Genomic DNA, 115,343 nt, shown 5'->3' with positions numbered 1-115,343 from the left:
AGAATCAGCGTCCCGCCACTGATGGTCACTTCCAGCAGCAGCAGGCGGAACACGGTAAGCGCGGTATTGAAATCCTTGCCGTAGAGCAGCGGGATGACAAAGGGCGCTACCAGCATCAGGAACACTGCACCTAGCAGAGTACAGGTAGTACTGATCCGGAAAGCCTTGAACGTAAGGGCGACCGCTTCGTCCTTCGACATCTCGGAGGCCTTCGGGAAGAGCACCACCGTGATCGAATTCGCGAAGAAGTTCACCATACGCGACAGGCTTACCGCTACCGCATAGAGCCCCAGATCTGCCGGTCTCAGTAAACCGGCAATGATGATCTGGTCTATGTATACCGAGAATTGTCCAAGCAGATCGTTCCCGTAGGAGCCCAGACCGTAGGTGAACAATCTTTTGAAATTAAGATAGGAATCCCGGAGCTTGACCTTGTAGGTCCGCAGCAGCAGGAGGGTCATCCCGATGAACAGCGGAACCGATGGCACCAGATAGGCCAGTGCAGTTGTATAAGGATTCATGTAGCCGGTCAGGATCAGAATGCCGATGGCTCCCAGTGTCAGCAGCGGCACCAGATACCGCATCCAGTTGAAGGTCTTGTAATCCCCTCTGAACTGGAAGGCCGCGTTGTTGATCTGCGACACCACAATCAGCGGGCAGAGAATCATCGACCACTGGGCGAAGACCACTACTTCATGACTGAACGACCCCAGCCAATAAGGCAGCACGAGTATCCCGACTGTCATGGCGATGGTTCCGAACGTCAGACCGATCAGCAGGGCGATCCGGTACAGCACCCCGGCTTCCTGCGGATTCTTCTTGGCGTTGTAGATCAGCGCCGAGGGAATCCCGAAGCTCATGCTGAAGGCCAGGAACTGCGACCAGTTCACCATCGCTGTCTGCTCCCCCCGGCCGGTCGGACCGAGATAACGGGCGGTCAGTACGCCGGTCAGCATATTGACCAGCAGGATCAGTACGCTGACGAACATCGTTTTGACAGCAGCCGAGCTATTGTCCTTACTCTTCGTGAATCTCCGGAAGGTGGACCATACCCGGTTAGCGGGTAGTGATTTGGCGCTTGACTGCTGCATGCGGTAGTCCCTTCTTTCTGCTTTGATTGAGCTCCTTGGCACTGAGGCCAAGTCCGATCAGCATCCAGATCAGATACCCCTTAAGACCGGGAAAGCCGTTATCCGATATCAGGCTGGCTACAGCTCCCATCCACGCCGCCAGCGCCAGTCTGGCGTAAGGCTGAAGTTCATTCCTGCGGGTGACTCTGGCGCCGATCTCCTTGATGACCGCACCGAGCGCTCCGAAGAAGAACAATGCGCCGAGTACACCGAAGGTCAGCAGCAGCGCGATGAAGCCGTTATCCATATTGCCGTATTCCCCCAGCTCTCCGCCGTTCCCAAGCTTGGTACCCTGGCCAACACTGCCGATCCCCTGCCCTACCGGATTGCCTGCCACCATGGGCAGCATGTTGGTCCAGAGACTGAGGCGTTCATTGTAGGAATGATCCTCTTGCACGGAGGTCAGGGTCTCCATCCGGGCCACCAGCCCCTCTGCTCCAGGCAGCTTCGGAACAATCCAGAACAGCGCGGCTGCCACGAATGCGAGCTGGAGCAGCGTCTTCCATTTGCCCTTGGAGGGAGAGGATGCGATGTAGACCAGCAGCATCACCAGCAGGACCAGCCATGCGGACCGGACGAGCGTAGTCAGCAGGCAGACTACTACGAGCAGAACACCGAGCCAGCGCAGGGTACCCTGCCATCTTTTCTCCAGAATCATCGGCACCAGGGCGAAGACCAGGAAGGTTGCAGCCGGACCCGGGGAGTTCAGGGTCGAGAAGACACGGATCTCCAGCGGATACGGGGTCCCGATGGAGATCATATCCGCATTGCGCATCCAGAAGGCATCCCAAGGCGGAACGGTCAGATACTGCACGATCCCGTAGACCGCAACCAGCACGGCGATGTTGGCAAAAGCGTACAGCAGCCGGTCGATATCCTTCGGCTTAAACGGCGTCACCGCGAAGAAGGGAATCAGCAGCAGCGGTACGATGTAATTCGCCAGATCGTATACCGAGCCGATGCCGTTCTTCGCCAGACCAATCAATGCGCCGTAGGCCAGTGCGATGGAGAACAGCAGCATGATCCGGGTGGAGGACTTGCGAATCCGGTGAATTTCCCGCAGCACCGGAATAGCTAAGGTCGCTCCGGTCAGCAGCGGGGCCAGACTGAGCAGAGAGACGGAATGATACACACCTTCGTACCAGTCTGCAATCCGCCGCAGCTCCGGGGCAACCGCCCAGATCAGCAGAGTGTACGGAATCAGCATCCGTGTATTCAGCAAGGCCAGCAGCAAGGCCGGAAAGAGGATGCCTGCCAGAATGATGCCCTGCAGGCTGTTCGATGCGCTCAGGTTCGCACTGGCGAAGCCGATCGCAAGCGGCAGGGCCAGCGCCGAGGCGCAGATCAAGGTCATCATTACAGCCGACTTCACAGCTTGTGCCGATGGAAGATTCAGACTATTCTCATCTCTGCTTAGCATCTTCATTCCCTGCCTCCCGTCTTTCGCCGCTTTCTTCAATCCGTATCCGTACTGCTGTTCTTCACCTTGCCCCGTTTGCGCAGCTCCTTGAGCAGCAGCACCAGGAACTGGGCATCGTCGACAAGGTATCTTTTCCATAACCGGCCCGGCTCCTGGCTAAGTCTCCATAGCCACTCCATGCCCGTTCGCTGCATGAAATCCGGTGCCCGCTTCACCGAGCCGGACAGGAAGTCGAAGGTTGCACCTACGCCGATGGAGACCGGCGCCTGGTAGGAGGTATAGTGACGGTAGATCCACTTCTCCTGCTTCGGTGCTCCTACCCCTACGAACACGATATCGGGCTGGCTCTCGGTCAGCAGCCGGATAATATGCCGGTTCTCTTCTTCGTTGTGCTCGAAGCCGTAGGAAGGAGAGTAACAGCCCACGACGTTAATGCCCGGGAAGGCGGCCTTCAGATTCTTTGTAGCCTGCTCCGCCACACCCTCGGCGGCACCGAGGAAGAACAACCGGTATTGCCTTTGCTCGAACGCATTGCCCAGGCGGCTGAACAGGTCTGCGCCGGACACCTTTTGCTTCAGCGGCTTGCCGAGCATCTTGGACGCCCAGATAATCGGCATCCCGTCCGCGACTACGGCACCTGCTTCGGAGTACACTTCCCGGAACTCTTTATCCTTGCGCAGCTTGATCACATGGTCGACGTTACAGGTCAGGATGTAGGATTGGTTCCTCTCCTGAATGGTTCTGTCGATATAATCCAGCAGATCCATGAAATCATAGTTATCGAAATTGACATCGAACATGTTCACTTGGTTCATCGTATCACTTCTTTTTGTGGGGAATCGGCCAGCTGTGAAGATCGATACAGGCAGTTCAGGTACCAACAGAACGGAATGATGAATTGGACCGTCGACAGCGTGTTATCCGTGAAAGAATAGATCAGAAATGCTGCAATAAAGAGAGAATAATAAGGTTTGACCGCCGGCAAAAGAACTCTGTATACCATTAGAAACACAGCGAGCAAGGACAGCAGCAGCAGGATGGCACCAACGTATCCCCCATCGTAATAAAAGCGGATATATTCGTTATGCGGAACCACGAACCCTCCGTAGAGCGTTCCGTCATTCGCCACCGTTACGGCTCCAAGCCCCCGTCCTGCCACCGGCGAATCCGCCGCCTTGTTCAGGAAGTACTCCCAGGCCTCCGCCCGCCCCGACAGGTCAATTCCCGTCTCGGTCGTCCGTTCGAAGGAGCGCTTCTTGATGTTGTCCAGCTGCATGTATACTGCCGAGGTGATGACCAGCAGTGAACACAGCAGCGGGATCAGAAATCTCTTCTTCCCCTTCAGAAAAGCGCGGGAGATATCATAGAAGTAATAGAGCACCATCAGGACCAGTGCGAGAATCGGCCCGCGCGTGCCTGTAATCACCAGAATCAAGAAATTCAGCCCCAGCATGATGTAATTGAACCGGGTATACTGCGGACTGCGCTTGATCTCGATGAACGCGATCGCTACTCCCATGAAGGCCAGCATCGCCAGGTGAGGGGGTATGTTCGCCCCCTGCACCCGCACCGCGCCTGTGAACTCAACGGCTACCAGTGAATGTATATTCGCAGCCTGGAGCACCACGCCCAGCAGCATGCTGACCAGCGGCAACAGGGTAATGATCCGAATCTGCTTCTCGGCGACCTCCTTCTTCCAGTTGATCAGCAGAAGCACGAAGGGCAGAGACAGTCCGATGAAGGCTTTGACCGCAATCGATGTGCTCATCTCCGGCAGCCAGATGGAGAAGCTGAAGGTGAGCAGGATCAGGGCCAGCATCGCCCATAAGGGAGGACTGAGCTTGAACCTGAGGCCATTGACCAGGATACAAGGCACCAGCAGCATCAGAATAACCAGCTTGTAGAGCGACAGGATCTCAATACCGAACATACTCCCGCTGTACAAGAAGTTAATCGAAACCGCCGTGGTCAGCAGAACGAAATAGCTGATCAGTTCAGGGCGTGATAGGGAGGCAACCAGCAGCAGAATAAAGAATACGGCCGCTACTGCGATGACCGGCTGGAAGATGACAGCTGTTCCCAGGAACAGTGCTGTTACGAGATAGAGCATTCCGTATGGCAGACTATTGATTTTGGAGCCCCACTCAAAATGGGTCATCGCGCGTACCTCCCCTCACCCCGCTGCGGATTCCCTCTTCCGGTTAAGAATCATATGAAGAGTTCCGCGAATACTCTCCAGCCGGCATTTATTCAGCAGCTTTCTTCCCTTACTGCGGGATAGAACGGAATCTGCCAGAATGTAGATGACTTTGGCGCCTGTCTTGCCCAGGAGCAGCAGATGCCCTTTCATTCCTTCACTCTTCATAGCGTTCGATATGCCCTGGCTGTAATACCGCTTCATGATCCAGTCCTCCGTCAGCCGGTTCGCCGGAACGAAATGATCCACGGCCATCTCGGGATGATAGAGAATGGAATGCCCTTCCTGCTGCAGCTGGCTGAACAGCCAGGTCTCTTCACCCGAGAGCAGCGAATCGCCCTTGCGGCCCAGCTCCAGCGGGAACAGGCTGATATCGAATACCGGCTTGCGCATCGCCATATTGGCACCGCAAGGGTGAAGCCGCTTCGGATACTCTTTGATCCGGCTCCCCAGATCGACAATCGTATAAGGAAGCTCGAACGGCTTGATCAGCCAATCCGGGCGCTTGCTCTCGAAGATCGGAGCAATCCTGCCGCCCATAGCCATCACCTCCGGCTTATCCGCAAAGGTGTTCACAATGGTTGTAATCCAGGTCCGGCAGGGGATCGCATCATCATCCAGGAAAGCGATGAGCTGCGATTTGGAAGCCAGAATTCCTGTGTTCCGGGCTGCTGACAGCCCTTGAACCGGCTCCAGCAGATAACGGATATCCATATCCGCACCATAGGTTTCGATGAACCCCTTAATGGCGGCCGCCGTATTATCCGTGGACTGGTTATCCACGACGATGATCTCGGCCTGGTGCAAATTCTCCAGCGGCAGCAGTGAATGAAGAGTCTTCACCAGCAGCGCCGACCGGTTATAGGTGCATATGATAATGGAAATCTCAGGTCCATCTCCGTGTACGAACATCGGCATCACCTAATTCCCATATTTTTAATAAGCATTTTTGGAACCTAGCAGCATCAGGCCGGTCTTGACAATAATCTTCAGATCCAGCATCGTGCTGCGCATGTGGATATACGTGAGGTCCAGCTGAACCATCTCGTCGAAGCCGACGCTGTTTCTGGCATTTACCTGCCAGTAGCCGGTGCAGCCGGGGGTTACCATCAGCCGCTGCTTGTCGTATTCCGTGTACTGCTCCACCTCTTCAACGAGCGGAGGACGGGGACCCACCAGACTCATATGCCCCATCAGCACGTTCCAGAGCTGCGGCAGTTCATCAATACTGGTCTTGCGCATGAATTTTCCAATCCGTGTAATACGGGGATCATTCTTGATCTTGAACATCGCGCCGCTTACTTCGTTATAGGCCATGAGACTCTCCTTCAGCTCCTCGGCATTAGAGACCATGGATCTGAACTTGTACATGGGGAACAGCTTCTCGTCCTTGCCGACCCGCATTTGGCGGAAGAACACCTTGCCCTTCGGATCTTCCAGCTTAATCAGGACAGCCACCACTGCGAAGAGCGGGAGCAGGAACAGCAGCCCCAGGGCAGAGAACAAGATGTCGATGATCCGCTTCATGACCAGATAGGACTCCATTCCCTTGCTTTCTTCACCCGAATGCAGCATGTAAAGTTTCGGCAGGACGGCCTCATAGTCTTCCGGCAGTTTTTGCATGCTCATCTCTCCTCATTTCTCGTTAAGGTTTATGCAGCCTTACTTCTTGACTCCGGCTTGTGTCGCTCGCTTTCGGGGAACCGTCTTTAGCTGCTGACCGAGGTCTGTTCCGCTTTTTTCAACCATTCCGCCATAGCATCCATGACCTGATAACGCAGATCCTCGCTCTCTAAGGCAAATTCCAGTGTGGTCAAAATGTAACCGAGCCGTTCACCGACATCATATCTGGTACCGTCGAAGTTATAAGCATAGACACGTTCGCTTTGGTTCAGCTTCTGAATGGCATCCGTCAGCTGGATCTCACCGCCCGCACCCTTCTCCTGAAGATCGAGATACTTGAAGATCTTAGGGGTAAAGACATAGCGGCCCATGATTGCCAGATTGGAAGGCGCCGTGCCAAGTGCCGGCTTCTCCACGAAGTTGTTCACCCGGTAGAGCTTCCCGTCCTGCAGATCCGGCTCGATAATCCCGTAGCGGTTCGTGAATTCATCCGGGATAACCTGTACCCCGATCACCGAGTTCTGGGTCTCCTCATACTGGTCGATCAGCTGCTTCAGGCAAGGGACCTGTCCGGTTACAATATCATCGCCGAGCATAACGCCGAATGGCTCATCGCCGATGAACCGTCTGGCACACCATACGGCATGGCCGAGACCCTTGGGTTCCTTTTGCCGGATGTAGTGAATTTCCACCTTGGAGGACCGCTGTACCTCTTTGAGCAGCTCCAGCTTACCGTCCTCCAGCAGCCGGGATTCAAGCTCAAAGGCGTTGTCGAAATGATCCTCGATCGCCCGCTTTCCCTTACCGGTAACAATGATGATGTCTTCAATCCCGGAGGCAATGGCCTCCTCCACGATATACTGGATCGTCGGTTTGTTGATAATAGGCAGCATTTCCTTGGGCATTGCCTTGGTCGCCGGAAGGAAACGTGTGCCTAACCCGGCCGCCGGGATAATTACCTTTTTTACCTTTTTCATCACACATACCTCCCAATAGTTTCGTTCACATTGCCGCTTCGGTGTTCTACTTGGTCTGGTTCATTGCTATTCCGAGAATCCTTACACCCGTCTGTTCCATGAGACCCTTCAGCTTGCGGAGCGCTTCGCGCTTCGTCCGGCCGTGTCTGGCGACAATGACCACCCCATCCGAGAGCGGGGCCAGAATCCGTGCATCGCTGTAATCGACCGCCTGCGGCGAATCCAGCAGAATCAGATCGAAGCTTGCCTTCAGCTCTGTAAGCAGCCCGGCCATCTTCTCGCTGCCGAGCAGATCCGGCGGACTGACTGTACTCACTCCGGCAGGGATTACCGCCAGATTCGCCAAGCTGCCGTATACCAGAACGTCCTTCGCTTCCTCGTAGCCGCTTAAGTAAGCTGCCAGCCCCTGGCTGCCTTCCACATCGAACACGCTATGCAGGCCGGGCTTCCGCAGGTTGCAATCCACCACCGCTACCTTCTTGCCATCCTGTACGAAGGATACGGCCAGATTGGAGAGAATCGTGGTCTTGCCTTCGCCGCTCTCCGCTGAAGTGAAGAGCAGCACCTGTCCGCCTGGCCCCTTCAGCAAGCCGAGCTGGCGGATATACGTGCGCAGCGAGCGGAAGGATTCGGAGACATGCGATGACGGGTTTATGTCCGCGATTAGACTTCTATTCAGCCGTAACATATTTGCCCTCCCCTACTCTTGCCTTGTCATTGTTCGCACTGCCGAAATCGCGTTTGCGGATGGCTGGAATACTGGCAATGACCGGAAGGCCAAGCTCAAATTCCGCTTCCTTCTCGTTTCTCAGCGTACCGTTCAGCGTCTCCATCAGCAGGATAATCCCGACCGCTGCCATCAGTGACACCACGAAGCTGATTAGAATATTCATGGTCACCCCGCCGTTGACCGGCAGAGGCTGGGCTGCAGGATCAGCCGGAGTCAGGAATGTTACATTATCCAGGTTCATCAGTGCCGGCAGGCTGCGGATGAAGGTCTGCGAAACCGCGTTTACAATCGTAGCTGCAGTGCCGTAATCCTTATCCTCCACGGTCAGATTAATCACCTGGCTTTTCTCCGAGGATTTGATCTGCAGCTTGGCAGCCAGTTGGCCCGCCGTCAGACCGAACTCGGGATGCTCCGCGATCACACTCTTCATAATGGTTGGCGACTTCATGATTTCCTTATAGCTCTCGATGAGGTTAAGACTGAAGTTAAGTGCGTTGAGATTATTGCTCTCGGGGACATTCACAACGTTGTTGACCAGTAGCTGTCCAGAGGCGGAGTAGACGGGTGCAACGAAGTTTTTACTGACGTAGAAGGTGGTGGCGCAGGAGATCAGTACAAATACCATGATTAACCATAATTTTTTCTTTATCAGGTTAATGTAATCCAGAATCGTCTTTTCCACAGTAACCCTCCTTCCGCTTGTGTTCGTTTTGAAAGCAATCATGAAAGTTTCAGATGTCTTGCTTTTATTCTAACAACGCGCAGGATTTATCACATGCCCCCTAGCATCACTTTACACTTCACTTTCGAGTGACTGTGTTTGGTCCGCCAGAGGGGGTGGATGGTATACTTTAGTACCATATCCATGGAAAATGCTAACACCAGCAGTGAGCCAAGATAACCCAGCCGGGTGAAGGATGCCGGCGCACCTTCGTGTCAGCACTCCGCGCCAGCATAATGTATGCTGTTTTTCGCATACATTTGGCCGTGTGCCTGCTTGCGAGTACAATGTATGCTGTTTTTCGCATACATTCGGCCCGTAGGCCTGCTTGCGAGCATAATGTGTGCTGTTTTTCACATACATTTGGCCCGTGTGCCTGCTTGCGAGCATAATGTATGCTGTTTTTCGCATACATTCAGGCCGTGTGCCTGCTTGCGAGCATAATGTATGCTGTTTTTCACATACATTCGGCCCAGTGACCTCATAGCCGCCCATTGTATGCTGTTTTTCATATACATTCGGCCCATGGACCTCACAGCCGCCCATTGTATGCTTTTTTTTGGCATACATCCGGTCTGCACCGGTAATCTTCACCCTCCGGCTCATTGATTTCCCTGAACGCAAAAAAACACGGACAGTATTGTCCGTGCTCCGTCCCCGATCATTCACAGGGATGATTATTAATCGTATGACATCTCATATTTGGTAAGCCCGACAGCATTGGCGTATAAGGCCGCCTGCGTCCGGTCCGCCACCTGCAGCTTCGCCAGAATCTGGCTGACATGCTTCTTGACGGTGAATTCGCTGATGAACAGGCGTGAAGCAATCTCGCGGTTGCAGGCCCCCTGTCCCAGCTCAATCAGAACTTCCTTCTCTTTGGGTGTAAGCTCATCGGTCGGACTGCTGCCGCTCATGCGCATCTTATCTTCCATCAGCCCGGGATCGTAATACTTCCTGCCCTTGTGGACCAGTTGAATGGCAAACAGCAATTCCTCCGGCAGAGCTTCCTTCAGTACATAACCGTCTACCAGCACTTCCTCCGCCTTCAGGAAATCTTCCCGGCTGGCTGAGGATGTTAGCAGGATGAACTTGCATGAGAATCCGCGCACGCGGGCTTCCTTGATAATATCCAGGCCCGATTCATCGGCAAGCTTCAGATCAATCAGCACAAGATCAGGCTGTATCTCCTCAATCACGAGAAGAGCTTCTTGGCCATTCGTTGCTTCGCCGGCAAACTGCAGATTGGACTGCATCGATATCACAGATGCCAATCCTCTTCTCACCAAAGGGTGATCATCAACAATGACGATTTTCACTTGAACGACCTCCTGCCTAAAGTTTATGCATTTTTCAGTTCAGCCACACCGACAGGTATAGAGATTAAAATTCTGGTTCCAGCGTTCTCACTGCTGGTTAACTGGAAATCGCCTCCAAGGGACTGTGCCAGATATTGCATATTCTTCATTCCCAGTCCGCCTGAGTGCTCATCAGGTTCGTTCCAGCTTAGATCTGCATCGAAACCGACGCCATCGTCGATAATCGATAGTCTAATCCATTTCGGCTTAAGCGACAGTTCTACATCCACCCGGCTGGCAGCACCATGTCTTATGGCGTTGCCGGTCGCTTCGGAGATAATCCGGAAGAGTGCCTTGTGGTAAGGATAAGGGAGACTGAAATCATCCCCCGTTATTTTCAGTTCAATCTCAACATCATTAAGCCGGGAGAGGCTTTTCAGATGCGAGCGCACCATCCCAAGCCAGCTCGGGCCGCCGCTCTTCTTGGAGCTGAGGCTGTAGATGGTAATCCGCAGCTCCTTGGCTACCTTGGTGGCTGAATCATGGATAAGCTCAATCTGCTCCTCCAGCTCCCGCTCAGACATTTTGCGCCAGGTCTGCTTCAGGGAGTGGGTCGCATAGACGATTCCGAAAAGACTTTGGGAGACACTGTCGTGCATCTCATCGGCTATCCGGTTCTGCTCGTTCGTGATGATCAGCCGGTTCTCGATCACGCCCAGCTCGTGGCGCTCAAGAATAATCGCACTCAGCTCCGACAGGAACATCAGTTGCTGGATGTACCACCGGCGGCCCTCCAGCCCTTCCGAGGCTTCCAGCTTCACGCCAATCATTCCGACGAACCGGGTGCTCATTCTTACCGGCATCAGCAGGAAGTCGCCGATCCCCGGCATACTCTTGAATACCGGTTCACGCTGCAGCCTCCATTCATGCTCGTGCTTCTCAAGCTCCATGAACAGAAAGCGCTCCTCCTCATGCTGCCATCCCGTCTGGCGGCTCTGCGGAGCAGGCTCACCGCTTTTTTTGGCGAACCAGAACAGTGCCTTCTCCAGCTTGGTAAGCTTGACCACATAGTCGGTAATGACTTGGCCAATATTCATGAAGTCATGCTGGCTTGATGTTTCCACGATGTGATAAAGCGATTTGATATGCTCCATGGTATCGTTGGTCCGCGCGTTCGCTTCCTCCCGCTGCCGCTTTATCCCCTTAACCATCTGCATAACTATAACCGCGAGAGCCAGGGCTAGAAACAGGTTACCATTGGCAAGCATAGTTTCAGCAATCGTAAGACCCGGAGAACCGGCATCCATGTAGCCCGATACCGCCACCATGGCAATATAACCCAGGATCAGACTCCAGGCACAATACAAAGAGAGCGCACCCGCCGCAAACAGCACCGGATTCAGTACATATAGCTTAAAAGGACTATCGTATCCTCCAGTAAATAACATCAACACCGCAATGAGTGCCGTCTCCATACTGACCATCAGCATTAGAGTACGGGCTTTTGCATGGAACCTCCGGTAATAATACGGGAATAGTTGGGCAAATAAGAATAGCACAATGATTAGTAGGGATTTGTATATTACGGAAGGCCCCGCAGGAACCATGAGGTACATAAACGATGTGAGGGACAAAGAAAAGATTCTGAAAAAGGCGATCGTACGGTCTTCGACTGTTAATTTAATGTTCATCCCACCACCCTATTCTCCAGTTTGTGGAAAATTCGAGTTTATTCTAAGCTATGTTTAAAAGCATCATACATGAGAAAAATCACAATAACAAGTTTCGATTTCTAATGATAGCGTTTACTTTGAAAATAAAATGGGTATAATTATTCTTTTTTCATGAAAAATTAAACAATTCTATCCATCTCCTCAAATGATAGCGTATGCAAAATTATCCAGTCCGGCTCCGGGCATGACAAAGAGCCTCTCCCTCCAGGGACAAGCTCTTCAAAAGAGAAGTCTTCGGTTATCCGGTGAGTACACCCGGCACAGTCTATTCAGTCACCGCCGTCACAGCTTGCTCCAGCTTGGCATTATTACATATACAAATTTGATAGCGCTGTTCGCCAACGATATGATACCCGGTGGACAAAATACGCAAGGTATGATTAGGTCCTACCACCTTATGGAGACTGCGGCAACTGATGCAGTAATACTCTCTCAATAGTCTCATCTCCGGCATAGTCTAGAAGAACTATTCTAGAACTGCTAATATTATCTAGAGCATATCACTGTTTTTTTCTGTGTGTCAACAAAAATCTGCAAAAAACGACATTATCCTGAGACTATTTTAAGATAAAAAGTAGAATTATGTCGTTTAATATGTCACAGATGATTCCGGCAGGTCTGCGGGGAGAGGCCCATATATTTCTTGAATAGCCTTGAAAAATAAAAACTATCCCTATAATGAAGCATTCCCGCTATCTCCTGCACCTGCAGGGAGGTATTCAGCAGCAAATGCTTGGCCTCGGCCATCTTCAGCCTGTGGATATATTCATGCAGCGGGTACCCGCTGCTCCGCCGCACGGTGCGGCGGAGTGTAGACATGGACAGGTGCAGGCGCTCGGCCATCCCCGGCAGATCGGGCTGCTCATAAATGCAGGCATTCAGCGCCTCCCGGATCAGCGGCATGGCTTCCTGCTGCCACGGGCGGCGGCTGCCCTGGAGCTGCAGCGAGCATTCCAGCAGCATCTCCTCCAGCAGCAGCGCAGCCCGGTCCGCATCACCGGGAACATCTCCGGCCATGTACGCCAGAACCTTTTCAAAGGACGCTTTCAGCCCTTCCGCCTTATCCCCCCGGGTTACCTCTCCACCCGCAATCATTCCCGCTTCCAGCCATTCTGTGACACGGCTTCCGCTGAAATTAATATAGTATTCATCCCAATACCCGCCTGGGGGCGGTCCGAAGCTGTAGCTATAACCGGGTCTGAAAAAAAACAGGCTTCCCTCATGGACCTGCTGCTCTGGTCCTCCGTTCTCCGTATAAGTTCCGGCTCCTGCGACTATATATACAAGTGCCCAGTGTTCAAAGGTGACACCCGAACGAAACAGCGTTCTTCCCGGCAGATGGCCGGCTTGCCCGACACGAATCGACTTCAGGCGCAGCCTGGCGGCCTCCACCTTCGGATCAATAATTCTTATAGGATACGGGCTGATCATATAATCCATGAGCTTGGGCATACATTGCATTCCTCCATGTGTTCAGGAGTGATATGTTGATAATGAAGATGATCATATTCTACATGAATAAGAGGTGTCCACGCTATGTCTGATGTTGTTCACTTACAGCTTTTTCCCCGGCCGCAGAAGATCACGGTATCCGCAGGACAGTTCCCCCTTCCTTCCCGGGGCAGCATTGTGCTGGCCGGTGAGGATCAGGTGTCTGCCCTTCCCGCAGCCCGCAGGCTTCAACAGACCGCTTCCGAGGTGGTCCGTCTCAGTCTGCCTCTGTCCATAGGGCAGCGGGCTGCCACAGTTCCGGCTTGCACCTTCCGCTATAACGCACTGCTTGCAGAAGGAGCCTACGAGCTGCACATTAACGAAAAAGGTCTCATTGCCGCTTACGGTTCTCCGCAAGGCGCTTATTATGCAGCGGCGACGCTGAAGCAGCTCCTGCAGCAGTGCGGCCGGACGCTGCCTTATCTGCATATCTGCGATCAGCCTGATTTCGCGGCCAGAGGACTCATGCTTGATATCAGCCGCAACAAAATCCCCACGCTGGATACCCTGTACCGGATCATTGATCTCATGGCGGACCTCAAGCTGAATCAGCTGCAGCTATATATAGAAGGAGCTCCGTTTGCTTACGAGTCCTTCCCGCAGGTATGGGAGCTGGAAACTCCGCTCACCGGCGATGAAATCCTGCTGCTGGATGCCTACTGCCGCGAGCGGTATATTGAGCTGGTGCCTAATCAAAATAGCTTCGGCCATATGGAAGGCTGGCTAACCCGGCCGGAGTTCAACCATCTGGCAGAGATCCCCGCAGGCTTCATGCTCCCGGATCAGATGTATGATCGCGATTTATACCCAGAAGGATTATTTATGCATCCCGGAACCTTCCATACAGAGGACCCTGAGGTATTGCAGCTCCTGGGCACGATGTACGATGACCTCCTTCCCTACTTCAGCTCAGAGATGTTCAATGTCGGCTGTGATGAGACTTATGAACTGGGACTTGGTGCAAGCCAGGCACTGGCGGAGTCTTCCGGCAAAGGCGAGCTGTATCTCTCCTTCCTGCAGAAGATTCACGGACTGGTCAAACAGCGCGGCAAAACCATGCAATTCTGGGGCGATATCATCATCCAGCATCCCGAGCTGATCCCACGGCTGCCGAAGGATATCATCGCCATGGAGTGGGGATACAGCGCGGCTCATCCTTTTGAAGCGGATACCCGCAAATTCAAGGAGGCAGGCATCCCGTTCTATGTCTGCCCGGGAACCAGTTCCTGGAACTCGCTCACCGGCAGGACCGACAACATGCTCGCCAATCTGCGCAGCGCTGCGGTGCATGGCAAGAGAAACGGCGCTGTCGGCTACCTGATTACCGACTGGGGAGATTTCGGCCACTGGCAGCATCTGCCGGTCAGCTATGCCGGATTCGCCTACGGGGCAGCGCTTGCCTGGAATGTAGAGGGGAATCTGGAGGCGGATGTGGCGCATTATCTGAACACGGCAGTCTTCCAAGACCGCTCAGGAACCATCGGGCAATTGCTGCTGGATCTGGGCAACTACTACAAGCTGGAGTCGGGCACGGTCCGCCCGAATGACACGGAGATGTCTATGCTGCTGCGCAGCCATCTGGAGCATGTGCAGCTGGCTGTGAAGCTGCCTGTAGAACAGCTCGACCAGCTGGAGCAATACATTCTTGCCCTTGAAGCCAGGCTTGAGCAGCCCGTTCTGGAATGCAGCGACGCCGGATTGGTCATAGAAGAACTGCGCAGCGGCATTCACTTCGTGAAGCATGCCGTGCAGCTTACCCGGCTTAAGCAGCAGCTCGCCGCCGCCGATTCGCAGCCCCAGGCAGCGCAGGTACAGGCGCTGATCCATGATCTGGATCTGCTGCTCCACCAGTACCGCCAGCTCTGGACCCGGCGCAACCGGCCGGGCGGCCTGGAGCGCAGTGTCTCGAAGCTGGTCCGCCTGCGCGGGGAATATACCGCACTTGCCGCCAAGCTGGATGCAGAGGCAGTTAGGTAGATTACACTACGGAAGAACACACTACAAGTGGAAACGGCTTTGCCGTCCTTTTAAAGGACGGTACCGTTTCAGCGAGAAATAGAAGGATAATTTATTGTGTGCAACATATAAATTCTTATATTTGAACGTACAATAGAAACCTCTCCTTTGAAATGGTTGTGCAGAAGCTCCATTTCCCAAAGGGAGTTTTTTTTGTGATATAGAAAGATTTTGAAAGAATGTTTTTCCGCATACATTCGGGCCACACGCCTCCGTCAGGCCCAATATGGTCGGTTTTTCGATTACATTCAGCCTACGCGCTGCCCCCGGTCCCATTATGGTCGGTTTTTCGATTACATTTGGCCTACGTGCTGCCCCCGGGTCCCATTGTGGTCGGTTTTTCGATTACATTTGGCTTACGTGCTGACCCCGGTTCCATTATGGTCGGTTTTTCGATTACATTTGGCCTACGTGCTGCCCCCGGGTCCCATTGTGATCGGTTTTTCGATTACATTTGCTCCACGCGACTCCGTCACGCCCAATGTGGTCGGTTTTTCGATTACATTCAGCCTACGCGCTGCCCCCGGTCCCATTGTGTTCGGTTTTTCGATTACATTTGGCCTACGCGCCGCCCCCGGTCCCATTGTGGTCGGTTTAATACGCATACATTAGCCTCCAACCGGTGAAATCAGGTACACTCCTGCTCCTCCCGGCGATCCTGCGCCGCACAGCAACAAAATTTGGATTGAAATAGGTCATTCGCAGGATTATAATGTGATCATATAACCACTTTTTACCTAATATTTTAAATAAAATACATAATTGACAGGAGATAAGCCTATGGATTGGCTTCATGCTTATGAGGACGAGCTCCGTGTGGTCTTTGAGGAGAACCGCAGGGTGATCTCTGCGTTTCCAGAGCCGCTTAATGCCCGCGGCCTGTCGTATCTCAATCAGTTCAACGTGTTCCACCCGGACAGCCACAAGAATTACATCTGTTACCTGCTGCCCTTCTGGCTCCAGGACCCTTGTGGCCTGAGTCCTGAAGTGGCCCGCAGGATGTCCGCAGGTAACATCTTCCTCATGCTCTACTTCTTCCTCCAGGATGATCTGATGGACAGCCCGGAGGCCTCGGCTGCGGAAGCGCTGCCACTTGCCAATCTGCTCTATGTCGAGTTTCTGGCTACCTACCTTCCGCTGTTCCCGGCGGACTCTCCCTTCTGGCCCTGCTTCAGCCGTTACATCAGCGAGTGGGCAGACAGCGTGAGCGGTGAAGCCGGCAGCGATTACTTCCTGAATGACCGCATCCGTATCTCCCATAAGGCCAGCCCGCTTAAGCTCAGCAGCACGGCCGCGCTGCTCCTCTCCGGCCAGTCCTCCTCCATTCCCGAGGCCGAAGAGATGATTCACACTGTGCTGTTGACCCTGCAGCTGCTTGACGACTATGAAGATTGGGAACAGGATCTGGAGGACAGCAGCTATAACTGCCTGTTGTCACTGGTACGCTCCAGTACCGGGATGGCCGCAGGAGAACCACTGACCGAATCAACAGTGAAGGACTTCATCTATGTAGCAGGCGGACTTACCGGATATGCTGCGACTGCCCAAGCCAACCAACTCATCCTGGAGGAGGCCAGCTTACAGCTGCCCTTGCTGGTGTCCTTCCATCTCGTGCTCGTGCAGAACCTGCAGCAAATCGCCGCAGCCATTGAAGCGCAGAAGCAATTGCTGCTGGGCGGGGGGCTGGATTACTGGCTGTCTTCGCACTCGAATCTCTCATAATTTATGCAAATAGCAATAGAATTATAGAATGGCCTATGCTATACTAAAAAGGCAATTATAACCATTTTGAAAGGGTGATTGTATTGTCAGTAGGAGTTCTTAAGAATCAGGTGATTCAGAAGGCGTGGGAAGATCCGGCTTTCAAACAAAGACTGCTTGCAGATCCGAAGGCAGCGCTCCAGGAAGCGCTGGGCATCAACCTTCCTGACAACATTACACTGAAGACCGTAGAGGAAGGCTCTAATGAATTCTACCTGGTCATTCCCCCAAGCCCTTCTTCCGATGTAATGAAGACACGTATCACCCCAATGGGAACCTGGTAGCATATTCAAGTCATACTATTATGGGGAGTTGGAATCGTCCGGCCCTTCTGCACGCGGCAGAATGGTGATGGACTCGGTTCCGGCTCCTTTTTTGCTCATAAAACGAATTTCGCCCTCCATCGCTTCAATAATACGGAAGGTAACCATCAGCCCGAGCCCCGTGCCCTTCGTCTTGTTGGAGGAGAAATACGGCTCGCCCAGACGGCTAAGCACAGCCGGTTCCATACCTGCCCCGTTATCCTTAATATGAATATGTATTTTATCCCCCCGGCTGTATGCCAGCAGTTGAATCGTGCCTTCCTCCCCCAGGGATTCAATGCTGTTCTTGATGATATTAATCATCGCCTGCTTGAACTTCGAGGAATTCCCTTTGACCCACAGGCCGTCTTCCACCTCCAGAATCATTTTGCCCCCGTTCAAATGGCATAAAGGCAGCAGGATGCTCTGGATATGCAAGAACTCTTCATTCACATAGAGCAGGGAGACCTGTTCAAATTCCGGCTTGGCAAAGGTCAGAAAATCGGTGATAATACTCGCCGCCCGGTCTAGCTCACTGAGCGCCATGGACAGGTATTTCTGCTCGTCCCCGCTCGACTTCTCGCTGAGCAGCTGGAGGAACCCCCGGGTCACCTGGAGCGGGTTACGTACCTCATGGGCTACCGATGCTGCCAATTCGCTGATAATCTCCATTTTCTCTGAACGCTGCAGTTCGTTGTTGAACAGTTCCAGCTCCTGCGAATATTTCACCACTTGGCTGTGGTTCTGCGCCAGCCGCCGTCCCAGAATCACAATCAGCGAGAGAATGAACACAACCAGCGCCCACTTCCAGTAGAAGAGATCATAATTTCCGCGTTTGAAATAATACCACATCAGCTCCAACACCCCGGTAAGGGCAGCCGTACCGAAGCCGCAGGCGAAGATGATCGCATCCTTATTGCGCTTCAGGGAGAACACGATGACGCAGCCGATCAGCAGAATGAATTGAAGAATCATAATAATGCCGACAATATTGGTGGAGATGAAGTAATAGAATTTCAAATACCGGCCCCCGGAGAGTGCATTTATAATGAGGAGGACACAGCAAAATAAGGAATAGACCATCTGGAATTTGCGGAACCTGCGGATGATGCCGTATTTGCCCGCGCCGAATATTTTCTCGAACAGGAAGGTCAGTGCGGGTAACAGGGACAACAGCGCCACATCGAACAAAAATACACTGAGCCCGCCCAAATAGCTGTAGAAGGTATACGTGAAGGGAGAGTAGGTTACAGACAGCACACCGGTAGAGGCGATAACAACAGACAGCGAAGCCGTCACGGGGAAATACTCCTTGTTCAGGAAAAATGCGCACACAAACAGCACCGCCGCCACGAAGATAAAAGCGCCGCCCAGAATCACATCTATGAGTCCGTTTTTGATATAGTCCTTAATTAGAAGACTGTGCTCACCGAGCATCACCTGCTCTTTGATTCCGATCCGGTCCTGGAGCGTCTGCGTCCAGATATAGAGCGTCTTTCCGTTATCACGCATGTCCAGAGGCACAAGCAAGGAATAATTATCCATAATGAAGCCGCGGTCTCCTTCAAAAACCAGCCGGTCCTCCACATACACCTTCACATGCAGCGCATAAATCGTCTGAATATAGACGGAGGGGGACACGTAATGATAGGAGGGCAAAGTAATCTTGGTCCAGGCGGAGGTTACCCCGGTAGGCTTGCGCGGCATCTCCGCCTTCGCCTCCACGTCAATCCACCCCTGGTCATCCTTTACAGGAGCCTGGAGTCCGCCATCATCCGGCCCCTCCTGCCACTTCATCTGCCAATGTCTGATCTCACTGGCGGGGGAAGCACTCTGCGCGGACACCAGGAGGCTTCCGCAGGCTAGGCACAGCAGAAACAATACTAACGCTGTATGTAAACTTTTGACCATCAAAGACATGCAAGCACCTCAGAGGAAAGTTTTAGAAGCAAAGTTCTGTAGTGTTAATATTTCGCCCCATGCTCTGCCCATCCCTTCAAAAAAACGGAATAAACAAAAAAAATTTCTAATTCATGCTGGAGGCCGGCAATTTAATAAGCACCTCGGTTCCTTCGCCCTTGCGGCTGTGGAACTCAATCGTGCCGTTCATCGCTTCAATAATACGGAAGGTGACCATGAGGCCGAGCCCCGTCCCCTTGGTCTTATTGGAGTAATACGGCTCGCCCAGACGGGCCAGTTCGCTAACCTTCATTCCCTCGCCGTTATCCTTCACGCTGATGATTACCCAGTTGCCTGTCCTCCAGGCTGTTACTACAATCTCCCCCTCCTCCTGCAGTGATTCAATGCTGTTCTTGATCAGATTAATGAACGCCTGTTTGAATTTGGCCGGGCTGCCCGTCACTTGAAGCTCCTGCTGCAGACGCAGCTCTATCGAACCGCCCTGCAGATTAGCCAGCGGCAGCAGGATTCCCGACACATGCTTCAGCTCCCCCGAGACTTCGAATACATCCACGATATCCAAGCCCGGCTTCGCAAAGGTAAGGAAATCAGTAATGATTACCGAGGCCCGGTCCAGCTCTCCCACAGCCATCTTCAGATATTCCTTCTCCTTGTTGCCGGAGCGCTCCCCCAGAATCTGCAGGAACCCGCGTGTGACCTGGAGCGGATTACGCACCTCATGGGCTACCGAGGCGGCCAGCTCACTGATAATCTCCATTTTCTCCGAACGCTGCAGCTCATTATTGAACTTCTCCAGCTCCCTGGCGTATTCCAGCGCCTTCTCATGGCTTCCCGCAAACCGTTTCCCCAGAATAGCAATCAGGGAAAGAATGAATACCACCATGCCCCATTTCCACCAGTACAGATGATACCTCTCCATTGAAATGAAGTAACGCAGCAACTCCGCCACCGAGACCACGGCAAATATAGAGAAGCCGCCCGTGAACAGGATGGCATCTGAATTGCCTCTGCGGGCATAAGAAAATGCCAGATACAGCAGGTAGATAAGCTGGGCCATCATTAGTACACCGGTTGCGTTAATAGTCAGAATAGAATACAGCACATCCAGCCGGAAGGATACTGCGGCATTCAGAATAAGCGCTGCGGTACAGAACAGGGAATAGGCCAGCTGAAATTTACGCACCCGGGTAGTGAAGCCCCGTTTGCCCGGTCCGAATAGCTGCTCAAAATAAAGCGTGAACGCCGGCATAATGGTGAACAGGGCCAAATCGAAGCTGATCTGCCTCAGACGATCCCCCCGGCTTAGAATCAGCGTCAGAAACGGGGAGTACGTCAGCAGCAACACTCCAAAGGACAGGATGACAAGGGCCAGAAAAAAACCGCTGTAGAAAAATTCGGGCTTAAGGAACAGCAGGCAGATCAATAACGCTCCGGCCATGAAGATCATGGCGGCTCCGAGCACAACGTCCACCAGATCCTGCTTCACATAAAAGGACAGCAGCTGATTATAGCTGCCAACCCTTATGTGCCCCTCGATTCCAAACTCCCCGCTGCCCGCATTCCACAGATAGAGCGGCTTTGCACTGTCTTGTGCCGGTAATGGAATCAGCACCTTGTTGCCGCTATATTCCACATCCCCGCTGGAATCGTAGATTAGCCGGTTGTCTATATATGCTTTCAGGTTGTCGCCAAATACTCTATCGATCAGAATAGCGGGAGTTGCTCCCGCAGGAGGCAAGGTAATCCGCATCCAGGCGGAAGCGGTACCTGCTGGCGAAAGGGGCCTGGCCTCCCTGGCCCGCACCCATGTCCATCCGGCGGCTGGCCCTGCCATTACAGCTTCTATGCCGCTATTCCCGGCCGTTTCCCACTTCAGCTCCCAGGCCGGAATTTCCGCTTCGGTATGTGCATCCCATTCTATGGCGATCCCCGCTGGAATGATGGTTATTACAAGCAGCAGCATAATAAAGACTGCGGCTGTTTTGGTTGATGCTAACTTCATTGTGGCACCTCAGTGAATCCTTAGTTGTATTTATATAGTCCATATGATTCTTATTTTCGACAACGTTTGCACAATACCTGCCATCAGACTGCAAATAACCTCGAAACGGCTCGGTTAATTCATCTATTCCGGTTATTCTGCCGGAGAAATGAATATATTAATCAGATGGGCAGCCTGGATGCCGGGCAGATTCGCCGCCGCTTAAACGGGTATAGTTGTACTATAAGATGAAGAAGACTTACAACAAGGGAAAAGGGAGCTGATTCACGATGGGTAACGAATTCAATAAGACGGAAGCCGACTTTGCATATGAGCGCTATACCAAAATGGGCGGTGTCTCCCCGGAGCAGGATATCCCGCTGGAAGAATTGCGTCCGCTTGGCACGATTACTAAGCCAAGCCCCAGTGAGGAAACTGCAGGCGCCGGGAACCGCCCGCTGGAATCTGCGCTGGCCAGTCATGACCCTGCTCACTTCACACCGATCGATTTCGACGGTGTAGTGGATGACGGCTCGGATCCGGCGCTGGAGAGCGATCCTATTCTGGCAGCCGATATCGGCCTGAATGTGCCGGACGCCGGGCTTGGACCGCGCGCAGACCGCCCCGCTCCCTCTTCCGCCACCCCCGGTCCGCAGCGGGATGAGCTGCTGGAGTCGGATGCTATATACACGGCCGGTGCAGCCGGATTAACCGGCAGCGTCATTGATTATGCGGATACGGAGGAAGAAGTGACCGAAGAAGCGGAAGAAGCCGCTCCGCTGGAGGATGTCCCGGATGCGGATGAGCTGGTTCCCGGAAGCAGCATTGACCCGGTCTCCCCCGACCCTGATGCCATGCCCGGAACCGATGTGCTGAACGGCTCGAACGGTGACGAGTAGACACGGCTAAGCGGTCCTGCCGGGGCGTTCACCCAAGGTCCAGGTTCATATTGACTTTTGGAGACAATCGGCATACGATAGTTTCATTCGATTACGGCGATGGAGTTCGCCATAACCGCCCTTCGGGGCTAATGACTCCTACCAGTGGTTAACTACGCTGGTAGGAGTCTGTTTTGATTTCAGGGCAGTATTTATTTCGGGTAGGGGAGCGTTAGCCATAATGAAGAGGAAGTATGAACGGTGGGCAGCACTTGCGGCGCGCCAGAGCCAGCTTGCGCTCTGGAGTACATTCGTCAAATGGGTAATCCTGGGGGGACTGGTCGGGCTGCTGGCAGGAAGTGCCTCGGCCTTGTTCCTGGCCAGTCTGAACGCAGTCACCCAGGTAAGGCTGGAGCATGCCTGGCTGCTCTTCCTGCTTCCGGCGGGAGGCGCGCTCGTCAGCGGAATGTATATGCGTTACGGCAAGAGCAGCCTGAAGGGTAACAATCTGATCCTGGAGCAGATCCGCCAGGGCAATGAAGCGATTCCGCTGCGCATGGCCCCGCTGGTCCTTGGCGGGACGCTGATTACCCATCTCTTCGGCGGCTCGGCCGGACGCGAAGGCACGGCTGTGCAGATGGGCGGCAGTCTGGCCGACGCACTCGGACGCTGGCTCAGAATCGGTCCGCTGGACCGCCGAATCCTGCTGATGTGCGGCATCAGCGGCGGTTTCGGCTCCATCTTCGGCACTCCGCTGGCCGGAACGGTGTTCGGCCTGGAGGTCATCGCCATCGGGCTGATCAGCCATAAGGCGCTGCTGCCCTGTTTTGCCGCCAGCTTCACTGGTGATCTGGTAGCCTCCCGCTTGTGGGGCGTTCACCATATCCATTATCAGGTGGATATCTTCCCCGCTATGGATGCGCTGGTGCTGGTCAAGGTTATATTCGCCTCCATCCTCTTCGGCCTGTGCAGCCTGCTGTTCAGTGAGCTTACCCATTATCTGAAGCGGACCTTCACTGCCCTAATCCGTAATCCTATGCTCAAAAGCGCCGCCGGCGGGCTGATCATTATCGCCCTGGTCTACATAGCCGGTACCCGGGACTATCTGGGGCTGGGCCTTCCGCTGATCAGCAGCTCCTTCGAAGACGGCGTATCGCCCTTCGCTTTTCTATGGAAGCTGATCTTCACCGCCTTCACCCTGGGGACCGGCTTCCAGGGCGGCGAAGTGACGCCGCTATTCGCGATTGGAGCTTCCTTGGGGAGCAGCCTGGCCGGAGTGCTTCATCTATATGGGCCTTTTCTGGCCTCACTTGGCTTCATCGCTGTCTTCTGCGGAGCAACCAATACACCGCTTGCCTGCTTCATTATGGGCATCGAGCTGTTCGGCTCCGGCGGAGCGGTCTATATGTTCATCGCCTGCATCATCAGTTATTTGTTCTCCGGGCACAGCGGGATCTACAGCTCCCAGCTTATCGGCATCTCCAAAAGCGCCTTGCTGCCGGTTCCCGAAGGAACGACGCTCGCTTCCGCCAAGGAGCAGTCCGCACCAAAGTAGCCGAATCCGGCAGGGCGCGGAAGCAGGCTTTGCCAGAAGCAGGACAAAGAAGGTATGATACAGAGGTGAATGCACCAGATTATTCAACAAGTGGAAACGGCTTTGCCGTCCTTTTAAAGGACGGTACCGTTTCAACGAGAAATAGAAGGATAATTTATCGTGTGCAACATATTAATTCTTATATTTGGACAAAAGGAGAGATTCTGAAGTGAAGTCTATCACAAGAAAACCCGTCATCCTGCTTGCGGTGATGTGCCTGATGCTCGTCATTCTGGCGGGCTGCGGCAATAAGCCAGTGAATAATAATGCCGCCGGTAATGGTAACAGCAGTACCGGAGCAGGCAGTGAGGCTACAGCAGCACCGCAGGAGAGCGCCGCTGCTACAGAAGGCGTGCCTTCAGCCACAGCCAGCCATCCGGTGGTCACGATCGAGATGGATAACGGCGCTGTTATTAAGGCCGAGCTGTATCCGGAGGTTGCCCCCAATACGGTCAACAACTTCATTTCATTGATCCAGAAGGGCTTCTACGACGGAACCATCTTCCACCGGGTCATTCCGGGCTTCATGATCCAGGGCGGGGACCCGGATGGCACAGGAATGGGCGGACCGGACTACAGCATTGCCGGAGAATTCAATAACAACGGCTTCACCAACAATCTGTTGCATACAGAGGGCGTGCTGTCCATGGCGAGAAGTAAAGATATGAACTCTGCCGGCTCCCAATTCTTCATTATGGCCGCTGCTTATCCAAGCCTTGACGGCGAATACGCCGCCTTCGGCAAGGTTACCGAAGGACTGGATGCGGTCCAGGCCATCGTCAGTCTGCCGCGTGGCAAGAATGACCGCCCGGATCAGCCGCCGGTAATGAAGAAGGTCACCGTTGATACCCTTGGGGTTACGTATCCCGAGCCGCAAAAAGTACAATAAGCAGCCTGCAAGCGGGTTGCACAGACTAGTAAAGCAGGCTTAATTGTATTTTGTACAACTAAAACGTCTGGTTTGCTCCCCAGTATACGTTTAGCTGTATTTCGTACACTTAAAATCCCCACTTTCCCGAGTTTCCACCCGTTGGGGCAGATTTAGTTGTACAGATTACAGCTATAAGAGACAAGCCTTCTTTTTCGCTGTTTTTAAGTGTACATTCTGCAACTATCCCTGAATGTCTACTTGGAACTACACGCGTAAAGCACTGCTTGGTTGAACTACATTAACTTCTATAGGTCTGATGCTCAACTAGTCTTGCTCCAAAATCCACACAGAAGAGCCATCCCCCATAACCGGAGAATGGCTCTTCTTCGCATCTTAAGTATACTCGAAGCATACAGCTTCTTATTGGAAGTGGGTGTGCTTCGTTCTCCACTGCTCCAGCTTAATAACCACCCAGAAGCCGTAGATCCCAATCGTAATCACCGTCAGCAGGAACCACTTGATCCATTGTCCGAACAGGCTGACGGCTGTACCGTCGAACCGCAGGCGCTGCCCTTCCACCACGGTATGCTCGACCTTCCAGCGGTACAGCATGACCACAGACCAGGGATAGCAGATACCGAAGGTACAGACCGTAACCAGCCAGCCAGCGAGGCACCACCCAATGTACTCAATAAGCTTCCCGTCAAAATAAGATTCCCTGCTTCCATAATTCATCGCTGCCGTATTCATGTGCAGTGCTCCCATGGGTCTCCGCCTTTCATTCATGCAAAATTATTCCTGGTTCTATTTTCCTTATTATCCATGGTGAGCACCACTACATTTCTCACAAATCTAACTGGCAGTCCCATTTTCATCTATTTTCATAAAAGTGCATGAAGCAGCAGACCCCGAACCTCACGCCTATTGTAAGCACATGCGGTGGAGTCTGCGAAGGGATCAGGCCCAGTATTGATCTGGCCGGTATTCGATTTCGGACTGCACGGCTATCGTTAAACGTCCGGAGTCCGCATCATAGGTTACGGGCTGATCTCCGACGTAGTACCAATGCTTGATGACCGGCCCGTCCGCAGGCTCCTCGAAGCGGAATACATTAAGCTCCGTCTTCAGTTCCACTACCGCCGCGCCCTTATCTGGCGCCACATTCGTCAGGGTGATCAAGGTCAGCCCGCCCTGCTCATCGAAGGTATACCCTACTCCCTCCATGCTGTTCACAAGCATGCGCCCGGTTACGGAATGCTTCACCAGCACTCTTTCCTGTTCTGCCATTCGCGCTCCTCCTTCATGTCTGAATCCCGCCGCTCATTACGGCAGATCAATCACCATGGCCAGTATATTCTCATCAGCCTTCAGCTCCAGCTGCGCTGTGTCCTCGATTCTTGCCGAATCGCCCGGCTTCAGCACATCCTTCCCGTTCAGGGTAAGCTGCCCTTCTACCAGATATACAAAGCTGCGCCGCCCGGTCTCCTGCCGGAAATTCAGTTGCCCTCCCGCCTCGGCCTTCCCCAGATAAATCGTCATATCCTGGGCTATATCGACAATCTCCTCCGACGCTTCGGCCGCTACTACCGGAAGCAAGCGTCCTTCAAGCTTGGCCGGATCGAAGCGTCCGGTTGCATAGGAGGGAGCCGTCCCCCGGGCCTTGGGCATGAACCATAGCTGAAGCAGGCGGACCGGCTCACTGTCCGAAGGGTTATGCTCCGTATGAATCGCGCCGGTCCCTGCCGACATCCGCTGAATCCCGCCGAAGGACGTCTGTGCAACATTGCCGAGGTTGTCCTCATGACGAAGCACGCCGGACAGCACAATCGAGACAATCTCCATGTCACTGTGCGGATGGGCGCCGAAGCCTTTTCCCGGAGCGATCGTATCATCGTTACAGACCCTCATCGGCCCAAAGGCCGTGTTCTCCGGATCATAGAAATCCCCGAAGGAGAAGACATGACTGCCCTTCAGCCAGCCGAGATCGAACTGGTGCGCAGACGCAGCAGGATAGATTGTAATCAATGGAACCGCCTCCTGTAGTTTATTATGAAGTGGTCGATATCTGCAGTTCAGAAACGATGAACCATTTCTTGGACGCAGCATCCTTGAAATACACCTGGATCATATAGTTCCCCTTGTCCGTAACCTTATAATTATACGCTGCCGATTTGAACCAGAAGCTGTCCTTCTTCTCTGTAATCGGCTGGTTATCCACAACATCCGTCTTGCCTGCCGGGTCTGTAATGGTGATTTTCAGATCGGAGATATCTGTTTTGAGATCATCCACCTGCACCAGGGCAGAGAAGGTATTGCTGGTGTCAATTCTGACTTTCCCGAAAATCTTACCCTGCTCATCCAGCAGCACCGTGTTCACATTAGGCTTGTAGATCTTGACCGTCCCTGCTGACTCGTCCACGGATACAATCGCCTGCATATTCTCAGAAAGCTGCTCCACAGGCACATAGGCCCCGCCTTCCGAGGATATTGCAGGCTGCTTAAGCAGCATATTATTCACATAGAATGAGAGATCTGTTTTGCCGGCAGCAGCATACAGCAAGCCTCCTCCCGAGACCATCATCAGGCACATTGTTGAAATCGCCAGCTTGCGTATCTTCCCCATTATTCCCGTCCCCCTCTATAATGTCCTATGCTGTTTATACCCTTAAGGCGGCAAGGAGTTGCTGTGAATTGTAAAATAAAACCGGCTGTACGTTTTTCCTGAGGAAAAGGCACAGCCGGTTACGGGACAAACTTCTTGCTCCGGGTACACCCGGAAGCAGCATTTACAGCTTGGCGATCGTCTCGGTAAGAACCGGTACAATCTGTGATTTACGGGACACTACACCCTTCAGCACAGCCTTGTTATCATCCAGCTTCACATTGTAAGCCTGCTCCACAGCGCCGGCTACGCGGCCCAGGGCAAGACCCACGGAATCGTTGTTCAGGATATCGGTAACCACGAACAGGAACAGATCCAGTCCCTTGTCGTCAATAATCGCGGTAAGCGCGGCTTCCAGCTCCGGCTGCTTGGACAGGACATCATTCACATCCACAGCGTTAACCTGGGCGATCTCCACCTTATATTCACCCATCTTGAATTCCTTGGCATCCAGAGAGATCAGTTGGGCAATGCTCTTATCGCTCAGGTCTGCACCGGCTTTGAGCATGTCCAGGCCATAGCTCTCGGCATCCACTCCGGCAATGTCCGCCAGTTCACGCGCAGCAGCCACATCCTGCTCCGTGCAGGTCGGCGATTTGAACAGCAAGGAATCGGAAATGATAGCGGACAGCATCAGACCGGCGATGTTCTTAGGAATGGCCACGCCATTCTCTTTGTACAGCTTGTTCAGAATGGTAGCCGTACAGCCGACTGGCTCAGCCCGGTAATACAGCGGATAGGCGGTCTCGAAGTTCGCAATCCGGTGATGATCAATAACCTCAACCACACGGACCTGATCGATATCATTCGCACTTTGCTGGCGTTCATTATGGTCAACCAGAATCACTTGTTCAGCTTCTGCAGCAACGTTCTCCACCAGACGCGGCGCTTCTACCCCGAAGTGGTCGAGGGCGAACTGAGTCTCTCCGCTGATGTCTCCAAGCCGGACCGGCTCAGCATCCCAGCCCAGTTCCTTCTTCAGTGCCGCATAAGCAATGGCCGAGCAGATCGTATCTGTATCCGGGTTTTTGTGACCAAAGATCAAAGTTTTTGTCATTTCCAATCTCCTTACTATGTTTTTGTGAGAATAATATACCATACATTGATAGAAACCTGCCAGAGACCCGTAAATATCCGGCCCGGGTTAACTCTTGGTATGCTCCTGCACTGCCTCTACAGGCTGACCCCGCTTCGTCTTCGGCAGCGCCTCAGGCGCATTCTCCCCGTATAACGGCTCGTTATCCGAGAACAGATCCGGGTTCTCTCTGAGCATATCACTCAAGATACGCGTAGTCTCTACAGTGCCGCAGAGCATAACCGCCGCATCGCCGAAGCTGCCCCTGCGCAGCGCCCCGCCGTCCTCCAGCACGGATTCCACCTTCCAGAAATGCTGCGACCAGGACAGTCCGCAGTGTCTGCGCGAAGGCACCGCGATCTCCCTGCCTTCAGGCGTCACGGTACAGAGCGCCTCATGCCCATCCGTCATCCGGCCGGGAATATCCACCCACTCTTCAATGCCGTGAATGAACGTATTTCTCCGCAGATCCACACCAAGCAGCATAATCTCCGCTTCCCGGTCCAGCAGCTTGCCATAGACCGAACCGCGTGCACAGGGCGTATCCCAGCGCTCATCTCCGGCCGTGAACACCGCCGCATACCTGCCTAGCGCCGCCACCGAATGCGTAGGATGCCAGGAACGGATCACGCCCGGCCGCTTGCGGAACAGCTCCGGCAGAATCCCTACGCAGGCGGGCGACTCCAGCACAGAGAAGCGCGGATTCTGCCCGTCGATATAAGACCAGGTATGGGTGGGCAGAACCAGCAGCCCCTCCTTCATATATTCTGAGAGAACATCCAGTACGGTATCCGCTCCCCCTTCTACTTCACCGATGCTTTTGAGCGAGGAATGGACCAGCAGTGTCCCCTGCGGATCGATTCCCATCCTCTCCAGCTGCTTCATCAGACTTGATCTGGTGTGCATGATTAACCCCGCTTTCCTGAATAATAAATACCATCCTTGAAATACACCTTGCAAAATTACTCATTTACTATTAAAATTATAGTAACTTAATATTAATAAGTAATTTGCGGCTTTTATATAACCAACAACCTAAATTTCAGGAGGTATTCCCATGAGTTTAACATTAAAAGGACTTCACCATGTATCCGCCATTACCGCCAAAGCGCCGGAAAACTACAAATTCTATACAGAAGTGCTCGGACTCCGCTTGATCAAGAAGACCGTCAACCAGGATGACGTATCTGTCTATCACCTGTTCTACGGGGATGAGACCGGGAATCCCGGCACGGAGCTTACCTTCTTCGAGCTGCCTAACGCAGGGCGTAACCGCGACGGCAACAACAGCATCTCCGCACTCTCCCTGCGTGTACCCGGGGATGATGCCCTGCTCTTCTGGACACAGCGCTTCACCGTGCTGGGCGTAGAGCATGAAGAAATCACCGAACGCGGCGGCCGCAAAACGCTGGCCTTCACCGACCATGAGGGCCAGCGCCTCATCCTCGTCTCAGATGAGCATAACGAGGGCATGCCCGGCGGCAAGCCGTGGGCCAAGAGCCCGGTTCCTGCCGAGTATGCCATTGTCGGGCTGGGACCGGCACATCTGACCGTCGAGACCGCTGAGCATACGGCACTGATTCTGGAGGACCTGCTCGGCTTCCGCCGCGCAGGCAATTATCCTTCTCCAGTCGCGGGCCAGCCGGATATTATCGTGTTCGAGACTGGTGAAGGCGGCTCTGGTACGGAGATCCATCTGGAGGAACGCAGCGATCTTCCGCAGGAGCGCCTGGGACGGGGCGGCGTGCATCATGTAGCCTTCCGTGTCGATAACGAAGAGGAGCTGAAGCAGTGGATTGAACGCATCCGCAGCGTACAGCTCCCGAATTCGGGCTTTGTGGACCGCTTCTACTTCCGCTCCCTGTACTTCCGCGAGCCGAACGGTATTCTGTTCGAGCTGGCAACGGACGGACCGGGCTTCGCCACAGATGAGGAAGTCGAGCATCTGGGCGAAGCGCTGGCCCTGCCGCCGTTCCTGGAAGCAAAGCGTGAACAGATTGAGGCCCACCTGAAGCCGCTGGATACCCGCCCGCAAGTCTGATCATATTACCTTGGTGAATTAGCCTTGGCGAATAGCACATGAAGAAACTCCGGCTGACTTACAAGCCGGAGTTTCTTTTTAGGTTAGCCAAGCCTGCATAGCAGCTTAACTGTACTGGCTCAGATCAGCTCTCCGACCAGGTGATCGTGAAGAGGTTGAAGCCGGGCCGGGCCGTGGAAGCTTTGCCTGTAATGGATACAGGACTTGTCCCGCCGAGTCTGCCCGAAATTTTTACATTGCTGGCGGATACCGACTCCGAGGCATTATCCAGATTTTTAATCCGCGCATATTCACTGTACACGAAGCCCATGATCTCCAGTGTCTCCTGCGTTGAATACGTGAACGCTACCTTCTTCTGGCCGTTAGCATCCGTATCCAGAGTGATCGCAATCAGGGCGTCCTGGGGAATCGGAAAATCCTTAGGCAGATTAACCGGTCTGGCCGTTCCCTCCACTACAGGAGCAGGAGTTGTATTCCCCCCGCTGGTAGAGGTTCCCGGTGCAGGAGTCGGAGCAGGAATATTTGCGCTGCCTTCTCCAATTCTCACTTTATAGTTGACCGAGTCATAATTGATAGGCACCTTCAGCACCGTGGCGATCGATTGGACCGGCAGGTAGGTGAGACCTTCATAGGTAATTGGAGTCAGGGTTTTGCCGTTGCCGTCTTTCATCCAAAAAGGATTACCATCCACCACAATACCCAGGCTATGGTTCAGATAAGCCTTAATCTGCTGCAGCTTGGTGCCCGCATACACTCCTGCCGAGCCTGTTACCGTCATGCCGGTGACCACCGCGGCAATCAGCCATTTTTTTCTCATAATATCCTCTCCCGTATGTTGTTGTTAAAAAAGTAGAAACTTTGCGTCCCTATATATTTAACACGGAAGCGAAACTTTCAACCTGCCTGCCGCCGTTTATTCCGCTTAAGCGCGGTTGACGATCTCCACCAGCTCGTCCAGACTGCGGATTTCATAGGTAGGAAGGATCTCAGGATCACCGGGCTTGCCCAGCGGATTGAACCAGCATGTATCGATGCCGTAATTGTTCCCGCCCCGGATATCCGAGGTCAGGGAGTCCCCGACAATCAGCACCTTGCGTCTATCGGACAGCTTAAGCTTAGCAAAAGCATAATCAAAAATCCCCGTCTCCGGCTTCTGGTAGCCCGTCTCCTCCGATACAATAACCGCCTCGAATACCTCGCTTAGCGGGGAACCCTTAATCCGGGCATGCTGCACATCGCTGATTCCGTTCGTAATCACTGCCAGCCGGCACCCGGCAAGCTCACCGCAGAGCTCGGCAGCCCCCTGAATCAGGAAGGTACCCTCCCCGAGAAAGCGCAGGTACGCTTCACTGAATTCCTCCGGCTTGAACGTGAGCTGACGGGCGGCAAACAGCCGGTTGAACCGCTCCACCCGCAGGGCGGCAGAGGTGATCTTCCCTTGCTCGAAATCCTTCCATAAGGCATGGTTAATCTCCTGGTAGCTGGCCGCATACTCCTGCGCGCCTGTCGGCAGCCCGAAGTGGGCAAAGGCATGGCTCAAGGCGTGGTTCTCGGCCATTCCATAATCAAACAGTGTATCATCAGCATCAAATAGGATACATTCGTATTTCATCTTTTCCTCCATCTCGCTTATGTAGTTCGACAACATACATCCTTCTGCGATATAATCTGGGATAGGCCTTAAAAAAATCAACGGGGTGATTGTCATTTTATACGGTTTAGCTTTTCTCGTGTCATTTTTTATCGTTTATCTGCTGATTCCTCCTCTGGGCAGGCTCGCTTTCCGGCTGGATTTCGTGGACAGGCCGAGGGAAGATGTTGAACGCAAAATCCATAGGGAACCCATCCCGCTAACGGCAAGCTATGCCATATTCGTAGGTTTTTTCATTACATATCTGCTCTTCGCACGTGAATTCACCCTGGAGACGCTCGCCCTGTTCATTGGCGGTGTGCTTCTGCTGACTATAGGAACCATCGATGACTGGTACAAAACCAAAGGCAAGGATTTCCCGGCCCTGCCCAAATTCATCGTACAGATTGCCGCCGCCGTTCTGGTGTTCTTTTCGGGCAATGCGTTTACCGGCTTCATTAATCCGTTCTCAGGTGATTATATCTCACTGCCGTTCATTTTGCAGTTCCTGCTGACGATCATCTGGATCTTCGGCGTCACTACGGTCATTAATTTCTCGGACGGTATGGACGGTCTGGCCGGCGGACTTACAGCGATCTCAGCAGTAACCCTATTCGTAGTCGCACTTACGATGGGCCAATCTACTTCTGCCTACATGGCAATTTCGCTGATCGGGGTTACGCTGGCGTACTTGCGCTTCAACAAGGCTCCGGCCAAAATCTTCATGGGCGATGCCGGCGCCACCTTCCTCGGCTTCATTCTGGCAGTGATTGCGCTGGACGGCGCCTTCAAGCAGGCCACGGTGTTGTCGCTGTTCATTCCGATTCTCGCGCTGGGCGTGCCGATCTTCGACAATATTTTTGTCGTCATCCGGCGCTTCCTGAAGGGACAAGCCATCTATCAGGCGGACGCCACTCAGGTTCATTACCGTCTGCTCAAGGCTGGTCTGAACCAGAGACAGGTGGTCGGCGTGCTCTATCTGGCCAGCATTTGCCTCTCCCTGTCGTCCATCATCCTGCTATTGATTCAGACGTAGGTAGGCCGAAAATATGAAAAGGGCTGTTCCCAAAAGTCATGAAATGGCTAATTGGGGCAGCCTTTTTAGTTTTGGTTGGAGGCTGCGTGAACGGAATTGGTTACTTGGGAAAACCTTTTACTTTTGAGCAGGATCAACGCAGGCGCTTAGGTGGACGCTCCGCGAACGGACCGTTATTCCACATGAGATGGTTACTTGGGCGTTTACTTGTGAGCAGGATCAGCGTAGGCGCTTGGGTGGACGCTCCACGAACGGACCGTTGTTACAATCGCTGTTGTCTCCAGATTTTATTTATTTCCCTAATCGGTAAAAATCCGGAGACAAAGGCGAACGCTATCGCTTTTCCGCGGGTCGTTCCGTCCACTCCGCTGTTTAAGCGGGACACGAAATAAAGACCCTGCCTACGCAAGCTCGCGCCTTGGCGCCTGCCCAATGTGGTGGGTTTTTCGCCTATATTTGGTCCACGTGTCTCCGTACTGCCCAATGTGGTCGGTTTTTCGCCTATATCTGGTCCACGCGCCTCCGTACTGCCCAATGTGGTCGGTTTTTCGCCTACATTTGGTCCACGCGCCTCCGTACTGCCCAATGTTGTCGGTTTTTCGCCTATATTTGGTCCACGTGTCTCCGTACTGCCCAATGTGGTCGGTTTTCCGCATACATTGGGCCCGCACACCCCCATCCGTCCCTATTGTGTTCGGTTTTTAACATACATCGATCACACGCGCCCATAAGACGGATATCTCCGGCCTTAAGGCCCCTGCTCCTCCGTGAAGTCACGCAGCTGCGAGTAGATGCCGATGATCTCTGGCATCGGCATGCGGACCAGGCCGCTGGAGGAAGGGGCGACGAACTCGCGGACTCCGTCCACCACCGGAGCAATGCCTTCCTGGAAGCCCCAGGAGGCTGTAGTTCTGCGGCTGAATTCTGTGTACACGCCCTTGCCGACAAAGCAGGCAATCTCCGGGCGGTATTCCTCCAGCTTGGCCCGCAGGAACTCGCGGCCTTTGGTGTACTCCTCCCGGGTGATATCTTCAGCACCTACGGTGGGCCGGGCAACGATGTTGGTGAAGCCGTACCCCAGCTTCAGCAGCTCCCCGTCCTCGGAGGCCTCGTATAACCGCGGCGTCAGCCCGGACTTATGCAGTATGCGCCAGAAATTATTACGCGGATTGGCATAATGATGACCCAGCTCCCCGGATCGGATGCTGGGGTTGAACCCGATGAAGACAATCTGGAGTCCGTGATCCAGATGATCCCGTACCTCTTCCATGTTCGTTTCCTCCTTACACAGTCCGCATTATTTTGCAGACCCTAATCTAATATACCCATGCTTTGGACGCAGGTACACCTGAAGCAGAAAGCAGAGGACATAACACTGGCACTGGTACTGGTACTGGTACTGGCACTGGCACTGGCACTGGCACTGGTACTGGCACTGGCACTGGCACTAGCTCTGGCTTCCCGCTCCAACATAAAAATCCCCCGCTCAGGATTTGAATCCGTTAACGGGGGGAGGGGGAAACAGACTGTCTAGTTACTGTAACAGATTACTCTGGCTAAGGAAGAAGAGCCTTCAGCGCCGGAGACATCTCCTGCTCATCCAGCGAAATATAACTAGATGAATTATTCTTATATACTATCTTCACCGCATATGCTCCCTCTCTGCGGTTGAAATTGCGGCGATGCTCCAGAATACCGTTAATGAGCGTCTTGTCTGTGACCATGACCGCCCGTTTCTCGCTGCGGGCTAACTCCAGACGGGTCTCGGGATCATACATCAGCCCGGGTGGCAGCTTACTGTGATTCATATCTATGAACATCTCGGCAGACCGGACGTCCGCCGCAGTAATCCGGACTTTATCCGCATATCCCTTCTGTTCCAGCCAAGCCCCCAATTCATGATAGGACGGGTACCAGTCATAAGTGAAATACGCATGATTTCCATACTTATCCGGCTTTTGAATAACGCGGATAGACGCCCGTGACCGCTGATCCGAAACCTGATCCTCGTAGGACATATTCAGCACTTCACGGATTAGGATGTCCTTGAACTCCTTCACCTCCTGCGGATCAGAAATACTGAAGGCCTTGTCCAGATTACTCATATGGATACTCTCTGCGTTCTTGTTCATCTGGGATATCCGGTATCGCACACGTTTGTAGTCCACATGTCCCATGACCGCCTTCAGCTCCGGCTCGAAGCCCACTGACGGAACCATATAGGTCCGCATCAGCATCCCTCCGCTCTTAAGCTGGTATGATAGCGTGAAACGGTGGCGAGAGAGATATACAGAATCCCACATGGTATTGCTCTGTCCCGGCTTCGCCGTTACGACAGCATGATGCAGTGCGGTTACAGCTTCAATATATTTCGGGTCCTTGGAATAGATATCAGCCTCCTCCGCAGGTGCAGTATTCGGAGCGTTGTACGGGCGTTCCATCAGGTCTTCATAATTGCCTCCGGCGAATACCGCACTCACCTTATCGTTCGCTGGAACCCGAGTCTCATATCCGGTCAAGCCGGATACAGGAACATAGAGCAGCAAGCCAAGCAGGATGCTGTATACTGCCAATTCAAGCGGCAGCTTGCGGTTCAGGATATGCCAGGTTTTGCGGAGAAGCATCTCTACTACGATGTAGCCGATAATTCCTCCGGCGACGACACTGCCGATGATCCAGCCCGTTCCCTGCTTAATACTGCCGAAGTAGCTGAGCACAAGCAGCATACTGCAGAGCATTACTCCGGCTTTGAACAGCGGATCGAAATAAGTGAAGGCCATCGCCTGTCCAGCCTTCTCACTGTGGCGCTTACAGTACAGCACGAAGGAGAGCGTTAAGAAGGCTGCGGACAGAAGAGCATACACCCACAGCTCTGTTTGGCCAAAAGGCTTGAAGGACATATCTGCAATCCGCAGGATCGGTGCCCATTCCGTCATATCTGCCCGCGCCCCCATCCCGCCAGGGTATCCATACAAATATCTGTTCAGATGCATATCTATAAACATTAGAATTGCCGCAGGGAGGACTAACAGAATGATAATCACCACACCCTGCAGGACGGTCTGCCCCACACATATCCCCACAAAAACAGTGAAGGCAAACAAGAACAGGGTCAGCACAGTAAGGGTCAGGCACCATTGCCAGACCTCCGCCCCCTGATAGATATACATATTGCCCTCCAGCGGGCGGACCAGCATCGTAACCACACTTGTAATCCAGATGGGCGGCAGCAGCAGAAGCAGACCGCTCAGCGTATAGGAAGACAGCAGATGCGAGCGGCGCAGCGGGAGGCTGTGCATCAGATCGGAGGAGCCTTTGGACTGCAGATAACGGGACAGAAACAACCCGGTGATGATCGGAAAAGGAATAAGGATTACCGGAAAGTCCATGCCAAGATCGAATAGTCCGTCTAATACGACAGGCTCCTTAAGCCGGTCACTCTCAATGAACAGTTGCAGCGGGAGTATGAATAAGAGCGCCAGTGTGTACAAAATTCCGATCCAGCCATGCTGGCGCAGGTTCTGGCGGATAATGCTGCTGTTAAAGAATAATCGGCTGCGCGTCATAACCGGCATCCCCCATTTCATAAATAAAGATTTCCTCCAGCGTCAGCGGCAGCAGATCAAACACATAGGGCTCGTAGACATGAAAAGCCTGGCTGATCCGCTCCCGGTCCCCTTTTACAATATACAGGCTGACACTTCCCCGCTGCTCCCGGTGGAGAATCTGCAGCTTGGCATCCAGTGCGGCCGCATGGCGTTCGTCGCGGAAAGCCACCTGAATCTTATGCGTGTCCGCCTTCAGATCATCCAGATCCTTCTCGACCAGCATCCGTCCCTCATGCATAATGCCGACATGGTCGCATAAATCCTCAATCTCCCGCAGGTTATGCGAGGAGATCAGCACCGTCAGCTCCCGCTCGGCGACTTCCTGGAACAGCAGATTCTTGATCTGGCGGCGCATCACCGGGTCCAGTCCATCGATCGGCTCGTCCATAATCAGCGCATCCGGCTTGCAGCTAAGCGCCAGCAGGAAGGCGGCCTGCCGCTGCATCCCTTTGGAGAAGCGGCTGAGCCTTCGCCGGGGATCGAGCCGGAACACTGTTACCAGCTCCTCGTATCTTTTTTGACTCCACCCTGTATAGATCGAGCGGTAGAATTCCGCCATACTCTTCAATGTGGCCTGCGGGAAGAAATACGGGCTGTCCGGCATGAAGAACAGACTGCGCTTCACCTCCGGTGATTCATAGATTGGCTGCCCGCCTACCTTGACACTCCCTATATCCGGGCGATAGATGCCCGCAAGCATCTTAAGAAGCGTGGTTTTGCCTGCCCCGTTAGATCCCAGCAATCCGTAGATGGCCCCTTTGGGTACCGTCAACGAGAGGCCGTTCACAGCCTTTTCCTCCTGAAAAATCTTACTTACTCCGCGTATCTCAATCATGGCTGCTCTCCTCTTTTCTCATATCCAGCGCCTGGCGGTACAGGGAACTGATCTCCGTCTCCGTGAACCCAAGGTAGACTGCTTCTGCCATTAGCCGCAGCAGCTCTTCCTTCAGCTCTGCCCGCTTGCTCTCACTTTGGCCCTGCTCCAGCGCAGCTACGAAGTTGCCCTTGCCCTGCAGCGAATAGATATAACCCTCGCGCTCCAGCTCCCTGTAGGCCTTCTGGATCGTATTGGGATTCACGGTAAGCTGCGAGGATAACGCCCGCACCGAGGGCAGCTGTTCATCCGCCCGCAGAATACCATGCATAATCAACTCTTTCACCTTGTCGGTCAGCTGCTCATAGATCGGCTTGCGGCTGCGTACATCCAACTCGAACATGACAGTCCTCCTTTCATCTGATACTCCGGCTGCTGTATCATAGTGTATTAACTGTACTACTATTATTAATACAGTTGAGGGTTATTGTCAATCATTAACTTAAAATCCGCTAATCCAGGACAGCCACATTCCCTGGCAAGGCCCGAACCCCCCAGGCATACTGAAGCGTTAATCTTGATGTACCGGCGGTGATGCGTGACGACACGAACCCGGATTGTTGAACTTTGTGCAGGATTTCCGCCAGAATGACGTCCAGCAGCAGACAATGTTGCATTTTTTGCAGCATTTTCGTCACGCAGGTACCTATGGAGCACCGATTGTTGAACTTTGTGCAGGATTTCCGTCAGAATGACACCCAGCAGCAGATATTGTTGCATTTTTAGCAGGATTCCAGCTGTTTCAGGTTTGGCTGCCGGACGGCCTGCCTCCTGCCTCTTTTCACCAGTTTCCTTTTGTATAATGGGTTTCTTCCAGTACTCCTCAGTCCAATACAGCAAAAAGAGCAAGCCGGCGGGCCTCCCCGCAGCTTGCTCTTATATGTTCAAATTACCTTTTGGATCAGCGTTTATCCTTCCAGAAATTGAGCGGCTCCATATCCTTCGTAATGAGCTTGAAGGTATAACCTTCCTTCTTCAGCTTCTCCAGAATACGCGGCAGCACCTTGAGTGTAGCCTTCTGGTCATGCATCAGAATGACCGGATTGGTCTTGGATGCCTTCAGCTTATTCACCTGATCCATCACAGTGTTATAGATTCTGTCACTGTTCTGTTTGTATTTCCAGTCATAGGAATCCACGTTCCAGTCCCAGAGATGATAGCCCTGCGTCAGGACTTTATCGCGGAAGGACTTGGTGAAATACGGCTTGCTTCCGTATGGCGTACGGATCAAGGTGGTGCTGGCTCCCGTCAGCTTCTTCAATGTCGCATTGGCCCCCGACATCTCGGCTAGCGCCGCTGCCGGCGAAGCATAGAACTTCTCCTGGCGGTGGGTCACGCCATGCAGCGCTAAGCCATGGCCTTCTTTCGCAGTCCGCTTCACCTGGGCGGGATGCTGATTCATGTTGTTCCCCAGCATGAAGAAGGTTGCCTGTACGTCGTATTTACGCAGGATGTCCAGCAGGTCGCCAGTCGTGGCTGACGGGCCATCGTCGAAGGTCAGGTATACGGTCCGGCCCGGCTTGCCCGGCTCAGTTGGTGTAACCGGAGTGGCAGGATTCGTTGGAGCTACCGGAGCCTTCGGCTTCAGCTCGGCAGCATATTTATCGGTGAAGGCTGCATCGGTAAGCTGCGCCGAGCCGTCCTTCACACGAAGTAAATATTTATCTCCCGCATAGGAAATGCTATACCCGAGGTAACCGCTGAGCTTCAGCGGAGCCATGAGTTTGCCGTCCTGTACGAAAGTGCTCATAGGCACGGTAGTACCATCCTTCAGCACCGCACCTCCGTCCTTGCTCAGCAGGGTAAGCGAACCTGTCCCGCCGGCTACGTGAATCCCGTCCGTCAGGCCGGTAAGGGTCCATTTCAGCTCATCCGCAAGCGCGCGCAGCGGTACATAATAGGTGCCTTTTACGGATACAGCTTCAACCTTGCTTAATTTATCGTTGACTCCGAGTTTAAGAATAGTGCTATCACCTTTAGCGTTAGCCGGGACCTGCACAAGCCCCATAATTAGGAATAAAGACATGAATAAGAGCAGAATTTTCTTGATGCGCACAGCAGCAGTCTCCAATCTATGTATATTTGTCTATCACTTTATCATATATACTTTCAACGTAATTTGAGAGATTGTAACCGCAAGCTAAGAAATTGTTACTCTTATGCAATGATAAATGAGGGTTCGCCATTATTTTCAGAAAGCACGCAATTCTCGTCGAATGCTGTCACAGCAGGCGTTACACGGTTAAATCAGCGGTTTTTGGCACAGAATAATTGTGACAAATTTAATAACAATATCGGAATTTTGAACAAAAATTGAACAACCTTAAAATTAGCTAAAGTGCGCCACTACAGTGATCTTTATCATACCCTTAGGGAGTTGTAACAATTTGATCACACATATTTAACTTGTTCGCCATTTTTAAGGTCTATTTTATATATTTATACAAAATATGTATTTTGCATTATGGGTAAGTAGTTCTTACTATAGATACAGATCAATGTACTTCCGTTAATGAACGGCGAATGAAAAGTAGTATTGAAGGAAGGAGTTCTATATGAAAAAAAAGGGACCGTTATACGCTCTGTTTCTAAGCCTGATCCTTCTCCTGCCGGGATGCAGCTCAATCGCTGTTCTGAACCCGAAGGGGCCGTCTGCCAGAACGTTATCTGACACCATTATCCTCTCAATTATTGTAATGCTTGGTGTTCTGGCAGTTGTCTACATCCTATACATCTTTGTATTGGTGAAATACCGTGCGAAGAAGAGTAATGAGGGTTACATTCCAAAGCACGAGGAAGGCAATGTAGTCCTTGAGGCGATCTGGATTATTATCCCGATCATTATCGTAGCCTTCCTGTCTGTTGTAACCGTCAAGACGACAAACGAAGTGGAGAATGTGGCTGCGGATTATAAAGATCAGACTCCGCTGGTCATCTATGCTTCCTCCTCCAACTGGAAATGGCATTTCAGCTACCCTGAGGAAGGGATCGAGACGGTGAACTACGTGAATATGCCGGTGCATCGTGCGGTAGAATTCAGAATGTACTCATTCGGCACCATTACCAGTCTTTGGATTCCACAGCTTGCCGGTCAAAAGTACGCCATGAGCGACATGCTGACAACGCTTCATCTCTCCGCTGATACGGAAGGCTCTTATATCGGAAAGAATGCTAACTTCAGCGGTAAAGGCTTCGCCCACATGGAATTCGAAGCACTTGTTCTGAGTAACAAAGGTTACGAGGACTGGGTGAAGGAAGTGAAGGAAACTGCACCTAAGCTGACGGAGGAAGAATTCAAAGGCCTGCTGGCCACGGATTACCTCGGACGCAAAACGTATTCCTCCACCCATCTGGAGTTCAGCCCTCCTCCGGGAAATCACGGAGATCATATGAGCGGCGGCGGCAAGGAAATGGATATGGACAACGGCAATCCGGAGCATCAGGATAACAAGGAAATTCATCCGTCTCCCGAGCCGTCCAGCGGAACGGAATTCGACAGCAAGCCTGATCCGGAAGTCGATCAGCCGCTGCCAAGCTCTCCTGTGGATGAAAGCACACATGAAGGACACTAGCTCTCTTACGAGCTTAATGCAACACACTGAAAGGAGCTACCCTAATGGATTTGGACAAATTTAAGGTTCACGGCGAACCCTTGATATACGGGGCCATGATCAGTATTGCACTGGCAACCATCGGGATTCTCGTAGGGCTTACCTATTTCAAGAAATGGGGCTATCTGTGGCGCGAATGGCTGACCACGGTTGACCACAAAAAAATCGGGATTATGTACATCCTCGCGGCGCTGCTGATGCTGTTCCGCGGCGGTGTAGATGCGATGATGATGCGTCTGCAGACGGCTGCGCCGGAAATGAAATTCCTCGATGCGCAGCATTACAATGAGGTCTTCACCACCCATGGTCTGATCATGATTCTCTTCATGGCCATGCCTTTTATCATCGGTCTGATGAACGTAATCATTCCGCTGCAGATCGGCGCACGGGACGTTGCCTTCCCGCGGCTGAACGCCGTCAGCTTCTGGCTCTTCTTCATGGGCGCCATGCTGCTGAACATTTCCTTCGTCATCGGCGGCTCGCCGGATGCGGGCTGGTCAGCCTACTTCCCGCTGGCGAGTCTTGAGTTCAGCCCGACCGTAGGGAACAACTATTACTCTCTGGCCCTGCAAATATCCGGTATCGGTACGCTGATCACCGGGGTTAACTTTATCGTAACGATTCTCAAAATGCGCGCACCAGGCATGACGCTGATGAAGATGCCGATGTTCACCTGGTCCGTACTTATCACCAACGTTATCATTGTCTTCGCCTTCCCGGTTCTTACCGTAGCGCTGGCGATGATGATGTTCGACCGCCTCTTCGGCTCCCAGTTCTTCACGATGGCCAACGGCGGGATGGATATGCTCTGGGCCAACCTGTTCTGGGTCTGGGGACATCCGGAGGTCTATATCGTTATCCTTCCGGCCTTCGGTATTTATAGTGAGATTATCGCCACCTTCTCGAAGAAGAACCTGTACGGCTATACCTCCATGGTATTCAGTATGCTGATCATCTCGCTCCTGTCCTTCCTTGTATGGGCGCACCATTTCTATACAATGGGTCAAGGTGCCATGGTCAACAGCTTCTTCTCAATCACAACGATGGCCATAGCAGTACCTACCGGGGTCAAAATATTCAACTGGCTATTCACCCTGCGAAAGGGCAGGATTACCTTCACGACCCCGATGCTGTACACACTGGCCTTTATCCCGATCTTCACGATCGGCGGGGTAACGGGCGTCATGCTGGCAATGGCCAGCGCCGATTACCAGTATCACAACACGATGTTCCTGGTGGCGCATTTCCACTACGTGCTGATTCCGGGTGCCGTGTTCGCCGTCATCGCCGGCTTCCACTATTGGTTCCCGAAAGTGTTCGGCTTCCGCCTGAACGAACGGCTGGGCAAGCATGCCTTCTGGTGGATCATCATTTCCTTTAACGTAACCTTCTTCCCAATGTTCTTCCTGGGACTGATGGGAATGACACGCCGTCTGTATACTTATTCTAAGGAATCAGGCTTTGGTCCGCTCAATATGCTGAGCTTCGTCGGGGCCGTCGGACTCGCGATCGGCTTCGTGATCCTGGTCTACAATATTTACTGGAGTACCCGTTACATGCCGAGAGATACAACCAACGATCCTTGGGATGGCCGGACGCTCGAATGGGCTACACACAGCCCGATCCCGCTCTACAACTTTGCGATTGTGCCTAAGGTTGAGACGCGCGATGCTCTATGGTCTGCGAAGCACGATAATATTCCGCTGTACACAGAGACCAAATACACCAAGATTCATATGCCTAGCAACACCGGCAAGCCGTTCATATTGGGTGTAGTCTTCTTCTTCCTCGGCTTCTTCCTGGTCTTCAGCATGTGGATTCCGGCGATTGTCTCGGGGATTGGAATCCTGGTTGTGCTGGCCTTCATGTCCTTCGATAAGGACCAGGGCTACTACATTCCTGTAGAAGAGATTGCAGCTACAGAAAAGAAACTGATGCGGGGTGAGACTGTATGAAAATAGATGCGTCCAAGCCGCTCGAATATTCAACGGAAGAGAACAGTAACAAGATCTTCGGCTTCTGGGTCTTTCTCGGAGCCGAGATCCCTCTCTTCGCTACGCTGTTCACTGTATATTTCGTAATGGTTAACCGCTATGCCAGCGGACCAAGCGGCAGCGAGCTGTTCGAGATCGGCCCGGTGCTGATGGAGACCTTCCTCCTGCTGTCGAGCTCCTTCACCATCGGTCTGGCTGTCCATGCCATGCGGCACGGCTACAAGAAAGCCATGATGGTCTTCATGGCGATTACGCTGGTGATGGGTCTGGCTTTTGTCGGTATTGAAATCGACGAGTTCTTCACTTATGTACATGAAGGAGCTACGCTGCAGACCAGCGGCTTCCTCTCCAGTCTGTTCATACTACTGGGAACGCATGGTCTTCACGTCAGCTTCGGTCTGCTGTGGGGAATTGGCATTATGATTCAGCTGTGGAAGCGCGGCATTACTCCCGCTACCGCCAATAAAACGTTCATCTTCTCCTTGTTCTGGCACTTCTTAGACGTGGTCTGGATCTTTATCTTCAGCTTCGTCTACCTGAAAGGACTGATGTGACATGATGAAGCAACTATTCCCTATTAAGCATGTGATGGGTTATGTAGCCTCTCTGGTCCTCTCTGCCGCTGCACTGATTGTAATTTACGGAGACCTGTCCTCCAGTGCCAATATGGTGGTGCTGCTGGTTACAGCGCTGATCCAGGCCTCCTTGCAGCTGTTTGTGTTCATGCACATCGGAGAATCGGCCGATTCCAAAAAAGAACTGTATATCAACATCGCATACGCCATGTTCGTGGCTCTGGTCACCATCTTCGGCACCCTGTTCATCTTCGTATGGGGCTGGTATGCTTAGCATGTAAGAAGCAGAGGAGCATTATGCTCCTTCTAGGAATCTATAATAAAAGCGGTCCGTATCCGGTAGATTTACCGGTGCGGACCGCTTTTTTGAATTTTAAAGATTGCCATCATGTTGTTGTTCTACTTTAACTGGACTATACTGCTGCTGCTCCCGCTGTCATCCCGCTCTGTATACGCAAGCTGCTTGCCCGAGGGGCTCCATGAGGTGGTCATCGTTCCATTGCTCTCCGCAATCTGGACGGACTTGTCAGAAGACAGATCGTAGACATATAAGGTATTATTCGTTGTCCCGTTCTCCTCAATAGTTACACTATAGGCAATCAGCCGCTGATCCGGGGACCAGGAGACGGCCCCAAGCTCGGCGCCTTCCACCAGGGTCCGCGGATTCTTACCGTCTGTGCCGCTGAGCAGCAGCGACTGGGTGGTCTCCTTATATTGCAGGATCAGCATTTGTTCTTCGTCAGGTGAAGGGATTACGCTGCTGGTACCCGGAATATTCAAGTCAGCCTTCACCTTAGTATTCAGGTCCAAGCTATGCAGGGAGTCCTTCGAATTACTGGTGTAATAGATCTTATCCTTGATTTGTCTTACAACAATCAGACCTTCCCCGCCCAGTCCCTCCACCGGGGCAATCTTCATTGAGGTAGCCGTCGCTGTGTAAGCACCGCCGCTGTATGCAGGACCCACTACCGTATCCTTATCCGCCCACTCGGCCCCCATCGCTCCGGCAATGGCATCGCCCTTGATGGTGAAGGTCTTCTTGGACCCCAGGTCCATTACATTGTAGACTGGATCACCCAGGGAGAATTCACTATAGAGCAGAAACAACTGATCGGCGGACAGTTTGGCATCCCCCAGCATCATGTTCGCCTTCTCTGTAATCAATTCGTATTCACCGGTATCCGGATGGAAGAAATACAGGCTCTGCGGATAGGAACCCTTCAGCTCTCCTGAGCTGATCGGCCCCAGCTTATCGTTCTGCTTGGACACGACAACGGTTCTGTCGTCCTTCCAGTCGGAAATTGCTATTTTCTCATACTGTTTACTTTCCCCTACCGTTACCCCAGCAGCTTCAGCAGGTGCCGGTGTAACCTTTGGCCCTTCCGTAGGCTGGGCAGAAGCTTCTACAGGAGCCGCTGTTGGCTGTGGGCTGGGGCTAACCGCCGGAGCACTAGCCTGATTCGAGCTACAAGCTGCAAGTGTCATTAACAAGGCTGGAACTATCGCCAGCTTCCATGTTCGAGTGTTCATTATAGAGACCGCCTCCTTGAGATTAATAATAATACGTTCAAAAGCCCGGCTCCGCCGAAGATACCCGGGAATCTCCAGGGTTCCTCGGCCGAATCGGGCCGGGCTGATATCTATTATAGCCGTTACAGCCGGAACCGGGCCAGATGCTTCTGCAGGTCCTCGGCCAGGGTAGCCAGATACTGAGCAGAGGAGGACATCTCTCCCATCGCGGTCAGCTGCTCCAGGCTTGCTTCACTGGTGCCCTGAACGTCTGCGGCGCCTTTGCGTGAGATTTCATTCACCGTTGACATGGATCTGGCCACTTCCTCGGATTCCTGCGCGACATGGCCGATGACCTCTGTGATCTGCTCTGTCTGCTCACTGGCAGCCTTAATGGAGGTCTGGATCGCCGTAAAGGCTTCGGATACCACCTCACTCTGTGCTACACCGTGAGAGACAATCCCGGAGCCTTGCTCCATCGATTCTACGGCACTGGCGGTCTGCTGACGGATATGGTTAATGATCTCTGTAATCTGCAGCGAGCTTGTTCCGGTAGCTTCCGCCAGCTTGCGGATCTCACCGGCAACTACAGCGAAGCCACGGCCATGCTCGCCCGCCCGGGCGGCTTCGATGGAAGCATTCAGGGACAACAGATTGGTCTGGGTCGCAATCTCATTAATGGTTGTAATGATGGTGTTAATCTCTTCGGACAGGCTACCCAGGTTGCCGACAATCTGGCGGCTCGCCGAGACACTGGAGTCAATCTCCCGCATCTGGGCCAGAATCTGTTCTACTGCGTCTACACCGCGTTCCGTGGAGGAGGCAGCCTGCTCCATCAGGCGGGACATTTCTTGTCCGCTATACCGGGCTTCGGCAATCTCATAGGACATCGTCCGCACAGACTGTGTAGTAAGGGTAATGCTCTCCGCCTGCACATCGAATCCGGCTGCGATCTCGCCTGAGGTCTCAGCTATCATCTGTGAGGCGTGCGCGGTCTGGTCGGCACTGGCGCTCATCTGCTGGGAGGAGGCCGAGAGAATCTCGGCGCTCTCCGAGACGCCGCGCATCATATTTTTCAACCCGTCCAGCATGGTATTAAACGATGTATTAATCTGGCCGATCTCATCCTTGGACCGGTAAGCGGCAGAGGCCGTCAGGTCCCCTTCTTCCGCCCGCTTCATCAGCCCCTGCAATTCCTTCAGCGGCCCTGTAATCAATCTGGTGATGATCACACTCAGGACAATACTGAGCAGCAAGGCCAGCGCAATCAGAACGCTGCTTAACGTAACAGAGCTCTTGGCACTGTCAGCCGTCCGTGTATTATGGGCAGACGCATCCTGAATGAATAACGTCGCTGTCTCTTCTAGCAGCCGGACCATTTTGTCACGCAGCTCATTAAAGGTCCGGCCCGTGTACACCTGATATCCTTCATCGTTAAGGTCGTTATCGGCCAGATGGATAATATTATCACGCTGTGAGCGGTAATCCGGCAGCAGCAGGGTATATTCGTTCACATAAGCTGCAATCTTGTCATTGTTGAATTCAATCTTCCTCAGTTCGGCCATCAGCTCATTGTTTGTCTGGATATTCTCCTGAATTCTCGCCTTCAGCTCCTGCTTCTTCGCGTCATCCGTTGTAATCAGATCCTCCAGCAGAAAAGACTCAATCGCCCGGTTATTCCCGCGGATCTCCGTTACGAAATAAATCGGCTGCAGGTTCTGCCTGTATGTCTCTTCAGACCTCTCAGCCATTCTGGTTGTCGTCAGGATACCCGTTGTTCCGATCCCGATTAGTAGTAGAATAACCACTGCGATCAGTACAATCATTTTATGCTTAATCTTCAGATGTCTCATTTCCTGTTATCCCGCCTTCTCGATATCTAGCTGTAACCTTAATTATCGGAGAATAACATCGAATTGTTGATGGCCCTGCTAAGAAATTTGTCGAAAAAAGAAGAATATTATCGTTTTGGTAGAGCGATATCCATTAATTATAATTCCATTCACTCTTGAAGCAAGCCATATTTCTTGCGGAATCTCTGCAGCACCTTGGTCCAGCCTCCGGCCAGCACCGCTAAGAAGAATACATTCGACAAGGCATGGGCCAGATCGAAATAAAAGCTTGCGGCAAACGTAACGGCAACCAGCCGCCAGCTAAAGGCATCCGGCAGACTGAGCAGGACCCAGATATTCATAATCCAGCCGAACAGGAACCCCCAGATGAAGCCAAACACCAGCAGCCCGGCCCGCCGGCGCAATAGCCAGCTCCTCCGCAGCCACCCGGCTGTAAGTCCGGTCATACCCCAGGCGAACATCTGCCATGGCGTCCAGGGCCCCTGCCCGAAGTAAATATTAGAGACCAGAGCAGCGACTGCTCCGATAACGAATCCCGCCTCTGCCCCGAAGACATAAGCGGAGAGGATGACAACGGCCGACACAGGCTTTACCCCCGGTAATGCGGCAAAAGGAATCCGGCTGACCGCTGCAATAGCGGACAACACCGCTAGCAGCACAAGTTCACGGGACTGGAGCGGCCGGCGCTCCAGCCGGATGAACAGCGGCAGGAGAGCTGCCAGCAGCAGCACCACGCTAAGCAGCACATAATGCCGGTCAGTGAATGCTGCGGTAAGCGCGAGCCCCGCGATGAAGAGTCCCAGGGCAATTAGCAGCGGTATGCGGAAGCGGGCCATGTGCGAATCACATCCTCTATTGTCAATGCCTGCGGCAGCCAGTCCCGCACTATCCGGTTGACTGCCGTGGTATAGAAGTAATTGCTGCTGAAGAACTCAGCCGGTGTGCCCTCTGCCGTAATTCCCCCGTCAAACAGGAGTGCGCAGCGCGAAGCATGCTTAGCCGCGAATTCTACATCATGCGTTACGATGAGAATACTGATCCCCTGCCCGCGCAATTGCTGAAGCAGGGCGGCCAGCCTGTCTTTGGCGGCCGGATCAAGCCCCTTAGTCGGCTCATCCAGCAGCAGAATATCCGGCTTCATCAGCAGCATCATGGCAAGCGCGGTCTGCTGCTGCTGCCCGCCGCTGAGGTCATGCGGATGACTCTGTAGCACCTCCCGGAGCTGGAATACCGCCAGCAAAGCCTCAATCTCGCTTGCTGCTGCCTCTGGCGTTAACCCGGCGTAGCTCCCCATATGCTGCAGCTCCTCGGCTACCGTATCATAGCTGAAATAGAGCAGCGGATTCTGTGCCAGCAGACCTGTAGTCTTGCCCTTGGCCAGCTCTATTCTGCCGCGCTGCGGCTTCATCAGCCCGCTGAGCACATGCAGCAGGGTGGACTTGCCTGCGCCGTTCCCGCCCATGACTGCCAGGAACTCCCCTTGCTTAAGCGTCAACGAGAGCTTCCTCAGGACCTCCCGGCCCTCCTTCTCATACCTGAAGGTCACTTCGCGGCAGAAGAGGAGAGTCTCTGCTCCGGCCGCTTGGAGTTCCTCTGACGAGAATTTCACGGATACTCCGGCGGGGGGTGGAGGTGAATCCCCCTCTGGAACAGATTCTATGCGGGAAACGAGGGGAGTCGTCCCTGCCTCCCTATTCAAGTTATTAACCAGTTCAGCGCCTGCGGCAGCGTCCGTTCCTGCCATCAGAGCATGCAGCCAGCGTCTGCCCTCACGCACGGTCAGCGGAATATTCTCCGGCGCAGCGGAATCCGCTTCCGGAGCAAGCGACAAGTACAGGCGTGAGGCGGCTGGCAAGTAACGCCCAGCCGAAGTCAAGGCTCCGCTGCCGGTCTGCCGGGCGAACAGGCGGGGAGCGGCATCTGCCAGCAGCTTGCCGTCTTCCAGCATCAGCACACGATCCGCCAGCGGCAGTACCTCCTCGAGCCTGTGCTCGCTGATGATCACGGTGACCGCCATTTCCTCGTTCAGCCGCTGCAGCGCCATCATGAATTCCCGTGCAGCAACAGGATCAAGCTGGGAGGTTGGCTCATCCAGCAGCAGCACCTTGGGCTGAAGCAGCAGCACTGAGGCCAGGTTCATGAGCTGCTTTTGTCCGCCTGACAGCTCATGTACCGGACGGTAGAGCAGCGGCTCCAGCCCGAACAAGCCGCAAATCTCCGCCAGCCGAGTCCGCATGACAGCAGGCGGTAGCCCCAGATTCTCCATGGAGAAGGCCAGCTCATGCCAGACCGTATCCATCACAATCTGTGCATCCGGGTTCTGGAAGACCATCCCGATCTCCCCGGCGGCCACCGCTGCCGGAAGCCCGGACAGAGGCTGCCCTTTGTAGGTCAAGGTTCCGCTGGATGAACCCACCGGAGTGAGCTCCCGCTTCAGATGACGCAGCAGGGTGGTTTTGCCGCTGCCGGACGGGCCGCAGAGCACGACAAATTCCCCCTCTTCTATGACGAACGATAGCTCATGGAGCGTGTCCCTGTCTTCTTCAGGGTATCGGAAGGATAATTGCTGTGCTTTGAGGATCTCCATAACCATTTCTCCTTTCCTTCCAGTCCCGCAGGAATCAGCACGAACAGGCAGAAGCTCCCGTACATGACGGCCTCCTGCCAGCCGAAGTCCGCTGGTCTCATCCGGGGATAGATCTCCAGCTTGCCGTAGCCCTGCACCCAGAACAGCAGCGTAACCACACCGCTAACGGTTAACAGCAGCATCACCAGCTTATCCTGCAAATCAGCCTTGTATATCGTGTAAGTGCTACGTTTGGTGCTGCCGTAACCACGGGCTGTCATGGAGTCTCCAGTCTGGAGGGCTTCTTCCAGCGACCAGGTCAGCAGCACCTTGAGCAGCGTCATTCCGTCCGTCATTCTTTTCTTAAGGCTTCCCGTACCGGCATCTATCCCGCGCAGACGCTGGATCAGCGTAATCTGGCGCAGCCGCCGCTGGAACAGCGGTACGAACCGGATGGCCATCAGCGTCAGCAGCGCCGTTCTCGGCGCAGCCGCGGCGAACAGGTACATGAACTTATCTGTAGTCACCGTGTAATTGTAGGATATAAACCAGATGAAAATAGTAAGCAGCATTGTCATCATCATCAGTCCATACAGCACAGCTTCCAGCGTAATAGGCTGATCCAGCCAGTAGAACAGAATATGCGCCCCTCGATGTGAGAACAGCGGGTTCAGCAAGGCCACGGAAGCTGCCATCAGCAGCATAAAAGGCAAGCTGCGCACCAGTTGACGCCCTTGTCCCTGCAACAGCAGCAGCGCCAGCAGTCCGGCTATCTCTGTAGCCAGAAATAACGGATGGAAGACCAGCAGAGTGAACAGCAGCAGCCCTGCATAATACAGCAGGGCTACTACCGGATGCATGGAACGAAAGCCGCTGCTCATGGCGCTTTGGCCCCCAGGTCTTTGCCTAGATCAAGCGTATACAGCCACTCGATGGTATCCCCGGGCTCGACGATCCAGCTACCCGCAGCCTTGGACGGAAATTCTCCATTCACCTTGTACATCCAGCCGCTCTCTGCCCCGTGATCACCCTCGTACAAATTATCTATACCTTCCACATAAGCAAAAGCCTTGCTGCCCTGATATTCCATCTGGATCTTCTGTGCCCGTGTAATCCGCTTCAGCAGGTCCAGCACACTCTCGCCCTTCTTGATCTCGTACTGGGCAGCGGCCAGAATCACGCCATGCTCCTCATCTCCGGTGATGGAGAGAGTGACTACGTTGTCCGGCTTGGGCGTGGCCGCCGCAGCGGGCGCGGGGGTCGGCGGCTTGGGTGTGGCCGCCGGGGACTTGGCGGGCTTGCTTGCGCCCGCCGATGGCTGCGTCGTCGCTGCGCTTGGCGACGCCGGCTTGGCGGGCTTGCTTACGCCCGCCGGTGGCTGCGTCGTCGCTGCGCTTGGCGACGCCGGCTTGGCGGGCTTGCTTGCGCCCGCCGATGGCTGCGTCGCCGCTGCGCCTGGCGACGCTGGAGCTGCCGTACCGTCCGCAGGGGCGGATGGTACGGCAGTGCCCTCAGCGGCTCCCGGCAGCGGAGCCGCTTCGTCTCCAGGCCGCGGCGTCTGCGCGGCCGGGGTCCCGGCGGGCGGCTGCGGGCCGCCGCCTGCCTGATCCGGCTGCCCAGAGGAGCAGCCGGGGAGCAGCAATACCATCAGCAGGAGAAGCAGCGGAGCCAGCCTTCCCCGGCCTCTTTTGACTAGATTGAACATTACCTGCACACCTCCACAAAAAGGGAAAAGAACGGGGGCCAGTCAGCCTGTTCCCCGTTCCTTCATACACCTTATGCTTACTTTTCAAGACATATCCGAACTAATTCCAAGCAAAATAGCCTGTCTAATGAGCCTGCAACGCTTCAACAACCCTATACGCCGCAACTACTCATCAGCACTGGTGCGTAGTTGGATTTTCTACACTTAATAATCCAGATTACGCACCTGTATAGAATTTAGTTGGATTTCCGGCATCTAATTTTGCCCATACCTCATCATTCTGCAGCTTCAGGCCTGAATAAGTGTAGTTTATCCAACTAGCTCCCGCTCTGCAGCAAATCCTGCCAAATTAGATGTCATTTATCCACTTATCGTCGGCTCCAGAGTTCGTTCAGTGCCTCCTGCGGTAGTATAGCTGTATATTGAAGCTGATCTTACTCTACCTGCCGAACTCTGCTGCTCCCTACTCAACTATGGCAATCTAACCGCTACAGCAGCAGCCATCTCACGGGTTACCACAGCAGTAGGCTCGAATGCGCCGCCGGTGCCGCTCATATATCCAAGTCCCGTCACCGTACGGACAGCGGACAATGCATAGTCGCTAATCTTATCTTCATCGCTGAACTTACCAACCCCTGCTCCTACTCCGGCTGATGTAGCATCCAGCTTAAAAGCTCTAACCATCATCACAGCCATATCCTGGCGCGTAACCAGCCCGTCCGGTTTGAACGTTTTGGCGCTTACGCCGCTGATGATTCCTAGCTCCTTCGCCCGGTTCACTGTTCCATAATACCATGTACCGGCCTTAACATCACTGAAGACCCCAGCAGAAGACGCCGCAGACGGCTCGTTCCCGGTTAACCGCAGCAGCAGCGCTGCAAATTCAGCACGGGTAATATTCTTTTTCGGTGCAAACAGCAGGCTGTCCTCACTTACACCGTTCATCAGCTTGCGGTCATATGCCGTGTATACCGACTCCAGCGCCCAAGGCGAGATCGACTTCACATCGCCAAAAGCCGGACGGTCCGCCGCCGCAGAAGCCACCGTTACCGGGACCGTATGACGCACGATGGCCGGGGTTTTATCCTTCAGATATCCCGTAACCGTCAGGGTATATTTATTTGCTGGCAGTCCTCCGGCCACAACAGCCACACCCGCAGCATCTGTAACTGCTGTTTTGCCGCCGATGGTTACCTGTACGCCTGCTGCCGGTGAGGTTACCGGATCGGAGGTGAAGGTCGCCTCATTCCAGACCCATTGCTTCTGGGTTACCTGCACCTTCAGATCTTGTCCAGGCTGCGGCTGTGCGGGAGTCGCGGTTACGGCATCAACCACCTGCGTGTTGTCCCCGCCATAATAGACCACAATGCGGTCATTCTCCTCCAGCGCGAAGTCGCCCATCCCTACACTTGGATAGATCCATGCTCCGCCGCGTGCGACCACGTACATCCAGCCATCATATCCGCCAAAAGTACCCGCAATCACGCCGCCGATCCCCGTCACATAATTGCCTGCTTCATTGACCAGAGCCAGGCGCTTGGCTGCTGCTGTCTTATCCAGTGCCGTAAGCACATTTCCGGCGTACACGCTGCCCTCAGCCAAGGTTCCATTCGGACCTTCAACTGTAACCGAGACACTTACCTGAGGATTCTTCACTGGTGTGCCGCTAAAATCAAAGAGCTTACCGCCTGTTCCAAACAGCTTGTACGCTACCAAAGCCTCCAGTGCCTGCTCCGTTGAGAGCGGATTGGAGCTGCCGCCCGCAGTGTGGATGAATCCGCCATCTGCTGCGCTGAAGCTCAGCAGCTTGCTGACCAGATTAATATTACCCTTAGTATAATCTGCTCCTGCCGGATCAATGCCGAAGGCAGACAGACCGATGATGGCCTGAGCTACACTCTCGCTGCTGTCGCCATATCCGCCATTCTTATCCTGTGCCTTAGCCAGCCAGGCTGCCGCCCGCTGACCGGCAGCATTCACTGCCGCTTCCTGCTTATGTCCAGCCAGTGCGTTCAGCACCATCGCTGTCATATCCGGATCACTCGCACCCGTGGTCAGAGTAAAGCCTCCGTCCGGGTTCTGCTTCGCCAGAATCTCTGCCAGCAGCTTAGACTGTGTCCATTTCGCATTTGCCGGGATTGTATAGCTGCCGGAATCCAGAGCGAGCAGTGCATAGACCGGATTATTCAGCGTCTGGCCGGTAATTGCATCGTGATTGTAGAGCTTCTCAATCAGGTTATAGCCTGCCACATTCGCCGGGTCGCCGCCAAGTGCCTTAACGGCGAGCGTGATCCGGGCATAGTCCGTAGCTCTGGCAAAAACACCCTTAGCCTCAGCCACCTTGCCATCAAGCGCCTTCAGATAGCTGGCAGGAACCTTGTAGCCTGCTTGCGCAAGGCCAATCGCCTGCCAGTCCGACTGGACTCCGTTCTTCAGCATGAATTCCGCAGTAGCATAGACCGCAGCAGTTACGCTGGCTGCCTCACTTGCGGGCAGAGCGGACACCGCTGGTGCGGAAGTCCCGCCTGCCTGTGCAGCAGCAGCTTGTCCTGCCGGGGCTACGGCTGCTCCCAGCAGTGCGAACAGCATAATGACAGCTAGTCCCAGCCGTGTGAACCTGGATGATAGAGAATGGTTCTTCATAACTAACCTCTTTCCTGAAATAGAATGGATGAATCCTGCTTCCTCCGCAGATAGAGCGGCAACCTAAAGACCGCCCTATGCAGGGCGGCCGGGGAAGAATACAATACAGGGCGGCTGAAGGAGCCGATTACTCTCCCACACTACATACAATACAGCATACACAGCCCTCGCCAATATCAGCATCTGCTTCCACATTCTTACCCCCGAAGAATAGAAACAACAACGAAAAAGGCAGGTCTCCTGGCTCATACTTCACCGCTTCCCCCGCCTTCCCATCCCGTTAGCAGACAGTGGCTCCTCAGGAGTTGCTCCGTATTTACAGTGGCGGGACCGCGCCGGACTTGCACCGGGCTTCCCTTTTAAGCAGATTCCTCTATTAGACATAGCCCTGCCAGCATCTGCTAGCGACAGCGCGCGGTCTCTGAGGCAATCTGCACCTTTTCCCAAAGCTTATTAAATTTTAATATTCTGAAACAATCATATCTACTATTCCCCTGTATGTCTATAGACAAGCTATTTCTATTCCATCCCCCCCGAAGCCCCGCCCATTCCCAAGTGGAAACGGCTTTGCCGTCCTTTTAAAGGACGGTACCGTTTCAGCGAGAAATAGAAGGATAATTTATAACGTGTACCATATACATTCTTATATTTGCACAAAAAATCCTGAACAGCACATGCCCGCTACCCCGGCACATCGTACTATTCAGGACTATGGAGTGACTCTTCTGCTGTTAATTAAGCCGTTGGCGGTACTAACGGAGACAGCGGAAGCCAGGCGATTGTATTATGTACATTAGAATTCGTGTAAAAGCGGTCGATAACGCATTCTGCTGCATTTCATACAAGCGATTGTGGCAAATAACCCTCCGCCGGGCCAAATTCCCAAAATCTAATGTACCGAATACAGCAGAACACCATATAAGGCTCGATATGCCTCATTCTAGTGTACAAAGTGCAATCGAGCAGCTTCGTTCGGACACTAGCACACTTAACTAATTACTTTATGCTTGTATCAGCCTGCCGGAGCGCAAATCATTGTACTACATAAAGTAGTATGCACCAGGCTCTGACCAGTCCACCATGCCGCGCTATATGCGCACAGCGGATCAGCTACCGCTAGTCGATCATCAGGTTCTAACTAATCAGCATTCATTTAATCCTCTAGCTTGCTGGGGGGCTGCCGTACCCCGACTAACTAAGGTACTATTCTAGCTCCAAACGTTATGCTTAAATGCAATCTGTACAACTAAATCGTCTGATTTACTGCCAAATGTACTTTTAGCTGTATTTCATGCACCTAAAATGCTTCTGTACCGGCTTTTCGCCCATTCGGGCAAAATTAGTTGTATGGAATACAGTTACGAGAGGAACGTCTTCCTTTTCACTGTTTTTAGTTGTACGGAGTACACCTATCACTGTAAGCAATGTTACTCAGTACCATCACTTGGTATCGACTCAAAACCGTCAGTTAGTTGTGTGAGTCGGCTGAATGACTAAGGAGCGTTACTCGTTAGCGTTAGTTAAAAGCGCCACTCGGTAGCGTCAGTCGGTTTAGTGAGTCGGTAGCGTTGGTCGATTGCGTTAGTCGATTGCGTTGGCCGATAGCATCAGTCGGTAGCGTTAGTCGATTGCGTTGGTCGGTAGCATCAGTCGATAGCGTTAGTCGATTGCATCAGTCGGTAGCGTTAGTCGATTGCGTTGTTGATAGAATCAGTCGGTAGCGTTAGTCGATTGCGTTGGTCGGTAGCATCAGTCGATAGCGTTAGTCGATTGCGTTGGTCGATAGCATCAGTCGGTAGCGTCAGTCGATTGCGTTGGCCGGTAGCGTCAGTCGATTACGTTGGTCGATAGCATCAGTCGATAGCATCAGTCGGTAGCATCAGTCGATTGCATTGGTCGGTAGCGTTAGTCGATAGCATCAGTCGGTAGCATTAGTCGATTGCGTTGGTCGATTGCATCAGTCGGTAGCATCAGTCGATTGCGTTGGTCGATTGCATTAGTCGATTGCGTTAGTCGATAGCATCAGTCAGTAGCGTCAGTCGATTGCGTTGGCCGGTAGCGGCAATCAATTGCGTCAGTCGATTGCATTATCCGATCGCGTTAGTTAAAAGCTTACGCAGCCTGCTTGTTTCCGCTGTGTTATTCCGCGTCCTTGTCCGCTTCCGGGCTTGCGTAAGCGGACGGCTCCGCACTAGGCGCGGCTGTGGCTGTAGCCTCCGGGGCGCTGCCCGGATCTGCCGCCAGCTTCAGCGAGTATCTTCCGGCGGTGATCATATCACCTGCTGCCAGCTTCGCGCCTGCTGAAAGCTCCACCGTCACCTCGTAGACGCGTGACGGAGGAGTCCCCGCCGCCGCTGGAGTGGCGGTGGCTCCACTATCCGCGCCGCTGTCCGCTCCAGCGCCCGCCTCACCCTTCGCATCGCCGTCCGCTCCAGCGCCTGCCTCACCCTTCGCACCGCCGTCCGCTCCGGCGCCTGCCTCACCCTTCGCACCGCCGTCTACTCCGGCTCCTGCCTTGCCACTCGCATCGCCGTCCACTCCGGCGCTTGCCTCACTCTTCGCACCGCCGTCCGCTCCGGCGCCTGTCTCACCCTTCGCATCGCCGTCCGCTCCGGCGCCTGCCTCACCCTTCGCACCGCCGTCCACTCCGGCGCCTGCTTCAACCTGGCAACTGCTAACCGTTGCCTTAACCTCGTAGTCCGTAACGCCGCTGGCGGACTCCACGCCAATCCGCTCCGGCTTGAAGGCGGAGCATTCCGCCGCATCAGTGAAGCTGAACAACAGCTTAACGCCGTTATTCTTACCCGTTTCTCCGCTTCCCGCATCACCGCTGCTATTCCCGCCAGTCCCCGCGTCACCGCCGATAAGCCGGACAGAGACCGGGGCCGCTACAGCGGCTTGTCCTGTCACTGCCGGAAGCGGGCTGGGGCTGGCCACCGGCGCAGCTGTATCCTTGCCGCGTCCCCCTAGCTGGCTAAGCAGGATAACCGCCGCAATCAGAATGATCCCGAGGATGCTCCCTGAGATCAGGATTTGAAATCGGCTGCGGCTGACCCACCGCGCCAGCGGCGAAGCCAGCTGGGCGCGGGCTTCATTGTAGACAGTCTGCATGGCAGGCGTTGCTGTGTCGAGATGGTTTTTGCGGAATTCACGGTTCTTGAATGCCTCGCGGTCGCTCTTCAGGAAATATCTCAGCACAGCCCGCTTGTAATTCGGCCACAGCTTCTTGCCAGAGCTTGCGAACAGCCAGCTATGCTGCGACCAATCCAGGAACCGGTACACCGTCTCCTTGTCATTGCCCGCCTTGCGGACCACCAGATCCAGCAGCGCATCATAATCCAGCGGCCCGCCTTCACGTTCACTGCTGTGATAGAAGGCCAGCGGCAGCCGGTCGAACGGCTCCAGGCTCCGCGCTTCCTTCAGCCACCGCGCACCGAGCAGCTGTACATCGTCCAGCTCACGCGGCGTCAGTCCGGCAAAAATCTCCTCGTCCGGCGACTCCTCCCCGAACCAGCGGTAGGCCGCGCGCAGCGCATTCGCTTTGCGCTTCGCAATCGCATCGAGCGGCGGCTGCCAGTCTGCCGTATCCCGGTAACGCAGGAACGAGATCTCCAGCAGCTGCTCCATCGTCAGCTCGTCGAGAGAGAGCCGGTTCAGCAGGAAGCGGTCAGCAACCGTGCCGAGCTCCTCCATAACGGACAAGGCCTCCGGGTATACGCCGCCTCTGCGGCGCTGCTTCTCTGCCTGCTGGACCGCTTCATGAACAGCCGTTACCGCCGCTACCGGATCGGATTCCCGCTGCAGCTTCTCCAGCAGATATTCCTTGAAGGTATCCCGTACCGCTGCCTGCTGAAGCACCTCCGGAAGACTCCGGCCGAAGTGGCCCACGAGGCGGAGGATATCCGCCGTTCCGGCAGCGGCAGCCAGCCGGGATTCCAGATATGGCTCGAACAGCATTCTGCGGAAGTGAGATTGGGACAGTACTTTTTTGAAGAAAGCCTCGCTAAGCGCCGTATCGCTCTCTACAATCCCGTAAGCGGCAGCCAGCATATCCTCCCGGCCCCCGGACTGGCAGTTCAGCATCCCGTTGATGAAGTAATCGACGATCTTCACCCGGTAATTATGGCCCGGCAGCGCGTAGTAATCCTTGAACTGTTCCAGAACCTCCGGTGACGGAATCCCCTGCTTGCGGATCAGATCATATTCGCGGTCGAACCGCTCCAGGAACATATCATTCAGCCGCACCCGCGAATCCAGCTTCCCCTCCGGCTTCAGATAGGACAGCAGGCCGCCGAGTATAGCGTTCTTGTTGTCTGTATATAGGGCTTCATTACCTTGCTCGATTTCATAAAAGACCGCCAGCTCATTGTAGAGCGCCAGCGACAGCTTACGCTCCGCACTCTCCCCGAGCAGCAGGCTGTCGGCAAACTTAGCGAAATCACGGAGGCTTCCGCCCTTCTCCACCAGCGTCTTCCAGGCCAGATCGGCATAGATCTGCCGCGACTCGCCGAAGTCGGTATTCAGGAACCTTGCGCCAGCCAGATCGAAGATATAATCCTTCTCAATATTGCGGTCGCCCGGACGCAGAGAGCCCTTCTCCACGAAGGTCAGGTGAATGTATTTGCGGCTCAGCGGCTCCTTGGCATACGTGATCACTCCCAGCCTGCGGCGGAAGTCATACGGCAGCGCAGCGAAGAGGACCTCCGTCAGCCGGGCCGCACGCTGCGACAACTCACTGATCGGCACATCCAGCGCTACATAGATTTTCTTCTTCCCGGCTACGGACAGCATTACCGCTTGCAGCAGGGCTTTGAACAGCTCTTCTGTGAAGCCTAGACCAGATAACACGCTGCGCGGGTCTGTCGGCTCGTCCAGCGTGCGGGTTGCCACGGGAATCGACTCCAGCTCAGGCAGTGTCCCGCCAGGTTCCCCCTCATAGCTCCGGGCAAACCCCGCATGCAGCCAGTCTCCGTACCCCTCGACAATCTCTTCGGAGCGGATAGGTGGCACCACGAAATTATGGGCAAAAAAAGCGCTCCGCTGCCCCGTGAAATCCGCCGCCAGATAACGGCTCTCTCCAATCACAGTCTCGTTGCTCTCCGTATGGAACAGATGCAGCGCAGCCGGATACAGCTCCTCATCCTTCTCGCCGCGTGCCGTAAGCTCAGCCGGGGCATCGTAGAGGCAGAAGGGATGCAGAATTTTTTTGACAAAATTATTATCGAGACTCTCCGATTTCGCCACCGTATCGAAGCCCTCTGTAGACCGGTATACGCCCCGGCGCTCGCGGGTATACATCTGCTGGGTGATCATGGACCCTGAGAATCTGTTCACGGCCCGTCGCTCCCCTCAATATAATTCAGCTTGTGAAGCAGCCAGATGAACGGCTCATCGACCCGGATCGGACTGACTACACCTTCTACCTTCTGATTGACCGGATTGCTGCCCAGCGCAGACACGGCGAAATATCCCGTATTGGCAAAATACACATCCATCGTATCCTTGAACGGCCGGTCCACCTTCTCAATGAAGCGCCGGATTTCACCGTCGATGTTGTGGAACTCGTCCAGGTTCAGCGTTTTGCGGTGCACATAGTTGTTGAACACATTGCTGTTCGACTTGATGTAGTCGCCATCCTCATCCTTGAGGGAGTGGAGCATATCGCTTTTGGCCAGGACGACTGCGGTCGGAATTTCGGTCTTGCTCTTCTCCTGATAGGCGATGAAGTCACCGAACATGGTCAGCACCACATCACGCGGCTCATCATACTGCGATACCCACTCCCCCGGACGGTCACCGAAGTTAATGCGGATCTTCTCCCGGACCGAACGGATCTGGAGCGGATCGACCATGAACAGAATCCCTGCGGAGTTCTTGATATGCTGGCCGTGCAGGCCCAGATAATCCTGATCGACCATTCCTTCACCGGCCACATCGAAGAACACCAGCGTCAGCGGGGGCTTGGACTCATCCTTGAACACGAACTGGAAAATAAACGGCTCCTGCATCTTCTCCTTCTGGGTAGACGCCAGCAGATCCCCCCGCTCGAACAGCGGCTCCTCATACAGGGTGCGGAATTTGCGGCTGATCTCGGCATTCAGCGGCATACAGGCTGCGTCGAAATGCCCTGCCGTTGTATGCTGGAGCGTATGGATCAGCGAGGTCATATAGACAGACTTCCCGACCTGGGAAGCTCCGATAATCGAGATAATATTGCTAGGCACCTTGCCGGCTGTTACAGGCAGCTCGTTATGACAGGACGGACAGAGCCGTCTGCGGGTCATCACCCCATAGCGGTCGGTGAGCCCGGTCAGCACGTTGTCGGTATAATGATGGTACTCCTCCGGGATATCCGCCGGATGCAGAACCGCTTCCATATCATCTACCGTATCGAGACCGAAGCGCTCCCGGTATTTATTCAGCAGATCATCCTCACCGAGCGCATAATTCTCATCATCCTCACGGCTGTGCATGGCCCGGAACACCACTTCCTCCGGCTCAAAGCGAGTGAAGCAGAACGGGCAGACAATATCGTAATACAGCGGCCTCGCTGCGGGCTGATTCTTCTTCATGAAACGGCTAAAAAAAGACATCTCTCATCCTCCTCAGGGTGTTGTCAGCACCCGGTATGCTGCTCCCGCTCACTCGGGAACCAGCTCATAATACGCCCCGTATTTAGGCCCATCGGTGAAAAAAATACGGATAAAGTCGTCCTTGCCGACCTCAATCGGCGGGAGCTGGTTGCGCCCGGGAGCGAAGTCCTGGACGAACGGGAACCTTGCACCGTCCTCCTTGGAGGATGGGTGCGCATCCCGCTTTTTGACGTAGCAGAGCACTTCCTTCGGCACCGGCACCTCGGCAGTAATCGTCATCTGCACGGTTTTCAGCTTGCTGAATAACCCTTTTTTGTGCTGGACCGCGTAGTAGATCCTCGCTTTACCCGCGCTGACGAGCGCCCGGTTACCGCCATCCTGCTGACGGACCAGCATCGTCTCCCCATTCCCGCTAAGCCGCACGTAAATGGTATAAGCCACCATCCCGATCTCGTCCAGCCGGTCCCGGTACCCGTTATTCGCTTTGTACTCTTCACGCGTATAGAGCTTCATGCCCGGAGGCGGATGCTCATGACTGTCCGGTGCCTCCGCGGAGGCCTTATGAATATATACCGCCTGTACACCGTCCGGCCAGCGCCAGCGCAGCGTACAGAACCGGTCCTCCACTCTGGATACAACTTCGGTAATCACCGGTGCTCCAGCGTCTGCCTCGGCGTACTTCATGGCAACCTGCCCCTTTCCCTGCATCTGGCTTAGAACCCTTTACTGCCGCGGTTACGGCGGGGTGAATGAATACTGTCAGCAGGCGCATTACCAGCTCCGGCAGCTCTTCCCCGGCGCGACAGGCGCCCTTCCCCTACAGGCACGATATATGTGAACAAGGTGAGAATAGCCGCCAGAACGAGCAGCGCCAGCAGCCGGGTCATAGGGTCCCAGAGCGTGTCGCCGTTCAGGCCCGATTCCAGAATCAGCCCCGCCACAAGTCCCGATACCGCGCCCCCGATACTGAAGCTCCGGGCCAGATGGCGGTTATCGAACACAATGCCAAGGCCCAGACCCAGCGCCGTGCCGAGCAGCATCAAGGCCAGCACACGCACCACAGCATAATAAGGGCTGTCCGCGGTCTGGTCGCTGCGCTCGGTCAGCAGTGTCCGGTCGCCCAGACGGTCATAAATCTGCTGAAATACATCGCCAAGCCGGTTCGCATCGGCCACATCATAATACTGTCCGCCGGTGCCGCTGGCGATATTCTGCAGCAGACTTGCGCCGGACGGATCATCCAGGGCCAGCCCGATCGTATTCACTTTTATTCCACGCGCCACATAGTCTGTCAGCTCCGTAGAGGTGTTGAACTGGCTGACGCCGTCGGATAAAAGAATAACCATCGCCCCGCGGTCCGCGCCGTCTTCATGAATCACCTTCATCGCTTCGGCCAGCGCGCCGCTGATGTTCGTTCCGCCTTCAGTCGTCTTCAGGCTGCTGATGACCTCCATGACCTTCTCGCGGTTCGCCGCTTTGGAGAGCGGGAGCAGCGGCTGGACCACGGAAGCTTCGTTGCTGAAGGTGACTACGGCGACTTTGTTGTCTTTTTTGAGCTGCTGCACCAGATTCTTGGCCGCCGCGTAGCGCCGGTCTGACGGGTCGCTCTGAATCATGCTGCCGGAATCATCGATCACCATGACGACATTCTTAACCGGCTTGCTGCCGCCGAAGTTCAGCTCGTACACGAACTCGGTCAGCGTGCCCACGCCAAACAGCAGCACGACCATGAGCGGGAACATTTTCCACGAGGTCCCCAGGTAACGCAGCTTCCAGGACTGTCCGTTCAGCTTGGGCGAGAGCGTCTCTGCCACCAGAGCGCCTATTCCAACACATAAGGCCAAGATGGCAAAATAGATGCCGACCAGCACCATCTGAGGTAAATCATACGGCCTGCGGTCCAGCAGCAGCTCACCGAGCACAAACGCTACACCCGCGCCGAGCAGACTGAACAGCAGCAGGAGCAGATTGATTTTTCGCTGCATTGCATTTCATCCTTTCCGGGAAAAGCTTGATCAACACACGCTTCCCATTCCATTCTATTGCACATCCGGCAGCAGAATGAATGAGAATTGTCCTACAAAGCCTGTTAGTGTAGGCCCGTACCCAGGTCCGAGACCCGGAGCCTGGGCATTATTATGGTGAACCCTCGGATTTCGGCCGCACCCCTGTAATCAGGGGCATTAGTGCTCCTCATTTGGTGGTTCGGCGCACTTTCGGTAAATTCAGGTGCACTAGTGCTCCTCATTTGGTGGTTTGGCGCACTTTCACTGAAATCAGGGGCATTAGTGCTCCTCATTTGGTGGTTTTGCACACTTTCGCTGAAATCAGGGGCATTAGTGCTCCTCATTTGGTGGTTCGGCCTACTTTCGGTGAAATCAGGGGCATTAATGCTCCTCATTTGCTCATCTGGCGCGCGTACGGCGAAATCGAGATCACTATTACTTACACACGTCAGCACCAGAGGGATTCATCCCCTTCATTCAACCATCCAGCCTTTGCCCTCTATTTCCACCATCCGGCCCACTTTCAGCAACATTAAAGGGATTTATCCCTCTATTTCCACCATCCAGCCCACTTTCACCAGCATTAAAGGGATTTATCCCTCTCTTTCCCGCCATCTGGCCCATTTCCACCAGCATTAAAGGGATTTATCCCTCTATTTCCGCCATTCGGCCCACTTTCCACCAGCATTAAAGGGATTTATCCCTCTCTTTCCCGCCATCCGGCCCACTTTCAGCAACATTAAAGGGATTTATCCCTCTCTTTCCCGCCATCCGGCCCACTTTCAGCAGCACACGGTCAGCCGCCGAACTCGCGTGGACTATAGATCCTGCGGTTGTGGTAGCCTAACCTAATATGGTTGTGATAGCCTGACCTAATATAATAGTTTGTCATAGCACTCATCTAATCTAGTCTCCGCTCATCAGCACTCCACTCATTTAATCTAATCTAGTCTCCGCTCATAGCACTCCGCTCATCTCATCCCGGCTCTGCTCATCAGCACTCATCCCATCTATTCGCTACTCATCTCATCCCCGGCAGCTGCTCTTCTTCCAGACCGTGGAGCTGATATCCGTTGCCGGCATAAGTCTCGTAATAGACCTTACCGTTGCGGTAGTAGAGCAGGTCCTCCAGGTGGAAGCCGCCCATCAGGTTAAGCTTTTCCACACCGCTGCGGCGCTGCTCATGCACGAAGCCGAGCCGGTAGATGCGTGTGGTCTCGTCTGCACTGAAGGCATAACGCAAGAATTCGGAGGAGCTGTCGCCGAAGAAGTACTTCTCCTCGTGGCGGTGCTCCTGCGTATACTCGAACAGGCGGACATTCATCGCCGCCTCCTCCTCCAGACTACGGTAGAGCTGCTTGAACAGCTCCTCCTTGGAGACAATGTCCCGGTTCTCGTAGGCTGCTGCAACATTGGCACGCCGCAGCAGCTCCTCCTCGAACGGGAGCGTGAACGGCCCCGCCGTCAGCAGCTCCCGGCGGCACAACCCGATCAGCCGCTCGGCCACCGCCTGGCCGCCTCCGTTCACCAGCAGCCCGGAGAGGCTGCCCAGGAACCGCTCGCTGAAGAAGATTCCCGCCCCGCGCCGGTTCTCGATGTCCTTCATGACCTCATCCGTCACCGTGCGGTAGTACTCCATAATATTCTGATCTACCGTCTCCTTGCTGCGGCCGATGCTGGCCAGAGCGACACTCTGCAGCTCCTCCTCCAGTGCTTCCATCTTCGCAACCTTGGTCTTGCTGTCTGCATGCAGCTGCTCCAGTGCAGCGTCATAGCGGAGACAGAGGGCCAGCTCGCTCTCCAGCAGCAGAAGCTCATACTTCTTGCCGTAGACGGACTCGAACAGGTAATGAATGAAATTGCGCACCGTCCGTTTGTCCAGCAGCGGCACCCGCTGGAACGGCTGGCGCTCCACGCTCTCCGCATAGAGCCGCTCCAGCTCCTCCTGACCGGAGAGCAGAGCAGAACGCAGTCCGCCCATATGCTGGCGCAAGGCCTGCAGGACGCTGCCTCCCTCACCTGTCTTCTCACTGGTCCATTCCGCCAGCTGGTAGAAGGTGACCGGGGAGGCTCCCGCCTCCTCGGCAGCCAGCACTCCGGCCCACTCCCGGGCCGGATCAATCCCGGCAGCCCTACGAGCAGACACCTCCGCAAAATTACTGCGGAAGTAAGCCTGCGCCCCTTCCCCGAACAGCAGCTCCTCAGCCTCGCGCAGCGAGAGCATCCGCAGCTGTGAATAGGACGGACGCCCGTGGCTCATCAGCCCGGTCATCTCGGCGAGAGCGGACTGCTCCGGCAGCAATTCCGCCGCGCGGTCCCGCAGGGTATCCGCTCCAAGGCCAAGCATCGCCTGCCGCTCCTTAAGACTCCGGGTATGGCCTGCACGCAGCCGCCCGGACAGATAATGCAGTGCATGGTACAGCACCGCCAGTGCAATCTGGCGGTTCGGCCGCCGCACCGCCGAGAAGCCGGCAGACGCATAGCCTTGTCTGCCTGTGCTGCCGCGGATGCCGCTTTTGAACGTCATATTATTGTAGCCGCCGTGCCCGGAGGCCTGATCGGCCGCAGGCCGGACCCGGTTCTTCAGCAGGCTGATGTGGGCGATAATCTCGTAATTGTCGTCCATGCCATGGACCGACATCAGTCCGCGCTCATTCTTGTCGGAGAGCAGATAGACCAGATCGAACAGCGGAGAAGGGCCATGCGTCACGGGAATGGACAGCCCTTCCTCCGTCACCAGCAGCGGAGCGCTTAAGGCATAATCCGCCGCCTGCATCCCGTCCAGCTCACGCAGACAAGCCAGCCCGACCGAGCTGGAATAGCCGAAGTTATCCCCCTGCTCACGTTCGTTAATCAGCGCGTACAGATCAATCTGTACCGATTTGAACGACTGGCTGAGAATTGCGCGGGCCAGCAGCACGATCTCCGGCAACAGCACATTCTGCGGGTCATCGACCCGTGTAATGACAGACAGGTGGATGACGTCAAAAGAAGAATACAGCCGCCCGTAATCCGCTATACTGTTGCTTAACTGACGCAGCGTCCGGTTCATTCCGGCCAAATACTGGCTACCCTCATGAAATTCACGGTACAGCTCACGCCGGACCGTACGCGGATCACGCCCTGCCGTATCCGGCAGGGTCATGTGCATCACGCGTTCATGGACGCTGCTGTTTCCGCTGCCGATCCGCCCCTTGACCCCCTCCTTCTCCTGCGTACTGCCGCTGCCGTTATGCGAACCGGCATGCAGTGCCATCACGCCGCCTGCATTGTCCCATTTACGCTGGCAGCGTTCCAGCACCGGACCGATGGCCGGGGTCACCTTATCGCCCAGGAACAGGAACAGCGCAGGGTAATGGATACTGCTGCGCCCATCCCCCTTATTATGCTGTGCTTCCTCCTGGGCAGCGTATTGCTCAGCATATTGTAAGGCCTGATCTCTGATCATAGGCCTACTTCAGCTTTCTGCGGATGCTGCCAAGCTTGCCGGTCAGGCTCTTGTAGAAGCCGTACATTTCATCTCCGTTGGCATGCTCTACCCGCTCATATTCCAGAGCGTCACGTGCCTCCAGGAACGAGACATACATCCCTTCCAGCTTATACAGCAGCGGAGTTACATCTTCAGCTGCCGTCATTTCTCCGGCCCGGCGCGCTGCCTTGCGGAGCAGGAGACTGCGGCTTTTCTCATCCAGCTCACGGAAATGGCGGTAGACGGCATACTCCACATAGCTGCGTTCCTTCATCAGATTCGCGAACGGCTCCCAGGCATCCTCGTCCTCGTCACGGTCATAGACATAGAGCGCGCCTTTTTTGGTAATGGTATCGGTGTACAGCGCCTCAATGAACTGGTCCAGCCATTTGTCTTCATCCAGATGCTGATGCACCAGCGCTTCCAGTTCCGCAGATTTGGCCGCCAGCGCATCGTATTTCGCCAGCTCCTCACGGACACGGGCAATGAGCTGCGGGGAACGGATCAGGTTCTCCTGGGCCAGCTCCAGATTAATACTGCCGAAGATATCCTTCACGGCTTCACGTTCAATACCTCCTGTGCGGAGTGCTTTGAGCTCCTCAGCGGCCTTGCGCACTTCACCCAGATTCGGACGCGGCGCATCCAGCTGCAGATCATAAGCACCCAGCAGCTTGCCCAGATCCAGCGGCTTCGTGAAGATCACGGAGAAGCGGCTGCTGGTGTTCTCGTCCACACCCTTCTCTATGATCACACCGGACTCCAGTGCCCGGCCGAAATCTGCCCGCACTCTGGCATTGTACTCACGGACCCGCGGATTCGCATACGTATCGCCCCAGGACTTCTCCGGGATCGGCGAAGGCAGATAGGTCCAGTTGTCCTTATCGGTCATCACCAGATGGCGGCCGATGCCTTCCTTGTCGAGAATGGTCCGCTCGTAGTTCTCCTCGTACACCCGCAGCGGTGTATATACGAACAGCGGCACCCCGTTGCGTGTATTCAGCCAGAAAATACGGTTCTTGACCTCGCTCTCCTTGATCGTGAACTGCGATTTGCCGAGTGCATTGTTCTGATAATTACGGATACCCTTCAGAATCCCCGGTGCCTTCACCGGTACGGAGACGAAGCCCCACGACGGGAAGTGCAGGCTGCCAGAGCTGTTGCTGAGGTGGAAAATCGGCACCGCATCCTCATCCAGACGTCCGGCAATAATCCGCTCCACGAACTTATCCAGCGGCTCCTCGCGCCCGTATTTCATCACCAGGAAATCCTCCATCGAGCGGGTAATGAGGTCCCCGAACTTGTCGCTGAGGAACTCGGATATGGAGCGGACAATATCAATCTCCTGCTCCCTTACCCAGCGCCCGGAATGCTTCAGCATCTCACGTGTGAAGTCACGGATCAGATCATCGCCGTCCTTCTGGTCCATGATTTTGGAGATGGTCGCCGAGATATCCGGCACGTTGACGATATTCCAATAGTAGGTTTTGTTGCCCTTGTGGTCGGCCTGCTCTTCGCCGTTAATCAGAATGTCGCCGTTCTTCTCGAAGATCGAGCTGAGCGCGGTCAGAATCTCGGTGAACACACCGTAGATCCGGCTGTTCTCTTCATTCAGCAGCTCATACAGATCCTCATAGAACTGGATCATCTGCTCGGTGCGCTCCACATCGGCATGCAGCCAGTATTCATTGATTTTGGCTTCAATATAGGCGTTCTTCTTCTTCTCCTTGGACACAAAAGCGCTCCGCGCATCGCCCAGCTTATCCTCTGCACTCTCCTGTGCGGTCTCAATATCACGCGGCAGGCGCAAGAGACTCTCGCGCAGCGCTTCAATATAAGACTGGATCAGCTTCAGGATGCAGAAGCCCTTCTCGGTGTACAGCAGCCGCGACACATAGAACGGCCCCTGCTCAGGATGCAGGAAGATGCGCTCCAGCTCTTCGCCGAACCGTCCGGCAATCTCGCCCGGAAGCTGCTTCTTGGATTTGATATATTCCTCACGCGCACGGGCCAGGAAGTTCTGCTCCAGCTCCGTATCCATGCTGACGACCTGATTCTTGACGACATTGGCATGGCTGAGGCGCTCGCTGTTCTGATAACCCGGCAGCGGCTCCGGCACACGGGACTCGAACGTCTTGATCATCGTATCAAGATCAATGCCGAGCTTGCGCGCCATCTTCTCCACATCCTCCTGATTCGGGGCGTAATGGAACATCTTGTCCATTTTGTCGAAGAGACGGTAAGCCAGGTAAGTTGTCATTTCCTCAATCGGCAGCACGGCCGAGGATGCCCCGATAATGTTGTATTCATAGTTGGCAGGATAGGTCTTGTTCATCTGGGCAATGTTCGTGCGGATGTTGCTGATATAGTCATGGATGGCAAACTCCTCGCCGGAGGCCTTCTCTTCACTGGCCATGAAGTTGGTGATGTTCTCAGCCGTCACGTTCATGCAGTAATCGTAGGCGTTCTCCAGCAGCTTGCCTTCCGTATTGGTTGCGGAGATGAGATGACAGAGATTGAACGGCGGCAGCGGCGAGTTGACGCTCAGAATATTGCCGTACTTCTGGCGGAAGCGTTCGCCCCGGCTGTCCACGTTCATCCAGTAGTCCAGCTCTTTGAGCGCGGCATACCCGTTCTTGCGGATATATTCGCGGGTATGCTCGCTGAGGCTCTTGTTGGACAGATTGACGTCCGGTGTGAACAGATAGCCCAGCGTATTGACACGGTCTATCCCGGCTGCGCCGTAGTCACGTTCAATAATGCCGCGCACGATATAGGCAATATCCAGGAACGCCCCGCTGCCGGTTCCGCCGGACAGACCGGTAAGCAGGAAGACCATGAGCTTCTTGCTGGTGCCGACAGACAGCGTCTTGATCTTCTTGTCGATGGCGGCAACCACCTGGTTGATCTTCGTGAACAGCAGCAAGCGTCCGGCCTGACGCACCCCGGCGGCTCCGTTCATCCCGTCTGTGATGCTCAGCTCCGGCGACAGCCAGTCTGTAATGTAAGAATCCAGGATGCTGCGGTTCTGCAGCAGTCCGCCGATCTCGGCATTGGCCAGCAGCACGAATTCATTCTGCGGGTCGAGGCCGATGCCCTTGTATTTTTTGCCGCGGTCCTGTTCATTGGTCTCGAACGCCAGGAACTCCACGTTGTCGGGCTTATCCCGCTTCTTCTTGGACAACGGATCTTCAGGCAGCTTGAAGCGGCGGTTAATCTGGTATTTGAGCCGCAGCAGGGCATCGATGCCCGTGCCGCCAAGCCCGATAATGAGGATCGGGTTGTCGATGGTATCCACTCTGATCTTGTCGCTGACGATTCCTCCGCCAAGCGATACATCCAGCTGTTGAATATGTTCTCTTACTACCGGTTTCATAGGTTCTCCCCCAAAAGTTGTGATAGCCTACACATCCCGAATCACTTCGCATGATCGCTTCGGGAGCATACACTTAGCCTGCTTATCAGATCAAATATTCCAATAGAATCGTCTTATCTACCGTCTGCAGAGAGACCGTTACCCGGTCCCCGCTCTTCATCTCCAGGCCCCGCGAGGGATCAGCAGCACGCCCCGAGCGTTCCACCGAGATCCCTTCGCCTCCGCGCAGCAGAAGCCGGTCATGGGTTCCCGGGGTGAAGACCAGCTTTTCGCTCTCCTTAAGTTCAGGAGCAAGCTGCAGGAGCTGGTGAAGAGTGAACTTGCCGCGGAAGGCGGCGAGCTTCTTGTACTGCGGATAGGTTTTCTCTCCGGTGTTGCCGTCCACCACTTCCACCACCAGTTGTCCGACGAACCCCCGGTTCGCCTTACTGCGCAGCAGCCAGAATGCGGCTGCAGCAGCCAGCAGCAGCACAATGCCGCCGATGATATAGTACAGCGTGTTTGAGGTCTTCTCCTCAGCAGGCTCTTCGCCCGCAGGAGTGCCTGCTGACGGCGGGGTGGTCGCCACCGTTCCGGTCTTGGCATTGATGGTCAGCACATCGCTCTCCCGATAGAAGCTGCTCTCTTCGGCCCGGACCTTCAGCTCGTATTCATGATTATCCTTGATTTCAAAAGCACCCTTGAACTCGGCACCCGAGTTATCCAGCGGAATCTCCTGCACCTGGCCGGTGTCCTTATCTGTAGCCAGCAATACGGCCTTCATATCCTGGTACAGGCTGCTCTCAGTTACCTCTGTTCCATTGCTGAACAGATGCGAGGAGATATCCACCGTGTCGCCTTTGCCGTAAGACTTGGAGGGCAGGGCATCCAGCTTCAGCTCCAGATCGTAGTTGAATACCAGATTGATGTCGATCTTATCCTTCGGCACTCCCTTGACCTGGAGCTTCCAGTCTCCCTCCTCCGGCGACAGCAGCTTGATCAGCGTATAGCTGGAAGACTTGGATAACAGCACTTTATCGGAGGGAATCGCTACTTCCTTCCCCGCAGGATTACTGAGCTTCGCGGTCACCGGCTTCGAGGACATGATTGAGATATTCGCTTCGAGCACGCTGCCGTTCGGCACGTTCACCGTTACGTCCTGATAATCGCCGTTTGCCGTAATGGACGGCACCGGCACGACCTTTAGCTTCAAATGGCTGGCAAAAATCTCGCTGAGAATCTGCGGCAGATCATCCGCGGAATTCGTAGTGAACGCCTTGCCGCCTGTCTCGCTGGACAGTCCGGCCAGAATATTCTTGTTCAGCTTGCCGTCCGCATTCAGCCCTATGGTATATACGGGATACCCCTTCTGCTTGGCAGCCTCTACTGCCGCCTTCAGCTCCTTGTCGGAATCGGACTGCTTCCGGCCGCTGGCTTCATTCAGGTCATTGTTGCCGTCCGCCAGCATGACGATCATCGGCTCATGGCCGGGATCGCTGCCATTCTCCAGCACCTTCACCGCCTCTTCCATCCCGACCGCCAGGTCTGTGTAGGGTCCGCGGCTAAGCCCGTCGATGAAATTCTTCAGATCCTCCTTGTCGCCGGCGGATTTGATGCCAAGCAGCGCCTTCTCGCGCTGCACCTTATCGGTGTAGGCCACAATGCCTACCTTATCGCCTTGGGTGGACAGCATATCTATGAACATCTTCATCGCTTCATTGGCAATCTTGTTCTTATCGCTCTTGTTCATCGAGTTGCTGACATCGATCAGCAGCACAGCGTCAATATGTGAGGGTGCGGCCGAAGCCGCGCTGGCTCTCGAAGCAGCATATGGAGATACAGTGATACATAGAATCATGAGCAACACAGGCAATATGCGCTGCAGTCTATTCTTGGCCTTACTGAAATTACGTTCGTTACGAAGCATAAATAGGGCTCCTCTTGTGTGAAATTAGGCGGATATGGCAGATCCGTAACGCATAGCTAAATTCTGTCAATAGCATGCCATTATGATATAATTAAACCTTGTAAACTTCAACATAGTGACCGCTGGACCGGCACTTCCGCTAGTGGCAATCGCCATCCTGAGCCGGATAGACTATTCTAAGTATACGCCGTAATCCTGAATATTTGATTAAAAGACCGTAACCAGAGCAGAAAGGAAGAGTTCCATGATTACATACGCCATACTCGGGATAACGTTTCTCTATGCTGTGATTCAGATCATTCTATATGCTTCCCGCCAGCGGAAGCCGCTCACCCGTGAGGATATCGACGAGCGCCTGCTGGCTGCATTGAACGGAGGGGATACGGCCCGTGGGTAAAAAGAAACCCGTCATCTTCCGTCCCTTCAAAGCCCCCCGTTACGCCTTCGAGAAGCTGCGCATCTGCCGCCGCTGTCACCGTTACACCGCGCTGGGCGAGGAACGCTGCACCCGCTGCGGCCGCGCCTCGCTGACTCCGGTGGAGAAGTATGCAGTGTCCCAGGCCGGGCGCAAGGTCCAGACCCGGCTGCTCGTTATCCTCCTGCTGACCCTGGCCGGAATCTATTTCGGACAGAATCTGCAGCAGATGGTGCTGTGCGGCGCAGGCGGTCTTGTATTAGCCGGACTGGTCTACTATACGCAGCGGAAAGTACGGCAGAACGAAAATTTGTATGCGCTGAACAAACTACTTGGCCTTAATATTTTCAGCATCAAGGAGGATCTGGAGCTGAACCGCCAGGAAGCTGTGACGGTACTGCGTGAGAATGATGTACTCGCTTATGAGAAGCTGCGCGAGATCTCCGTACTGCTGCGCGGAGACCGGATCTCCCGCCAGCGTGTCGCCCTGCTGCACGGGTTCCAGCTGCGCAAGGACATGACGCTGGAGCTGGAGCAGCTGCTGCTGAAGGACTTCGAGCCGCTGCTGGCTGAATATATCGGCGAGATCGCCAGGGTCCGTCCCGAGCTGATCAAAGACCGCACCCTGCGCTATGTCAAGAATTACGAGGTACAGATTCTCGAAATGGATAAGGGGCTGGACATTATGACCGCCGTTGCCAGTGCTGCGGTCCGCATGAAGCGATACGCGCTGCTCTACTCCGGCATGATCGGCCGTTATGTGCAGGAGCTGCCCAAGGACCGGTTCCTGCGCTTATCCAGACTGATTGTCGCGAATCCCTATGAGCCGTGGAACGGCCTGGATGTCAAGGTGGAGGAGATCCGTGAGCTTAAGTACCGCTGGGACCCTGAAGTATAAGGTTAGAAGCCGACTGCCGCTCTAATCCTTATCTATCCATAAAGGGGCTATATTATATGACGATCATACGGGCTATAACCCTGCGGAATATTATGATTATTCTGTGTATTTTGATGCTGCTCCCGCTGGGACAGAAGGCGCTGGGGATTAAGAATAAGCTTCAGGATGTACAAGAAGCTGGAGAATTGTACGCTGCCGGGGAGCTTATTGCTGCCGAGAACAAGTACCGTCTTGCAGCGGCCAATCATTCGATTCTATATAAAGAGAAAGAAATTTCGGCGAAACTGACAGAGCTGGCTCCTATTACGAGCATCCGCACGAGTCTGAGCAGACTGTCCTTAACGCTTGCGGACCAGCTGACTGTGAAGGATTTCGCAGGGATGATGGAGAGCTATGCCTCCCTGCTCAGCCTGAAGAGCAAGTATATGACGCCGGGGGGACCCTATGAAGTCTATTATCGCCAGCTCTCGGCGGATTCAGGTCTGTCTGATAAGATGACTGCGGGGTTCAGGCAGTTCAAGGATGAGTATCTGGCCGGCCTCGCCGCCGGGCCGTCCAAGGGGGAAGATTCGGGGGCAGCCAGCGATAGTACGGACACCCTCAAATGGAGCCTGCTGCAGATTCCGGCAGACTATTACGGAGGGGTGGCGGCCAAAGAGGAGTTATTGGCTGCGAGCTTCAAGGCCCATGATACCGCGAGGCTCAAGGCTCTGGCCGCAGCCGGAAGCTTCGGGCCTATGCTGGAGAGCGCACTATCTATGGAAGAAGCTTATAAGAATCATAGCTATACCGCACCCTGGCTTAGCAAGCAGGTTCAGGAGAGCGCTTCGCTCATCCTGAACAAGGATCTGGACGGTGACCTCACCGCAGCCTTCGCCGGACATGCCGCCCGCTACCGCAGCTATGCGGCATCAGCCGGCATCACCAGCTCCAAGGTGCTGAAGCTGATCGACAGCAGCATCGCCCGGCTGCTCCGCGAGGGCGCGCGCCATGTGCGCGGCGGCCGGTATGCGGATGCCATCAGGCTCTATGCGGAGCTGGCCCCGGTGCAGGACACCTCCGGAGAGACTGCTGCCGCAACGCTTGCCTGGAATACGGCCGAGCCGCTCCGGCTGCTGTCGGGCGGAGAAGTGCCGGGCAGCTACTCCCTTACAGCCTCCGTCACCGACAAGTACGGGGCCAAGGTGGCTGTAGCCGGAGTAGATGCTGGCGGCAAGCTGGTCTACGCCGAGATGAGCGGGGACGGCACGGTCTCCACCCGGACCGGGGAGGTGATCCCGGGTTCGGGGATGCTTAGCGCTCTTTCTTTTGACGAAGCGTTGTCTGCTTACTCCGAAGTACCCGTAGTTGTAGCTAACGGCGGTGAGGCTGACGGACGCAGCATCTTCACAGGCTATACCATCCGGCCGGAAGGAATCTCCCTGCTGTTCAGCTTCACAGGCAGCAGCTATGAGCTGATGGCGGAGGATGGCTCCATCCGCGTAATGAACACGGATCTGGCCGATGGTGCTGCCGGCAGAACCGCTATTTTCCGCCAAGTGAACGGGGCATATGAATTCTCGGAACTCTATCAGGAGTTCACTTACACCCCTATAGATGCTACACAGCTTGAGCTGTTTCCTTATGAGAAGGTGATGCTGTCCTGCGATATTTACTTTGATGCTGCCGGAAGAGCAGTTGCGCGTTCGAATGGACGTGAGCTGCTGCTTCAGGGCGAGGTGCCGCTAATGACCGGATCTGCCGCAGTCAGCGGCCAGTTCGCGAATGAATTTGGAGAGGTGGAGACGGAGCTTGGGGTGCAGACGGTGCCTGTGTTTGTGGTCGATTCGGCCCAGAGCTTAAGCCTGACGCCGCCTTGATGTGCGGAATACAGAGATTACAGGTCACTGAGGGATGGCTGCGGTGTCATCGCCGGGTGTTGCACGTTTCAGTGAAGCATCAAAGAATGGTGTGGTGGAGCGGTGTGTGGGATAATGTGCAGTGTGCGGTGTGCGGAATGATGTCGTTGTGGTGGCGTAATTGTAGCGTGATGGCGGACAACTGGATGCTCCGCGGACTGTGAGGACCCTATTTGGTCAAAAAGACAATTTTTCTGCCCGCCACGGACTGAGAAGGCGTTAAAAGGTGCGGTGACGCTGAAAATGAGGCGATACAGGTTGGTTAAGGACCTCTGAGTCCGGATAGATTACCGGAATAGCGCAAATAGCAAAAATAGCGGCCTTCCAGTCCGCATGGACCGAAAATCCCAAAACGGAACACAAAAACGCAAGAGTCACACGGGATGTATGCCGCCCTGACTCTTGCGTTTTCTTTTGACGCGTGGAGATGCGTGGTTATCGTTCACGAACGGCGGCCCTTAGGGGCCATCAGACGTCCCTTCTTACGGCTGAACAGCCGGAGATACCGCTTCCGGGTAGACAGCACCTCCGCCGATGCGCTCAGCGTCTCCTTCACCTCGCCAAGCACCTCCTGAGTGTCCTTGACCGACTGCTTCATCCGCCCAAGCTCCGACTTCACTCCGTCACTCCGCAGCTTCGCCGCCTCCACCGTCTCCTGCATATTCGCTTTGAACTCATCCACCGGCACCTTCAGTCCATCAACAGATTGCTTCACTCCATCCAGGGACTGCTTCAGCCCATCGATGCTGCTCTTGAATTCCTTCAACGGATTGCCCATGTCGTCCCTCCTAAGCTCTCTTTCTCTATATTACCCAGAATGGAGGGAGCGGGATTCAACTCACCTGAAACTCTACTCTATTACGGTATGTGCAGATGCTCCGCGCTTTTGCGCTTGCTGCTGTGCCGGAAGGAATACAGCGGCCAGACGGAAGACAGACCCACTGCCGCAGCACAGGCTACGAACACCGCCACATAGCTTCCGTTCGGCCTGTCCCCCCCACTGATCATCAGACCGCCGGCCGCCGTTCCGAACATCATTCCGATGTTGCGGGATAACGCCAGTATACTGCTGACCCGGCCAAGCTGCGATTTTGCCGCCAAACCCATAACGATGCTTGTGTTAGGCGAAGTAATCATTCCCATAGCACAGCCTAGCAGCACGACCGGCAGCACCATCGCACCTGTTCCCAAAGCAGGGGAGCCAAGGCCCAGCGCCAGCAGCGTGACACTCATCAGCAGCAGGCCGGCGGCCAGAATGCCGAGCGGCCCTTTGCGGTCCGCGATACTCCCGCTGACAGGGGCAGTTACCACCAGTGCCAACGGATAGCCGATCATAATCATGCCCACCCACGCAGGCTCAGCTCCGGCTAATCGCAGCAGCGAAGGCAACGCCAGCTGTGCGGCAAAAGCGGCCATATACGTGATAACCGTAATCACAATTCCGGCAGCAAAGCTCCGGTCCGTGAACAGGCTGAAGCCGTTCTCCGCAGGCGGGGAGTTGCGCTGAGCGAAACGGGCATATCCTGTATAACCCGCTGCCAGCCCTACCGAGACCGCGAGCAGCAGCAGTACGGGTACAGACAGGAATGAGGAGCGGCTGCCGAGATCGACGGCAATCATCAGCGAAGTAAGACAGACAGCCATCCAGGCTGCTCCGGCCAGATTCATCCGGCCTCCAGCGGTCTCTGTATCCCGGGGAATCAGCCTATGCGCGAGCACACCCACGGCTCCCGCAACAACGGCCAGCAGCCAGAAGTTGCTCTCCCAGGCAAACCACTGGATCAGGAAGCCGCCTAAGGCCGGACCTGCCATCGAACCCGCAGCCACGAAGGTGCTCATCAGCCCCAGCGCCCGGCCCCGCTGCTCCGCCGGGAAGAGCGAGACGATCAAGGCCATGTTGGTTGCCTGATACATGGAGGCTCCCGCTCCCTGCAAGACTCTGAAGCCCAGCAGCATGGCTTCATTCTGGGCGAGCGCGCAGCCCAGCGCCCCTGCTGCGAAGGCGAACAGCCCCAGATTATGCACCTTACAGCGGCCGAATCTGTCCCCCAGCCTCCCCATCACAGGCAGCAGCACTGAAATGACCAGCAGATAGATGCTGACCACCCACTGTGCAGAGGCCACTGGAATCTGGAGATCAGCCGAGATATCAACCAGCGATATATTGAACATCCCTGCGGACAGATTGGACAGGAACGCCCCGAGACAGATGACCACCTTAATCGTCGTGAGGTTTACGGCCCGTTCCGGTGACGGCATCGTGAGGCTCACGACAGCTGCTGCAGCACAGGCTGGTTCCAGATCTTCCAGCCCGCTTCAATCTCTGCGGCTGAAGCAACCACGCCGAAGTATCCCTTCATATTTTCCAGCGTCATGTCATGCGCCGCCCGGGAATAAGAGGCACAGGCGTCCTGAACCATCACAATCTGATAATCCAGCATGAACCCGTCCCTTGCGGTCGACTCCACACAGACATTGGTGCTCACTCCAGTCATAATTAGGGTTTCGATCCGCAGCGAACGCAGCACCGAATCAAGCCGGGTGTTAATAAAAGCGCTGTACCGGTGCTTATTTACAATAATCTCCTCCGGAAGCGGGGATACCTCGTAGAATTCAGCCCCCCAGCTCCCCCGGCGGCAGACACTCAGCGAGCCCCGCCCGGAGCGGGAGGTCCAGACCTGAGAGTCCGTCGCTTTTTCATGATAGGTCTGGATGTAAATGATCGGCACTCCCTGTGTTCTCCCCGCCGTAATCAGCCCGTGGAGCTGCGGCATCATCTCCCGCACAGCGGATACATCATTGCCTCCAGAAGCCAGTGCGCCCTCCTCATGGCAATAATCATTCTGAACATCTACTATAATAAGCGCCGTTTTATCAGGGATAATCAGATCGGCAGTTAACTCCATGTTCGTCACCTCTTTCGATTTTGAAGACCTGTGGTGCTCTGTTTATTTTGCTGCTGTTTTATTCACAAACTGCATATCGACCAGCTCATCATAGGTATACTTGCCTTTGTAGATTCCGGTCTTGATCATTACATCCATATCCTTATCCAGCGCCTCCTGCGAGATCACTCCATCCGGACTCCAGAGCTGGTCGTCATACGCCCGGTCAAGCGCAGCCTGAGCAGCAGCCTCCGAGAGCGTAGGGAATTCCGCCTTCAGGACACGCATCGCCAGTTCTTTATCCTCCTGGATCACCTTCAGCGCCTTGACGACAGCATTCACCGCCTTCTGTACCGTTTCCGGGTCCTTCTCCAGGGTAGACTTCTTCACGCTCAGCACCGAGTAAGCATAGTCACCTAGATCATGGAACTTGTAAAAAGGTTCATCCCACACTCCCTTGCTCATCCCGTCACTGATCTGCGGCTCCGCGCCGTTCGCAATATCCGCGGCCCCCTGCTGGACCATCGCCACCACCGTGGAGCCATCCGCAGGCTCCAGCAGCCGCACATCCTTTTGCGGATCAAGTCCAAGCTCCAGCAGCAGATATTGGGTCAGCAGGTTCGGCGTTCCGCCATGCCGTCCGGCATTCAGCTTCTTGCCCTTCAGGAAGACTGTCAATTCCTCAGCTGAGCTGCCTGCCGGGGCTGTCCCTTTTTTGGCCATCAGATAGACATTCGCCCGGTTCACCACATTGCTGACCGAGACGATCGGGTCTGAGTTGCCGATATTCGCCAACGCATTGGACTCCGGCCCGCCGATGACCGCCCAGGCATCCCCGCTGACCACCGAGGTGACATGCGTGCCGCCCGCAGCCTGAAGCATCTCTACCTCAAGACCCTCCTCGGCAAAATACCCCTCACGCTGCGCCACATACAGAGGCAAATAACCTGTATAATGCAGCGGCTCGGCGATAACCAGCTTCTTCAGCTTCTCCGCACCGTTCCCGGCAGCGGCTGCTTCCACTTCAGCATTGCCTTTGCCGCCGCAGCCGGACAGCAGAATTACAGAGGCCAGCAGGACGGCCGACAGCTTCATTGTAGTAACATTCTTCATTGGCTTCTCTCCTCTATCTTGTTGAAATGATTGCCCGCTTCTTAAGCCTTTTTCATCCCATATCCCTTAGACAACCACTTCTCCAGCAGCACCACTCCCGCATACATGGCCATCGACAGCGCAGACAGAACGACAACCCCTACCCAGACCAGATTAATATCGAGAATAGTACCGGCGTAGATGACCATACGGCCAATGCCATGGCTCGAAGCAATGAATTCTCCGACAATCGCACCGGCCAGCGAGAGGGCAATATTAATCCGCAGACTGCTGATCATCCAGGGCATCGCCCAGGGAATGACTACTTTGGTAAATACCTGATGCCGCTTGGCCCCGAGCGAATACATCAGCTTCTCCATATCCTTGTCCACACTCTGCACGCCGCTATGCGCCGACAAGGCCGCCACAACCACAGTCATGGCAAAAGCTAGCGCCACCTTCGAGAAGAAACCAATGCCCAGCAGAATCACCAGCACCGGGGCAAGCGCCAGCTTCGGCATGGCGTTGAGCAGGATCAGGAACGGTTCACTGATGCCGGCAAATTTGCGGGACCACCAGAAGGACAGACCGAGCAACGAGCCAATCAGCGTTCCGCCGATGAATCCGAGAATCGTCGAGCTTGAGGTATAAGCGATATCCTCCAGCAGCGTCCCCTCTGTCATCTGAGTCCAGGTTGTGCTCATAATCCGCAGCGGGCTGCTCCAGTAGTACGGGTCCATCCAGCCGATCCGGGTGAACAGCTCCCAGCAGAGCACGATCAGCAGCGCCACAGACAGCCGTCCAATCCCGATGATCCGCCGCGTCCGCCGCCTGGCGGCTTCTTCATCAATGATGACGGGCACTTTCTGCATTTTGTCCGGCTTGACTGAATAGACCGGGGCAGCTTCCAGCTTGTGAATGACATAGCCTTTCTTGTGTACACTCTCCATGGTTGTCCTCTCCTTCAACAGTTTATGAGTTCTAAGAGATACGGGTGGCTGGCTCCTGGTCCCCGCTTGACAGCAGATTCAGCAAATGGGCTTTCAGCTCCATGAATGAAGCAGATACCGTATCCTCCTGGTGTCTCGGACGCGGCATATCTACAGAAATCTTGGAGATGATCCGTCCCGGCCGCCCGGAGAAGACATAGATGTCGTCAGACAGATAGATGGCTTCATCAATATCATGGGTGACGAATAACACTGTTTTGCGGAAGTCTTCCCAGAGCTCCAGCAGCCAGTTCTGCATAGTCAGCCGGGTCTGGGCATCCAGTGCGCCAAAGGGCTCGTCCAGCAAAATAATATCGCGCTCATACAGCAGCGTACGGAGCAGCGCTGCCCGCTGGCGCATCCCACCGGACAGCTCTGCCGGGTAATGGCCGTCGAAGCCCTTCAGTCCATAGCGGTCCATCAGGGGCTTGGCCCGGGCTACCGCTTCCTTGCGCGGCACCCCGCGGATCTCCATGCCCAGAATAATGTTGTCCAGTATCGTCCTCCAGGGCAGAAGCATATCCTTTTGCAGCATATACCCGACATATCCGGTTTTCCCTACGATATCCTCTCCGTCTGCAAGCACACGGCCGGTGGAGGGCGGAATCAGGCCCGCGATAATATTGAACAACGTGGACTTGCCGCAGCCGCTGGGGCCGATAATACTGACAAATCTGCCTTGTTCTATGGAGAGATTCGTCTCCTGCATGGCCATAATCTCCTGGCCGTCACGGCGGAACCACTTGCTGACACCGGCAATCTCAATTTTGGTTTTCATAGAATCAGCTCCTTAAGAAAGTAATAGCATAGTTACGATAAACAAAAAGCCGCCAGTTCTGGACACAGCCCCGCAGGGAAATGTCCGAAAACTGACGGCAGGCCGGCTCTCCGAAAGATCAGAGTTCCAACGTAGCGTTCAGATAATGCTCAAGGTCCTTCTCCAAAATTATGATCGTACCGGAATACTCGGTCTCCACATCATAATCTTTAAGAACGGCCTTAATATTGACTTGAAATTCATCCAAAAATGCCTGCTTGATCTCGGCTTTGAATACTTCATGCAGCACCAGATTCATCTGGCGGCTTGCCGCAGGATCATGGGTATCCAGCACCTTAAGTACGGGCACCCGGCTATTAATGGATAAAATAATAATCTTGTTGCCCACGAAGTCGACCTTCTGCTGCTTAACGCCGGCGTTGAACAGCTTCTTGTTGATTTCGTTGTAAATCCGTAGAATATCCTGTTTCCATTGTCCGGCGGAAGCGATCATTAGCGATCACACCTTTGCTGCAATAGATTATGTTATGAAATGTGACTTTTAAGCAACTTTATCGCCTGTGTGCCCACCGCTTATACATCATTATAGATAAATATAAAGACTTGTCAATAAAAATACGGAAGATAATATCACATAATTAAAAGAAAAATATATATTATGGTAGAATATATAACATTTAAGTCGCCGGGTTCACGCGAAGCTCCTCTAGCAGCTTCATGACTGCCGATTCTTCAACCGGAACAGAATAAGAACCGTCGGCAAAACGCTTCATCCTCCCGATACCGTCCTGAAAGACGAAGCGGATGCGGCCATTGCGTACTTTTTTGTCTGTGTACATCTTGTCCACTAGTGCCCGGTTTGAAATGTACTCTGGAAGCTCTGTTGGCAGGCCTGCCTTCTTCAGCAAAGCCACCACACGGTTAGCCTGCTCTTCCGTCATATAACCAAATTTCACACCCAGCTTCGCCTGGATGACCAGCCCCACTGCAACTGCCTCGCCATGCAGCAGCCGGTAACCGCTGAGCGCCTCAAGCGCCCGGCCTGCCGTATGCCCCAGATTCAGAATCTGCCGCAGATTACTTTCATGCTCGTCCTGCTCTACCACTTCATATTTGATCCGGCAATTCGTCAGCGCAAGTTGCTCGCATACCCCGGCATCCAGGATCAGCTCCCCTTCTCCCGTAATAATTCTGTCCATATTCGCTTCCAGATAGCTGAAGAACTCCTCATCACTCATGCAAGCGTGCTTGATGGTCTCGGCCAGACCGCTTCTGAATTCACGGGATGGAAGTGTGCGCCAAGCGGCCAAATCTATGTATACTTTACGGGGCTGGTGAAAGACGCCGATCAGGTTGGTGGCGACGGGTGTGTTCACGCCTGTTTTGCCGCCAACGGAGGCATCTGCTGCTGCCAGCAAGGTGGTAGCATAATTCAGGGAAGGCACTCCCCGGCCAAAGGTCCCTGCCAGAAACCCTGCCAGATCAGTCACCGCTCCGCCCCCTACCGCGATAATACAACAGTCTCTGCCGTAGGCTTGGCTTAGCATTTGGTCCTCCAGCAATGCCTTCGTCTCCCGGGTCTTCGAGCTCTCCCCCGCCGGAAAAGAGAATAAGTCTGCCTGGAATCCCTCACGCCGCAGCAGCTCCAATAAAGGACGGCCATACAACGGCTCCACCGTAGAGTCTGTAATAATAGCATATTTGCTGACTCCCTCAATCAGCCCCTGCTGCAAATCGCGAACTAATGAGGCAAACAGATGCTCACCGATTTCAATAGAGTACGAGTGATCGACTACTTTTTGGAGGGTTACTTCAAAGCTCTTGGACATGGGTTGAGCCCCTTTCATCAATAGACTGTAGCTTGCAGGAGAATGCAACTTGAAGATTTCATTTACGGATCATCGTCCGGTAGACGAACTTCGGCAGCGCGGATTGTCTGCGCCAGCGTGACTTCTGGCCTTTGGCGACGGGTGAGAACAACAGTCTGTGCGCCCACTCCAGATTCATTTTTTTCCAGATGGCCGGTGCCGGTCTTACTTTCCCCGAGATCACATCCAGACTTCCGCCCACGCCAAAACCAAGCTTGATTCCCTGCAATTCATCCTTGTGCTTATACAGCCATTTATCAGAGTAAGGCGCTCCCATGGCAAGAATGAGCACATCCGGCTTGGACTGCTGAATACTGGCGATGATCCCTGACTCTTCATCTGGCGCAAAGAACCCGTGATGCCTCCCGGCAATCTTCACCTGCGGATAGCGCAGATTAATCTGCTCCACCGCCAGTCTGCTAGTAGGCTCATCTGTTCCCAGAAAATAAAAACTCCAGCCCCGCTCATTTCCTTTCGCAAGTAAACTCAGCAGCAGGTCGTAGCCGGTCACCCGCTCCGTGATAGGATTTCCTTGTCTTCGCGCCGCCATCACAATGCCGATCCCGTCAGGAACAATCAGATCTGCCGAGTTAATGATCTCCCGCAGTTGTTCGTCCGTTTGACTCGCCAGGGTAATCTCCGGATTTGCCGTAATCAGATGAAACAACCCTCCCTGCCCGTCCATGATTTGCTCGTCCAGCAGCGAAGTTGTCTGTTCCAGCGTCAGTTTGGAGAAGGGGACTCCCAGAATACACACCTTGTCCTTCATCATCTCACCTCTCCCATTTGTCTAATCCCATTCAATCCTCGAAGTACTTCCACCATTCCACCAGCCAAGGCTCATCTACGCCGCGCAGGCGGAATTCCTCCAGCAGCACCCCGCGGACCCGCTTCTCCATTTTCACAAAGCTGTTATCCTCCTGATACATTGGCGCATAGGACAGATCTTCTGATAGGTATTGCCGGAAGTCCTTCATGCAATCAAGCACCCTTATCCCCACTGGAAGGTGCTCTGCTACCTGTACAAGCCATTTATCATACGGATAGGGGTGGCCCTCCACTGTGATAGCACAGCGTAAGGCCTGCTTGAACACCTCCACCGCCTGAAAAAGAATCGGAAAAGCCTCTCCCCGGCGCACGGGATTATCCAGGCTTTTGGCAGCACTCCGAAGGTCTATGTATGTCTTCTTCCGCAGACTCATCAAATGTTCTGAAGGCAGCGGAACCGCTTGCGCAAACAGCGCCTTCAAAGCCAACGGGTCATGATAGAGACAGGCGACCGCTGCATTCCACAACGAATCCAGTTGTCCCTTCTCCAGCGCCTGCTCCAGCTCCGATAATTTGAGCAGGGTGTAGTGTCCTGTTTTGCCGCTGGGCAGATGCACATCTACAAACAAGCTGCTTCTCTCCGGGATCAACTCTGCCCGTTCGAAACGGCTCGTAATCGGCTCATAGCATTCATCCCGGCAGACCAGGATCAGATCAATATCCGAGCTGTCGTCCACAATCCCGAGCGCCGTTGATCCATCCAGCAGGATGCTGATATGCCCGCAATCCTCCGCAAGCAGCGGGTGATTCAGAATGTGCGTGCTGATATAGCTGCCAATTTCACGAAGTAATTCATTGTGCCGCTGCCGGTTGTCCGGCTTCAGCAGCAGACTGGATAGACTTGCCGTCCATAGCACACACTTCCCTCCCCCTCATAGAATCTCCGTTCCCTCCTACCAACCGCACAGAACATATTTCCGGAATATTATAACATAATTTAGGAGAGTTACTGTTTGGATTATCTCATAATCGTACTTTGGGTTTACCGCAAGCTAACAGGAAGGGAGACCTTGAGAAGAATGAACGATGAAACGATTTATAGCCATGAGGACACACTGAGGATGCTGGACGCTCTTTTTCGGGACGAGGGGGCATGGTGGGATGGATTCTATGCGGATAAGGAGAAGGGCATTCCTTTTTTCCGGGATTGTCCCGATGAGAATCTGGTGGAATCTTTCAGCGAAGGGGCGCTCATATGCTGTGGGCACTGGAACAGTAGTAACTGTATTTTGTACAATGGAATGCTGTAAAAAGGGCATCGAAATAGATTCTATTGTATTCGGTACAATTGAATTTTGAATAAAGGCCTCATTTCGCCCAATACGCAGCATTCCACTGTATGAAATACAATAGAATCTCATTTTACGGTCAAATATGAGTTTTCTATTGCAGTAAATACAATCAGCTACTTTCAATTCAAGCGTAGAAGTCGGCGATGGGTGCAGGATCTGCCTGATATCATCGTTCATGCCTCCATTAAGGTACAGGCGATTAGCTTAAGTGCAATCTGTACAACTAAAACGTCTGATGTACCATCGAATCGCGGTTTAGTTGCATTTCGTACATCTAAAGTACCTCCATACCCCGGTTCTCAACCATTAAGGCAAATTTAGTTGTACAGACTACAGTTAGAAGAGGAATGTTTGCCTTTTCGCGGTTTTTAATTGTGCAGAATACACTTATCTCAGAATGTCTTTCAAACGTCGCCTCGTACATTACCGCGTTAATGCAAGAACCCACTTCTATAGTTCACATGAGTTCACACGCGAAACTCCGCATCATCCTGCACAACAAACAGGCGGGGTGCCCTGTGACCCATGCGCCCCGCCTGCTACATGCAGCTTAACTACCTTTGCTTATCGCACCCGCTCCATAAACAGCCGCCCCGCGTAATCGCTGATCAGCCCGCGCAACGCCAGCTTGCCGCTCCAATCGGCCGGAATGCCGCTCAGGCCATAGTAGGCTCCGGCGATCTGGCCGTAGATGGCACCAGTGGTGTCGGCGTCATTGCCGAGATTCACGGCGAGCAGCGCGCCCTCTGCGAAGCTGTCCGACTTATGGAATGCCCATAGCGCCGCTTCCAGCGACTCTACGACATAGCCCGAGCCTTGAATCTGCGGCGGCTCCTTCAGCTTGTAGGAGCCTTGCTTGATGTTCAGCATATGCGGCGTCAGGGTATCCTCGTCCAGCCATTCGCGGAAGGCATCCGGCGCCAGCATCTCCTGCTTGCTCCAGCCGTGCAGCCCGGCTAGAATATATGCCGCGAGCAGGCGGCAGGCAGCAAGACACTCGGCGGCCCCGTGCGTGGTTCTTGAACTCATTGCTGCATAGCGGATCGCCTCAGCGGGCTGCTTCGCGTAGTACATCACCACCGGAGCCAGACGCATAATGGATCCGTTCCCGGCAGAGAACGGATCCTCTGAACCGCTGTAAGCCTCCCCGCTGGCTTCATACCGGTGCAGCGCTTCACGCGTTGCGTTGCCGATATCGAAGCATCTGCCGGTGCTGCTGAGCGCTCCTTCGCGGTACCACTTCACATACCGCTGCATCTGATCCGCCGGATCGAAGGCCTGAACGGTTAGCAGGCTCTCCGCCAGACAGAGCGCCATCGAGGTGTCGTCCGTCCACTGTCCCGGCTGCAGAGCGAATACCCCGCCGCCGACAATATCTGTCATTGGCTTGAAGGTTCCGGGTGCCTGGAATTCTACAGTTGTGCCCAGCGCATCCCCGGCGGCCAGCCCCTGCAGGCAGCCCTGATAACGGTCATCAGTCAATGTCACTTGGTCTCCCCCTTTCCCGGAAGCTTCCTGCCCGCACTTATTCGCCGGGATACTTCAGTCCCCACTGCGCCCGGACTTCATCCAGCAGCTTCATCAGCGCTACGGATTCATCCAGCGTCATTACCGGGCTCTCGGTAAGCCCGGCCTGAAGACAACGGCCTACCTCTTCCGCCTCGAAGCAGTACCCGACCGAAGCACGGTCGTCTTCGAACCTCTCCGCCAATTCGCCGTTCACGTAGAGCTCGGCCGATTTCGGATTAACCAGGGTGCCATTGACCACGATACAACCTTCCGTTCCATAGATATAGGCTTCATCGTCCAGATTCAGGCGGATGCCGGCATGGAGTGAAGCAGATACGCCATTCCCGTAGGACAGCAGCAGCGAGAAGTGCTCATCCACGCCAGTCTCCCCGATATGAACGGTGCTGGCGATCGACTCTGGATGAGGTCCGAGAACCATCGAGGTGAAGGAGACCGGATAGATGCCGACGTCCAGCAGCGCACCGCCGCCAAGGGCCGGATTCAGAAGACGCCCTTCCGGCTTCCAGTCAGAACGGAACCCAAGGTCCGCCTTCACTAGCTTCACCTCGCCGATGCGCCCGGTGGCCAGCCATTCCCTCACCTTCACATGTGCCGGGATATACCGGCTCCACATCGCTTCCATGAGGAACAGCTTATGCTCCCGGGCATAGGCCACGACTTCCTCCAGTTCAGCACTATTCACGGTAAAAGGCTTCTCGCACAGCACAGCCTTGCCCGCCCGCAAAGCCAGCAGCGCATTCTCCCGGTGGAACGGATGTGGTGTGCCAATATAGATGGCATCCACATCAGGATCGTTAACCAGCTCTTCGTAGGTGGCGTATGCGACAGGAATGCCGTGATCGGCTGCGAATTTATCCGCGCTCTCCTGCGAGCGCGAGCCGACTGCATAGGCCACCCCATTGCTGGCGTGGGCCAGATCCGTGGCGAACTGATGGGCGATCCAGCCTGTGCTGAGAATGCCCCATTTTATCGTGTAAGCGTTATCTTCTGCCATAGTAATATCCTCCTCGTAATGAAGCTCAGGTCCCTCTGATTCTATCAAAATCTCCCTGGTGTGTACATGTCCGCCGACCGGCAGGACCCTCCAGCTCCAGACAAGTGTGTATTACAGCCCGAACAACACATTCAGGCGTTCCTTCGAATAACCGTCCTCCCCGCGCCAGTTGGCTACAGCGTTGAAGTCATTGTCTCCGCCCCGCCCCTGGCGCGGCTCCTCCTGCGGAACCAGAATTCCAGCATATCCCCAGATCTCCATCACCACATCCCGTTCATGCCGGTTCGAGGGGAATATATCCTTCCAATGCTTCTCCAGCTTCCGTGCACCATCCTTGCTGCCGCATAGCTTCACGGCTTCGGCCATATCCTGCAAAATACGAAGATCCTGCGGAGCAGCCTCCACCTCCTCTTCCCGGCTGAACAGCTCCAGATCGAGCCAGCAATACAGCAGCTTATTAAGGCGGATGCCGCCCCATTTGACCCGCTCGAAATTGAGCACATTCAGATCCACAGCGTTGTACTGCTGATCAGACATCAAGTGTCTGGCATCACAGGCCGCACAGCTGCTATACCTTGGCTGCTCAGCGGGGGGCTGGGCGAATTCATGTGCAGGCAGCTCCGAGGTTAAGGCCCAGCTGGACAAGGCACTCCGCAGATGAACCTTCCGGGTAGACAGGCTGTGCAGAAAAGCCGCCACCACCTTCTCCCGGGTCACACTCCCGCTGTGCAGTACCCGAAGCTTCTCCACCAGCTCATCATGGGTGATCGTGAGGGGATCGAACATGACCCCCTTGCTCTTCGCATAGTCGAACTCTTCACCGGAAAAAGGCCCGTATGTCCCCTTCCAGCCGCTGGCGCTCCAGAACGATTTTTGCAGTATAGTTTTGGCCTTACGATCCATGTATCTTAACTCCCTTCCTTACCTGATGGTCCTATTGAATAATTATGTATCTCTTATACTTAACCTGAAGGCGGGGATTTGTACCGTCACAAAAAAACACCCTACCGGGTGAAAGATGCTTTCATGGCGATGCTCAGCCTCCCCCTCGCCAGTTCTGAGAGTCTTCTCTCACCGACCGCTTGCATGGATAGATTGTTGCACATCTTGCAGGATTTCTCTAAAAAGTCACGGGCTGTGGAGCACGCACCACGCGCCAGCACAATGTAATCGGTTTTTCGATTACATTCCAGCCATACGCCCTGCGACAGCCCAATGTAATCGGTTTTTCGATTACATTTCGGCCATACACCCCGCTCCAGCCCAATGTAATCGGTTTTTCGATTACATTCCAGCCATACGCCCCGCTCCAGCCCAATGTAATCGGTTTTTCGATTACATTCCAGCCATACGCCCTGCGCCAGCCCAATGTAATCGGTTTTTCGATTACATTCCGGCCATATGCCCCACGCTGAGCCCAATGTAACCGGTTTTTCGATTACATTTCGGCCATAGGCCCCGCGCCAGCCCAATGTAATCGGTTTTTCGATTACATTCCGGCCGTACACCCCGCGCTGGCCAAACGTGTTCGCTTTTTCGCATACATCCACATCTGGCCCACCGCTTTCGCCCCAGCCCCAGTCACAGCAAAAACCCTCCCCGCCAGCCGCGAATCCGCAGCAGACGGGGAGGGTCATCCCCAACACTATGTTATTTCTTAAGCACTAGCTCCAGGCGCACCTCAAGATTGTTCTCGGTACTGAGCACGATGGAATGCGGATTGCTGAGGCCGAAATCCTCGAAAGTTACGGTAGTCGTACCCGACAGCTTAAGCTCTCCGCCGCTATATGCGGCCTGCGAGTCGAACGTCACTTCCTTCTCGATGCCTTTCACGGTCAGCGTCCCCTGCAGTTGTACGGGCACCGCTGTACCCTCTGTCCATTCCTTTGGCATCTCCGAGAAGGACTTCACCGTGAAGGTGGCCTCCGGGAACTCCGCTACGGACAAGAAGTCCGCTCCCTTGACATGCTCGTCCCGCTGGGCGGTTCCCGAATCAAGCGCGCTCATGTCGACCGCCCCTTCGCCGGTCATCGCGGAGGCATCCTCCAGATTCACCTTCCAGGTACCCTTCACGGAAGGATCTACGAAGTTAACCGTTTCTTTGGATGTGGTCACGGACCAGTAGACCTTGGACGGCTCTGCAATGTTCCAGGTTCCGTTCAACTGCTCCGGCGTTACAGCAGCAGCGGCAGCAGCCGCATTGGCCGTTCCTTCCTTCTGGGCTCCGCTGTTCTGCGCCTGCTCAGGAATCACCGATTCAATCTCCACCTTATTGCCAAGGCTGTTATTCACTAAGATGAAGGCGGTGATGGCTCCTGCAATAATTACAATGGCTGCGGTTATAGCGACTGTTCTCTTCTTCATACGATCTCCTCCATTCCATTTTCTGTCTCTGCTCGTTCCAGCTGAATCTCATTCTACCAGAGCAATATGTCGGGAATAAGTCAAAGCATACTAGCCTGCAAATGTGTTAGAATTGTCGTAATTTTAGTTAAGGGACTGAAGCTCATGCAATCGATACTAATCGTAGAGGATGAAGAAGCCATCGCGCGGGTGCTTAGTGCCTATCTGCGAAAAGCAGGCTTTCACGTCACCCGGGCCGCAGACGGCCGGAGTGCCCTGGACGCCTTCGAGGAGGCGCCTCCCTCGCTGGTCCTGCTCGATATCATGCTGCCGGCGATGGACGGCTTCGAGCTGCTGCAGCTCATCCGTGAGCGGAGCAGCTGCCCGGTCATCATGCTCACCGCCCGCGACGGGATCAAGGACCGGCTGGCGGGTCTGGACGGAGGGGCGGATGACTATATGTCGAAGCCCTTCATCCCCGAGGAAGTGGTTGCAAGGGTGAAGGCGGTGCTGCGCCGCCCCTCGCAGTGGTCGGACGGCAGCCGCAAGCGCCATTATGGCAGTCTGTTCATCGATTTCTCGGCGCGCAGCATCTTTCTGAACGGGGCGGAGGTCAGCCTCAGCCCGCGCGACATGTCGGTGCTGCTGTTCCTGGCGGAGCGGCCGAACCAGATCTGTACCCGCGATCAGCTCCTGGAGCATGTGTGGGAGATGGATTATGACGGAAGCGACCGTGCCGTTGATCTCTCCATCAAAAGACTGCGCCAGGCGCTCTCGCACTGGCCGGAGGACGAGGGCGAGATCCGCACACTGAGAGGAACAGGTTATCAATTATGGACAACATAAATAAGAGTAAGAAGAACAGCAGCAGGAAAAAGAAGACTACCTCCATTCTCACTTACTGGACGCTGCGGTACCTGCTGATCATCAGCATCGGGCTGCTGGTGACGGCGCTGTTCACCCTCTGGTGGATGCAGCAGGAGGCGATGAGCAACCGGATGCAGACGACCGGCCTGCTGGCGCAGGAGATCGCTGACCGGAGCGTGGATACAGACGGTCAATTAGCGATTACCGGGGGCCTGAATAGGCTGGTAGAGGACCGCAAACGCTTCTTCAAGGTCACTGAGGAAATGTGCGTAATCATCACCGGACCTGAAGGCGAATTGTTATACTCCCAGCCCCCGATGACAGACGAGGAAATGCGACACAAGCTCAATGATAGCCTGACCGATTCGCGAACCTCTGAATACAAGGCCGCCGCCGCACAGATCCAGGGGGACCAGGGCACACTGGGGCAGGTGCTGGTTATGCAGTCCAAGCGCTCCCTGCGTCATATTCCGACAGAGGAGATCACCTTCTTCTCGATTATCATCGTCTTCCTGATTATCCTAAGCTGGCTGACGATCTATCTCTTGTCGATCAAGCTGGCCAAGCCGGTTCAGCGGGTGGCCGCTGCCGCCGCGCAGATCAGCAGCGGCCAATATAATATCGCGCTTGAGACCGGGGCCAAAGAACGTGAGATTCACGAGCTGCTCGTCTCCTTCCAGGAGATGGCGGGCAAGCTGCAGCAGTTCGAGCAGTCGCGGGCCATCATGCTGGCCGGCGTGTCCCATGAGCTGAAGACGCCGGTCACCTCAATCAAAGGACTGCTCCATGCGGTACGCGAGGGCGTTGTCGAAGGCGAGGAGGCCAATGAATTCCTCGATATCGCTCTGCTTGAGACCGGGCGGCTGCAGCATATGGTCGCCGATCTGCTGGACTACAATGCGCTGACAGCGGGCATGGTTGCCGTCCGTCATGATAAGCTCGAAGCGGCCCCGCTGCTGGAGGAAATCCTCTATCAATGGATGCTGACCCAGAACGGGGAGGTTAATAAGCCCATCCTGCTGCTGCCGGAGAACCCGCTTGTGCTGCGGGGAGACCCGCTGCGCATCCAGCAGATTATTGTGAATCTGCTGGGCAACAGTCTGCAGGCGAAGACGCCGGACTGCAATCTCCAATTGAAGCTTGAACTTACGGCTACGCCGCAGGGGCAGGCCGAAATCTCCGTTACAGATAACGGGCCGGGCATCCACCCGGACAGCCGGGAACGGATCTTCGAAGCCTTCTACCGCAGCTCGGGCAAGCAGAGCCTGCTTCGCGGACTCGGGCTGGGCCTGACCTTCAGCAGACTGCTGGCCGAAGCCATGGGCGGCAGCCTGGAGCTGGGCAGCAATCCGCCGCAGGGCTGCACCTTCGTGCTGCGGCTCCCGCTGGCAGAGTAATGAACCGGGGAAGCGCGTTATAGTCCAGCACCCCGCTGCGTGGTATAATCAACTGACTACAAGCGGAAACGGTATTGCCGTCCTTTTAAAGGACGGTACCGTTTCAGCGAGAAATAGAAAGATAATGTATAGCGTGAAACCTATACATTTTTATATTTCAAGTGAACCGGAGGCTGTATATGCTTACTTTTGAACAGAAAATAGCTATTCTTGATTCCTATCCCCAGCTGGAGGCGCGGAAGGTCTCACTGGGACGGGTGAATTATCACCTGGAGCAGAGCCGTCACGACAAGAAGACCGTGGCTTCGTATATTCACCCGAACGGGAACGGCTTCGTCTATGCCGGGCTGCTGCGGGGCTATGAGACGGATGATAAGGGACTGGTCAATATCCGCGATTATTCGGAGGCTGCGCTGCGCGAGCTGCTGGATGCGTCTATCACTTCTCTCTTGATGTACATTCCCGAGGCCCCTGCCCCTTCCAAAAGAAAGAAAAAAGCGCAGACGGGCGGAGCTGAAGCGCAATCACTGTGGACGAATGAGGACGGGCATACGCTGAGCCTGAGATTCGAGGAGGATCTGTGGTATCTCTATGCCGGACTACAGCTTGAGATGGCCTTCGAGACGGTCGCTGAAGCGGAGGAATATCTCGCTGAAGAGGGGTTTGCCCGGGTGGCAGACGAATTACAGGAATAGAATGGGTCCCGGCCCGTAAATCGACGTTTATCGACGATTTACGGGCTTTTTCGCATGAATTTCTGCATATTCCGGCAAATTTATAGAATTTCCCGTTGAGTCCCCTTATACTAGAGCCAATGGCATTTTCCATATATTTCACAAGGAGGAATCACAATGAACAACCCGGAAGGCGGAACACCCTTCACGAATCCTGAGGGACCTAACAACCAACCTGGGCAACCGCAGCCCCAGCGTAAGGTATCCGAGCAGTTCAATAATCTGCTCAAGGATGAACGTGTACAGCAGGCACAGGCAGTAGGCAAGCAGTATTGGAGCTTTTACCTGAGAGCCCTTACCCGCCCGTACAGTACAATGAGGGAAATCCCTGTGGCCCATTTCATGAACAGCCTGATCACCATGGGCCTTACGGCGTTGTTAACGGCCTTATATTTCCTCACCCTGTTCATCAAATGGGATGTCTCGGCCATCTTCGGCCCCGGCTTCCTGAAGCCGCTGTTATTGACGGCGGTTGGCCTGGCCGTTGCTTGCGGAGCCACTTATGCCGTTCTCCGGCTGGAGAAGGTCAGCTTCGATTTTAAATTGCTGATTACCCGGATGGGAACGCTGCTCGTTCCGGCCGTGGCGCTGCTGGTGCTGGCGATTCTCACACTACTTGTCAGCCTGTACTCCTTCTCGACCACACTGGTGGCGTTGTCCTTCCTGTTCGTCTTCATCAGCATGAATACGGCTTTGTTCCAATATCCGCTGAACACTGGCGGCAGCCGGGGCATTGACACCTTATACCCGATTGCCATCGCCAACATTGTGACCGGATATATTTTCTACAAGCTGATCACCTCCGTCATTGCCGGCGCAGCCTTTGGTATGATCAGCAACTCGTTTAATTTATAAAACCACCCTCCAAAACAATTCACGCCAAAAACGGCGCTGCCATCCTAATCAGGACAGCAGCGCCGTTTCCATGTGTTACATTCCTATTCAGCCCGGTTAGCCTGTTACGGAGTGGTTGGGGCTGCCGGTGTTGAAGGCATTTCAACTTCCTTCGCATCCAGTGCTTCCTGCGGAACCTTGATCTCGTCGACCTTGTTGTGATCGCCGATGGTCGCCTTCATATCCATATCAATCGATATCGTCTGGTCATTGCTGGTCATATCCATGACCATGGTTACATCTGTACGGGTTGGGAAATAGGTCTTCTTATCCACCGCATAGGCGATATTCATGCTCTTGATATTCATCTGGTCCATCATGGCAGCCATCTGAGGATCGGCACTGCCGCCCTGGTTCATATAAGACTTCGCCAGCTCCTTGACGTCATCGCCGGATACCTCGGCAGACAACAGATAACTATCGCCTTCCTCAGTGATTTTGGTCTTCTCGGTAAGCGCCTTGAATTGCTCCAATTGCTTCTCAGGGTTCGCGGACTGCTGCATAGCAGCTAGGACCTGTTCCCCCATCGTAGCAGGCAGCTTCATCCATTGCCCGTTCACCTGGGAATAGAAGCCGTCCTTAGTCACATACTGCTCAATCTTCTGGTCGCCCTGGGCCGTCTTCATCTGCACCTCCTGATGCATCATCAGCGGCTCCTTAATGAACTTGGATTTCGTGGTCATATCGGTATCTTGCGCATTGTCCCCTTGTGCCGTCTTCACATTGATCTTCTGCTTCACCTGCGATTCCATCGCGAAGCTCTTCAGATCACCCGATGCGGCAACCGACTTCTGAATCAATTCATCCACCGTTGGAACGCCGTCTGATGTCTGTTCAGCAGGCGCTGCCGATGCGGAGGCTTCCGGAGCCGCGCTTCCTGCAGGTGCAGCTGTTGCAGCGCCCTCCGATGGTTTGAGCTCCTCATTATTGCCGCAGCCAGCCAAGGCAACTGTCAGCATAACACCCATAAATATCGTAGTCCATTTCTTCAAGTTCGATTCCTCCTAGTGATGTTAGCAAGTAGTATTGTTAAATCTTGTGATGTATTTAACCACAGGAGCCCCCCTTCTAATCAGCCGTTTAAAAGTTACATCCAAAGTCATGGTCGTCCGGGTGTTAAAAGAATGCTATGAAGACAGGCAAAACTGTGCTTATATATGGAGAATACTACTATAATCCAAAGGGAAAGAAGCGTGGACCCGCATGAGTTTTGAAATCGTAGAGGCTACCCTGTCTGACATTCAAGCCGCTCTGGATTCCGGGGAGATCACTTCCAGACAATTAGTCCTGATGTACCTTGAGCGCATAGCGGATCATGACAAAAACGGTCTAACGGTGAATTCTGTACTGGAGATTAACCCGGATGCGCTGTTCATCGCTGAATCCCTGGACGTAGAGCGCCAGCTTCAGGGTCCGCGCGGACCGCTGCACGGCATACCGGTGCTATTGAAGGATAACATTAATACCGGGGATAACATGCATACCAGCGCGGGCTCGCTCGCGTTGGCGGACTCTTTTGCCGGAGAGGATGCCTTCATCGTCAGCAGGCTGCGCGAGGCGGGAGCTATCATTATGGGCAAAGCCAATATGACGGAATTCGCCAACTTCATGACGAATGGAATGCCCTCCGGCTACAGCTCCCGGGGCGGGCAGGTGCTTAACCCCTATAACATCTCCACGCCGACAGGCGGCTCCAGCGCAGGGTCTGCGGTAGCGGTGGCCTGTAATTTCTGCACCGTCTCCGTTGGAACAGAGACCTCCGGCTCCATCCTCAATCCCGGCAATCTTGGCTCTATTATCGGTATTAAGCCCACGGTGGGGCTGATCAGCCGCTCCGGTATTCTGCCGCTCTCCAGCACGCAGGATACCGCCGGGCCTATGGCACGAACGGTCCGGGATGCCGTCCTTCTCCTGAACGCTCTGCTCGGTCAGGATGCCGGAGATGCGGCTATGGGTACGAACAGAGGTAAGGTTCATGAGGATTATACGGTTTTCCTGGATGCAGACGGTCTGCGGGGAGCAAGAATCGGAATTCCGCGCGATTATTACTTCGAGGAGCTGACGGAGGAGCAGCTTGCGCTATTCAATGCCTCTGTGGAGCGAATGCGGGAGCTCGGGGCGACCATTATCGATCCGGCCGAGATTACAACGGCGCGGGAGATTAGCTATTCATCTGTGGTGCTGAATGAATTCAAAACCTCACTGAACGCCTATCTGGCCCGCCTGGGTCCGGGTGCACCGATGCGCACCCTGAAGGATATTATTGATTTCAATCATGCCCATCCGGTCCAGACGCTGAAGTTCGGGCAAGCGACCCTGCTCGATGCCGAATTAACAACCTCCGGCACCTTCACTGAGCCGCAATATCTGCGTGACCGCATGACGGATCTCAGACTCTGCAAGGAGCTCGGGATTGACGCTACTATGCGCGAACATCAGCTTGATGCCCTGCTGTTCCCCGCTGACTTCGGCGCACGGATTACCTCAAGAGCCGGATATCCGTCGATCGTGGTGCCGTCAGGCTATACCTCAGCCGGTGCCCCCTTCGGCGTAACCTTCTCCGCCCGGGCCTATGAAGAACCGGTGCTTATCAGACTGGCCTATGCTTATGAGCAGAACTATAAGGTACGCAAGCCGCCTTCACTCCGCAGCTTCATCTGATCCCGCTTCAGGCCAACATGGGACAGGCTCCAGGTGCGCAGCCCGCAGCTGCGCACCCCCTTCTCAATCATAGTCATGCCGGTTCTCTTCATCGGCAATGCTCTGAATCTCCTCTGCATGCATCAGATGCAGCTCATAATCGCCTTCGGCATGCAGCTTCACGACCCGCTCTTTGGTGAACTTCGCACTGCTCTCCGCCGCATCCTCGTCGTAGAACAACAGAATCCCGTCGCTTTTACGCAGCAGCAGATCATCTCTGGCCTTGAACTGCCAGCTCCCGTCATAGGGAGCATTGCTGACGGCTCCGTAGTAGTCAGCACCGGCTACAATGCGGCGGTATTCATTCTGCTTCTCTTCCTTCCACTTCTCCTCCGGTGAGGCATGGGCCGTAATAATGCCCAGCTTCAGTCCGGGATATTGCTGTTTCAGCTCCAGCACCACCTCGCAGGCCCACAGATCAACACCATATTGCCCGGGAGTAATGACCCATTCCAGGCCCTCCTCCACCAGCGGAATGATCCGGTTCGCGAGTGCTTTTTTGATATAGGGAATGCCCTGATGCTTGCTGTCATAAATGCCGAGCTCATGGGCCCGGTAGCCTGTGACCAGTAAAGTCTTCATGTGCTGCGCCTCTCTCCTGACTGCTTCATTCCGAAATGTATGGAACAACCTGTACTCTATGCATTATATCTTATTTCGCGTGGCAGGACTGCCGGACCCGGGGAGCATATAAGCCGGACCCACCGTGCCAAATTATTTTCGGTAATTACGAGTAAATTTAGATAAAGTTTGGAAAACTGCATGAAGATGAAAACTCGTACTCCGTTATACTCAAATTCAAAAGCTGGGGATGATTACACTGTTCGGTATGATTCTTTCCTATATACCCGGCTGGGCAATCTTCGCACAAGCGGGTGTGGCTATGCTTGTTCCGCTGCTCCTGGCCTATCTCTATAAATCGCTCTACAAGCTGGTAGGCAGCGGACGCGGCCAGATCGGGTACGGCGCAAAAACCGTTCCTGCGCAGGGGCCGCCGCCGCTGGCTCCAGAGGAATCCTCCGCCCGGTTTACCGGTGATCTTAAGGATGACCTGCAGGCGGTTAAATCCGGCATCGGCAACAACAGCGATGTCCATTTCAGAGCATTCACAAATGCGAAAACAGGTGCACAAGGAGTCGTCATCCATGTCGATGGCATGCAGAGTGACCGGCTGCTCAGTATGGAAGTTATGCAATACCTGATGCATGAGATGCCTCCCGGTCCGCAGTCTTCTGTTGAAATGGCCGGGCATCGTCTTCCCTTCAGCGAGCTTAGAGAGGAAGAGCATATCAGGGACTTCAATAAGTCTGTCCTCTTCGGCCATGCCGCCCTGCTGATCGATGGGCTGCGCTGCGGGCTCCTGATCGAGATGCCCGGTGCTCCCAGCCGCCAGGCGGACGAGCCGGTCTCCGAAGCGCTGCTCCGCGGCCCCAGACTGGGCTTCACGGAGGTGCTCAGCGAGAATACCTCTATTTTGCGCCGCCAGGGCCTTAGCGATCAGCTTGAGATGGTATCCTTCCGGGCAGGGACCGCTATTGAAAGGGAGATCGTTGTGGCCTACATGAAGGATATCGTCAATCCCGACCTGCTGGAGGAGATTAAGAACCGCATCTGCAAAATCGATATGGATTTCCTGGCCGAATCCGGCTACATCGAGCAGCTGATTGAGGATAATTATCTCAGTCCGTTCCAGCAGCTACAGAATACAGAACGGCCGGACAGAGTGATCAGTGCCCTGCTGGAAGGACGGGTTGCCATCCTGCTGGACGGCACACCCTTTGTACTAATCGCACCGGTAACCTTCAGCATGCTGCTGCAGTCGCCGGAAGACTATTATGAGCGCTGGCTGCCGGGAACACTTCTGCGGCTGCTGCGTTTTGGAGCATCCTTCTTTGCCCTGATGGCTCCAGCCCTGTACATCTCTTTCATCTCCTTTCATCCGGGGCTGATTCCTACAGAGCTGGCGATCACGATCATTAAGACCCGGCAGGGTGTGCCCTTTCCCTCTCTAATAGAGGTGCTGATTCTGGAGGTCGCCATCGAGATTCTTAGGGAAGCGGGCATCCGGCTGCCGAAGCCGATCGGTCCGGCAATGGGCATCGTCGGCGGTCTGATCATCGGCGATGCAGCGGTTCAGGCGGGGATCGTCAGCCCGTTCCTGGTCATTACGGTGGCCGTAACTGCTATATCCTCCTTCTCCATTCCGATGTACAGCGCCGGGATCACCCTGCGGATGCTGCGCTTCGCCGGTATGCTGTTCGCCTCGGTGCTGGGAATGTACGGGACCATTTTGTTCTTCCTGCTGATCTGCTGCCACCTGACCAAGCTCAAGAGCTTCGGAGTGCCTTATCTGACCCCGCTCTCCCCTTTCCGGCTCAGTGACTGGAAGGATCTGTTCCTGCGCGCTCCGATGGCACTGATGAAGCGCAGACCGAAAATGATGAAGACTAAGCAGAGTAAACGAAGATCATGACCGCGTCTGGTATAAGGAGGAATGCAGTATGTTCATACGCACGGATGATAAAATCACGGCTACACAAACGGCCATTTTCCTGAACAATACCTTGCTGGGCGCGGGTGTGCTCACACTGCCGCGCAGCGTAAGCAAGAGTGTCGGAACTCCGGATGGCTGGATCTCCACCCTGCTCGGCGGGGCCATTGTGATGCTGGTTGTCCTCCTTATGGTGAAGATCAGCCAGCAATTTCCGGGAAAAACCGTCTTTCAGTACTCAAGGCTGCTGACCGGCCGGTTCATCGGCGGCATTCTGTCCATGCTGTTAATCCTGTATTTCATCACTATCGCCGGCTTTGAGATCCGTACACTGGCTGAGGTTACCCTGTTTTTTCTGCTGGAGGGGACTCCGATCTGGGCAGTAATCCTTCCTTTTCTCTGGCTGAGCACCTACCTCGTATACGGAGGCATCAACTCTATTGCCCGTGTCTACACCATTGTTTTTCCGATCAGCATTATGATTCTGCTCATCTCCTTCGTGCTCAGCCTGCGGATGTTCGATATCGATAATCTGCGTCCTGTACTCGGCAAGGGATGGTCCCCCGTATTCGCCGGGCTCAAATCCACCGTGCTTGTATTCACCGGCTGTGAAGTCACTATGACGCTTGTGGCATTCATGGAGGACCCCAAAAAGGCTGTCAAAGCTATGCTTGGCGGCCTGTCCATCCTGCTGTCCATCTATTTCCTGACCATCATTATAGTGATCGGAGGCATCTCTATTGATTCCGCCATCACCAGCACCTGGCCCACTATTGATCTATTGCGCAGCTTCGAGGTGCCGGGATTTTTCTTCGAGCGTCTGGAATTCCCGTTCATGGTCATCTGGCTGATGCAGATGTTCTGCAACTTCAGCAGCTTCTTTTTCCAGTCCACGCTGGGTCTCTCACAGATCTTCAAGCTTAAGGTGCACCCGATTATTTATGCGTTGGTTCCGCTGCTGTTCATCTCGGCGATGCTGCCCAAATCCTTAGGCGATCTGTTCGCACTCGGAGATACCATAGGCAAGATGGGGTTGGTGCTGTTCCTGCTGGTGCCTGTCCTGCTCTCTGTCGTCTGGCTCATCCGGGTGAAGGGGCTGAAGCAGCATGTGTAGACGAATCCTGGTGGTGCTGTGTAGTCTGCTAATCCTTGCCACACTGACCTCCTGCTGGAGCAGTAAAGAGATTGAGGATCTGGCCCTATACGCAGGGCTGGCTCTGGATGTCGGAGAGTTCTCGCCCACAGAACAGGAGCTGGAGGACAAGGGCGCTACTTATTATAAAAAGAATAAAATCACCGCCACTGTGCAGATGGTTCCGGCTAACTCCGTGGGAGGGACAGATAAACAAGGCGGCAGCAGCGGCAGCAGTCCACCCTATATGAATGTAACCGGAACCGGAGATTCTGTGCTGGAGATCTTCCGTCAATATTCGATTCTACGTGAACGGCCGATCATCGGCCACCACCTCAAGGTTATAGTGATCTCCAGTGAGCTGCTCAAGCAGCAGAGGATAAACCAGTTAATGGATTTCGTCCTTCGGGATAATGATATCCGTCCCAGCACGATGGTGTTCATAAGCCAAGGCCGCGCAGCAGACACTATGGTCGCGAAGCAAAAAAATGAAATTCCTGCCTTTCACATCAGAGATATGCTGCGCAATCAGAAGAGAACCAGCAAGGTGCTGGACCCTGTTATTTTATCGAAAATGGATGCCAATATGCACTCCAAACGCAGTTATGCACTGCAGAACCTGGTAACGGCGAATGGTGAGGTAGAATTCTCGGGAGCCGGAGTGATCAAGGGAGATACCGGGCACTGGGTGGGCCCGCTGAATCAGGAGGAAACCGAATGTCTGAGCTGGCTGACCAACGGGGGGCAAAGCGGGGTCATCAAGACCTACGACTGGAGCAATGAGCCGATTACCTATGAACTCAAGTCCATGAAGAGTAAAATCACTGCCAAAGCAGACGGCGGCGAGCTGTCCTTCGACGTCAAGCTTGTAACGGAAGGAAGGCTAAGCGAAACCTGGAACGTAGAGGAATACCCTGCGGCCACCCATCTTCCCCAAAAAGCAGAGAAGCTGTTCAAGGAGCGGCTGGAGGGGATGATGAAGAGTATGCTTCACAAGCTGCAGTCGGATTACAAAGCAGATGTGGGCGGATTCTCCACCAGACTCAGCATCCAGGAACCCGCCTTATGGAACAAGCTGGAGGATCATTGGGACGAGGTGTTCAGCCGGACTCCTATTCATGTCACGGTTGATTTGAAGATTACGGACTTCGGTTCCTTCACTCAATAGGGTAATCCCGTTAAGAATCTGTTTTAAAAAAAGCTGTCCCAGCAGCCGTGTCTAATGAACGGCCTTCGGGACAGCTTTGTCGTGCCTTACTGCTTGTCTGAGAGAATCAGCACTCCGCGCCCGGGAACTGGAGTGGAGCCGCTGAACTTCTTCCCGGTAAGCAGATCGGTCCGCTCTAGGGTACCGATATCCGCACGAAGCTCCTCTGCTGAATGGTTCAGCAGGAACAGATAGGATACGCCGTCCTTCACACGCTGAACGGACTCAATGCCTTCCGGCGCGCTGACCAGCGGCGCAATGCCGTTATCGGCGCACAGGTTAGCCAGGAAGCCGCGCAGGAAGGCCGCATCCGGGCTGGTGGCCACATAATAAGCCTTACCAGCACCGAAGCTGTTCACCGTTAGGGCAGGCATACCTTTATAGAAATCCGCACCATACTGAGCGAGTACCTCTGCGCCTTCGGGATGAATCAAGTCGCAGAGCAGGCCGCAGGCATAAGAACGGTTCAGAGCCCCCCATTCCTTATTCATTACGATTTCATTGCTCATGCCCGGCAGCAGGGCATCGATCTCCTCGGCCCAGATCCCCAGCACCTTGCGCAGTTCTCCAGGGTAGCCGCCAACCGTAACCAGATCATTCTCATTGACGATCCCGCTGAAATAAGTCGTAATGAAGGTGCCGCCGGCCTGGACGAAGGCCTCGACCTTCTCGGCGAAGCCCGGCTTCACCATATACAGCACCGGTGCAATGACAATCTTGTATCTCGACAGATCCTCTTCTACGCCGATCATATCCGCTTCAATATTCTGCTGATAGAGCGCATCATAATACTTATGGACCTCGTCCACATATTTCAGTGCAACAGACGGGCCGCTGGAGAGATCAAGCGCCCAGCGGTTCTCCCAGTCGTAGATAATCCCGATCTGCGCCGCACTGCGTGCATCCAGCAGCTCGCTGCCCAAGCTCTTCAGCTCCCGGCCCAGCTCAGCACATTCGCGGAATACGCGGGTATGCTCATGCCCTACATGCTCAATGACCGCTCCGTGGTATTTCTCGCAAGCGCCGATGGACCGCCGCAGCTGGAAGAACAGCACGGTGTCAGCACCGCGCGCTACCGCCTGATAGCTCCAGAGGCGCATGACGCCGGGACGCTTCAGGGAATTGTACGGCTGCCAGTTCTGCTGGCTTGGCGTCTGCTCCATCAGCATGAACGGCTGGCCGTTCTTCAGGCCGCGCATAAGATCATGTGTCATCGCCGTATGGCTGACCGGCGTGTCCAAGGAAGGATAGTTGTCCCAAGAGATTACATCCAGATATTTCGCCCACTTGAAATAATCGAGCTCCGGGTAGAAGCCCATCATGTTGGTTGTAACCGGAATATCCTGGCTGTGCTCCTTGATTGCCTTATATTCGAGAATGTAACATTCCAGCAGGCTATCCGACATGAATCTACGGTAGTCCAGAGAGATTCCCTGGAAGTTGGTCCGGTTGCCGCCCCACTCTTCACTGAGTTCATTCGGAACAACGATTTCCTCCCAGTCATAGAAGGTATGGCCCCAGAACCGGGTGTTCCAGGCTTTGTTGAGCGCATCCAGCGTTCCGTAACGTTCCTTCAACCAGACGCGGAAAGCCGCCTCGGACTGCTCGGAATAATCATATCCGCCGTATTCATTGGAGATATGCCAGGCTACCAGGCCCGGGTGATCCTTATAGCGCTCAGCCAGCTTACCGGCCAGCAGGGCCGCGTATTTGCGGTAGACTGCGCTGTTCGGGTTGGAGTTGTGGCGACCGCCGAATTTACGCTTCCGGCCCTGAACATCCACGCGGGTTACCTCCGGATAGCGGTGAGCCATCCAGGCCGGATGTGCCCCGGTACCCGTAGCCAGACATACATATGTGCCGTTCTTATATAAGCGGTCGATTAACTCATCCAGACCACTGAAATCGTACGTATCCTCAGACGGCTGAATCAGCGCCCAGGAGAACACATTAATGGTGGCTACGTCTATGCCCGCGAGCTTGAACATCCGCTCGTCCTCCGCCCAGACCGGGGCCTCCCATTGCTCCGGGTTATAATCTCCACCGTACCAGATCTTAGGTAATTTCTCGTTGATCACGCTACGCACATCCTTTATAGTATAAGTATATTCTTATTTTAATCGCTACCTCAATCGCTATAAATATAATATTAATGAATTGAAATATAATAATATGGAACAGCAGGAGATGAACCGGAATGTCACTGGATACCGTCCGCAGAATCGTATTCGCCCAGGAGAGCGGCCAGCTGCTCCCCATCACCCTCGACAGTATGGGTTATAACCCTGATCAGGAACAAGTCTCCCGGCCGCAAGGCTATCACACCTATCATTGGCTGCAGACGGCGCATGGCAATGGGATGATCCACTTCGACAACAAGAAGCTCACCCTCACCGAGGGCAGCGGCATTCTGCTGATGCCGGGGACACCGCACCGCTATGAAGCACTCTCCTCAGAGACTTGGCGCACCTATTATCTCACCTTCGGCGGGACCTCAGCCCGGCATATTCTGGATTCGCTCGGGATGAACACCAGCCTGTTCTACCGCTGGGAGAGCGGGGCGCCGCTGAGCTCGATGCTGAAGGAGATGCTGGACCGCCACGATACTTCGAATGACATGTTCAGTCTCGGGGAATCCAGCGATGCCTACCGTTTCCTGCTGACCCTGAACAAATACGGGCAGCTGCATAACAACACGGCCATCTCCCGCAATGTGGACAAGCTTCAACCGCTGCTGAAATGGATGGACAGCCATTATGGTGATCCCGAGGTAGGCCTCCGTGATCTCGCCTCCCGGCTTGAGGTGTCCGGCAGATATCTGAACAGCCTGTTCCTGCAGACCTTCGGGCTATCGCCCTATGCTTATTTCGTCCGGCTGCGCATCCGCAAGAGCAAGGAGCTGCTGGTTGCGAATCCCCAGCTTACCGTTAAGGCCATCTCGCAGCTGGTCGGCTTCCGCGATGTCAGCCATTTCGTAGCCACCTTCCGTAAGCAGTCGGCGGTTACGCCGGAGCAGTTCAGGAAGCTGCACTAACCCCTGAACATACAGAGACGGATACCATCCACCTAAGTGGGGTATCCGTCTTTTGCGGCACGAATATAGGATCTTATCCTACGTTTATGACTTCACTGCTGCCCGTTACTCCACAGGACCGCTGCTGTTCTGCATCCTGTCTGTCCCGCTCACCGCTTCCGGCAGCCCTGCCTTCAGCTCTTCGATGAACTCCCGGAACGCGCTCGTCATATAGAGGTCACGCCGCCGGATGAATACCGTCGGCACCTCCGCATACTTCTCGGGAAACGGATAGATCCTTATCCCCTCCGTGACATTCATCCGGGTGAAATAGGATAACGGCAGCACCGCATACCCTATTCCCGCCCTTACACAGCCGAGTAATCCCTCCATCGTCCCGAACTCCATCATCTTACCCAGCCGTCCGCCCTCTTCCGCCAGCCAGCTCTCCAGCTTGTTCCGGTACAGGCATTCTGCATTCAGCATCAGCAGGGTCTTGTCATGAACAGAGAGGATGCCCTGATAATCCATACTATCGGGAATCACCAGCCCGATCCGTTCGTGGATGAGCAGCTCCTGGACAATCTCCGGGTGCTCCACCGGCCCGTCCATAAACGCCCCCTGGACTTGATGCTGCAGAACCGACTCGATCAGCTCCCCCGCCCGTCCGACCTGCAGCTGCACCTCCACCTCCGGGTAGCATCCTCGGTAAGTGGACAGGATAGCAGGCAGCCGCACTGCCGCCGTCGTATCCGAGCCGATGGTAATCAAGCCTGTGGGCACTGGCGAATCCAGCACCGCCAGCTTCGCCTCATCCAGCAGATTAAGAATCTTGACCGTATACTCCATGAACGTCCGTCCGGCCGAGGTCAAGGTAATTCCCCGGCTATGCCGGTAGAACAGCGGAGTCTTCAGCTCCTGCTCCAGCTGCTGGATTCTTGCCGTTACATTGGACTGCACATAGTTCAGGCTTTGGGCTGCCTTAGAGATACTTCCTTCTTCGGCAACCGCCAGAAATACTTTGAGAAGACCCGTATCCACGCCGTATCGCTCCCCCCGGATCACCCATCAGCCGCAGTGATGGCCTCCATCATTTCCCTTCATTATACATGATCCGATACACCGTTTATGATGGAAATATAACAGGAATGCGAGACCCCGACTAAAAAATGGCTAGGAGTGAGAGCAGTGGAAAACAAAAAGTGGAAGTTCCAGCTGCCCGGTAATCCGGATGGCATAGAAATAGCTATCGGTACAAGTGAAATCAGAACTGTCCATGACCTCCTAAGCCGGTTCCGCCAAGAGGAGCTTATGGCGGCGCAGAAGCAGCAGGCCGAAAGACGGAAGCCACAGCCGAAAGCTCCTGTGGTCTCCCTGGCCTCCCGCATGCAGGAGAAGAGACGTCACCCTACTGCCTGACTCCAGCTTCCTGCAGGCCAGAGCTTACAGCTTGCAAAATCTGAACAGCAAAAGGCGGAAGCATGACGGTTCCAGTCTCCAGATTGCCGGTTAGCGCGCTGCGGTAGTGCTTCTCCAGCCGGATGCTCTGAGCCGTCCGGCTGAGGTTCAGCAGGAACAGCAGCTCCCGGTTCTCTCCTGTACGCTTGAAGGCCTGAACGCCCTCCGGTAATGCCGCGAACTGCTCAAGCCCTGCGTCCAGCGCGATATCACCCAAAAGCTTCAGCCAATAATCCTCCCCGGGATCGGTTCCGATATAATATACCTTGCCCTCCCCGAAGCGGTTCAGTGTAGCCGCAGGAACTCCGGCATAGTAATCATCTTCATACCAGGCGATCGGCTCCGCTCCCTCCAGACAAAGAATGTCGCACCAATGGCTGCATGCATACAGATTCCCTTCAGCATCACGGAGCGTATGAACCTCGTCTCCAACCGGATCATACTCCTCCACCGTTATGCCGGCAGCACGTGAGAACAGCCCGGGAAGAGGCTGCATTACACAGATATTATTCATGTTCTTCACACCGCTTCGGCTCATCAGAATGACTGTGCCGCCGCCTTCCGCAAAGGATTCCAGCGCCTGTGCCGCCTCTTCATCATGCAGGTACAGGCTCGGGACGATAACCAGCTTGTAGCCCTCCAGCGGCTGACGCCAGTCCACCACATCACAACTGATGCCACGCTTGGTTAACGCCCGGTGATATTGCTTGATGTTATCATAATAGTCCAGCCCCTCCGCCTGGGGCTGAATCCGCAGCGCAGCCAACTGCTCGTGCGAATACAGGATAGCCGTCTGACTCATGACCAGTGTCCCTTCCAACAGCGGAGCCAGAGCATTCACCTCACTGCACAGCTGCCCGAATTCGGCAAATCTCCGCCCGGGCACATTGCTGTGGTCGATGAGGCCGTGCCAGAACTGCTCTGCTCCAGCGGCTGCGCTTCTCCAGCGGAAATGCACCACGGTATCCGCACCTCTGGCAATCGCCTGCCAGGCATATGCACGGATCAGTCCGGGATACGGAGTGCGCCACATCGGGAACCAGCAGCCCGGAGGGCCGCTAAGCTGCTCCATGATCCAGAAGCCCCGGCGTTTAATCCCGCGGGTCAGATCCAGGGATAAGGCCCCGCTGTATGGTGCAGTGGCCTGTTTCTTAGGCGAAGGATTCGGATAGTAATCGAAGGCCGCCACATCCAGCTCCTCTGCCAGCCCGTGCATGTCCAGCCGCTGCGGATAACTGTGAAAGTTATGGGTGATAAAATGATGTGGGCAGATCGCCCGCAGCACATCAATCTGCGACTTCTGGAACGCAATCACTGAATCCCATTGGAACCGCTGGAAGTCCAGCAGCAGCGAAGGGTTCTGAAAAGGTGAAGCGCCATAAGGAACTGTCAGTTCACTCCAGCTGCTGTAGCTTCCGCTCCAGACCACGGTTCCCCACTCCGAATTAAGCTGTTCCAGCGTCCCGTACTTCTGCTGAACCCAGTCCCGGAACGCCAGGTTGCAGCTGTCACAGCGGCAATCCAGCATACTGAATTCGTTATCCGTCTGCCAGCCGATAACTGCAGGGTGGCTGCTGTACTGGCGGGCAAGCGCCTCAATAATCCGGCCGCCATGTTTCCGCAGGGAAGCGCTGTTATAACAGCGCTGGCCGCGCACGCCCGGATGGAAGACGCCGCCATCCGCGAGTATAGGCAACACATCCGGGTAAGCGGAGGTCAGCCAACGCGGCGGTGTTGCTGTAGGCGTCCCGATCACAATCTGAATCCCGTACGCATGGAACAAATCCAGCGCCCGGTCCAACCAGGCGAAGTCAAAGCTGCCGTCCGAAGGTTCCAGCCGGCTCCAGGCAAATTCCGCTACCCGGACAACCTTGACCCCGGTTTCCTTCATTAATTTGATATCCTTCTCCCACATGGACTCGTCCCAATGCTCAGGATAATAGTCGACACCGATTTGCACGTTGCTGTAATCATTCCGCTCCCGAATTGTGCCCAGCTCCCTCTTATCGTAATGTACAAGACTTTGATTCGAGTATACCTCAATCACCAGTTAGCCGAAAACCATAAAGGACGCCCCGCCTCACCTCATTCACTGAGATGGGCATGAGCGTCCCGGCCAAACCACTCTATCCAATCTGTTCCCTTTCAGATTATTTCTTCAGCTTATCCCAGGCAGCCTGCATGCCCTTCTCCCAGCCGGCTTCATCCACTTTGCCGGCAATCAATTCCTGAATGGAGCTGGCGAATTCCTGTGTAACGCCATCAGGGAATTTGGACGCCTGCAGCCCGTAGACCTTGCCTTCTTTTACATAATTCCAGACATCCGCACCCAGCAGACCGATATCCTCAGGGGTTGCCGGAATGGTGGACAGCGCAGGAATGAACTTCCATTTCTTCACGATATACTCTTTCCCCATATCCGAAGTGACCAGCCAGTTCAGGAACGTCTTCGCTTCTTCCTTGGAGCCGGATTCCTTGTTCACTACCAGGTTCGCCGGAACACCCACCGACAGCTTATCGTTCATCGCCGCATCATCGTTGATTGGCATCGGGAACATCCCGATGTTCATGTCCGGCGTAATGTTATCCACCAGGGTCTGTGCCCAGTTGCCTTCCTGCATCATAGCCGTTTCGCCCTTGGCGAACAGCGCCAGGTGAGTGTTAGCATCCGTGGTCAGCGGATTCTTCTGGCCGTATTTTACTGTCAGGTTCAGCAAGTTGCTCCAATCCTTGAACTTCTCATTCCCCACAATGGATGCAGTTCCGTCGTTCAGACCCTTGATGAATTCATCCACATTATCCTGCTGGGCAAAAGCTACGCTAATCCCCTGAATCCCCAGCAGCCACCATTCCTGATAAGCGTTGCCGAACGGAGTTACGCCAATCGCCTGCAGCTTTTTAGCTGCTTCTTCAAGCTGGGAAATGGTTTTTGGCGTCTCTGTAATCCCGGCCTTGGCGAACAGGTCCTTGTTGTATACATAACCGATTCCTTCAAGGTTCATTGGCATCCCGTAGGTTTTGCCGTCCTTGGTCATAGGTTCTGCTGCAAGTGGAATCAGATCCTTCACCCAAGGCTGGTCGGACAGGTCTTCGAGTTTGTCTTGCCACAGTGCCATTTCAGCATACCCGCCGTTACTGAAGATATCAGGAGCATCGCCGGAAGCGAATTTGGTCTTCAGCGCTGCACCATAGTCTGCGCCGCCGCCCACCGTCTGGATATCCAGCTTGATGTTAGGATGCTCTTTCTCGAATTCCACCTTCAGCTCATTCAGGCCTTCCACGATCTCGGTCTTGAACTGGAAAATCTTAACCGTCTTCACAGCGCCGCTGTTGCCAGCGCTTCCATTAGAAGCATTATTTGAGGCAGACTTATCGGCATTGCCGCCACAAGCCGCGAGCACTACTGACATTAGCATTACGGATGACATCATCAGTGCAGAATGTTTCTTCTTCATTAGATATTTCCCCCTTGAATAATTTAACTGCTTCTTATGTGGAACGGGAGCCCGGTGAATTAACCCTTCACCGAGCCAGCCGCTATTCCCTCAACAATGTAACGCTGCATGAACAGATAGAAGATGACGATCGGGGCAATCCCGATGGTCAGTGCCGGAAGCGCCATATCCCACTGCTTCGTATACTGGCCGAAGAAGGAGAAGGTCGCCAGCGGAATCGTCCGCAGTCCGGGTGCTTGAAGAATCAGAGACGGCAACAGATAGTCATTCCAGATTCCCAGCGCATTGAGCACGATAATGGTCATCAGCATCGGCTTGAGCAGCGGCAATACAATCCGGAAGAACGCGGAGATCGGGTTACAGCCATCCACCGTGGCCGCCTCTTCAATCTCCAGCGGCACAGACTTGATGAAGCCGTGGAACAGGAAGATCGCCATCGGAATGCTGAGGCCGAGATGGGAGATAATGAGACCTGTGAAGGAGTTATTCACGCCCAGGACGTTCACAACCTTCAAGATCGGAATCATAATCGTCTGGAACGGAACCACCATCGCCGCTACCATCAGCAGCAGCAGAATCTGGTTGAACCGGTTATTGGCACGCACCATGCGGTACGCCGCCATCGCACTGAACAGCGAGATCAGCGCTACACTGATGATCGTAATAATCAGCGAGTTGCGGAAGGCCTCGGAGAACCGGGCCAGCTTCCAGGCATTCGTATAGTTCGACCACATGAAGCTCTGCGGCCAGCTTGCCGCGTCGCTCAGAATCTCGCCGAAGGATTTCACCGAATTCGCCAACAGGAAGTAGAACGGAGAGAGGAACAAAAGCGCCAGAAGGATCATAATCACTTCAATGCCGATATTCCATCTGCTTTTGGTCTTGGCATTCATTAAGCTTCTACCTCCTTACTCTTCGTTATACGAACCTGAATGACAGTGATCAGCGCTACAATGAGGAAGAATAACAGCGCCTTAGCCGTACCCAGACCATAACGGTTGTTCAGGAAGGCTTCGTTATAGATGTTCATCGCTACAGATTCCGTCGATTTGAACGGTCCGCCTTTGGTCAGCGAGAGGTTCAGGTCGAACATCTTGAAGGACCAGGAGATCGCCAGGAACAGGCCAATCGTAACCGCAGGCATAATCAGCGGAAGGATGATGTTACGCAGCACCTGCATCCGGGAGGCGCCGTCAATCTCGGCAGCTTCAAGCACCTCTTTGGAGACGTTGCTGAGCGAAGCGATGTAGATGACCATCAGATAGCCGGAGGACTGCCAGATGAAGACCAGGACAATTGCCCAGAAGCCGGTGGTCGCATCCCCGAGCCAAGGAAGGTTGAAGAAGGACAGGCCTGTAAGATCGCCCATAGTGGCGAAGCCTTTGATGAAGATGAACTGCCAGATGAACCCGAGCAGCAGGCCCCCGATCACATTCGGCATGAAAAAAATGGTCCGGAGCATATTCCGTGTCTTCAAGGGTTTGGTCAAAAGATAGGCGAGGAAGAAGCCTACTACGTTAGTCAAGATCACACCCAGCACGGTGAATCTAACGGTAAACCAGAAGGATGACCAGAAATCGTGATCATTTGTAAAAATACTTTTAAAATTCTCAAAGCCGACCCAGCTTACATTACCGGATACGCCGTTCCAATCCGTGAAGGAGTAGTACATCCCCATCAGAAACGGAACAATCATGATCAAGGTAAAAAACAATAATGCCGGGCCAACGAAAAATACCTGCTGACCAAATTGGGACAATTTATTGCCGCGCATGTATGGCCCCCCTTTCTTTTACTCACTCACTTGTTTATGATCTAAAGATATTATCTGTTTTTTGCAGAGCCTCTTACACCTACGCAAGTGATCTTTAGGGTGTAAAATATTGACCTGGATGTGACCCGCCCCATGAAATGGACCAGTATCCGCACGAAGCTGATTGTCTTCCTGCTTGTGCCCACCTTAATCTGCATTATGGCTACGATGTATGTCAGCTATTCCCACACCACCAAGTCGCTGCGGGACCGGGCGGTCGATGAGAACAAGAATCTGCTCTATCAGGGCTACAAGAACATTAACAGTCTGCTGCAGGAGATTAACCGTCTATCGCTGAACGTTTATTCCGACGGCGATTTCTACCGGCTGCTGGAAGCCGGGTACGACGATCTGTCCTCCGATATTGCCATCTATAACTCGCTCAGCTATATCTCCACCTCGCTGCCCCACCTCTCACAGGTGTACTTATACAGTGTGAAAGACTCGAAGGCTACGCTGATTACCGACAATACAACACCCAAGCGCTGGCTGGCTAATGCCCCCTACCACCAGTCCAGTCTGAGCGGAAGCTCACCGGTAAGCGTGCAGAGTACACATCTGAGCAATGCTTACGGGCTAAGGCTGCCCTTAACGCAGTTTATACCGGAGCCGGTCTTTACGCTGCACCGCAGAATTGAGCGTATCCCTACCTCGCAGGCGCTAGGCTATCTGTCAATTGATGTGAAGCTGGCTGCCCTCAGTGAGATTGTGGACCAGCTGTACGAGCAGGATCAGGAGAAGCTCTACCTGGTGGACAGCAGCGGCAGGCTGGTCTACAGCCATGATTCCGGGCTGCTCGGCAAACCGCTGAATGCTGATTGGTATAACACTCAGATTGCGGACAGTACGCAGTTGCAGGGTTATTTTGAACAGGACAGCTCTGTATTCATCTATCAAAAAATCGACAGCATCGGCCTCGGCTGGACGCTCGTCAAGCAGATTCCCGTCTCCTACCTGTTCCGCGAAGCCAAGGAGGCCGCCGCGATCAACCTTCTGCTGCTGGCGCTGCTGCTGGTAACGATCATTGTTCTGACGATCCTTGTCTCCTTCCGGATTACCGCGCCGATCAAGCAGCTGACCCGGTATATGAATCAGGTCCAGACCGGGAATCTCAACATTGAGATCCGCCCGGCAGGTAACGATGAGATCGGGGTAGTCACCGAGCATTTCCGCAGTATGATGGATACGATCAACAATCTCATTCTGCGGGAGTACAGACTGGAGCTGGCGAGCCGGACCAATGAGCTGAGGGCGCTCCAGTCCCAGATTAATCCGCATTTTCTGAACAACACTCTCCAGATTATCGGTACGCTGGCCCTGGAGCTGAAGGTGCCGCAGATCTACGGCTTGCTGTCGGCTCTGGCCAAAATGATGCGCTACAGCATGTACAATGATGAGAAGGTGGTGACGGTCCAGAATGAGCTGGATCATGTCAAAGCGTATATCCAGCTGCAGAAGGAGCGTTTTGAGAACAAGTTCAGCTTCCGCTGTGAGGTGGAGGAGCCGCTGCTTCAGGCGCTGATGCCCAAAATGATCCTGCAGCCGATTGTGGAGAATTACTTCAAGCACGGCTTCCAGCTTGACCGCCAGGACGGATACATGGAGATTAACGTGGCCGCGCTAACCCCGGAGCGGATGGAGATCAGCATCGCCAACAACGGCCTCCCGATTCCGGCAGGACGGCTGGAGGCGCTGCGCAAGGAGCTGGAGCAGTCCAGCACCGTTGAAGAACGGGAGCTCCTGCAGAATGCCGGACAGGACAGCCCCAGCAGACGCGATGCACCGGGCGCGGGCATCGGCCTCGGCAATGTGCTGGCCAGGCTGCGGCTGGTCTGCGGCGATAACGCCCTGCTGACCGTGGATAATCTGAAGACAGGCGGGGTAATCATCCGCCTTGAAATCGATATTGTAGTGGAGAGTGAACGGATATGAAGGCACTGATTGTAGATGACGAAGCAAGAGTCCGGAAGGCCGTCCGCCTGCTGGTGGACTGGGAGGCCCATCAGATTGAGGAGATTCTGGAGGCGGGTAACGGCAATGAGGCCATCGGTCTAATCCGCCAGGAGAAGCCAGCGCTGGTCATTATGGATATGATGATGGAGTCCGGGAGCGGCCTGGAGCTGATGACCTGGGTGGATGAATTCGCAGGCAGCACCAAGTTCATTGTGGTCAGCGGGCATAATGATTTCGACTTCGTCCGCCAGACCGTCCGCCATGGCGGCATCGATTATATCCTGAAGCCGATTGACCCGGATATGATTAACAGCGCGGTCTCCAAAGCAGTATCCGCCTGGCGGGCCGAGGAGGCGGAACGCAGCCACCGCCAGCACCAGAACCTCCGGCTGAATGAGATCAAGCCGATCTTCGGGGAGAAGCTGCTGTCCGCATTGATCGACGACAAGGTGAATGCCGAGGCCTCGCTGCGCCGCCTGATCCATGACGGCATCATTCCGCCGGACATTAAGATTTCGCGTCTGCTCCTCGTGCAGACGGACAGCGGCAACAATCCGCTGCTGCGGCGCTTCGGCGGTGACAGCGAGCTGCTCTACTATGCCATCGTGAACATCTGCAACGAATTTTTGCAGCAGCAGGGCACGGGCATCGCCTTCCGCTATTGGGGCGGGCCGCCGGAGATTGCCATCCTGCTCTGGGAGCCGCATGAATCCGTCACTTCGCTGATTAGCCGGATGAATCAGGGCATCTTCCTGACGCTGCAATTCCGCATGCATTTCGGAATCAGCACGCCGGGCGCTTTCCCCGCGCATCTGCCGGCGGGACGCGCCGAAGCCGCCGAAGCGCTGCTGCGGCGGAATCTGCTCAGGCATGAGGATTACTGCCATTTTGCGGGAGAGGAGGCGCTGCCGGGCGCGGGGACAAGCATGGGAGCGGGCTCGGTGGCAGGCGGGGAGACTAATGTGGGTGTGATGACGGGCGGGAAGCCAGGCTTGGGTGCGGTGACAGGCGGAGTGACTGGCAGTGGAATGGACGAGGTGACGAGCCGGAAGTCAGGTGCGGGTGCGGCGACAGGCGGATTGACTGGCTCGGGAACGGGCGAGGTGACTGGCCGGAAGTCAGGTGCGGGTGCGGGGCCGGGGTGGGTGACTGGCAATGGTGCTGGCGCAGTGACGGGCAGGGAGCCGGGGACGATACCCGGCGGGAAGCCGCGCGATAAACGGGAGACCGCAGTCCCGCTGAGCTTCGCCGATGTCCAGGAGGACTGGCGGATGGCAGTCATCAGCGGGACGCCCGAGGCCCTGACCGCAGCAGCGCAGCACTGGACCCAGGAGTTGAGCCGCCGGGGGGTGGTTACCCCGCAGATGCTGAACGACTGGAGGGCCGATGCGCTGCTGCTTCGCTCCCGGCTGGTCCGGGAGGCGCTTGGCAGCCAGGCGGCTAACGTGCTGGCTGAGCTTGAGCAAGGGGACCAGCAGAACCCCTCTCCGCAGCCCAGCGGCTATTCCTTCTCCCTGTTCGCCTGGCGCGATTGGTCCCTTGCCTTCATGCAGCAGTTATCCCGGGCGCTCACGGACAGACAGCAGAAAGAGCGGAACCCGATGACGGAGATCGTAAAATACATTGAGCAGAATTACCCCTCCGACCTCTCCCTTCAGGAGATGGCGGGCAAATTCCAGGTCAGCCGCGAGTATGTCTCACGCCGGTTCAAGCAGGAATACGGCATCAACTTCTCCGACTACATTGTCAGCGTCCGCATCGAGAAGGCCAAGCTGCTGATGCAGAATCCGGGCCTCAAGCTGGCCCAGATCTCGGAAATGGTCGGCTTCCACGACGTCAAATACTTCAGCAAGGTCTTCAAGAAGCACACCGGCCATTCGCCGAAAGACTACCGGGATCAGGCGGAGCATTAAGCTCTGCCTTCGCCTACATTCGGCTGTGTTCCCTCGCGGCGGTGCATTGTGTTCGGTTTTTCGCCTACATTCGGCCGTGTTCCCTCGCGACGGTGCATTGTGTTCGGTTTTTCGCCTACATTTGCTCCGGTTACTTCACCCTTTAAGTCCTTCATGGCTCTTCAGCCATCCACAGATGAAGAGCTGATGCTCTACTAGTAGCTCATCAGCTCTAAACGTGTGAAAATTACTTTAACTAATGGCTTGCTGAGTGGTTACCTCCCCCCGATTAGGGGACAAGGGGGAGGCTTAATTGTAATTCGTACAACTAAATCGTCCGATATGCCGCCAAATCTCCCTTTAGATGTAGTTCGTGCAATTAAAATACCCCTATACCTGGATTTTCGTCCATCCGGGCAAATCTAGTTGCACAAAATACAATTAGAAGAGGAAGTCCATCCGTTTCACTGTTTTTAGTTGCACAGAATACACTTATTCCTGTTTTTTCGCTACGAACGCAGCTTCATCCCTTACCTCATTCGCAGCTTCATCCCTTACCTCATTTATGGAATGAACTCACTTGTTTAATTCTGATGCTCTACTAACTGCTGCCGTCCGTTTGCTGTTAAATTTCGTTAACCTCTGTACCACGCCAGAAAAGCCGCCGCCACTGCCTTGCCGGCTGCGCCGTTCGGGTGCGGATCGAACTCGTCGCTCATATACTCCGGCTTGATCCGGTGATCTGCAGGAGCCGGAACTGAGAGGACGGCGGCCATGTCGAATACGCGGTCCACTCCGGCCGGAGGACTCATGCGGATACATTCATTCACTTTACGCCAATGGGTCTCACGCTCGCCCTCGAAATTGAAAGGTGGCACGGTGCTGAGAATTACTGTTGCCTCCGGCTGTGCTTCCTTGATCCGGGAGATAATGTGTGCGAGGTCCCCCAGCAATTCATCTGCCGAGCGCTGGCCGATATCCAGATCATTCACGCCCAGCACGATTAGCACTTCATCCCCCTGCTGCGCCTTATGCAACCAGGGACCGTCCGTGGCTACATCGTAAGCCCGGCCCCAGCCGGAGCCGATATTCCACACTCCATACTCTGTGCCCAGCCCCTCCGCAATTCTTGCCGCCCAGTGTGTGTATTGATCCTTG

The 115,343-nt window shown here is 54.5% G+C and carries 99 protein-coding genes and 2 riboswitches (2 of these 101 only partly in view); of the genes, 29 read left to right on the top strand and 70 right to left on the bottom strand.

Annotation, left to right across the window (positions count from 1 at the left end):
* The 12 genes from MKY12_RS03365 to MKY12_RS03310 all read right to left on the bottom strand — a co-directional run.
* Positions 1-1,091 carry the 5' portion of an oligosaccharide flippase family protein gene (locus MKY12_RS03365; RefSeq protein WP_339312937.1) on the bottom strand. Its footprint begins 289 nt before the window's first position, so the window shows 1,091 of its 1,380 coding nt (coding positions 1-1,091); its start codon is at positions 1,089-1,091; the stop codon falls past the left edge of the window.
* A complete protein-coding gene (locus MKY12_RS03360) occupies positions 1,057-2,487 on the bottom strand; it encodes an O-antigen ligase family protein (protein ID WP_155991315.1) in 1,431 nt (476 codons plus the stop codon). Before MKY12_RS03360 ends, MKY12_RS03365 begins: the two co-directional genes overlap by 35 nt.
* A 98-nt stretch (positions 2,488-2,585) precedes the next feature.
* Positions 2,586-3,365, bottom strand: a complete 780-nt coding sequence (locus tag MKY12_RS03355) for a WecB/TagA/CpsF family glycosyltransferase (RefSeq protein ID WP_339253879.1) — start codon at positions 3,363-3,365, stop codon at positions 2,586-2,588.
* Positions 3,362-4,708, bottom strand: coding sequence for an O-antigen ligase family protein (locus MKY12_RS03350; protein ID WP_339312936.1), 1,347 nt, complete (start codon positions 4,706-4,708; stop codon positions 3,362-3,364). The genes MKY12_RS03355 and MKY12_RS03350 overlap by 4 nt, the downstream gene beginning before the upstream one ends.
* A gap of 15 nt (positions 4,709-4,723) precedes the next feature.
* Complete coding sequence (locus MKY12_RS03345; protein ID WP_339312935.1) at positions 4,724-5,659, bottom strand: glycosyltransferase; 936 nt, start codon at positions 5,657-5,659, stop codon at positions 4,724-4,726.
* Between the two features lie 24 nt (positions 5,660-5,683).
* Positions 5,684-6,376 (bottom strand): sugar transferase, encoded by a 693-nt coding sequence (locus MKY12_RS03340; protein WP_339312934.1) that lies wholly within the window; start codon positions 6,374-6,376, stop codon positions 5,684-5,686.
* An 80-nt stretch (positions 6,377-6,456) separates the two neighbouring features.
* Positions 6,457-7,347: a UTP--glucose-1-phosphate uridylyltransferase GalU gene (gene galU / locus MKY12_RS03335; RefSeq protein WP_036723429.1), complete on the bottom strand. Its 891-nt coding sequence runs from the start codon at positions 7,345-7,347 to the stop codon at positions 6,457-6,459.
* Positions 7,348-7,393: 46 nt separating this feature from the next.
* Positions 7,394-8,035: a CpsD/CapB family tyrosine-protein kinase gene (locus MKY12_RS03330; RefSeq protein ID WP_036723430.1), complete on the bottom strand. Its 642-nt coding sequence runs from the start codon at positions 8,033-8,035 to the stop codon at positions 7,394-7,396.
* Positions 8,019-8,759 carry a Wzz/FepE/Etk N-terminal domain-containing protein gene (locus MKY12_RS03325; RefSeq protein ID WP_209879404.1) on the bottom strand — a complete coding sequence of 247 codons (741 nt, stop codon included), beginning with the start codon at positions 8,757-8,759 and terminating at the stop codon, positions 8,019-8,021. The genes MKY12_RS03330 and MKY12_RS03325 overlap by 17 nt, the downstream gene beginning before the upstream one ends.
* A 719-nt stretch (positions 8,760-9,478) precedes the next feature.
* Complete coding sequence (locus MKY12_RS03320; RefSeq protein ID WP_036693598.1) at positions 9,479-10,114, bottom strand: response regulator transcription factor; 636 nt, start codon at positions 10,112-10,114, stop codon at positions 9,479-9,481.
* 23 nt (positions 10,115-10,137) lie between these two features.
* A complete protein-coding gene (locus tag MKY12_RS03315; protein WP_339312933.1) occupies positions 10,138-11,583 on the bottom strand; it encodes an ATP-binding protein in 1,446 nt (481 codons plus the stop codon).
* A gap of 840 nt (positions 11,584-12,423) precedes the next feature.
* Positions 12,424-13,278 (bottom strand): helix-turn-helix domain-containing protein, encoded by an 855-nt coding sequence (locus MKY12_RS03310; protein WP_339312932.1) that lies wholly within the window; start codon positions 13,276-13,278, stop codon positions 12,424-12,426.
* 84 nt (positions 13,279-13,362) lie between these two features.
* On the opposite strand from MKY12_RS03310, the gene MKY12_RS03305 reads away from it, so the two are divergent.
* Positions 13,363-15,294, top strand: coding sequence for a family 20 glycosylhydrolase (locus MKY12_RS03305; RefSeq protein ID WP_339312931.1), 1,932 nt, complete (start codon positions 13,363-13,365; stop codon positions 15,292-15,294).
* A 446-nt stretch (positions 15,295-15,740) separates the two neighbouring features.
* Here the strand turns inward: MKY12_RS03305 and MKY12_RS03300 are convergent, their stop codons facing one another.
* Positions 15,741-15,938, bottom strand: a complete 198-nt coding sequence (locus MKY12_RS03300; RefSeq protein WP_339253865.1) for a hypothetical protein — start codon at positions 15,936-15,938, stop codon at positions 15,741-15,743.
* Between the two features lie 175 nt (positions 15,939-16,113).
* Here MKY12_RS03300 and MKY12_RS03295 point away from each other — a divergent pair, with 175 nt between their 5' ends.
* Both MKY12_RS03295 and MKY12_RS03290 read left to right on the top strand, forming a co-directional pair.
* Positions 16,114-17,055 (top strand): hypothetical protein, encoded by a 942-nt coding sequence (locus MKY12_RS03295; RefSeq protein ID WP_339312930.1) that lies wholly within the window; start codon positions 16,114-16,116, stop codon positions 17,053-17,055.
* 83 nt (positions 17,056-17,138) lie between these two features.
* Positions 17,139-17,378 carry an NHLP leader peptide family RiPP precursor gene (locus MKY12_RS03290; protein ID WP_036693592.1) on the top strand — a complete coding sequence of 80 codons (240 nt, stop codon included), beginning with the start codon at positions 17,139-17,141 and terminating at the stop codon, positions 17,376-17,378.
* 18 nt (positions 17,379-17,396) lie between these two features.
* Here the strand turns inward: MKY12_RS03290 and MKY12_RS03285 are convergent, their stop codons facing one another.
* Together MKY12_RS03285 and MKY12_RS03280 are read right to left on the bottom strand one after the other, a co-directional pair.
* A complete protein-coding gene (locus tag MKY12_RS03285) occupies positions 17,397-19,193 on the bottom strand; it encodes an ATP-binding protein (protein ID WP_339312929.1) in 1,797 nt (598 codons plus the stop codon).
* Between the two features lie 229 nt (positions 19,194-19,422).
* Positions 19,423-21,318: an ATP-binding protein gene (locus MKY12_RS03280; RefSeq protein ID WP_339312928.1), complete on the bottom strand. Its 1,896-nt coding sequence runs from the start codon at positions 21,316-21,318 to the stop codon at positions 19,423-19,425.
* Between the two features lie 269 nt (positions 21,319-21,587).
* On the opposite strand from MKY12_RS03280, the gene MKY12_RS03275 reads away from it, so the two are divergent.
* The 3 genes from MKY12_RS03275 (at position 21,588) to MKY12_RS03265 (ending at position 24,658) form a co-directional block, all read left to right on the top strand.
* Positions 21,588-22,196 carry a hypothetical protein gene (locus tag MKY12_RS03275; protein ID WP_339312927.1) on the top strand — a complete coding sequence of 203 codons (609 nt, stop codon included), beginning with the start codon at positions 21,588-21,590 and terminating at the stop codon, positions 22,194-22,196.
* Between the two features lie 86 nt (positions 22,197-22,282).
* Positions 22,283-22,344: riboswitch (Fluoride riboswitch) on the top strand.
* Positions 22,345-22,416: 72 nt separating this feature from the next.
* Entirely contained in the window at positions 22,417-23,730 is a 1,314-nt protein-coding gene (locus tag MKY12_RS03270; protein WP_339312926.1) for a voltage-gated chloride channel family protein, read from the top strand.
* A gap of 250 nt (positions 23,731-23,980) precedes the next feature.
* Entirely contained in the window at positions 23,981-24,658 is a 678-nt protein-coding gene (locus tag MKY12_RS03265) for a peptidylprolyl isomerase (protein ID WP_339314758.1), read from the top strand.
* Positions 24,659-25,060: 402 nt separating this feature from the next.
* Here the strand turns inward: MKY12_RS03265 and MKY12_RS03260 are convergent, their stop codons facing one another.
* The 6 genes from MKY12_RS03260 to MKY12_RS03235 form a co-directional block, all read right to left on the bottom strand.
* A complete protein-coding gene (locus MKY12_RS03260; protein WP_155991317.1) occupies positions 25,061-25,390 on the bottom strand; it encodes a DUF898 family protein in 330 nt (109 codons plus the stop codon).
* 207 nt (positions 25,391-25,597) lie between these two features.
* The gene (locus MKY12_RS03255; RefSeq protein WP_339312925.1) at positions 25,598-25,927 is read right to left on the bottom strand and encodes a hypothetical protein; all 330 of its coding nucleotides are present in this window, start codon (positions 25,925-25,927) and stop codon (positions 25,598-25,600) included.
* 36 nt (positions 25,928-25,963) lie between these two features.
* Positions 25,964-26,665, bottom strand: a complete 702-nt coding sequence (locus MKY12_RS03250) for a pirin family protein (protein WP_339312923.1) — start codon at positions 26,663-26,665, stop codon at positions 25,964-25,966.
* Positions 26,666-26,687: 22 nt separating this feature from the next.
* Entirely contained in the window at positions 26,688-27,263 is a 576-nt protein-coding gene (locus MKY12_RS03245; protein WP_339312921.1) for a hypothetical protein, read from the bottom strand.
* Between the two features lie 163 nt (positions 27,264-27,426).
* Positions 27,427-28,359: a manganese-dependent inorganic pyrophosphatase gene (locus tag MKY12_RS03240; RefSeq protein ID WP_339312919.1), complete on the bottom strand. Its 933-nt coding sequence runs from the start codon at positions 28,357-28,359 to the stop codon at positions 27,427-27,429.
* An 87-nt stretch (positions 28,360-28,446) separates the two neighbouring features.
* Entirely contained in the window at positions 28,447-29,283 is an 837-nt protein-coding gene (locus MKY12_RS03235) for an AAC(3) family N-acetyltransferase (protein ID WP_339312917.1), read from the bottom strand.
* Positions 29,284-29,434: 151 nt separating this feature from the next.
* On the opposite strand from MKY12_RS03235, the gene MKY12_RS03230 reads away from it, so the two are divergent.
* Positions 29,435-30,418 (top strand): ring-cleaving dioxygenase, encoded by a 984-nt coding sequence (locus MKY12_RS03230; RefSeq protein WP_076078960.1) that lies wholly within the window; start codon positions 29,435-29,437, stop codon positions 30,416-30,418.
* Between the two features lie 124 nt (positions 30,419-30,542).
* Here the strand turns inward: MKY12_RS03230 and MKY12_RS03225 are convergent, their stop codons facing one another.
* Together MKY12_RS03225 and MKY12_RS03220 are read right to left on the bottom strand one after the other, a co-directional pair.
* A complete protein-coding gene (locus MKY12_RS03225; protein WP_339312915.1) occupies positions 30,543-31,235 on the bottom strand; it encodes a hypothetical protein in 693 nt (230 codons plus the stop codon).
* Positions 31,236-31,340: 105 nt separating this feature from the next.
* On the bottom strand, positions 31,341-32,030 hold the full coding sequence (locus tag MKY12_RS03220) for a YjjG family noncanonical pyrimidine nucleotidase (protein WP_339312913.1): 690 nt from the start codon (positions 32,028-32,030) through the stop codon (positions 31,341-31,343).
* Between the two features lie 85 nt (positions 32,031-32,115).
* Here MKY12_RS03220 and MKY12_RS03215 point away from each other — a divergent pair, with 85 nt between their 5' ends.
* On the top strand, positions 32,116-33,084 hold the full coding sequence (locus tag MKY12_RS03215) for an MraY family glycosyltransferase (protein ID WP_051477870.1): 969 nt from the start codon (positions 32,116-32,118) through the stop codon (positions 33,082-33,084).
* A 262-nt stretch (positions 33,085-33,346) separates the two neighbouring features.
* Here the strand turns inward: MKY12_RS03215 and MKY12_RS03210 are convergent, their stop codons facing one another.
* Together MKY12_RS03210 and MKY12_RS03205 are read right to left on the bottom strand one after the other, a co-directional pair.
* The gene (locus tag MKY12_RS03210; protein WP_339312911.1) at positions 33,347-33,721 is read right to left on the bottom strand and encodes a hypothetical protein; all 375 of its coding nucleotides are present in this window, start codon (positions 33,719-33,721) and stop codon (positions 33,347-33,349) included.
* Positions 33,722-33,832: 111 nt separating this feature from the next.
* Positions 33,833-34,354 (bottom strand): mismatch-specific DNA-glycosylase, encoded by a 522-nt coding sequence (locus MKY12_RS03205; RefSeq protein ID WP_339312910.1) that lies wholly within the window; start codon positions 34,352-34,354, stop codon positions 33,833-33,835.
* 57 nt (positions 34,355-34,411) lie between these two features.
* Here MKY12_RS03205 and MKY12_RS03200 point away from each other — a divergent pair, with 57 nt between their 5' ends.
* Positions 34,412-34,618, top strand: coding sequence for a hypothetical protein (locus MKY12_RS03200; protein WP_339312909.1), 207 nt, complete (start codon positions 34,412-34,414; stop codon positions 34,616-34,618).
* A gap of 22 nt (positions 34,619-34,640) precedes the next feature.
* Here MKY12_RS03200 and MKY12_RS03195 read toward each other — a convergent pair whose 3' ends face one another.
* From MKY12_RS03195 to MKY12_RS03175, 5 genes are all read right to left on the bottom strand, one after another.
* Positions 34,641-36,671 (bottom strand): hypothetical protein, encoded by a 2,031-nt coding sequence (locus tag MKY12_RS03195; protein WP_339312907.1) that lies wholly within the window; start codon positions 36,669-36,671, stop codon positions 34,641-34,643.
* Positions 36,625-37,527, bottom strand: coding sequence for an ABC transporter ATP-binding protein (locus MKY12_RS03190; protein ID WP_339312906.1), 903 nt, complete (start codon positions 37,525-37,527; stop codon positions 36,625-36,627). The genes MKY12_RS03195 and MKY12_RS03190 overlap by 47 nt, the downstream gene beginning before the upstream one ends.
* Complete coding sequence (locus MKY12_RS03185; protein WP_339312904.1) at positions 37,520-37,909, bottom strand: GntR family transcriptional regulator; 390 nt, start codon at positions 37,907-37,909, stop codon at positions 37,520-37,522. Before MKY12_RS03185 ends, MKY12_RS03190 begins: the two co-directional genes overlap by 8 nt.
* Before the next feature lie 65 nt (positions 37,910-37,974).
* Complete coding sequence (locus tag MKY12_RS03180; RefSeq protein WP_339312903.1) at positions 37,975-38,415, bottom strand: hypothetical protein; 441 nt, start codon at positions 38,413-38,415, stop codon at positions 37,975-37,977.
* A gap of 52 nt (positions 38,416-38,467) precedes the next feature.
* Positions 38,468-39,622 carry a polysaccharide deacetylase family protein gene (locus tag MKY12_RS03175; protein WP_339312901.1) on the bottom strand — a complete coding sequence of 385 codons (1,155 nt, stop codon included), beginning with the start codon at positions 39,620-39,622 and terminating at the stop codon, positions 38,468-38,470.
* Positions 39,623-40,121: 499 nt separating this feature from the next.
* Here MKY12_RS03175 and qoxA point away from each other — a divergent pair, with 499 nt between their 5' ends.
* Genes qoxA through qoxD form a run of 4 tightly spaced genes read left to right on the top strand, consistent with a single transcriptional unit; the run spans position 40,122 to position 44,020 of the window.
* Entirely contained in the window at positions 40,122-41,138 is a 1,017-nt protein-coding gene (qoxA, locus tag MKY12_RS03170) for a cytochrome aa3 quinol oxidase subunit II (protein ID WP_076078945.1), read from the top strand.
* Between the two features lie 44 nt (positions 41,139-41,182).
* Complete coding sequence (gene qoxB, locus MKY12_RS03165) at positions 41,183-43,132, top strand: cytochrome aa3 quinol oxidase subunit I (RefSeq protein WP_036731445.1); 1,950 nt, start codon at positions 41,183-41,185, stop codon at positions 43,130-43,132.
* A complete protein-coding gene (qoxC, locus tag MKY12_RS03160; RefSeq protein WP_036693560.1) occupies positions 43,129-43,725 on the top strand; it encodes a cytochrome aa3 quinol oxidase subunit III in 597 nt (198 codons plus the stop codon). The genes qoxB and qoxC overlap by 4 nt, the downstream gene beginning before the upstream one ends.
* A 1-nt stretch (position 43,726) precedes the next feature.
* The gene (qoxD, locus tag MKY12_RS03155) at positions 43,727-44,020 is read left to right on the top strand and encodes a cytochrome aa3 quinol oxidase subunit IV (protein ID WP_036731442.1); all 294 of its coding nucleotides are present in this window, start codon (positions 43,727-43,729) and stop codon (positions 44,018-44,020) included.
* A 125-nt stretch (positions 44,021-44,145) separates the two neighbouring features.
* Here the strand turns inward: qoxD and MKY12_RS03150 are convergent, their stop codons facing one another.
* The 15 genes from MKY12_RS03150 to MKY12_RS03080 form a co-directional block, all read right to left on the bottom strand.
* On the bottom strand, positions 44,146-45,276 hold the full coding sequence (locus MKY12_RS03150) for a hypothetical protein (protein WP_339312900.1): 1,131 nt from the start codon (positions 45,274-45,276) through the stop codon (positions 44,146-44,148).
* A gap of 122 nt (positions 45,277-45,398) precedes the next feature.
* Positions 45,399-47,108 carry a methyl-accepting chemotaxis protein gene (locus tag MKY12_RS03145; protein WP_339312899.1) on the bottom strand — a complete coding sequence of 570 codons (1,710 nt, stop codon included), beginning with the start codon at positions 47,106-47,108 and terminating at the stop codon, positions 45,399-45,401.
* A 149-nt stretch (positions 47,109-47,257) separates the two neighbouring features.
* A complete protein-coding gene (locus MKY12_RS03140; protein WP_339312897.1) occupies positions 47,258-47,944 on the bottom strand; it encodes an ECF transporter S component in 687 nt (228 codons plus the stop codon).
* Entirely contained in the window at positions 47,917-49,695 is a 1,779-nt protein-coding gene (locus tag MKY12_RS03135) for an ABC transporter ATP-binding protein (RefSeq protein WP_339312896.1), read from the bottom strand. The genes MKY12_RS03140 and MKY12_RS03135 overlap by 28 nt, the downstream gene beginning before the upstream one ends.
* Complete coding sequence (locus MKY12_RS03130) at positions 49,611-50,555, bottom strand: energy-coupling factor transporter transmembrane component T (RefSeq protein ID WP_339312894.1); 945 nt, start codon at positions 50,553-50,555, stop codon at positions 49,611-49,613. The genes MKY12_RS03135 and MKY12_RS03130 overlap by 85 nt, the downstream gene beginning before the upstream one ends.
* The gene (locus MKY12_RS03125; RefSeq protein WP_339312892.1) at positions 50,552-51,379 is read right to left on the bottom strand and encodes a DUF4430 domain-containing protein; all 828 of its coding nucleotides are present in this window, start codon (positions 51,377-51,379) and stop codon (positions 50,552-50,554) included. The genes MKY12_RS03130 and MKY12_RS03125 overlap by 4 nt, the downstream gene beginning before the upstream one ends.
* Positions 51,380-51,850: 471 nt before the next feature.
* Complete coding sequence (locus MKY12_RS03120; protein ID WP_339312891.1) at positions 51,851-54,022, bottom strand: S-layer homology domain-containing protein; 2,172 nt, start codon at positions 54,020-54,022, stop codon at positions 51,851-51,853.
* Between the two features lie 212 nt (positions 54,023-54,234).
* Positions 54,235-54,428, bottom strand: a riboswitch (cobalamin riboswitch).
* 1,733 nt (positions 54,429-56,161) lie between these two features.
* The gene (locus MKY12_RS03115) at positions 56,162-59,356 is read right to left on the bottom strand and encodes a hypothetical protein (protein WP_339312889.1); all 3,195 of its coding nucleotides are present in this window, start codon (positions 59,354-59,356) and stop codon (positions 56,162-56,164) included.
* Positions 59,353-60,615: a hypothetical protein gene (locus tag MKY12_RS03110; RefSeq protein ID WP_036731360.1), complete on the bottom strand. Its 1,263-nt coding sequence runs from the start codon at positions 60,613-60,615 to the stop codon at positions 59,353-59,355. The genes MKY12_RS03115 and MKY12_RS03110 overlap by 4 nt, the downstream gene beginning before the upstream one ends.
* Before the next feature lie 48 nt (positions 60,616-60,663).
* Positions 60,664-61,299, bottom strand: a complete 636-nt coding sequence (locus MKY12_RS03105; RefSeq protein ID WP_339312887.1) for a beta-mannanase — start codon at positions 61,297-61,299, stop codon at positions 60,664-60,666.
* 29 nt (positions 61,300-61,328) lie between these two features.
* Positions 61,329-62,600 carry a VWA domain-containing protein gene (locus MKY12_RS03100; protein WP_339312886.1) on the bottom strand — a complete coding sequence of 424 codons (1,272 nt, stop codon included), beginning with the start codon at positions 62,598-62,600 and terminating at the stop codon, positions 61,329-61,331.
* A gap of 498 nt (positions 62,601-63,098) precedes the next feature.
* The gene (locus MKY12_RS03095; RefSeq protein ID WP_339312884.1) at positions 63,099-63,257 is read right to left on the bottom strand and encodes a hypothetical protein; all 159 of its coding nucleotides are present in this window, start codon (positions 63,255-63,257) and stop codon (positions 63,099-63,101) included.
* A 385-nt stretch (positions 63,258-63,642) separates the two neighbouring features.
* Positions 63,643-66,069 (bottom strand): transcription initiation factor TFIID, encoded by a 2,427-nt coding sequence (locus tag MKY12_RS03090; protein WP_339312882.1) that lies wholly within the window; start codon positions 66,067-66,069, stop codon positions 63,643-63,645.
* A gap of 4 nt (positions 66,070-66,073) precedes the next feature.
* The gene (locus tag MKY12_RS03085; RefSeq protein WP_339312881.1) at positions 66,074-69,463 is read right to left on the bottom strand and encodes a tubulin-like doman-containing protein; all 3,390 of its coding nucleotides are present in this window, start codon (positions 69,461-69,463) and stop codon (positions 66,074-66,076) included.
* A gap of 85 nt (positions 69,464-69,548) precedes the next feature.
* Positions 69,549-71,369, bottom strand: a complete 1,821-nt coding sequence (locus MKY12_RS03080; RefSeq protein ID WP_339312879.1) for a vWA domain-containing protein — start codon at positions 71,367-71,369, stop codon at positions 69,549-69,551.
* A gap of 244 nt (positions 71,370-71,613) precedes the next feature.
* Between MKY12_RS03080 and MKY12_RS03075 the strand changes: the two genes are divergently transcribed.
* From MKY12_RS03075 to MKY12_RS03065, 3 genes are read left to right on the top strand one after another with little or no spacing between them, the layout of a single operon-like run.
* Positions 71,614-71,766, top strand: coding sequence for a hypothetical protein (locus MKY12_RS03075; protein ID WP_339312877.1), 153 nt, complete (start codon positions 71,614-71,616; stop codon positions 71,764-71,766).
* Positions 71,759-72,682 carry a hypothetical protein gene (locus MKY12_RS03070; RefSeq protein WP_339312876.1) on the top strand — a complete coding sequence of 308 codons (924 nt, stop codon included), beginning with the start codon at positions 71,759-71,761 and terminating at the stop codon, positions 72,680-72,682. The genes MKY12_RS03075 and MKY12_RS03070 overlap by 8 nt, the downstream gene beginning before the upstream one ends.
* Before the next feature lie 56 nt (positions 72,683-72,738).
* Positions 72,739-74,541, top strand: coding sequence for a hypothetical protein (locus tag MKY12_RS03065; protein ID WP_339312874.1), 1,803 nt, complete (start codon positions 72,739-72,741; stop codon positions 74,539-74,541).
* Between the two features lie 481 nt (positions 74,542-75,022).
* On the opposite strand, the gene MKY12_RS03060 is transcribed toward MKY12_RS03065, so the two are convergent.
* The 10 genes from MKY12_RS03060 to MKY12_RS03015 all read right to left on the bottom strand — a co-directional run bounded on the left by MKY12_RS03060 (position 75,023) and on the right by MKY12_RS03015 (position 83,877).
* The gene (locus tag MKY12_RS03060; RefSeq protein WP_339312872.1) at positions 75,023-75,358 is read right to left on the bottom strand and encodes a hypothetical protein; all 336 of its coding nucleotides are present in this window, start codon (positions 75,356-75,358) and stop codon (positions 75,023-75,025) included.
* A gap of 80 nt (positions 75,359-75,438) precedes the next feature.
* The gene (locus MKY12_RS03055; RefSeq protein WP_339312870.1) at positions 75,439-76,839 is read right to left on the bottom strand and encodes an MFS transporter; all 1,401 of its coding nucleotides are present in this window, start codon (positions 76,837-76,839) and stop codon (positions 75,439-75,441) included.
* 8 nt (positions 76,840-76,847) lie between these two features.
* Complete coding sequence (locus MKY12_RS03050) at positions 76,848-77,486, bottom strand: cysteine hydrolase (RefSeq protein ID WP_339312869.1); 639 nt, start codon at positions 77,484-77,486, stop codon at positions 76,848-76,850.
* 42 nt (positions 77,487-77,528) lie between these two features.
* A complete protein-coding gene (locus tag MKY12_RS03045; protein WP_339312868.1) occupies positions 77,529-78,578 on the bottom strand; it encodes an ABC transporter substrate-binding protein in 1,050 nt (349 codons plus the stop codon).
* Positions 78,579-78,619: 41 nt separating this feature from the next.
* A complete protein-coding gene (locus MKY12_RS03040; protein WP_339312866.1) occupies positions 78,620-79,507 on the bottom strand; it encodes an ABC transporter permease in 888 nt (295 codons plus the stop codon).
* A 31-nt stretch (positions 79,508-79,538) separates the two neighbouring features.
* Positions 79,539-80,324 (bottom strand): ABC transporter ATP-binding protein, encoded by a 786-nt coding sequence (locus MKY12_RS03035; RefSeq protein WP_036731326.1) that lies wholly within the window; start codon positions 80,322-80,324, stop codon positions 79,539-79,541.
* Between the two features lie 118 nt (positions 80,325-80,442).
* Positions 80,443-80,817, bottom strand: a complete 375-nt coding sequence (locus tag MKY12_RS03030) for a Na-translocating system protein MpsC family protein (protein ID WP_200869600.1) — start codon at positions 80,815-80,817, stop codon at positions 80,443-80,445.
* A 184-nt stretch (positions 80,818-81,001) separates the two neighbouring features.
* On the bottom strand, positions 81,002-82,153 hold the full coding sequence (gene aroB / locus MKY12_RS03025; protein ID WP_339312864.1) for a 3-dehydroquinate synthase: 1,152 nt from the start codon (positions 82,151-82,153) through the stop codon (positions 81,002-81,004).
* Positions 82,154-82,211: 58 nt separating this feature from the next.
* Positions 82,212-82,964, bottom strand: a complete 753-nt coding sequence (locus MKY12_RS03020; protein ID WP_339312862.1) for a WecB/TagA/CpsF family glycosyltransferase — start codon at positions 82,962-82,964, stop codon at positions 82,212-82,214.
* A 28-nt stretch (positions 82,965-82,992) separates the two neighbouring features.
* A complete protein-coding gene (locus MKY12_RS03015; protein ID WP_339312861.1) occupies positions 82,993-83,877 on the bottom strand; it encodes a hypothetical protein in 885 nt (294 codons plus the stop codon).
* Between the two features lie 162 nt (positions 83,878-84,039).
* Here MKY12_RS03015 and MKY12_RS03010 point away from each other — a divergent pair, with 162 nt between their 5' ends.
* The gene (locus MKY12_RS03010; protein WP_339312859.1) at positions 84,040-84,270 is read left to right on the top strand and encodes a hypothetical protein; all 231 of its coding nucleotides are present in this window, start codon (positions 84,040-84,042) and stop codon (positions 84,268-84,270) included.
* A gap of 606 nt (positions 84,271-84,876) precedes the next feature.
* On the opposite strand, the gene MKY12_RS03005 is transcribed toward MKY12_RS03010, so the two are convergent.
* The 5 genes from MKY12_RS03005 to MKY12_RS02985 all read right to left on the bottom strand — a co-directional run bounded on the left by MKY12_RS03005 (position 84,877) and on the right by MKY12_RS02985 (position 89,200).
* Entirely contained in the window at positions 84,877-85,800 is a 924-nt protein-coding gene (locus MKY12_RS03005; RefSeq protein WP_339312857.1) for an ADP-ribosylglycohydrolase family protein, read from the bottom strand.
* A gap of 37 nt (positions 85,801-85,837) precedes the next feature.
* The gene (locus MKY12_RS03000) at positions 85,838-86,836 is read right to left on the bottom strand and encodes a Gfo/Idh/MocA family oxidoreductase (protein WP_339312856.1); all 999 of its coding nucleotides are present in this window, start codon (positions 86,834-86,836) and stop codon (positions 85,838-85,840) included.
* Positions 86,837-86,947: 111 nt separating this feature from the next.
* Positions 86,948-87,739: a hypothetical protein gene (locus MKY12_RS02995; RefSeq protein WP_339312855.1), complete on the bottom strand. Its 792-nt coding sequence runs from the start codon at positions 87,737-87,739 to the stop codon at positions 86,948-86,950.
* 217 nt (positions 87,740-87,956) lie between these two features.
* A complete protein-coding gene (locus MKY12_RS02990) occupies positions 87,957-88,205 on the bottom strand; it encodes a hypothetical protein (protein WP_339312853.1) in 249 nt (82 codons plus the stop codon).
* A 281-nt stretch (positions 88,206-88,486) separates the two neighbouring features.
* The gene (locus MKY12_RS02985; protein WP_339312851.1) at positions 88,487-89,200 is read right to left on the bottom strand and encodes a YceI family protein; all 714 of its coding nucleotides are present in this window, start codon (positions 89,198-89,200) and stop codon (positions 88,487-88,489) included.
* A 144-nt stretch (positions 89,201-89,344) separates the two neighbouring features.
* On the opposite strand from MKY12_RS02985, the gene MKY12_RS02980 reads away from it, so the two are divergent.
* The 4 genes from MKY12_RS02980 to MKY12_RS02965 all read left to right on the top strand — a co-directional run bounded on the left by MKY12_RS02980 (position 89,345) and on the right by MKY12_RS02965 (position 93,032).
* Positions 89,345-90,025 carry a response regulator transcription factor gene (locus MKY12_RS02980; protein ID WP_339253781.1) on the top strand — a complete coding sequence of 227 codons (681 nt, stop codon included), beginning with the start codon at positions 89,345-89,347 and terminating at the stop codon, positions 90,023-90,025.
* Positions 90,013-91,443: a HAMP domain-containing sensor histidine kinase gene (locus MKY12_RS02975; protein ID WP_036731304.1), complete on the top strand. Its 1,431-nt coding sequence runs from the start codon at positions 90,013-90,015 to the stop codon at positions 91,441-91,443. Before MKY12_RS02980 ends, MKY12_RS02975 begins: the two co-directional genes overlap by 13 nt.
* Positions 91,444-91,622: 179 nt before the next feature.
* Positions 91,623-92,138: a hypothetical protein gene (locus tag MKY12_RS02970; RefSeq protein WP_209877133.1), complete on the top strand. Its 516-nt coding sequence runs from the start codon at positions 91,623-91,625 to the stop codon at positions 92,136-92,138.
* A gap of 156 nt (positions 92,139-92,294) precedes the next feature.
* Positions 92,295-93,032: a hypothetical protein gene (locus MKY12_RS02965; RefSeq protein ID WP_339312848.1), complete on the top strand. Its 738-nt coding sequence runs from the start codon at positions 92,295-92,297 to the stop codon at positions 93,030-93,032.
* Positions 93,033-93,136: 104 nt separating this feature from the next.
* Here the strand turns inward: MKY12_RS02965 and MKY12_RS02960 are convergent, their stop codons facing one another.
* Positions 93,137-94,063 carry a DUF6612 family protein gene (locus tag MKY12_RS02960; protein WP_339312846.1) on the bottom strand — a complete coding sequence of 309 codons (927 nt, stop codon included), beginning with the start codon at positions 94,061-94,063 and terminating at the stop codon, positions 93,137-93,139.
* Positions 94,064-94,274: 211 nt separating this feature from the next.
* On the opposite strand from MKY12_RS02960, the gene MKY12_RS02955 reads away from it, so the two are divergent.
* Positions 94,275-95,732, top strand: coding sequence for an amidase family protein (locus tag MKY12_RS02955; RefSeq protein WP_339312844.1), 1,458 nt, complete (start codon positions 94,275-94,277; stop codon positions 95,730-95,732).
* Between the two features lie 63 nt (positions 95,733-95,795).
* On the opposite strand, the gene MKY12_RS02950 is transcribed toward MKY12_RS02955, so the two are convergent.
* Positions 95,796-96,353, bottom strand: coding sequence for a DUF1273 domain-containing protein (locus MKY12_RS02950; protein WP_036731292.1), 558 nt, complete (start codon positions 96,351-96,353; stop codon positions 95,796-95,798).
* 238 nt (positions 96,354-96,591) lie between these two features.
* Between MKY12_RS02950 and MKY12_RS02945 the strand changes: the two genes are divergently transcribed.
* Genes MKY12_RS02945 through MKY12_RS02935 form a run of 3 tightly spaced genes read left to right on the top strand, consistent with a single transcriptional unit; the run spans position 96,592 to position 100,562 of the window.
* Complete coding sequence (locus MKY12_RS02945; RefSeq protein WP_339314756.1) at positions 96,592-98,244, top strand: spore germination protein; 1,653 nt, start codon at positions 96,592-96,594, stop codon at positions 98,242-98,244.
* A gap of 28 nt (positions 98,245-98,272) precedes the next feature.
* Positions 98,273-99,376: a GerAB/ArcD/ProY family transporter gene (locus MKY12_RS02940; RefSeq protein ID WP_339312843.1), complete on the top strand. Its 1,104-nt coding sequence runs from the start codon at positions 98,273-98,275 to the stop codon at positions 99,374-99,376.
* Positions 99,369-100,562, top strand: a complete 1,194-nt coding sequence (locus MKY12_RS02935; protein ID WP_339312841.1) for a Ger(x)C family spore germination protein — start codon at positions 99,369-99,371, stop codon at positions 100,560-100,562. The genes MKY12_RS02940 and MKY12_RS02935 overlap by 8 nt, the downstream gene beginning before the upstream one ends.
* An 86-nt stretch (positions 100,563-100,648) precedes the next feature.
* Here the strand turns inward: MKY12_RS02935 and MKY12_RS02930 are convergent, their stop codons facing one another.
* A complete protein-coding gene (locus MKY12_RS02930; protein WP_339253765.1) occupies positions 100,649-102,679 on the bottom strand; it encodes a beta-galactosidase in 2,031 nt (676 codons plus the stop codon).
* 119 nt (positions 102,680-102,798) lie between these two features.
* Between MKY12_RS02930 and MKY12_RS02925 the strand changes: the two genes are divergently transcribed.
* A complete protein-coding gene (locus MKY12_RS02925) occupies positions 102,799-103,635 on the top strand; it encodes an AraC family transcriptional regulator (protein ID WP_339253763.1) in 837 nt (278 codons plus the stop codon).
* A gap of 105 nt (positions 103,636-103,740) precedes the next feature.
* On the opposite strand, the gene MKY12_RS02920 is transcribed toward MKY12_RS02925, so the two are convergent.
* A complete protein-coding gene (locus MKY12_RS02920; protein WP_339253761.1) occupies positions 103,741-104,655 on the bottom strand; it encodes a LysR family transcriptional regulator in 915 nt (304 codons plus the stop codon).
* Positions 104,656-104,802: 147 nt separating this feature from the next.
* Between MKY12_RS02920 and MKY12_RS02915 the strand changes: the two genes are divergently transcribed.
* Complete coding sequence (locus MKY12_RS02915; RefSeq protein WP_076078884.1) at positions 104,803-105,033, top strand: hypothetical protein; 231 nt, start codon at positions 104,803-104,805, stop codon at positions 105,031-105,033.
* Here the strand turns inward: MKY12_RS02915 and MKY12_RS02910 are convergent.
* The 4 genes from MKY12_RS02910 to MKY12_RS02895 all read right to left on the bottom strand — a co-directional run bounded on the left by MKY12_RS02910 (position 105,023) and on the right by MKY12_RS02895 (position 110,301).
* Complete coding sequence (locus MKY12_RS02910) at positions 105,023-107,119, bottom strand: beta-galactosidase (RefSeq protein ID WP_339253757.1); 2,097 nt, start codon at positions 107,117-107,119, stop codon at positions 105,023-105,025. The two genes, MKY12_RS02915 and MKY12_RS02910, sit on opposite strands and share 11 nt — an antisense overlap.
* Positions 107,120-107,222: 103 nt before the next feature.
* Positions 107,223-108,527, bottom strand: a complete 1,305-nt coding sequence (locus MKY12_RS02905; protein WP_036731279.1) for an extracellular solute-binding protein — start codon at positions 108,525-108,527, stop codon at positions 107,223-107,225.
* A 59-nt stretch (positions 108,528-108,586) separates the two neighbouring features.
* The gene (locus MKY12_RS02900; RefSeq protein ID WP_339253755.1) at positions 108,587-109,420 is read right to left on the bottom strand and encodes a carbohydrate ABC transporter permease; all 834 of its coding nucleotides are present in this window, start codon (positions 109,418-109,420) and stop codon (positions 108,587-108,589) included.
* Positions 109,420-110,301: a sugar ABC transporter permease gene (locus tag MKY12_RS02895; protein ID WP_339253751.1), complete on the bottom strand. Its 882-nt coding sequence runs from the start codon at positions 110,299-110,301 to the stop codon at positions 109,420-109,422. Before MKY12_RS02895 ends, MKY12_RS02900 begins: the two co-directional genes overlap by 1 nt.
* Positions 110,302-110,433: 132 nt before the next feature.
* Between MKY12_RS02895 and MKY12_RS02890 the strand changes: the two genes are divergently transcribed.
* Together MKY12_RS02890 and MKY12_RS02885 are read left to right on the top strand one after the other, a co-directional pair.
* Positions 110,434-112,272, top strand: coding sequence for a histidine kinase (locus tag MKY12_RS02890; RefSeq protein ID WP_339253749.1), 1,839 nt, complete (start codon positions 110,434-110,436; stop codon positions 112,270-112,272).
* The gene (locus tag MKY12_RS02885; RefSeq protein ID WP_339312839.1) at positions 112,269-114,206 is read left to right on the top strand and encodes a helix-turn-helix domain-containing protein; all 1,938 of its coding nucleotides are present in this window, start codon (positions 112,269-112,271) and stop codon (positions 114,204-114,206) included. The genes MKY12_RS02890 and MKY12_RS02885 overlap by 4 nt, the downstream gene beginning before the upstream one ends.
* Here MKY12_RS02885 and MKY12_RS02880 read toward each other — a convergent pair.
* Both MKY12_RS02880 and MKY12_RS02875 read right to left on the bottom strand, forming a co-directional pair.
* Positions 114,203-114,361 (bottom strand): hypothetical protein, encoded by a 159-nt coding sequence (locus MKY12_RS02880; protein WP_339312837.1) that lies wholly within the window; start codon positions 114,359-114,361, stop codon positions 114,203-114,205. The two genes, MKY12_RS02885 and MKY12_RS02880, sit on opposite strands and share 4 nt — an antisense overlap.
* A gap of 459 nt (positions 114,362-114,820) precedes the next feature.
* A protein-coding gene (locus tag MKY12_RS02875; RefSeq protein ID WP_339312836.1) for an SGNH/GDSL hydrolase family protein crosses the window boundary here: on the bottom strand, positions 114,821-115,343 show its 3' portion. It continues 752 nt past the right edge of the window; only the last 523 of its 1,275 coding nucleotides appear in the window; the start codon falls outside the window, past its right edge — the gene reads right to left on this strand; the stop codon is at positions 114,821-114,823.

This window comes from Paenibacillus sp. FSL M7-0896 (assembly GCF_037975415.1).
GTDB classification, from domain to species: domain Bacteria; phylum Bacillota; class Bacilli; order Paenibacillales; family Paenibacillaceae; genus Paenibacillus_AQ; species Paenibacillus_AQ silagei.
Note: the sequence above shows the minus strand (reverse complement) of the source record. Positions and strands in the feature narration are given on the sequence as shown.

What these genes read in the sequence shown, in the direction of transcription:
- MKY12_RS03360 (WP_155991315.1), bottom strand. Translation starts at nt 2,487, where the DNA reads ATGATGACCTTGATCTGCGCCTCGGCGCTGGCCCTGCCGCTTGCGATC.
- MKY12_RS03355 (WP_339253879.1), bottom strand. Translation starts at nt 3,365, where the DNA reads ATGAACCAAGTGAACATGTTCGATGTCAATTTCGATAACTATGATTTC.
- MKY12_RS03350 (WP_339312936.1), bottom strand. Translation starts at nt 4,708, where the DNA reads ATGACCCATTTTGAGTGGGGCTCCAAAATCAATAGTCTGCCATACGGA.
- MKY12_RS03345 (WP_339312935.1), bottom strand. Translation starts at nt 5,659, where the DNA reads ATGTTCGTACACGGAGATGGACCTGAGATTTCCATTATCATATGCACC.
- MKY12_RS03340 (WP_339312934.1), bottom strand. Translation starts at nt 6,376, where the DNA reads ATGAGCATGCAAAAACTGCCGGAAGACTATGAGGCCGTCCTGCCGAAA.
- galU (WP_036723429.1), bottom strand. Translation starts at nt 7,347, where the DNA reads ATGAAAAAGGTAAAAAAGGTAATTATCCCGGCGGCCGGGTTAGGCACA.
- MKY12_RS03330 (WP_036723430.1), bottom strand. Translation starts at nt 8,035, where the DNA reads ATGTTACGGCTGAATAGAAGTCTAATCGCGGACATAAACCCGTCATCG.
- MKY12_RS03315 (WP_339312933.1), bottom strand. Translation starts at nt 11,583, where the DNA reads ATGCTGATGGTCAGTATGGAGACGGCACTCATTGCGGTGTTGATGTTA.
- MKY12_RS03310 (WP_339312932.1), bottom strand. Translation starts at nt 13,278, where the DNA reads ATGCCCAAGCTCATGGATTATATGATCAGCCCGTATCCTATAAGAATT.
- MKY12_RS03305 (WP_339312931.1), top strand. Translation starts at nt 13,363, where the DNA reads ATGTCTGATGTTGTTCACTTACAGCTTTTTCCCCGGCCGCAGAAGATC.
- MKY12_RS03300 (WP_339253865.1), bottom strand. Translation starts at nt 15,938, where the DNA reads ATGCGTATTAAACCGACCACAATGGGACCGGGGGCGGCGCGTAGGCCA.
- MKY12_RS03295 (WP_339312930.1), top strand. Translation starts at nt 16,114, where the DNA reads ATGGATTGGCTTCATGCTTATGAGGACGAGCTCCGTGTGGTCTTTGAG.
- MKY12_RS03285 (WP_339312929.1), bottom strand. Translation starts at nt 19,193, where the DNA reads ATGAAGTGGCAGGAGGGGCCGGATGATGGCGGACTCCAGGCTCCTGTA.
- MKY12_RS03280 (WP_339312928.1), bottom strand. Translation starts at nt 21,318, where the DNA reads ATGAAGTTAGCATCAACCAAAACAGCCGCAGTCTTTATTATGCTGCTG.
- MKY12_RS03275 (WP_339312927.1), top strand. Translation starts at nt 21,588, where the DNA reads ATGGGTAACGAATTCAATAAGACGGAAGCCGACTTTGCATATGAGCGC.
- MKY12_RS03270 (WP_339312926.1), top strand. Translation starts at nt 22,417, where the DNA reads ATGAAGAGGAAGTATGAACGGTGGGCAGCACTTGCGGCGCGCCAGAGC.
- MKY12_RS03265 (WP_339314758.1), top strand. Translation starts at nt 23,981, where the DNA reads ATGTGCCTGATGCTCGTCATTCTGGCGGGCTGCGGCAATAAGCCAGTG.
- MKY12_RS03260 (WP_155991317.1), bottom strand. Translation starts at nt 25,390, where the DNA reads ATGAATACGGCAGCGATGAATTATGGAAGCAGGGAATCTTATTTTGAC.
- MKY12_RS03255 (WP_339312925.1), bottom strand. Translation starts at nt 25,927, where the DNA reads ATGGCAGAACAGGAAAGAGTGCTGGTGAAGCATTCCGTAACCGGGCGC.
- MKY12_RS03245 (WP_339312921.1), bottom strand. Translation starts at nt 27,263, where the DNA reads ATGGGGAAGATACGCAAGCTGGCGATTTCAACAATGTGCCTGATGATG.
- MKY12_RS03240 (WP_339312919.1), bottom strand. Translation starts at nt 28,359, where the DNA reads ATGACAAAAACTTTGATCTTTGGTCACAAAAACCCGGATACAGATACG.
- MKY12_RS03235 (WP_339312917.1), bottom strand. Translation starts at nt 29,283, where the DNA reads ATGCACACCAGATCAAGTCTGATGAAGCAGCTGGAGAGGATGGGAATC.
- MKY12_RS03230 (WP_076078960.1), top strand. Translation starts at nt 29,435, where the DNA reads ATGAGTTTAACATTAAAAGGACTTCACCATGTATCCGCCATTACCGCC.
- MKY12_RS03225 (WP_339312915.1), bottom strand. Translation starts at nt 31,235, where the DNA reads ATGAGAAAAAAATGGCTGATTGCCGCGGTGGTCACCGGCATGACGGTA.
- MKY12_RS03220 (WP_339312913.1), bottom strand. Translation starts at nt 32,030, where the DNA reads ATGAAATACGAATGTATCCTATTTGATGCTGATGATACACTGTTTGAT.
- MKY12_RS03205 (WP_339312910.1), bottom strand. Translation starts at nt 34,354, where the DNA reads ATGGAAGAGGTACGGGATCATCTGGATCACGGACTCCAGATTGTCTTC.
- MKY12_RS03200 (WP_339312909.1), top strand. Translation starts at nt 34,412, where the DNA reads ATGCTTTGGACGCAGGTACACCTGAAGCAGAAAGCAGAGGACATAACA.
- MKY12_RS03195 (WP_339312907.1), bottom strand. Translation starts at nt 36,671, where the DNA reads ATGAAATGGGGGATGCCGGTTATGACGCGCAGCCGATTATTCTTTAAC.
- MKY12_RS03190 (WP_339312906.1), bottom strand. Translation starts at nt 37,527, where the DNA reads ATGATTGAGATACGCGGAGTAAGTAAGATTTTTCAGGAGGAAAAGGCT.
- MKY12_RS03185 (WP_339312904.1), bottom strand. Translation starts at nt 37,909, where the DNA reads ATGTTCGAGTTGGATGTACGCAGCCGCAAGCCGATCTATGAGCAGCTG.
- qoxA (WP_076078945.1), top strand. Translation starts at nt 40,122, where the DNA reads ATGAAAAAAAAGGGACCGTTATACGCTCTGTTTCTAAGCCTGATCCTT.
- qoxB (WP_036731445.1), top strand. Translation starts at nt 41,183, where the DNA reads ATGGATTTGGACAAATTTAAGGTTCACGGCGAACCCTTGATATACGGG.
- qoxC (WP_036693560.1), top strand. Translation starts at nt 43,129, where the DNA reads ATGAAAATAGATGCGTCCAAGCCGCTCGAATATTCAACGGAAGAGAAC.
- qoxD (WP_036731442.1), top strand. Translation starts at nt 43,727, where the DNA reads ATGATGAAGCAACTATTCCCTATTAAGCATGTGATGGGTTATGTAGCC.
- MKY12_RS03150 (WP_339312900.1), bottom strand. Translation starts at nt 45,276, where the DNA reads ATGAACACTCGAACATGGAAGCTGGCGATAGTTCCAGCCTTGTTAATG.
- MKY12_RS03145 (WP_339312899.1), bottom strand. Translation starts at nt 47,108, where the DNA reads ATGAGACATCTGAAGATTAAGCATAAAATGATTGTACTGATCGCAGTG.
- MKY12_RS03140 (WP_339312897.1), bottom strand. Translation starts at nt 47,944, where the DNA reads ATGGCCCGCTTCCGCATACCGCTGCTAATTGCCCTGGGACTCTTCATC.
- MKY12_RS03135 (WP_339312896.1), bottom strand. Translation starts at nt 49,695, where the DNA reads ATGGAGATCCTCAAAGCACAGCAATTATCCTTCCGATACCCTGAAGAA.
- MKY12_RS03130 (WP_339312894.1), bottom strand. Translation starts at nt 50,555, where the DNA reads ATGAGCAGCGGCTTTCGTTCCATGCATCCGGTAGTAGCCCTGCTGTAT.
- MKY12_RS03125 (WP_339312892.1), bottom strand. Translation starts at nt 51,379, where the DNA reads ATGTTCAATCTAGTCAAAAGAGGCCGGGGAAGGCTGGCTCCGCTGCTT.
- MKY12_RS03120 (WP_339312891.1), bottom strand. Translation starts at nt 54,022, where the DNA reads ATGAAGAACCATTCTCTATCATCCAGGTTCACACGGCTGGGACTAGCT.
- MKY12_RS03110 (WP_036731360.1), bottom strand. Translation starts at nt 60,615, where the DNA reads ATGTCTTTTTTTAGCCGTTTCATGAAGAAGAATCAGCCCGCAGCGAGG.
- MKY12_RS03105 (WP_339312887.1), bottom strand. Translation starts at nt 61,299, where the DNA reads ATGAAGTACGCCGAGGCAGACGCTGGAGCACCGGTGATTACCGAAGTT.
- MKY12_RS03100 (WP_339312886.1), bottom strand. Translation starts at nt 62,600, where the DNA reads ATGCAGCGAAAAATCAATCTGCTCCTGCTGCTGTTCAGTCTGCTCGGC.
- MKY12_RS03095 (WP_339312884.1), bottom strand. Translation starts at nt 63,257, where the DNA reads ATGCTGGTGGAAATGGGCCAGATGGCGGGAAAGAGAGGGATAAATCCC.
- MKY12_RS03090 (WP_339312882.1), bottom strand. Translation starts at nt 66,069, where the DNA reads ATGATCAGAGATCAGGCCTTACAATATGCTGAGCAATACGCTGCCCAG.
- MKY12_RS03085 (WP_339312881.1), bottom strand. Translation starts at nt 69,463, where the DNA reads ATGAAACCGGTAGTAAGAGAACATATTCAACAGCTGGATGTATCGCTT.
- MKY12_RS03080 (WP_339312879.1), bottom strand. Translation starts at nt 71,369, where the DNA reads ATGCTTCGTAACGAACGTAATTTCAGTAAGGCCAAGAATAGACTGCAG.
- MKY12_RS03075 (WP_339312877.1), top strand. Translation starts at nt 71,614, where the DNA reads ATGATTACATACGCCATACTCGGGATAACGTTTCTCTATGCTGTGATT.
- MKY12_RS03065 (WP_339312874.1), top strand. Translation starts at nt 72,739, where the DNA reads ATGACGATCATACGGGCTATAACCCTGCGGAATATTATGATTATTCTG.
- MKY12_RS03060 (WP_339312872.1), bottom strand. Translation starts at nt 75,358, where the DNA reads ATGGGCAATCCGTTGAAGGAATTCAAGAGCAGCATCGATGGGCTGAAG.
- MKY12_RS03055 (WP_339312870.1), bottom strand. Translation starts at nt 76,839, where the DNA reads ATGCCGTCACCGGAACGGGCCGTAAACCTCACGACGATTAAGGTGGTC.
- MKY12_RS03050 (WP_339312869.1), bottom strand. Translation starts at nt 77,486, where the DNA reads ATGGAGTTAACTGCCGATCTGATTATCCCTGATAAAACGGCGCTTATT.
- MKY12_RS03045 (WP_339312868.1), bottom strand. Translation starts at nt 78,578, where the DNA reads ATGAAGAATGTTACTACAATGAAGCTGTCGGCCGTCCTGCTGGCCTCT.
- MKY12_RS03040 (WP_339312866.1), bottom strand. Translation starts at nt 79,507, where the DNA reads ATGGAGAGTGTACACAAGAAAGGCTATGTCATTCACAAGCTGGAAGCT.
- MKY12_RS03035 (WP_036731326.1), bottom strand. Translation starts at nt 80,324, where the DNA reads ATGAAAACCAAAATTGAGATTGCCGGTGTCAGCAAGTGGTTCCGCCGT.
- MKY12_RS03030 (WP_200869600.1), bottom strand. Translation starts at nt 80,817, where the DNA reads ATGATCGCTTCCGCCGGACAATGGAAACAGGATATTCTACGGATTTAC.
- aroB (WP_339312864.1), bottom strand. Translation starts at nt 82,153, where the DNA reads ATGTCCAAGAGCTTTGAAGTAACCCTCCAAAAAGTAGTCGATCACTCG.
- MKY12_RS03020 (WP_339312862.1), bottom strand. Translation starts at nt 82,964, where the DNA reads ATGATGAAGGACAAGGTGTGTATTCTGGGAGTCCCCTTCTCCAAACTG.
- MKY12_RS03010 (WP_339312859.1), top strand. Translation starts at nt 84,040, where the DNA reads ATGAACGATGAAACGATTTATAGCCATGAGGACACACTGAGGATGCTG.
- MKY12_RS03000 (WP_339312856.1), bottom strand. Translation starts at nt 86,836, where the DNA reads ATGGCAGAAGATAACGCTTACACGATAAAATGGGGCATTCTCAGCACA.
- MKY12_RS02995 (WP_339312855.1), bottom strand. Translation starts at nt 87,739, where the DNA reads ATGGATCGTAAGGCCAAAACTATACTGCAAAAATCGTTCTGGAGCGCC.
- MKY12_RS02985 (WP_339312851.1), bottom strand. Translation starts at nt 89,200, where the DNA reads ATGAAGAAGAGAACAGTCGCTATAACCGCAGCCATTGTAATTATTGCA.
- MKY12_RS02980 (WP_339253781.1), top strand. Translation starts at nt 89,345, where the DNA reads ATGCAATCGATACTAATCGTAGAGGATGAAGAAGCCATCGCGCGGGTG.
- MKY12_RS02975 (WP_036731304.1), top strand. Translation starts at nt 90,013, where the DNA reads ATGGACAACATAAATAAGAGTAAGAAGAACAGCAGCAGGAAAAAGAAG.
- MKY12_RS02970 (WP_209877133.1), top strand. Translation starts at nt 91,623, where the DNA reads ATGCTTACTTTTGAACAGAAAATAGCTATTCTTGATTCCTATCCCCAG.
- MKY12_RS02965 (WP_339312848.1), top strand. Translation starts at nt 92,295, where the DNA reads ATGAACAACCCGGAAGGCGGAACACCCTTCACGAATCCTGAGGGACCT.
- MKY12_RS02955 (WP_339312844.1), top strand. Translation starts at nt 94,275, where the DNA reads ATGAGTTTTGAAATCGTAGAGGCTACCCTGTCTGACATTCAAGCCGCT.
- MKY12_RS02950 (WP_036731292.1), bottom strand. Translation starts at nt 96,353, where the DNA reads ATGAAGACTTTACTGGTCACAGGCTACCGGGCCCATGAGCTCGGCATT.
- MKY12_RS02940 (WP_339312843.1), top strand. Translation starts at nt 98,273, where the DNA reads ATGTTCATACGCACGGATGATAAAATCACGGCTACACAAACGGCCATT.
- MKY12_RS02935 (WP_339312841.1), top strand. Translation starts at nt 99,369, where the DNA reads ATGTGTAGACGAATCCTGGTGGTGCTGTGTAGTCTGCTAATCCTTGCC.
- MKY12_RS02925 (WP_339253763.1), top strand. Translation starts at nt 102,799, where the DNA reads ATGTCACTGGATACCGTCCGCAGAATCGTATTCGCCCAGGAGAGCGGC.
- MKY12_RS02905 (WP_036731279.1), bottom strand. Translation starts at nt 108,527, where the DNA reads ATGAAGAAGAAACATTCTGCACTGATGATGTCATCCGTAATGCTAATG.
- MKY12_RS02900 (WP_339253755.1), bottom strand. Translation starts at nt 109,420, where the DNA reads ATGAATGCCAAGACCAAAAGCAGATGGAATATCGGCATTGAAGTGATT.
- MKY12_RS02895 (WP_339253751.1), bottom strand. Translation starts at nt 110,301, where the DNA reads ATGCGCGGCAATAAATTGTCCCAATTTGGTCAGCAGGTATTTTTCGTT.
- MKY12_RS02890 (WP_339253749.1), top strand. Translation starts at nt 110,434, where the DNA reads ATGAAATGGACCAGTATCCGCACGAAGCTGATTGTCTTCCTGCTTGTG.
- MKY12_RS02885 (WP_339312839.1), top strand. Translation starts at nt 112,269, where the DNA reads ATGAAGGCACTGATTGTAGATGACGAAGCAAGAGTCCGGAAGGCCGTC.
- MKY12_RS02880 (WP_339312837.1), bottom strand. Translation starts at nt 114,361, where the DNA reads ATGAAGGACTTAAAGGGTGAAGTAACCGGAGCAAATGTAGGCGAAAAA.